89 protein-coding genes, 1 other RNA gene, 24 pseudogenes and 1 other annotated feature (2 of these 115 only partly in view) are annotated in these 115,343 nt (G+C 51.7%); of the genes and pseudogenes, 60 read left to right on the top strand and 54 right to left on the bottom strand.

Features of this window, described 5'->3' with window-relative positions:
- Nucleotides 1-637: the 3' portion of an enolase C-terminal domain-like protein gene (locus KQP84_RS17420; RefSeq protein WP_215847477.1), read on the top strand. It extends 563 nt beyond the left edge of the window; only the last 637 of its 1,200 coding nucleotides appear in the window; its start codon lies off the left edge, out of view; it ends in the stop codon at nucleotides 635-637.
- A gap of 2 nt (nucleotides 638-639) precedes the next feature.
- Here KQP84_RS17420 and KQP84_RS17415 read toward each other — a convergent pair.
- Together KQP84_RS17415 and eat are read right to left on the bottom strand one after the other, a co-directional pair.
- Nucleotides 640-1,376 (bottom strand): annotated as a pseudogene (locus KQP84_RS17415) (GntR family transcriptional regulator).
- A 131-nt stretch (nucleotides 1,377-1,507) separates the two neighbouring features.
- A complete protein-coding gene (gene eat / locus KQP84_RS17410; protein ID WP_215847476.1) occupies nucleotides 1,508-2,872 on the bottom strand; it encodes an ethanolamine permease in 1,365 nt (454 codons plus the stop codon).
- Nucleotides 2,873-3,130: 258 nt separating this feature from the next.
- Here eat and KQP84_RS17405 point away from each other — a divergent pair.
- Both KQP84_RS17405 and qhpR read left to right on the top strand, forming a co-directional pair.
- Nucleotides 3,131-4,134, top strand: a pseudogene (locus KQP84_RS17405) (phosphotransferase enzyme family protein).
- A gap of 155 nt (nucleotides 4,135-4,289) precedes the next feature.
- A complete protein-coding gene (qhpR, locus tag KQP84_RS17400) occupies nucleotides 4,290-5,357 on the top strand; it encodes an AraC-like transcriptional regulator QhpR (protein WP_215847475.1) in 1,068 nt (355 codons plus the stop codon).
- Here qhpR and KQP84_RS17395 read toward each other — a convergent pair.
- The 4 genes from KQP84_RS17395 to sbcD are packed head-to-tail and all read right to left on the bottom strand — an operon-like array spanning nucleotide 5,350 to nucleotide 10,565.
- On the bottom strand, nucleotides 5,350-5,691 hold the full coding sequence (locus KQP84_RS17395) for a cell envelope integrity TolA C-terminal domain-containing protein (protein ID WP_252515301.1): 342 nt from the start codon (nucleotides 5,689-5,691) through the stop codon (nucleotides 5,350-5,352). The two genes, qhpR and KQP84_RS17395, sit on opposite strands and share 8 nt — an antisense overlap.
- Nucleotides 5,692-5,701: 10 nt before the next feature.
- The gene (locus KQP84_RS17390) at nucleotides 5,702-9,376 is read right to left on the bottom strand and encodes an AAA family ATPase (RefSeq protein WP_215847473.1); all 3,675 of its coding nucleotides are present in this window, start codon (nucleotides 9,374-9,376) and stop codon (nucleotides 5,702-5,704) included.
- Nucleotides 9,373-9,708: an exonuclease SbcCD subunit D C-terminal domain-containing protein gene (locus KQP84_RS25850; protein ID WP_309140182.1), complete on the bottom strand. Its 336-nt coding sequence runs from the start codon at nucleotides 9,706-9,708 to the stop codon at nucleotides 9,373-9,375. Before KQP84_RS25850 ends, KQP84_RS17390 begins: the two co-directional genes overlap by 4 nt.
- Nucleotides 9,591-10,565: an exonuclease subunit SbcD gene (gene sbcD, locus KQP84_RS17385; RefSeq protein WP_309140158.1), complete on the bottom strand. Its 975-nt coding sequence runs from the start codon at nucleotides 10,563-10,565 to the stop codon at nucleotides 9,591-9,593. The genes KQP84_RS25850 and sbcD overlap by 118 nt, the downstream gene beginning before the upstream one ends.
- A 335-nt stretch (nucleotides 10,566-10,900) precedes the next feature.
- On the opposite strand from sbcD, the gene phoB reads away from it, so the two are divergent.
- From phoB to proY, 6 genes and pseudogenes are all read left to right on the top strand, one after another.
- Entirely contained in the window at nucleotides 10,901-11,590 is a 690-nt protein-coding gene (phoB, locus tag KQP84_RS17380) for a phosphate response regulator transcription factor PhoB (RefSeq protein WP_215847472.1), read from the top strand.
- 14 nt (nucleotides 11,591-11,604) lie between these two features.
- Nucleotides 11,605-12,918, top strand: coding sequence for a phosphate regulon sensor histidine kinase PhoR (gene phoR / locus KQP84_RS17375; protein ID WP_215847471.1), 1,314 nt, complete (start codon nucleotides 11,605-11,607; stop codon nucleotides 12,916-12,918).
- 18 nt (nucleotides 12,919-12,936) lie between these two features.
- A pseudogene (locus KQP84_RS17370) lies at nucleotides 12,937-13,862 on the top strand (PstS family phosphate ABC transporter substrate-binding protein).
- A 173-nt stretch (nucleotides 13,863-14,035) separates the two neighbouring features.
- On the top strand, nucleotides 14,036-15,139 hold the full coding sequence (locus tag KQP84_RS17365; RefSeq protein WP_215847470.1) for a cobalamin-independent methionine synthase II family protein: 1,104 nt from the start codon (nucleotides 14,036-14,038) through the stop codon (nucleotides 15,137-15,139).
- 391 nt (nucleotides 15,140-15,530) lie between these two features.
- Entirely contained in the window at nucleotides 15,531-16,850 is a 1,320-nt protein-coding gene (gene brnQ / locus KQP84_RS17360; protein WP_215847469.1) for a branched-chain amino acid transport system II carrier protein, read from the top strand.
- Between the two features lie 68 nt (nucleotides 16,851-16,918).
- Nucleotides 16,919-18,271 carry a proline-specific permease ProY gene (proY, locus tag KQP84_RS17355; protein WP_215847468.1) on the top strand — a complete coding sequence of 451 codons (1,353 nt, stop codon included), beginning with the start codon at nucleotides 16,919-16,921 and terminating at the stop codon, nucleotides 18,269-18,271.
- 752 nt (nucleotides 18,272-19,023) lie between these two features.
- Here proY and KQP84_RS17350 read toward each other — a convergent pair.
- From KQP84_RS17350 to KQP84_RS17335, 4 genes and pseudogenes are all read right to left on the bottom strand, one after another.
- A pseudogene (locus KQP84_RS17350) lies at nucleotides 19,024-19,371 on the bottom strand (histidine-type phosphatase); the annotation flags it as partial.
- Between the two features lie 32 nt (nucleotides 19,372-19,403).
- Nucleotides 19,404-20,216 (bottom strand): inositol monophosphatase family protein, encoded by an 813-nt coding sequence (locus KQP84_RS17345; protein ID WP_215847466.1) that lies wholly within the window; start codon nucleotides 20,214-20,216, stop codon nucleotides 19,404-19,406.
- 186 nt (nucleotides 20,217-20,402) lie between these two features.
- Nucleotides 20,403-21,653, bottom strand: coding sequence for a mechanosensitive ion channel family protein (locus KQP84_RS17340; RefSeq protein ID WP_215847465.1), 1,251 nt, complete (start codon nucleotides 21,651-21,653; stop codon nucleotides 20,403-20,405).
- Nucleotides 21,654-21,738: 85 nt separating this feature from the next.
- Nucleotides 21,739-22,320 (bottom strand): ACP phosphodiesterase, encoded by a 582-nt coding sequence (locus KQP84_RS17335; protein WP_215847464.1) that lies wholly within the window; start codon nucleotides 22,318-22,320, stop codon nucleotides 21,739-21,741.
- Between the two features lie 104 nt (nucleotides 22,321-22,424).
- On the opposite strand from KQP84_RS17335, the gene queA reads away from it, so the two are divergent.
- The 5 genes from queA to secF all read left to right on the top strand — a co-directional run bounded on the left by queA (nucleotide 22,425) and on the right by secF (nucleotide 27,996).
- Entirely contained in the window at nucleotides 22,425-23,495 is a 1,071-nt protein-coding gene (queA, locus tag KQP84_RS17330; RefSeq protein ID WP_215847463.1) for a tRNA preQ1(34) S-adenosylmethionine ribosyltransferase-isomerase QueA, read from the top strand.
- A 168-nt stretch (nucleotides 23,496-23,663) separates the two neighbouring features.
- Nucleotides 23,664-24,812 (top strand): tRNA guanosine(34) transglycosylase Tgt, encoded by a 1,149-nt coding sequence (gene tgt / locus KQP84_RS17325; RefSeq protein ID WP_215847462.1) that lies wholly within the window; start codon nucleotides 23,664-23,666, stop codon nucleotides 24,810-24,812.
- Nucleotides 24,812-25,144 carry a preprotein translocase subunit YajC gene (gene yajC / locus KQP84_RS17320; RefSeq protein ID WP_215847461.1) on the top strand — a complete coding sequence of 111 codons (333 nt, stop codon included), beginning with the start codon at nucleotides 24,812-24,814 and terminating at the stop codon, nucleotides 25,142-25,144. Before tgt ends, yajC begins: the two co-directional genes overlap by 1 nt.
- A 25-nt stretch (nucleotides 25,145-25,169) precedes the next feature.
- A complete protein-coding gene (secD, locus tag KQP84_RS17315; protein ID WP_215847460.1) occupies nucleotides 25,170-27,017 on the top strand; it encodes a protein translocase subunit SecD in 1,848 nt (615 codons plus the stop codon).
- 10 nt (nucleotides 27,018-27,027) lie between these two features.
- The gene (gene secF, locus KQP84_RS17310; protein WP_215847459.1) at nucleotides 27,028-27,996 is read left to right on the top strand and encodes a protein translocase subunit SecF; all 969 of its coding nucleotides are present in this window, start codon (nucleotides 27,028-27,030) and stop codon (nucleotides 27,994-27,996) included.
- A gap of 53 nt (nucleotides 27,997-28,049) precedes the next feature.
- On the opposite strand, the pseudogene KQP84_RS17305 reads toward secF, so the two are convergent.
- Nucleotides 28,050-28,618 (bottom strand): annotated as a pseudogene (locus tag KQP84_RS17305) (SadB/YajI family lipoprotein).
- 16 nt (nucleotides 28,619-28,634) lie between these two features.
- Nucleotides 28,635-29,078: a peptidoglycan-binding protein LysM gene (lysM, locus tag KQP84_RS17300; protein WP_215847458.1), complete on the bottom strand. Its 444-nt coding sequence runs from the start codon at nucleotides 29,076-29,078 to the stop codon at nucleotides 28,635-28,637.
- 186 nt (nucleotides 29,079-29,264) lie between these two features.
- On the opposite strand from lysM, the gene nrdR reads away from it, so the two are divergent.
- From nrdR to pgpA, 6 genes are all read left to right on the top strand, one after another.
- Nucleotides 29,265-29,714: a transcriptional regulator NrdR gene (nrdR, locus tag KQP84_RS17295; protein WP_215848327.1), complete on the top strand. Its 450-nt coding sequence runs from the start codon at nucleotides 29,265-29,267 to the stop codon at nucleotides 29,712-29,714.
- 3 nt (nucleotides 29,715-29,717) lie between these two features.
- Nucleotides 29,718-30,821 carry a bifunctional diaminohydroxyphosphoribosylaminopyrimidine deaminase/5-amino-6-(5-phosphoribosylamino)uracil reductase RibD gene (gene ribD / locus KQP84_RS17290; RefSeq protein WP_215847457.1) on the top strand — a complete coding sequence of 368 codons (1,104 nt, stop codon included), beginning with the start codon at nucleotides 29,718-29,720 and terminating at the stop codon, nucleotides 30,819-30,821.
- Nucleotides 30,822-30,910: 89 nt separating this feature from the next.
- Nucleotides 30,911-31,381, top strand: coding sequence for a 6,7-dimethyl-8-ribityllumazine synthase (ribH, locus tag KQP84_RS17285; protein ID WP_215847456.1), 471 nt, complete (start codon nucleotides 30,911-30,913; stop codon nucleotides 31,379-31,381).
- 19 nt (nucleotides 31,382-31,400) lie between these two features.
- Complete coding sequence (gene nusB / locus KQP84_RS17280; protein WP_215847455.1) at nucleotides 31,401-31,820, top strand: transcription antitermination factor NusB; 420 nt, start codon at nucleotides 31,401-31,403, stop codon at nucleotides 31,818-31,820.
- A 55-nt stretch (nucleotides 31,821-31,875) separates the two neighbouring features.
- On the top strand, nucleotides 31,876-32,853 hold the full coding sequence (gene thiL, locus KQP84_RS17275; RefSeq protein WP_215847454.1) for a thiamine-phosphate kinase: 978 nt from the start codon (nucleotides 31,876-31,878) through the stop codon (nucleotides 32,851-32,853).
- Nucleotides 32,840-33,340, top strand: a complete 501-nt coding sequence (gene pgpA / locus KQP84_RS17270) for a phosphatidylglycerophosphatase A (RefSeq protein WP_215847453.1) — start codon at nucleotides 32,840-32,842, stop codon at nucleotides 33,338-33,340. Before thiL ends, pgpA begins: the two co-directional genes overlap by 14 nt.
- Before the next feature lie 79 nt (nucleotides 33,341-33,419).
- On the opposite strand, the gene KQP84_RS17265 is transcribed toward pgpA, so the two are convergent.
- From KQP84_RS17265 to xseB, 4 genes and pseudogenes are all read right to left on the bottom strand, one after another.
- A complete protein-coding gene (locus KQP84_RS17265) occupies nucleotides 33,420-34,394 on the bottom strand; it encodes an aldo/keto reductase (RefSeq protein WP_215847452.1) in 975 nt (324 codons plus the stop codon).
- 92 nt (nucleotides 34,395-34,486) lie between these two features.
- Nucleotides 34,487-36,351 (bottom strand): annotated as a pseudogene (dxs, locus tag KQP84_RS17260) (1-deoxy-D-xylulose-5-phosphate synthase).
- A gap of 19 nt (nucleotides 36,352-36,370) precedes the next feature.
- On the bottom strand, nucleotides 36,371-37,270 hold the full coding sequence (gene ispA / locus KQP84_RS17255; RefSeq protein WP_215847451.1) for a (2E,6E)-farnesyl diphosphate synthase: 900 nt from the start codon (nucleotides 37,268-37,270) through the stop codon (nucleotides 36,371-36,373).
- Nucleotides 37,270-37,512: an exodeoxyribonuclease VII small subunit gene (gene xseB / locus KQP84_RS17250; protein WP_215847450.1), complete on the bottom strand. Its 243-nt coding sequence runs from the start codon at nucleotides 37,510-37,512 to the stop codon at nucleotides 37,270-37,272. The genes ispA and xseB overlap by 1 nt, the downstream gene beginning before the upstream one ends.
- Nucleotides 37,513-37,748: 236 nt before the next feature.
- Here xseB and thiI point away from each other — a divergent pair.
- Nucleotides 37,749-39,196, top strand: a pseudogene (thiI, locus tag KQP84_RS17245) (tRNA uracil 4-sulfurtransferase ThiI).
- Between the two features lie 33 nt (nucleotides 39,197-39,229).
- Here thiI and yajL read toward each other — a convergent pair.
- Together yajL and panE are read right to left on the bottom strand one after the other, a co-directional pair.
- A complete protein-coding gene (yajL, locus tag KQP84_RS17240; RefSeq protein ID WP_215847449.1) occupies nucleotides 39,230-39,832 on the bottom strand; it encodes a protein deglycase YajL in 603 nt (200 codons plus the stop codon).
- Nucleotides 39,786-40,705 (bottom strand): annotated as a pseudogene (gene panE / locus KQP84_RS17235) (2-dehydropantoate 2-reductase). The gene yajL and the pseudogene panE overlap by 47 nt, the downstream one beginning before the upstream one ends.
- Nucleotides 40,706-40,840: 135 nt before the next feature.
- Between panE and KQP84_RS17230 the strand changes: the two are divergent.
- The gene (locus tag KQP84_RS17230) at nucleotides 40,841-41,332 is read left to right on the top strand and encodes a YajQ family cyclic di-GMP-binding protein (protein WP_215847448.1); all 492 of its coding nucleotides are present in this window, start codon (nucleotides 40,841-40,843) and stop codon (nucleotides 41,330-41,332) included.
- Between the two features lie 165 nt (nucleotides 41,333-41,497).
- Here the strand turns inward: KQP84_RS17230 and KQP84_RS17225 are convergent, their stop codons facing one another.
- From KQP84_RS17225 to KQP84_RS17190, 8 genes and pseudogenes are all read right to left on the bottom strand, one after another.
- A complete protein-coding gene (locus tag KQP84_RS17225; protein WP_215847447.1) occupies nucleotides 41,498-42,862 on the bottom strand; it encodes an MFS transporter in 1,365 nt (454 codons plus the stop codon).
- A gap of 130 nt (nucleotides 42,863-42,992) precedes the next feature.
- Nucleotides 42,993-43,880 (bottom strand): heme o synthase, encoded by an 888-nt coding sequence (gene cyoE / locus KQP84_RS17220; RefSeq protein WP_215847446.1) that lies wholly within the window; start codon nucleotides 43,878-43,880, stop codon nucleotides 42,993-42,995.
- Nucleotides 43,881-43,893: 13 nt separating this feature from the next.
- A complete protein-coding gene (locus KQP84_RS17215; protein WP_215847445.1) occupies nucleotides 43,894-44,223 on the bottom strand; it encodes a cytochrome o ubiquinol oxidase subunit IV in 330 nt (109 codons plus the stop codon).
- Nucleotides 44,223-44,840: a cytochrome o ubiquinol oxidase subunit III gene (locus tag KQP84_RS17210; protein WP_215847444.1), complete on the bottom strand. Its 618-nt coding sequence runs from the start codon at nucleotides 44,838-44,840 to the stop codon at nucleotides 44,223-44,225. The genes KQP84_RS17215 and KQP84_RS17210 overlap by 1 nt, the downstream gene beginning before the upstream one ends.
- Complete coding sequence (cyoB, locus tag KQP84_RS17205; protein ID WP_215847443.1) at nucleotides 44,840-46,822, bottom strand: cytochrome o ubiquinol oxidase subunit I; 1,983 nt, start codon at nucleotides 46,820-46,822, stop codon at nucleotides 44,840-44,842. Before cyoB ends, KQP84_RS17210 begins: the two co-directional genes overlap by 1 nt.
- 4 nt (nucleotides 46,823-46,826) lie before the next feature.
- The gene (cyoA, locus tag KQP84_RS17200) at nucleotides 46,827-47,753 is read right to left on the bottom strand and encodes a cytochrome o ubiquinol oxidase subunit II (RefSeq protein ID WP_215847442.1); all 927 of its coding nucleotides are present in this window, start codon (nucleotides 47,751-47,753) and stop codon (nucleotides 46,827-46,829) included.
- A gap of 445 nt (nucleotides 47,754-48,198) precedes the next feature.
- Nucleotides 48,199-49,688 (bottom strand): annotated as a pseudogene (ampG, locus tag KQP84_RS17195) (muropeptide MFS transporter AmpG).
- A 55-nt stretch (nucleotides 49,689-49,743) separates the two neighbouring features.
- Nucleotides 49,744-50,322, bottom strand: coding sequence for a lipoprotein (locus KQP84_RS17190; protein WP_215847441.1), 579 nt, complete (start codon nucleotides 50,320-50,322; stop codon nucleotides 49,744-49,746).
- Nucleotides 50,323-50,602: 280 nt separating this feature from the next.
- Between KQP84_RS17190 and bolA the strand changes: the two genes are divergently transcribed.
- The 9 genes and pseudogenes from bolA to KQP84_RS17145 all read left to right on the top strand — a co-directional run bounded on the left by bolA (nucleotide 50,603) and on the right by KQP84_RS17145 (nucleotide 60,991).
- Entirely contained in the window at nucleotides 50,603-50,917 is a 315-nt protein-coding gene (bolA, locus tag KQP84_RS17185; protein WP_215847440.1) for a transcriptional regulator BolA, read from the top strand.
- A gap of 293 nt (nucleotides 50,918-51,210) precedes the next feature.
- Nucleotides 51,211-52,514, top strand: a pseudogene (tig, locus tag KQP84_RS17180) (trigger factor).
- Nucleotides 52,515-52,850: 336 nt separating this feature from the next.
- Nucleotides 52,851-53,474, top strand: coding sequence for an ATP-dependent Clp endopeptidase proteolytic subunit ClpP (gene clpP / locus KQP84_RS17175; RefSeq protein WP_215847439.1), 624 nt, complete (start codon nucleotides 52,851-52,853; stop codon nucleotides 53,472-53,474).
- Between the two features lie 134 nt (nucleotides 53,475-53,608).
- Nucleotides 53,609-54,880 carry an ATP-dependent protease ATP-binding subunit ClpX gene (clpX, locus tag KQP84_RS17170; RefSeq protein WP_215847438.1) on the top strand — a complete coding sequence of 424 codons (1,272 nt, stop codon included), beginning with the start codon at nucleotides 53,609-53,611 and terminating at the stop codon, nucleotides 54,878-54,880.
- A gap of 192 nt (nucleotides 54,881-55,072) precedes the next feature.
- Nucleotides 55,073-57,427: an endopeptidase La gene (gene lon, locus KQP84_RS17165; RefSeq protein WP_215847437.1), complete on the top strand. Its 2,355-nt coding sequence runs from the start codon at nucleotides 55,073-55,075 to the stop codon at nucleotides 57,425-57,427.
- A 214-nt stretch (nucleotides 57,428-57,641) separates the two neighbouring features.
- A complete protein-coding gene (hupB, locus tag KQP84_RS17160) occupies nucleotides 57,642-57,917 on the top strand; it encodes a nucleoid-associated protein HU-beta (RefSeq protein ID WP_215847436.1) in 276 nt (91 codons plus the stop codon).
- 246 nt (nucleotides 57,918-58,163) lie between these two features.
- Entirely contained in the window at nucleotides 58,164-60,032 is a 1,869-nt protein-coding gene (gene ppiD / locus KQP84_RS17155) for a peptidylprolyl isomerase (RefSeq protein WP_215847435.1), read from the top strand.
- 140 nt (nucleotides 60,033-60,172) lie between these two features.
- A pseudogene (locus tag KQP84_RS17150) lies at nucleotides 60,173-60,495 on the top strand (helix-hairpin-helix domain-containing protein).
- Between the two features lie 98 nt (nucleotides 60,496-60,593).
- Nucleotides 60,594-60,991: pseudogene (locus KQP84_RS17145) on the top strand (YbgC/FadM family acyl-CoA thioesterase).
- A 41-nt stretch (nucleotides 60,992-61,032) separates the two neighbouring features.
- On the opposite strand, the gene queC reads toward KQP84_RS17145, so the two are convergent.
- Nucleotides 61,033-61,728, bottom strand: a complete 696-nt coding sequence (gene queC / locus KQP84_RS17140) for a 7-cyano-7-deazaguanine synthase QueC (RefSeq protein ID WP_215847434.1) — start codon at nucleotides 61,726-61,728, stop codon at nucleotides 61,033-61,035.
- Between the two features lie 41 nt (nucleotides 61,729-61,769).
- Nucleotides 61,770-63,488: an SgrR family transcriptional regulator gene (locus KQP84_RS17135; RefSeq protein ID WP_215847433.1), complete on the bottom strand. Its 1,719-nt coding sequence runs from the start codon at nucleotides 63,486-63,488 to the stop codon at nucleotides 61,770-61,772.
- A 94-nt stretch (nucleotides 63,489-63,582) separates the two neighbouring features.
- On the opposite strand from KQP84_RS17135, the pseudogene cof reads away from it, so the two are divergent.
- A pseudogene (gene cof, locus KQP84_RS17130) lies at nucleotides 63,583-64,395 on the top strand (HMP-PP phosphatase); the annotation flags it as partial.
- Nucleotides 64,396-64,437: 42 nt separating this feature from the next.
- On the opposite strand, the pseudogene KQP84_RS17125 reads toward cof, so the two are convergent.
- Nucleotides 64,438-65,471 (bottom strand): annotated as a pseudogene (locus KQP84_RS17125) (PLP-dependent cysteine synthase family protein).
- A gap of 116 nt (nucleotides 65,472-65,587) precedes the next feature.
- Here KQP84_RS17125 and KQP84_RS17120 point away from each other — a divergent pair.
- The 5 genes and pseudogenes from KQP84_RS17120 (at nucleotide 65,588) to amtB (ending at nucleotide 71,525) form a co-directional block, all read left to right on the top strand.
- Complete coding sequence (locus tag KQP84_RS17120) at nucleotides 65,588-66,049, top strand: Lrp/AsnC family transcriptional regulator (protein WP_215847431.1); 462 nt, start codon at nucleotides 65,588-65,590, stop codon at nucleotides 66,047-66,049.
- A gap of 24 nt (nucleotides 66,050-66,073) precedes the next feature.
- A pseudogene (locus KQP84_RS17115) lies at nucleotides 66,074-67,842 on the top strand (SmdA family multidrug ABC transporter permease/ATP-binding protein).
- Nucleotides 67,835-69,610 carry a SmdB family multidrug efflux ABC transporter permease/ATP-binding protein gene (locus KQP84_RS17110; protein WP_215847430.1) on the top strand — a complete coding sequence of 592 codons (1,776 nt, stop codon included), beginning with the start codon at nucleotides 67,835-67,837 and terminating at the stop codon, nucleotides 69,608-69,610. The pseudogene KQP84_RS17115 and the gene KQP84_RS17110 overlap by 8 nt, the downstream one beginning before the upstream one ends.
- A gap of 257 nt (nucleotides 69,611-69,867) precedes the next feature.
- Nucleotides 69,868-70,206, top strand: a complete 339-nt coding sequence (gene glnK / locus KQP84_RS17105) for a P-II family nitrogen regulator (protein WP_003850469.1) — start codon at nucleotides 69,868-69,870, stop codon at nucleotides 70,204-70,206.
- Between the two features lie 32 nt (nucleotides 70,207-70,238).
- Nucleotides 70,239-71,525: an ammonium transporter AmtB gene (gene amtB, locus KQP84_RS17100; RefSeq protein WP_215847429.1), complete on the top strand. Its 1,287-nt coding sequence runs from the start codon at nucleotides 70,239-70,241 to the stop codon at nucleotides 71,523-71,525.
- A gap of 66 nt (nucleotides 71,526-71,591) precedes the next feature.
- Here amtB and tesB read toward each other — a convergent pair whose 3' ends face one another.
- Nucleotides 71,592-72,455: an acyl-CoA thioesterase II gene (tesB, locus tag KQP84_RS17095; protein ID WP_215847428.1), complete on the bottom strand. Its 864-nt coding sequence runs from the start codon at nucleotides 72,453-72,455 to the stop codon at nucleotides 71,592-71,594.
- A 191-nt stretch (nucleotides 72,456-72,646) separates the two neighbouring features.
- Here tesB and KQP84_RS17090 point away from each other — a divergent pair, with 191 nt between their 5' ends.
- Nucleotides 72,647-73,204, top strand: a complete 558-nt coding sequence (locus KQP84_RS17090) for a YbaY family lipoprotein (RefSeq protein ID WP_215847427.1) — start codon at nucleotides 72,647-72,649, stop codon at nucleotides 73,202-73,204.
- 40 nt (nucleotides 73,205-73,244) lie between these two features.
- Here KQP84_RS17090 and KQP84_RS17085 read toward each other — a convergent pair whose 3' ends face one another.
- Complete coding sequence (locus tag KQP84_RS17085) at nucleotides 73,245-73,556, bottom strand: MGMT family protein (protein ID WP_215847426.1); 312 nt, start codon at nucleotides 73,554-73,556, stop codon at nucleotides 73,245-73,247.
- A gap of 173 nt (nucleotides 73,557-73,729) precedes the next feature.
- On the opposite strand from KQP84_RS17085, the gene ffs reads away from it, so the two are divergent.
- Nucleotides 73,730-73,826, top strand: an RNA gene (ffs, locus tag KQP84_RS17080) — signal recognition particle sRNA small type.
- A 158-nt stretch (nucleotides 73,827-73,984) separates the two neighbouring features.
- On the opposite strand, the pseudogene hha reads toward ffs, so the two are convergent.
- From hha to KQP84_RS17065, 3 genes and pseudogenes are all read right to left on the bottom strand, one after another.
- A pseudogene (hha, locus tag KQP84_RS17075) lies at nucleotides 73,985-74,199 on the bottom strand (hemolysin expression-modulating protein Hha).
- Between the two features lie 24 nt (nucleotides 74,200-74,223).
- Nucleotides 74,224-74,601, bottom strand: a complete 378-nt coding sequence (gene tomB / locus KQP84_RS17070; protein ID WP_215847425.1) for an Hha toxicity modulator TomB — start codon at nucleotides 74,599-74,601, stop codon at nucleotides 74,224-74,226.
- 148 nt (nucleotides 74,602-74,749) lie between these two features.
- On the bottom strand, nucleotides 74,750-75,100 hold the full coding sequence (locus KQP84_RS17065) for a hypothetical protein (protein WP_215847424.1): 351 nt from the start codon (nucleotides 75,098-75,100) through the stop codon (nucleotides 74,750-74,752).
- Nucleotides 75,101-75,449: 349 nt separating this feature from the next.
- On the opposite strand from KQP84_RS17065, the gene KQP84_RS17060 reads away from it, so the two are divergent.
- Genes KQP84_RS17060 through KQP84_RS17050 form a run of 3 tightly spaced genes read left to right on the top strand, consistent with a single transcriptional unit; the run spans nucleotide 75,450 to nucleotide 77,847 of the window.
- Complete coding sequence (locus KQP84_RS17060) at nucleotides 75,450-76,118, top strand: metal ABC transporter ATP-binding protein (protein WP_215847423.1); 669 nt, start codon at nucleotides 75,450-75,452, stop codon at nucleotides 76,116-76,118.
- Complete coding sequence (locus KQP84_RS17055) at nucleotides 76,115-76,954, top strand: metal ABC transporter permease (protein WP_215847422.1); 840 nt, start codon at nucleotides 76,115-76,117, stop codon at nucleotides 76,952-76,954. The genes KQP84_RS17060 and KQP84_RS17055 overlap by 4 nt, the downstream gene beginning before the upstream one ends.
- Nucleotides 76,955-76,968: 14 nt before the next feature.
- Nucleotides 76,969-77,847, top strand: coding sequence for a metal ABC transporter substrate-binding protein (locus KQP84_RS17050; protein WP_215847421.1), 879 nt, complete (start codon nucleotides 76,969-76,971; stop codon nucleotides 77,845-77,847).
- Between the two features lie 45 nt (nucleotides 77,848-77,892).
- Here the strand turns inward: KQP84_RS17050 and ykgO are convergent, their stop codons facing one another.
- From ykgO to KQP84_RS17030, 4 genes are all read right to left on the bottom strand, one after another.
- Entirely contained in the window at nucleotides 77,893-78,033 is a 141-nt protein-coding gene (gene ykgO / locus KQP84_RS17045) for a type B 50S ribosomal protein L36 (RefSeq protein WP_215847420.1), read from the bottom strand.
- 13 nt (nucleotides 78,034-78,046) lie between these two features.
- On the bottom strand, nucleotides 78,047-78,301 hold the full coding sequence (locus tag KQP84_RS17040; protein WP_215847419.1) for a type B 50S ribosomal protein L31: 255 nt from the start codon (nucleotides 78,299-78,301) through the stop codon (nucleotides 78,047-78,049).
- A 164-nt stretch (nucleotides 78,302-78,465) separates the two neighbouring features.
- Nucleotides 78,466-81,621, bottom strand: coding sequence for an efflux RND transporter permease subunit (locus KQP84_RS17035; protein WP_215847418.1), 3,156 nt, complete (start codon nucleotides 81,619-81,621; stop codon nucleotides 78,466-78,468).
- Between the two features lie 16 nt (nucleotides 81,622-81,637).
- Complete coding sequence (locus tag KQP84_RS17030; protein ID WP_215847417.1) at nucleotides 81,638-82,840, bottom strand: efflux RND transporter periplasmic adaptor subunit; 1,203 nt, start codon at nucleotides 82,838-82,840, stop codon at nucleotides 81,638-81,640.
- 141 nt (nucleotides 82,841-82,981) lie between these two features.
- Here KQP84_RS17030 and acrR point away from each other — a divergent pair, with 141 nt between their 5' ends.
- Entirely contained in the window at nucleotides 82,982-83,620 is a 639-nt protein-coding gene (acrR, locus tag KQP84_RS17025) for a multidrug efflux transporter transcriptional repressor AcrR (protein WP_215847416.1), read from the top strand.
- On the opposite strand, the gene rsmS is transcribed toward acrR, so the two are convergent.
- Both rsmS and priC read right to left on the bottom strand, forming a co-directional pair.
- Entirely contained in the window at nucleotides 83,617-83,772 is a 156-nt protein-coding gene (rsmS, locus tag KQP84_RS17020; protein WP_215847415.1) for a pleiotropic regulatory protein RsmS, read from the bottom strand. The two genes, acrR and rsmS, sit on opposite strands and share 4 nt — an antisense overlap.
- Nucleotides 83,773-83,863: 91 nt before the next feature.
- Nucleotides 83,864-84,394, bottom strand: a complete 531-nt coding sequence (gene priC / locus KQP84_RS17015; RefSeq protein ID WP_215847414.1) for a primosomal replication protein PriC — start codon at nucleotides 84,392-84,394, stop codon at nucleotides 83,864-83,866.
- A gap of 57 nt (nucleotides 84,395-84,451) precedes the next feature.
- On the opposite strand from priC, the gene KQP84_RS17010 reads away from it, so the two are divergent.
- From KQP84_RS17010 to htpG, 7 genes and pseudogenes are all read left to right on the top strand, one after another.
- Nucleotides 84,452-84,841 (top strand): DUF454 family protein, encoded by a 390-nt coding sequence (locus tag KQP84_RS17010; protein WP_215847413.1) that lies wholly within the window; start codon nucleotides 84,452-84,454, stop codon nucleotides 84,839-84,841.
- 144 nt (nucleotides 84,842-84,985) lie between these two features.
- Nucleotides 84,986-85,537 (top strand): adenine phosphoribosyltransferase, encoded by a 552-nt coding sequence (gene apt, locus KQP84_RS17005; RefSeq protein WP_215847412.1) that lies wholly within the window; start codon nucleotides 84,986-84,988, stop codon nucleotides 85,535-85,537.
- Nucleotides 85,538-85,695: 158 nt separating this feature from the next.
- Nucleotides 85,696-87,731 (top strand): annotated as a pseudogene (gene dnaX / locus KQP84_RS17000) (DNA polymerase III subunit gamma/tau).
- Nucleotides 87,074-87,134, top strand: a sequence feature (DnaX frameshifting element). It overlaps the preceding pseudogene by 61 nt.
- Before the next feature lie 55 nt (nucleotides 87,732-87,786).
- Complete coding sequence (locus KQP84_RS16995; RefSeq protein ID WP_215848326.1) at nucleotides 87,787-88,116, top strand: YbaB/EbfC family nucleoid-associated protein; 330 nt, start codon at nucleotides 87,787-87,789, stop codon at nucleotides 88,114-88,116.
- The gene (gene recR, locus KQP84_RS16990) at nucleotides 88,116-88,721 is read left to right on the top strand and encodes a recombination mediator RecR (protein ID WP_215847411.1); all 606 of its coding nucleotides are present in this window, start codon (nucleotides 88,116-88,118) and stop codon (nucleotides 88,719-88,721) included. Before KQP84_RS16995 ends, recR begins: the two co-directional genes overlap by 1 nt.
- A 97-nt stretch (nucleotides 88,722-88,818) precedes the next feature.
- Nucleotides 88,819-89,226 (top strand): annotated as a pseudogene (locus tag KQP84_RS26250) (ATP-binding protein); the annotation flags it as partial.
- Nucleotides 89,227-89,276: 50 nt separating this feature from the next.
- Nucleotides 89,277-90,691 (top strand): annotated as a pseudogene (gene htpG / locus KQP84_RS16985) (molecular chaperone HtpG).
- A gap of 35 nt (nucleotides 90,692-90,726) precedes the next feature.
- Here htpG and KQP84_RS16980 read toward each other — a convergent pair.
- Complete coding sequence (locus KQP84_RS16980) at nucleotides 90,727-91,596, bottom strand: LysR substrate-binding domain-containing protein (RefSeq protein WP_215847410.1); 870 nt, start codon at nucleotides 91,594-91,596, stop codon at nucleotides 90,727-90,729.
- A 257-nt stretch (nucleotides 91,597-91,853) separates the two neighbouring features.
- Between KQP84_RS16980 and KQP84_RS16975 the strand changes: the two genes are divergently transcribed.
- The 4 genes from KQP84_RS16975 (at nucleotide 91,854) to KQP84_RS16960 (ending at nucleotide 95,858) form a co-directional block, all read left to right on the top strand.
- Nucleotides 91,854-92,570, top strand: a complete 717-nt coding sequence (locus tag KQP84_RS16975) for a DUF6024 family protein (RefSeq protein WP_309140157.1) — start codon at nucleotides 91,854-91,856, stop codon at nucleotides 92,568-92,570.
- 210 nt (nucleotides 92,571-92,780) lie between these two features.
- Complete coding sequence (adk, locus tag KQP84_RS16970; RefSeq protein WP_215847409.1) at nucleotides 92,781-93,425, top strand: adenylate kinase; 645 nt, start codon at nucleotides 92,781-92,783, stop codon at nucleotides 93,423-93,425.
- Between the two features lie 114 nt (nucleotides 93,426-93,539).
- Nucleotides 93,540-94,499, top strand: coding sequence for a ferrochelatase (gene hemH / locus KQP84_RS16965; protein WP_215847408.1), 960 nt, complete (start codon nucleotides 93,540-93,542; stop codon nucleotides 94,497-94,499).
- 57 nt (nucleotides 94,500-94,556) lie between these two features.
- Nucleotides 94,557-95,858 (top strand): inosine/guanosine kinase, encoded by a 1,302-nt coding sequence (locus KQP84_RS16960; protein WP_215847407.1) that lies wholly within the window; start codon nucleotides 94,557-94,559, stop codon nucleotides 95,856-95,858.
- A 58-nt stretch (nucleotides 95,859-95,916) separates the two neighbouring features.
- Here KQP84_RS16960 and ybaL read toward each other — a convergent pair whose 3' ends face one another.
- Complete coding sequence (ybaL, locus tag KQP84_RS16955; RefSeq protein ID WP_215847406.1) at nucleotides 95,917-97,626, bottom strand: YbaL family putative K(+) efflux transporter; 1,710 nt, start codon at nucleotides 97,624-97,626, stop codon at nucleotides 95,917-95,919.
- A 480-nt stretch (nucleotides 97,627-98,106) separates the two neighbouring features.
- On the opposite strand from ybaL, the gene ushA reads away from it, so the two are divergent.
- Complete coding sequence (ushA, locus tag KQP84_RS16950; RefSeq protein ID WP_215848325.1) at nucleotides 98,107-99,816, top strand: bifunctional UDP-sugar hydrolase/5'-nucleotidase UshA; 1,710 nt, start codon at nucleotides 98,107-98,109, stop codon at nucleotides 99,814-99,816.
- Between the two features lie 45 nt (nucleotides 99,817-99,861).
- Here ushA and KQP84_RS16945 read toward each other — a convergent pair whose 3' ends face one another.
- Nucleotides 99,862-100,293, bottom strand: a complete 432-nt coding sequence (locus KQP84_RS16945; protein WP_215848324.1) for a multidrug/biocide efflux PACE transporter — start codon at nucleotides 100,291-100,293, stop codon at nucleotides 99,862-99,864.
- A 100-nt stretch (nucleotides 100,294-100,393) separates the two neighbouring features.
- Here KQP84_RS16945 and KQP84_RS16940 point away from each other — a divergent pair.
- Nucleotides 100,394-101,251 (top strand): annotated as a pseudogene (locus KQP84_RS16940) (LysR family transcriptional regulator); the annotation flags it as partial.
- Here KQP84_RS16940 and ybaK read toward each other — a convergent pair.
- From ybaK to copA, 3 genes and pseudogenes are all read right to left on the bottom strand, one after another.
- Nucleotides 101,248-101,724, bottom strand: a pseudogene (gene ybaK, locus KQP84_RS16935) (Cys-tRNA(Pro)/Cys-tRNA(Cys) deacylase YbaK). The pseudogenes KQP84_RS16940 and ybaK overlap by 4 nt on opposite strands.
- A gap of 196 nt (nucleotides 101,725-101,920) precedes the next feature.
- Nucleotides 101,921-102,724: a TraB/GumN family protein gene (locus KQP84_RS16930; protein ID WP_215847405.1), complete on the bottom strand. Its 804-nt coding sequence runs from the start codon at nucleotides 102,722-102,724 to the stop codon at nucleotides 101,921-101,923.
- Nucleotides 102,725-102,793: 69 nt separating this feature from the next.
- A complete protein-coding gene (gene copA / locus KQP84_RS16925) occupies nucleotides 102,794-105,307 on the bottom strand; it encodes a copper-exporting P-type ATPase CopA (protein ID WP_215847404.1) in 2,514 nt (837 codons plus the stop codon).
- Between the two features lie 96 nt (nucleotides 105,308-105,403).
- Between copA and cueR the strand changes: the two genes are divergently transcribed.
- Complete coding sequence (cueR, locus tag KQP84_RS16920) at nucleotides 105,404-105,820, top strand: Cu(I)-responsive transcriptional regulator (RefSeq protein WP_215847403.1); 417 nt, start codon at nucleotides 105,404-105,406, stop codon at nucleotides 105,818-105,820.
- Here the strand turns inward: cueR and KQP84_RS16915 are convergent.
- From KQP84_RS16915 to tesA, 5 genes are all read right to left on the bottom strand, one after another.
- Complete coding sequence (locus tag KQP84_RS16915; RefSeq protein WP_215847402.1) at nucleotides 105,796-106,254, bottom strand: NfeD family protein; 459 nt, start codon at nucleotides 106,252-106,254, stop codon at nucleotides 105,796-105,798. The two genes, cueR and KQP84_RS16915, sit on opposite strands and share 25 nt — an antisense overlap.
- Entirely contained in the window at nucleotides 106,254-107,168 is a 915-nt protein-coding gene (locus KQP84_RS16910; protein WP_215847401.1) for an SPFH domain-containing protein, read from the bottom strand. Before KQP84_RS16910 ends, KQP84_RS16915 begins: the two co-directional genes overlap by 1 nt.
- A 57-nt stretch (nucleotides 107,169-107,225) precedes the next feature.
- Nucleotides 107,226-108,083, bottom strand: a complete 858-nt coding sequence (locus KQP84_RS16905; protein ID WP_215847400.1) for a co-chaperone YbbN — start codon at nucleotides 108,081-108,083, stop codon at nucleotides 107,226-107,228.
- Nucleotides 108,084-108,162: 79 nt separating this feature from the next.
- On the bottom strand, nucleotides 108,163-108,936 hold the full coding sequence (locus tag KQP84_RS16900; RefSeq protein WP_215847399.1) for an SDR family oxidoreductase: 774 nt from the start codon (nucleotides 108,934-108,936) through the stop codon (nucleotides 108,163-108,165).
- A gap of 29 nt (nucleotides 108,937-108,965) precedes the next feature.
- Nucleotides 108,966-109,592, bottom strand: a complete 627-nt coding sequence (tesA, locus tag KQP84_RS16895) for a multifunctional acyl-CoA thioesterase I/protease I/lysophospholipase L1 (RefSeq protein WP_215847398.1) — start codon at nucleotides 109,590-109,592, stop codon at nucleotides 108,966-108,968.
- Here tesA and ybbA point away from each other — a divergent pair.
- From ybbA to KQP84_RS26245, 3 genes and pseudogenes are all read left to right on the top strand, one after another.
- The gene (gene ybbA / locus KQP84_RS16890) at nucleotides 109,560-110,246 is read left to right on the top strand and encodes a putative ABC transporter ATP-binding protein YbbA (protein ID WP_215847397.1); all 687 of its coding nucleotides are present in this window, start codon (nucleotides 109,560-109,562) and stop codon (nucleotides 110,244-110,246) included. The two genes, tesA and ybbA, sit on opposite strands and share 33 nt — an antisense overlap.
- Nucleotides 110,243-112,659: pseudogene (ybbP, locus tag KQP84_RS16885) on the top strand (putative ABC transporter permease subunit YbbP). The gene ybbA and the pseudogene ybbP overlap by 4 nt, the downstream one beginning before the upstream one ends.
- Nucleotides 112,660-112,698: 39 nt before the next feature.
- Nucleotides 112,699-113,504: pseudogene (locus KQP84_RS26245) on the top strand (class I SAM-dependent methyltransferase).
- Nucleotides 113,505-113,564: 60 nt separating this feature from the next.
- Here the strand turns inward: KQP84_RS26245 and purK are convergent.
- The 3 genes and pseudogenes from purK to lpxH all read right to left on the bottom strand — a co-directional run.
- Entirely contained in the window at nucleotides 113,565-114,629 is a 1,065-nt protein-coding gene (purK, locus tag KQP84_RS16875; RefSeq protein WP_215847396.1) for a 5-(carboxyamino)imidazole ribonucleotide synthase, read from the bottom strand.
- Nucleotides 114,626-115,135, bottom strand: a complete 510-nt coding sequence (gene purE, locus KQP84_RS16870; protein ID WP_215847395.1) for a 5-(carboxyamino)imidazole ribonucleotide mutase — start codon at nucleotides 115,133-115,135, stop codon at nucleotides 114,626-114,628. Before purE ends, purK begins: the two co-directional genes overlap by 4 nt.
- A gap of 132 nt (nucleotides 115,136-115,267) precedes the next feature.
- Nucleotides 115,268-115,343 (bottom strand): annotated as a pseudogene (gene lpxH, locus KQP84_RS16865) (UDP-2,3-diacylglucosamine diphosphatase); it runs 640 nt beyond the window's last position.

The following is a 115,343-nucleotide window of genomic DNA, read 5'->3' as shown; positions in this document are numbered from 1 at the left end:
GTTCCGTGCGCTGCGCGAGAAATATGGTAACAAGCTGGAAATTTTGCATGATGTGCATGAGCGACTGTTTCCGCAGCAGGCGGTGCAGCTGGCTAAACAGCTGGAGCCTTTCCAGCCCTATTTTATTGAAGATATTTTGCCGCCGCAGCAGTGCGCCTGGCTGGAACAGGTACGTCAGCAAAGCAGCATTCCCTTGGCGTTAGGGGAGTTATTTAATAATCCGGCAGAATGGCATGATCTGATTATTAATCGCCGCATCGATTTTATTCGCTGTCATATTTCGCAAATTGGCGGCATCACACCGGCAATAAAACTGGCGATATTATGTCAGGCTTTTGGGGTTCGTCTGGCATGGCACGGACCGGGCGATATGACGCCGATCGGCGTGGCGGTGAATACCCATCTCAATATTCATTTTCATAACGCGGCAATTCAGGAGTTTATTCCACGCTCAGCGTTAACTGACGCCGTATTCCCCGGCGCGCCAAAGGTGAAGCAGGGTTATGTTTATCCGCCACAACAAGCGGGGATTGGCGTCACCTTCAATGCTGAACGGGCGGCACAGCATCCGCTGGTTTATCGTCCCCATGAATGGACGCAAAGCCGCTTGCCTGACGGCACAATTCACACACCTTAAACTCAGCGATTTTCCTGACGATATTCAAGATTATTGTGATTAAAAGGGGTGAGGTAAGTGCAGGTGTAATTGATATCGGTAATGTCGCTAATTTCATAAACGCGCCCGCCCTGCAACATGCCCCGGTTGATGATGTGCATCGCCGGGCTGCCTTTTTACAGCCTAACAACGCGGCCTGTTCACGACTGATACAGATTGCGCGATAGCTGGTGAGCATATGTGAAATGGTATAGCCCTTGCTCAGCACATATTTTTGCATTGAGCGTTCAGTGACCTCGCGGGTGAGATCGGGAAACAGTGACACCGGCAGACGAGAATGCTCAATCTGTACAGCGACATCATCAACATAGCGCAAGCGGCAGAAGGCCCAAATAAAAGTCTCGTCATCAATGTCGAATATCTTCTGTTCATCACTGTCGGGTCGGCGCTTGTGCAAACTGATGAGGCGGAAGTGAATTTGGTCAAAGCGTTTTTCGGTGATCGAGTTGTAGACCAGTGGATTGCTGCGCACTGACGCATTAATCCAGATGCCCGAACCCTGAACAATGCGTACGGCGCCAATGCTTACCAGTTTTTCCAGGGCCTGACGGATAGTGAAGCGTGACACGCTATACTCTTCGGCCAACTGGCGTTCGGGTGGGAGTTTACGCGGCCCGTCAGCGTCGGACTGATAAATCTTGCTAAGCAGATCCTGAGTCACGAACTCTTTTTCTTCATCTACATTCCTGCTGCGCGTCACGTGTTGGCTTGGCAGGAATCATATCACTCGCAAGCAAAGCGTTAATAGCAAAGGCCGATTTAGCCAAATCGTCTGGTCACGACTGAATAAACCGGCCTCGAGTACCTCTTTAACCCAGGTGACGCGTTAACTTATTCTCCCACTAGCATGCTGTCTTGTGGTGCGCTGTCGCGTTGTGATTTAGTCGCCAGGAAATAAAGATATCCCACTGCCATAAATGCCACGAACAGCGCGCCGATCACTGGGTTAAACCACAACATCGCCAACAGGCATACCACTGAAAGCACCAACGCAATGCCAGGGACAATCGGATAACCCGGCGCACGGAAACTGCGTTCCATTTCCGGTGCCGTTCGGCGCAGCTTGAACAGGCTAAGCATGCTCATGATGTACATTACGATGGCACCAAACACCGCCATCGTGATCATCGCGGCGGTCAGCGTCATGCCTTGCAGATTAATAAAGCCATCACTGTAAATTGCAGCGATACCAATTAAACCGCCCGCGATAATGGCGCGATGTGGCGTCTGAAAGCGTGAGAGTTTCGCCAGACCTGGCGGTAAATAACCGGCGCGGGCCAAAGCAAAGAACTGGCGAGAATAGCCAAGAATAATACCGTGGAAGCTGGCAATCAGACCAAACAGGCCAATCCACACTAGCATGTGCATCCAGTTAGAGTTTTCACCCACAATCATTTTCATGGCTTGCGGCAGCGGATCATTGATACCTGATAACGTGCGCCAGTCGCCTGCGCCGCCGGCTAACACCATCACACCAATCGCCAGCACCACCAAGGTCAGGATGCCAGTAATGTAGGCTTTCGGGATGGTGCGCTTAGGATCTTTGGCTTCTTCTGCCGCCATCGCCGCGCCTTCAATGGCGAGGAAAAACCAGATGGCAAAAGGAATTGCCGCGAAAATACCGGAAAGCGCAGGCATGCCAAAGCTGTCGCTGCCCGCCCAGCCGTGAGACGTAAAATTGGTCAGGCTAAAGCCCGGCGAGACCACGCCCATAAACACCAGCAGTTCCATCACCGCCAGTATCGTGACCACCAATTCGAACATCGCGGCCAACTTCACGCCGAGAATATTCAGCGTCATGAAAACAATATAGGCACCGACCGCCGCTGTTTTAGGATTAAGATCGGGATATTGCACGTTGAGATAAGCGCCAATTGCCATCGCAATCGCCGGGGGTGCAAACACAAATTCAATCAAGGTCGCCAGGCCAGCAATCATTCCGCCCGTTTCACCAAAGGCGCGGCGGCTATAAGCAAACGGGCCACCGGCGTGGGGAATGGCGGTGGTCAGTTCGGTAAAGCTGAAAATAAAGCAGGTGTAGAGGGTGGCAATCAGCGCGGTAGTGATTAAAAAGCCCAAAGTGCCCGCCACGCCCCAACCGTAACTCCAGCCAAAATATTCGCCTGAAATGACCAGGCCAACTGCGATTCCCCAAAGATGCAGGGCACCTAATGTGGGTTTGAGCTTGCTCGTCATAATGTTTTCCCCGTCGTTGTTGGTGCTAAGCGGCATGGACACCGCGATTTAATCGTTTGCGCTACAGTGAAGGGATAATGCCGCTGCCTGGCTGATAAAGACTTGACGCGAGCGCGGTGAGTTTTGTCCTCCACGGTCAACTTAGAGGCAAAAACGGTGCCAGATGCACGCTGCGGTCAACTTTAGGTGGCCTGCGGTCAAGCAGTTGCGGAGCTGGCGTCCCATGCTGATAACACGCAAGCTACTGGAGCCGAACTGATGAGTGCTAAACAATATGACAGTCTGACTGATTCCCAACTGACCGCGCTGGCGCAGCAGGCGCTAAGCCGCTATCCCGCTGCGCTTCAGGGCGAGCTGAGCTTGCTGTGTCGCTCCGAAAACGCCACTTTTCTGTTGAAAGCGGCGGGCAAGCGCTACGCGCTGCGCCTGCATCGTGGCAATTATCATCAGAAAGCTGACATCGTCAGTGAATTGCTGTGGCTGGATGCGCTGCGGGAAACCGGCATCGTGGTGCCGGAAGCGGTAGCGGATAATGAAGGGGAAAAGTGTTGACGCTGTTGCTGCCCGAAGGCGGCGCGCGTCACGTGGTGTTGTTTCACTGGATCGAAGGCGAGATGCCCACCACCGATGTCGATCCCAAAGCCTTTCAGCAGTTGGGCAATATCACCGCACGACTGCATCAGCACAGTAAAAGCTGGCAGAAACCCGCCGGATTCCAACGCATCATTTGGGATCACCACACCATGACCAGTGCGCAAAGTCATTGGGGACGCTGGCAAGACGCGCCAGCGCTCGATCCTGCGGATCATGGCGTGGTTGAAGAGGCGATAGATCGTGTGGGCCAGCAGTTAGACGCTTTCGGTAAAGGCGCGGATCGTTACGGTTTGATCCATGCGGATCTTCGCCTGACTAACCTGCTGCTGCACAAAGGCGAAACGCGGGTGATCGATTTTGATGATTGCGGCCTCGGCTGGTATCTGCATGATCTGGCCGCCGCGATCAGCTTTGTTGAGCACCATCCTCGCGCCGGAGAGTGGGTTGAGAATTGGATCCGCGGCTATGAGCAGGTGGCGCACATCAGCGATAAAGAGATGGCGATGGTACCAACCTTGCTGATCCAGCGCCGTATCCAGCTTACCGCATGGGTAGGATCGCATGCTGAAACTGAAATGGCGCAGAGTTTGGGGCCACAATGGGCTGCGCATTCTGTCCGTCTTTGCCGCCGCTATCTGGAAACTGAACAGCTGCCGGTCGGCGCGTAATGCACCAGCGGTGAGCGCATATGCGCTGCCGCGGTGCCTCGCTTCGTTTCTTTTACGCGTGTTTTACGTTAAAGGTGTGATATCGCGCCATCCTGAGCTGGTATGAAAATTGCTGCACAGAAAGAGAGATCACTAATCTACTTTCTGAGGCGACCATGAACCCGACGATGATGAGACAGCCCGACGCGTTTGCCGCACTCTCGGCGGCGGGAGCGAGCAATCACGGCGTGCTGGCGGCGGCGGCTACCGGCCTCAGCGACTTTATTCATACTCGCGGCGGCGATGTAGATCGTATATTTGGCATTAGCGGCATCGATCCTGAACGGCTCGCCAGCCCGACGCTGAGCCTGGGGCTGGTCAACTATTGTCGCGTGATGGAAGAGGCGGCGCGTCACTCTGCGTTTGATAACTTCGGTTTGCACTACGGCAAGCAGTTTAAACCGCAGTCATTAGGCTTGATTGGTTACATCGGGTTGTGCTCGGCCACGCTGGAGCAGGCGCTACACAATGTAGTGAATGCTTTTCCCTGGCATCAACACGATACCTTGACCCGGCTGGTGGACAAAGGCGACAGCTGGCGGCTCGATTATCAGGTGCGCCACGGCGCAATCCTGACGCGACGTCAGGACGCCGAATTAACCTTGGGCATGTTCATGAACCTGATTCGTCACGTTGCCGGTAAAAACTGGGCGCCGCGCGAAGTGCATTTCGAACATCCACGTCCAGAGCAGTGGCATGAGCACTGCAAAGTGTTTGATGCGCCGGTGTGGTTCGATCAACCGTTTAATTCGCTGGTGATCGCCAAGCGCGATTTGATGCGCAGCATGCCAGAAAGCGATCCGATGTTATTGATGGTGATGCAGGATGCGATTCGACGTTTAAACAGCGCGGCCTCACAGCAGAGTATTGTTGAGCAAACGCGTTCGCAGGTTAATCTTTCGCTGATGCAGGGCGAACCGGTGCTGGAAGAGATAGCGGATAAACTGGGATTATCCGGCGCATCGTTACAGCGGCGCTTGCGCGAAGAGGGAATAAGTTTTACTGCGCTGGTGGATAAAGTGCGTTGCGAAATGGCGACACACTATTTACAGCAGAAGCAGCTGCCCATCTCAGAGATGGCGCTGCTGCTGGGATATTCAGAAGTCAGCGCTTTTTCACGCGCTTTCCGCCGCTGGTTTGGCATCAGCCCACGCCAGTGGCGGCAGGATCTGCAGGTTAGTTAGCGTCGGTTTGAGGAAAGATAATCTCCAAACCTTCAGGCGCGTTTTTAGGCGGTAAAGGTAAATTGCGCATGCTGCTGACGGTTTGCCAGGATTTCAGGCACAGCGCTTCATCGCCTTCCGTGCGTAGCACATTGTATCGGCCATCTGGACGACGTTGTGCCGTCACTTTGCAGGTTTTTCCCGCATATTTCGCGCTATCGCCGAAGTTCTGAATCAATGCGCTATTCACCTGTTGCAGATACGCATTAACCTCTGGATCCGTTCCCGTGGCCGCTTTTTGACTGCATCCCGCCAGCAGCGCAACACAGGCGCTGCAAATGATCCATTTCGTCATTCTCATCTCCTCACGGGCTGGGCAAATCGAGTTTGCTGTAGCCCAGACCATTCATTTTCTGCACTTTGATCTGCACCGGAATACGCTCTTTCATCGCCTCGACGTGACTGATCACACCAATGGTTTTGCCGCTGGCGTTGAGCGCATCCAGCGCATCCAGCGCGGTATCCAGCGTTTCGGCGTCCAGCGTACCGAAGCCTTCATCAAGAAACAAAGATTCGATACGCGTTTTATGACTCACCAAATCGGACAGCGCCAGCGCCAGCGCCAGGCTTACCAGGAAGCTTTCGCCGCCAGAAAGCGTGCGCGTGTCACGGGCGGTGTCGGCTTGCCAGGTATCGACAACGTCCAGTTCCAGGAGATCCAGCGCGCGGCGTTGCAGCAGATAACGCCCGTGTAAGCGATCCAACTGACGATTGGCCAGCGCCACCAGATGATCAAGTGTCAGCCCTTGGGCGAACCGGCGGAATTTGTCGCCGCTGGCCGAGCCAATCAAGTCGTTGAGCAAGCTCCACTGCGCCAGCGCGACGTCGTCTTGTTCAATCTGCTGCATTAATTCTTGCTGCTGAGCGCGCAACGTTGCATCGCTAAGTAACTGCTGCTGCGCCTGTCCTTGCTGACTGGCGTTATCGCGGAGTGCCAGCCGCAGATTTTCTAGCTGCTCACTTAATGCCTCAGCAGATGTCGGCATATTCTCTGGCTTCGCCTGTTGATGCGCGGTAAAACGCTGCTGCACTTCCGCCAGTCGCGCCCGTTGCTGCTGCTGTTGCTGATCCAACTGTTGCAGGTGATGACGCAACTGCTGCGCAACCTGTTCTTCCAGCAAGGCCGCGCGCAGGCTGGCTTCATCGCTAAAGGCGGCGGCGCTCAAGGCGCTGTTGAACGCCTGCTCGGCATCGGCCAGGCGCGTTGCCAGCGAGGTTAACTGGGTATCCATCACCGTCAGCTGTCCGCCCAGGCTGCTGACTTGGGTTTGCGCTTGCTGCCAGCGGCTTAAGCTTTGCGCCAGCTGTGACTCTTTTTGTTGCAGCGTCGCCTGCATCTGCTGGCGCGCAGACGACACATCGCGATCGCCAAACAGTGAAGTGCGCCGTTGGCGCTGTGCGTCAAGCTGCGAGGTAATCAGCGTGAGCTGTTGTTGCTGAGTGTTAAGGCGTTGCTGCTCGCTTTCAAGCTGCTGCTGAAGAGCGTTGACCTGGCTTTCAGCGCGTGTCAACTGCGGTTGCAGAGTGGCGAGCCGCTGCTCGCTCTTTTGCCACTGCTGCCAACGCTGCTGCTGAGCCGCTAACCAATTTTCACGTTCTTCCGGCGACGGCGACGTTAGCGCGGCATCGGTCAGTTGCTGTTGTAGCGCATCGTTAAGCTGCTGCCAGTTAGCGTGTTCCTGCCGTTGACGCTGCTGCACGCCTTCCAGCGTTTGCTGCTGATTTTTTAAGGTTTGCTCAGCCAGTTGCTGCGCCTGCTGGTGTTGCTGTAAAGCCTGCTGTTGCTGAACGTAGCGCTCTTTCGCGGTCTGGCGCGTGCGCTCCGCGGCGTCCTGCGCCTGAAGCAGCTGATATAGCCGGGTTTCCTGCTCGCTTTGCTGCTGCTGCCAGCGCGTTAAATCAGCCTGATCGTTAAGCGTGAAGGTAAGTGCCAGCTCACTGCTCAGCGCTTGCCACTGCTGAGTAAGGGTTTCATTCTGACGGGTAAAATCAGTGATTTCTTCGCGCAGCGTTTGCTGCTGAAGGGTGAACTGATTTAGCTGCTCTTTTTTACTGGTTCCCGCTTCTCGTAACGCCTCGACCTGAACTTTAAGCGCCGCCAGCCGCTGCTGGTTTTCGCTGATTTCCAGTTGGGTGTAAGCCTCAACTGCCGGATGGGTGCAAGAACCGCACAGCGGGCAGGGCTGATCGGCCTCAAGGCGTGCGCGGTAATCAGCGAGATCGGCAATATGCTGTTCCAGTGCGCAAATCTTCTCGACATCTGTTAGCTGCTGATTTTCACGCTTCCAATCATCACGCAGCTTTTGCAGTTCAGCTTCGCCCTGCTGGTGCGCTTTTTCCAGCGCAACAAGGCGCTGCTGACGCACATTAAGCTGCTGTTGCAGCGGTTGCCACTGCGAGGCGATAAGCGTCAAGTTCTGTCGCTTATCACGGCTGTTTTGCAGTTGCGTAAGGGAATGACGCACCGTTTCAGGCGGATCGTTTTGCTGTAGCGAAGTTAGTACTTGCTCCGCCTGTACCACTACTTGTAACGCCTGCTGTTCGGCTTGTTGCAGCGGTGCTGCCTGTTGCGCTTGTTGGCTAAACTGCTGCTGCTGCTGGGCTAACTGCTGCTGCAACTGTTGATGCTGCTGGGTTAATTCAGCCAGCACGATTTCACGCTGGGTTAACTGGGCAAACCGTTCCTGCCACAGCGACAGCGATGCGCCCCATTGCGCCACATCCGCCAACTGCGCGCAAATCACCTGCTGAGCGGCTTGCTCTTTTTGCAACGTCTCAAATTGCGCATTTTCACGCGACAGCGCTTGCTGTGCCTGCTCGCAGACGCGTTGTTGCCGATCCTTTTCACCTTGCTGCTGCTGTGCTTGTTGATGCAGCGTGGCGATCTGCTGATCGAGTGGAATCACCTGTTCCGTTAACAGTGTTTCCTGCTGTTGCTGCACGTGCAACGTCTGTTCGCGCACCTGCTGCGCGTCGGTGTAGGCAAGTTGTTCACGTTGTTGAGTCGCAAGAGACGCCTGATGCTGCTGCGAAAGCTGCTGTTGAGCCTGCAACACCTCACGCTGTTCGCGCTGTAATTCGTCACGCTGTTGCAGCTTGCCGCGCAGCTTCTCTGCCGGTTCGCTGCGAGCCAGCCGCTGACGATCGACCTCGGCGGCTTGCCACGCCTGTTCTGCCTGTTGCAAGGCGTCAGCGATCTGCTGCACATCAGCACTGAACTGCTGCGCCTGCTGCTGCCATTGCTGCTGTTGATGGGCATTATCATATTGCGCGGTTAGCGTCTGCTCCGCTTCGGTAAGTGAAGCGATTTGCTGCTGTAACGCCGCTCGCGTTTCGGTATCAAGCAGCGCCATACCGCCCGCTCGGCTGCGCAGCAGCGCTAAGGCATTTTTTGACTCTTTATGACGTTCAAAGATTGCCATGGAAATCAGGCCATAAATCTCTGTGCCGGTGAGTTCTTCCAGCAGTTCAGCCCGTTCGCCTGATTTGGCGTTAAGAAAAGCAGCAAACTGGCCTTGTGATAGCATCATTGAACGCGTGAAGCGTTCGAAATCGAGGCCGGAAAGCGTTTCGATCAGCTTTAGCTTGTCGCTGACTTTGTCTGCGACAATCTGATCGTCGGCACAGCGTGCCAGTTCCACGCGTGGTGCCTGCAACTTGCCATCCGCCGTGCCGCGTGCGCGGTTCTGGCTCCAGAAGGCGCGCCAGGCTTCGCCTTTGATTTCAAATTCAACTTCCGCCAGACATTCAGCGCAGTCGCGCGTCATCAACGCATTTTGTGTTTGTGAGATGGCACCAAGACGCGGCGTTTGGTGATACAGCGCCAGGCAAATGGCGTCCAGCAAGGTGGTTTTACCCGCGCCGGTTGCGCCGGTAATGGCAAATAATCCATTGCTGGCAAAAGGTTCTGCACGGAAGTCGATAAACCACTCACCGCGTAACGCGTTGAGGTTTTTAAAACGTAGCGTGAGGATCTTCATGTGTTCTCCTCAATGTCAGCCAGCGTGCTGCGGAACAGCGTATTGAGCTGCTGGAGTTGTGCTTCATCCATGTCGCTGTCCAGGGCTAAGCGGCGAGCAAATACCTCTTCTACTTTCAGTTCGCTCAGCGTTTCGTTCTCAAGCCGCGCAAGGCTGTGCTGACGCAGTTCACGGCTGCGGCGCAACAGCAGCACCTCAACCGGCAATTCAGCGGTCAGCGCTTCAACCCGACGCTGCAAATCACTGAGATATTCCTGCGTCGTGACTTCAATATCCAGCCACACCGGTTTCTCATCCTGATAGGTTTGATATTCGGCAAGCTGCTGCTCAATTTGCGCCAGCGAGCCTTTGAGCATCTGCATCGGCTGAAATTGTGGCACCGTAAGCGGCGTGACGCTTTGCAGACCATGGGGGCAAATTCAAGCAGGAAAACGCTTTTTTCCGTGCCTAATTCATCAAAACTCAGCGGAATGGGGGAGCCGCTGTAGCGAATATGTTCACTGTTGGCCACGCGCTGCGCACGATGAATGTGGCCCAGTGCGATGTAATCGGCGGCAGGGAAAGCGGAAGCCGGGAATGCATCTAACGTCCCGATATAGATATCGCGCACTGACTCGCTTTTGCTCACGCCAATCGTGGTGAGATGGCCTGTGGCGATAATCGGCAAGGACAATGCATGCGCCTGGGCGGCGACAAAACTGCGCTGATAGTGGGCGGAAATAGCGTCCAGCAGGTTAACCTGTTTTTCGCGGCCTGATTGACCTGCACGGCTGCGCATGATGTCACGCGGACGCAGATAAGGAATGGCGCACAGCAGCGCGCCCGGTTCGCCCTTACGGTTGTTCAGCACCAGCACTTCGTCGATCGGTGTCGCAATAACGCGGGTATTCAGGCAGGCAAGCAGCTCGCGTGACTCATTCAGTGTGGCCACCGAATCGTGATTACCTGCCAATATCACTAACTGGCAGCCGCTGGGCTGTAGCGCCACCACAAAGCGGTTAAACATTTCACGTGCATAGCTTGGCGGTGTACCGGTATCAAACAAGTCACCGGCGACGATCAAGGCATCGACCTGATGTTGCTCAATCTGTGCCAGTAGCCATTCAAGGAAAGCCTGATGCTCAGCTGCCCGGCTTTTATTGTAAAAGAACTGCCCCAAATGCCAGTCCGCGGTATGAATGATGCGCATAGAACTCCCTGCTAAAACCAAATGCCCGGCGATTATACCTCATACTTCAAGCTGCAGATGCGTTGGCTGCGCGTGCGTGCTCCGGGCTCTTATCCGCTTGCCGCCTCCCTGCAGCTCGAATTATTTCGGCTATCAATTTATAAATGCGGCCTGCTTAAATAAATTTTCACGTCTGGCCTCAGCGCTTAACGCAAATCATAAAATGTTATGTCGCTGTCAACATTCGGTATTAAAGCCTGATTTAACAGGGTATGTTTTTCATAAAAGTGTCACAAAACTGACGCATAATGGCGCCGCGAACATCAGTGACAGCCGTCATATCAGCAGGAGTAATAATGGCTAAGCGCATTTTGGTTGTGGAAGACGAAGCCCCAATCCGTGAAATGTTGTGTTTTGTTCTGGAGCAGAACGATTATCAGCCAATCGAGGCGGAAGATTATGACAGCGCGGTCGGTAAACTGATTGAACCCTGGCCCGATTTGATTCTGTTGGACTGGATGTTACCCGGCGGCAGCGGTATTCAGTTTATCAAGCACCTTAAACGCGAAGCGATGACGCGTGATATTCCGGTGATGATGCTGACCGCTCGAGGCGAAGAAGAAGACCGCGTGCGCGGTCTGGAAGTGGGCGCGGACGACTACATCACCAAGCCGTTTTCACCGAAAGAGTTAATGGCACGTATTAAAGCGGTGATGCGCCGTATTTCACCGATGGCGGTGGAAGAGGTGATTGAGATTCAGGGCTTGAGTCTGGATCCTTCCTCACATCGCGTAATGTCGGAAAGCACGCCGTTGGAAATGGGCCCGACCGAATATAAATTATTGCACTTCTTTATGACGCACCCGGAACGCGTTTACAGCCGTGAACAGCTGTTGAACCACGTTTGGGGCACCAATGTGTATGTCGAAGATCGTACCGTTGATGTGCATATTCGCCGTTTGCGCAAAGCGCTGGAACTCTCTGGCCACGATCGCATGGTTCAAACCGTTCGCGGAACAGGTTATCGTTTCTCTGCCCGCTACTAAACGGAGCCTTACCCGTGCTGGAACGCCTCTCCTGGAAGAGATTATTGTCGGAACTGGTGCTGGCGTCTCTGCCCGCGCTGATTCTTGGCCTGCTGTTCGGCTACTTGCCGTGGCTACTGCTGCTCAGCGTGTTGGGCGTATTGCTGTGGCATTTCCATAACCTGATGCGTTTATCGCATTGGTTATGGCTGGATCGCACCATGACGCCACCGACCGGGCGCGCCAGCTGGGAACCGTTGTTCTACGGTTTGTATCAAATGCAGCTGCGTAACCGGCGGCGGCGGCGAGAGCTAGGCAATCTGATCAAGCGTTTCCGCAGCGGGGCAGAGTCGCTACCGGACGCCGTTATTCTCACCACCGAAGAGGGCACCATTTTCTGGTGTAACGGCCTGGCGCAGCAGCATCTTGGCTTACGCTGGCCAGAAGATAATGGTCAGAACATCCTGAACCTGCTGCGTTATCCTGAATTCTCCCGCTATATTCGCCAGCGCGATTTTGATAAACCGCTGACGCAAGTGCTGAATAATCAGCATCACATGGAATTCCGCGTCATGCCCTACAGCGAAGGACAATGGCTGCTAGTGGCGCGTGACGTCACGCAAATGCACCAGCTGGAAGGGGCAAGGCGCAACTTCTTTGCCAATGTCAGCCATGAACTGCGCACGCCGTTAACGGTGCTGCAAGGGTATCTGGAGATGATGAACGATGCAGTGATGAACGAAAAGTCGCGGAGCAAAGCGCTGCATACCATGTCGGAGCAAACGCGCCGCATGGACAGTTTAGTGAAACAGCTTCTGACTTTGTCACGCATTGAAGCCGCACCCGCCATTGATCTAAAAGAGAAAGTCGATGTGCCAATGATGTTAAAGCTGCTGCAACATGAGGCTGAAACGCTGAGCGGCGGGCGGCATGAAATTCATTTCCATACCGATCCCCACTTGAAAGTCTTTGGCAACGATGAACAACTGCGCAGTGCCATTTCCAATCTGGTTTACAACGCCGTTAATCATACGCCGGAAGGCACACGCATTGATATCAGCTGGCTGCGCAGCCGGCAGGGCGCAATCTTTAAAGTCTGCGATAACGGGCCAGGTATCGCGCCAGAACATTTGCCGCGTCTGACTGAGCGTTTTTATCGGGTCGATAAAGCCCGCTCGCGAGCAACAGGCGGCAGCGGCTTGGGCTTAGCTATCGTTAAGCATGCGCTGAGCCACCAAAACGCGCGGCTGGAGATCACCAGTATTCCTCATCAGGAAACCTGCTTTACCTTTACGCTGGCACCGAGGTTGATTGTCAGCATCGGGATGCAGGAGAATGCAGTTCATTAACGGTTAATGGACGTCCTCATGCGTGCGCTTCTTTACTCTCTTCTTTTGTTGCTGCCTGCCATAACGCAGGCACAATCGATTACGCTTTCCGGCAATTTAAGCAGCGTAGGATCGGACACGCTGGGCTACCTGATGACATTGTGGGGCGAGGACTTTAGCCGTCAGGCACCGGGAGTCAATGTGCAGGTGCAGGCGTCCGGTTCTTCCACTGCACCCACCGCATTAGCCGCGGGTGCTGCTCAACTGGGCGCAATGAGCCGCCCAATGCAGGTAGATGAACGTCAGGCATTTGAAGCGCACTACGGTTATCCGCCACTGGCGGTACCGGTAGCCATGGATGCTTTGGTGGTGGTGGTGAATCAGCGCAATCCGTTGCAGCAGATTGAGCCGCGTCAGCTCGATGCGATTTTCTCTATCACCCGACTGTGCGGCGCAACCGCCACTCCCGCTCGCTGGGGCGATCTCGGACTGCAACAAGCGGATTGGATAAAGCGAAATTTGCAGCGTTACGGCAGAAATTCCGCTTCCGGTACATGGGGTTCTTTAAACAGCAGGCGCTGTGCAATGGCGATTTCCGTAGCGACGTGGCAGAGTTTCCCGGTTCAGCTGCGGTGGTGCAAGCCGTTGCAGGCAACCCGCGAAGCATTGGCTATGCCAGCTTCGGCTTTCATCTCAGCGGTGTAAAAATGTTGTCGGTCGTCAACGCAGAGGGTGACGCGGTAGCGCCGGATGCGAACACCATTCGCAGCGGTCAATATCCGTGGGCGCGCCCGCTTTATCTTTATGTGAACAAAGCGCCGGGTAAACTTTTGCCTCCACTTGTCGCGGCTTTTTTACAACAGGTGCTGTCGCCACAAGGCCAGCGTCGTGTAAGCGAGGCTGGTTATCTTCCCCTTTCAGATAAGCAAATGGCGCAGGCGCGCGCTGCGCTTGAAAATAATTAACCTGATTACCGCTCAACATGAATTTCTTTCACGTTACCTGAAATTTCTTCTATTGCAGATGAAGGGTTCGCATGTCACTCTTTGGTTAGACATATAGCCATCCAGATGGCCAAAAATAACCAAGCGAAATTATTCCCTGCCGCAATTATGTGTCAGGTGAGTCAGAGGTGATCATGCAACAACATACAGCCCCGTTCCGTGCCGATACCGTAGGTAGTTTCCTGCGTCCTGCAGCCATTAAACAGGCGCGTGAGCAGTTTGCTGCAGGCGAAATTGATGCAGTTGAACTGCGCCGTGTAGAAGATGAAGCGATTCGCGATGTTGTGGCTAAGCAGCGCGAAAATGGCCTGAAAGTGGTCACTGACGGCGAGTTTCGTCGTGCATGGTGGCACTTCGACTTTTTCTACGGTTTGGAAGGTGTCGAGCGCTATGAAGCGGATCAAGGCATCCAGTTCAACGGCGTGCAGACCAAAGCGCATGGTGTAAAAGTGGTCGGCAAACTGGGTTTTGCTCATCATCCGATGCTGGAACATTTCCGCTTTCTGCAAAGCGTAGCCGGTGACGCAGTGCCGAAAATGACCATCCCAAGCCCGAGCGTGCTGCACTTCCGCGGTGGCCGTAAAATGATTGATGCCAACGTCTATCCCGACTTAGCGGAATACTTTGACGATCTGGCACAGACTTATAAAGACGCCATCAAAGCCTTTTACGACGCGGGCTGTCGTTTTCTGCAGTTGGATGATACCGTTTGGGCATATCTCTGTTCAGAAGATCAGAAAAGCCAAATCCGTGAGCGCGGTGATGATCCTGAAGAGTTGGCGCGTATTTATGCACGCGTCCTAAACAAAGCGTTGGAAGGTAAACCTGACGATTTAACGATCGGACTGCATGTCTGTCGCGGCAACTTCCGTTCAACCTGGATCTCAGAAGGCGGCTATGAGCCAGTGGCTGAAATCTTATTTGGCTCCGTGAATGTTGATGAATTTTTCCTGGAATATGATAACGAGCGTTCTGGTGGTTTTGAGCCGCTGCGTTTTATCAAGCCTGGCCATCAACAAGTGGTGCTTGGCTTAGTCACCACTAAAAACGGCGAGCTGGAAGATCCAGAACAGGTGAAAGCGCGTCTGTCGGAGGCGGCAAAGTTTGTCAGCCTTGATCAGATCTGCCTCAGCCCGCAATGTGGTTTTGCCTCGACTGAAGAAGGCAACAGCCTGAGCGAAGAGCAGCAGTGGCAGAAGATTCGCCTGGTGGTCGAAATCGCTAATCAGGTGTGGTAAGGCTGTAAAGTTGTGCAGACAGGCGCGTAAAACGCGCCTTTTGTGCATCTAAGAATCGGTTAATGCTGAAACTTCCCACGGCTTGAGGAAAAAATAAGCACATCATCTTATGTGCTTAGGCTAAATATCGAAGCTATTCTCTAGCTTTGCCTTAAATTGCATGATTAACGTCTGGTTTCCCGATCCCGTATTGCCTTTCTCCGCTATAAACGTTTTACTTAGCGCCGTTGTCGATCCATCCCTCCGTGAACAGAATAAAAGCCGCTTAAATCACCTGCGCTTTACCTCACGACGAGCATAATGCGCTGACATTGGCTAGCAAGTCGTTGTTTTGACGCAGCGAGGGGACAACGCAAACTCAACTTCCACCGCAACATCAGTGACAGGCCGTATGACACATCGTTTAACTCCGAAAGACATTCTCGCGCTGGGCTTCATGACGTTTGCCCTGTTTGTTGGCGCGGGCAATATTATATTTCCGCCGATGGTTGGTATTCAGTCTGGTGAACATGTCTGGATTGCCGCGCTTGGTTTCCTTATTACCGCTGTAGGTTTGCCGGTGATCACCGTTGTTGCGCTCGCGCGCGTCGGCGGCGGCATTGATGCGCTCAGCTCGCCGATCGGCAAAGTGGCGGGTCTGGTGCTGGCGACCGTGTGCTATCTGGCCGTTGGCCCGCTGTTTGCCACTCCGCGCACCGCAACCGTCTCCTTTGAAATCGGCATTGCGCCGCTGACAGGTGACGGCCCGCTGCCGCTGTTTATCTATAGCCTGATCTATTTTGCCTTAGTGATCGGCGTTTCGCTCTATCCGGGTAAATTGCTGGATACCGTTGGCCATTTCCTCGCACCGCTGAAAATTATAGCGCTGACCTTGCTGGGCCTGGCTGCGCTGCTGTGGCCAGCAGGCGATATCATTCCCGCAACGGTAGATTATCAACGTGCGGCTTTCTCAAGCGGCTTCGTTAATGGTTACTTGACGATGGATACGCTGGGTGCGCTGGTGTTCGGTATTGTTATCGTCAATGCGGCGCGTTCACGTGGCGTAGAAAGCGCTGCCTTACTGACGCGTTACACCATCCTGGCTGGCCTGATTGCCGGTGTTGGCCTGACGCTGGTTTACCTCAGCCTGTTCAAACTGGGTTCAGGAAGCGGTGCGCTGGTTGATCAAAACGCCAACGGTGCGGCTATTCTGCATGCTTATGTCCAGCAGACTTTCGGCGGTATGGGTAGCCTCTTCCTGGCTGTACTGATTTTCGTTGCCTGTATGGTGACAGCCGTTGGCCTGACTTGTGCGTGTGCAGAATTTTTTGCACAACACTTGCCGCTGTCGTATAAAACGCTGGTGTTTGTGCTGGGCCTGTTCTCAATGGTGGTGTCGAATCTTGGTCTTAGCCATTTGATTCAGATTTCGATTCCGGTGCTGACAGCTATTTATCCGCCATGCATCGTGCTGGTCGTGCTGAGCTTCACCCTGAACTGGTGGAACAAAAACAGCCGTATCATCGCGCCGACCATGTTGGTTAGCCTGCTGTTCGGTATTGTTGATGCTATCAAAACCACCGAGTTCAAAGCGCTGCTGCCTGCCTTCAGCCAACACTTGCCGCTGGCAGATCAGGGACTTTCCTGGTTGCCACCGTCGTTAGTGATGCTGCTGATTGCTGCGGTGGTCGATCGGGTGAAAGGGCGCGAACAGGTTAGCGTTCACTCGTAACGGTAAACAGTTTTTCTCTAACCACGGGCTTGCCCGTGGTTTTTTCATTTTCACAGGTACAGGTTGTTATGCAAGAAACCAATAAGCTCAAACGCGGACTGAGCACGCGCCATATCCGTTTTATGGCGCTGGGATCGGCGATTGGAACCGGGCTGTTTTACGGTTCTGCTGATGCTATCAAAATGGCGGGACCGAGCGTTTTGCTCGCTTACATTATCGGTGGCGCAGTGGCTTACATCATCATGCGAGCGCTGGGTGAGATGTCGGTGAACAATCCACAGGCCAGCTCTTTTTCTCGCTATGCCCAAGATTATCTTGGCCCTTTAGCCGGGTATATCACCGGCTGGACCTACTGTTTTGAGATCCTGATCGTCGCTATTGCCGATGTCACCGCTTTCGGTATCTACATGGGCGTCTGGTTTCCCGATGTCCCACACTGGATTTGGGTATTGAGTGTGGTACTGATTATCGGTGCCGTGAATCTGATGAGCGTTAAGGTGTTTGGCGAAGTCGAGTTTTGGTTCTCTTTTTTCAAAGTCGCCACCATTATCGTGATGATTTTGGCCGGTTTTGGCATGATTATCTGGGGGCTTGGCAACGGTGGACAGCCCACCGGCATCCACAATCTGTGGACCAATGGCGGCTTCTTCGCTCACGGTATTGTTGGCATGTTGCTGTCGCTACAAATGGTGATGTTTGCCTATGGCGGCATTGAAATTATTGGGATTACAGCGGGTGAAGCCAAAGATCCGGCCATTTCAATTCCCCGTGCTATTAACTCTGTTCCCATGCGTATTCTGGTCTTCTACGTCGGTACGCTGTTTGTCATCATGTCGATTTACCCCTGGAATCAGGTCGGCACTTCCGGGAGCCCATTTGTATTAACCTTCCAGCATCTTGGTATTGCTGCAGCGGCTTCAATCTTGAATTTCGTGGTGTTGACCGCGTCGCTGTCAGCGATTAATAGTGATGTCTTTGGCGTGGGACGCATGCTGCATGGCATGGCACAGCAGGGCCATGCACCGAAGATCTTTATGAAAGTCTCTGCACGCGGTATTCCATGGGTCACGGTGGTGGTCATGATGTTTGCCATGCTGATTGCGGTGTACCTTAATTACCTGATGCCCGAAAAAGTCTTCCTGGTGATTGCTTCACTGGCAACGTTTGCCACGGTTTGGGTATGGATCATGATCCTGCTGTCGCAGATCGCTTTCCGTCGCAAAATCGGTAAAGAAGCGGCCAGCAAACTGAATTTTGCGCTACCCGGTGGTAGCTGGACAGCCGGTGTGGGCGTGGTGTTTTTAGTGTTTATTATCGGCCTGATTGGTTATTTCCCGGATACACGTATCTCGCTGTATGTCGGTATGGTGTGGATCGTTGTACTGCTGCTCGGTTATAAACTGGTGCGTAAGCAGGCTTGATCGCGAGAGAGCCTCTCTTCATGAGGGGCTCTCTTTCTATCTGTTAAATAGCTTAACAGGTGGGTGTCAGTAATTAGGCTGGCAATGAATAAATCCGGTGAAGTGTAAGTTTAGCGGGCGTTAAATCGCTTTTAAAAAATCGAATAATACCCGGCCAACTCATCCGCGAAAACAGATGGATTATTATTAAAACGGATTCAGCAAAGCGTTAAAAAATTTATTGATGTATTTTTTTATATTTAAATATTATTTATCTTTTAATTTCAATGGGTTGACTAATTTAATCATATTGCTGTGTGAATAAATAAAAGCGGCGAAACTATTCGCCGAAACAAAATCAAAAAATAAAGAGAGTAATTCAAAGGGATGATTGACAGCGCTATCCTAATACAAAAATATAGTGCCGAACAGTCTCTGTAATGAAATGAGAATTGTGCCATTTGCTGATTTTTTAATTAATCATGGTACGTGAACTATTTATTTATTTTACCCTGTTATTTATTAGCATTCAGAACCGAAGTATCGTAATTAATGGGGTATATTTATTTATAATACAGCGCCTTAGAGAATGCCTCTGCGCTGAATTGATAAGGTTAAAGCGTACTGGCCGGCGTTATTCTACAGTTTGTCTGATGCCGTGTCGTTGCGCCGTGTATAACACCTCATTACTGAGGTCGTCTTTGGCTGTGAGAAGCCGCAATAACGGAGTGATTTGCGCCGTGGCCGGGAAAAGCACCCTCAACCAATGCTTATGCGATGGCGCGGGTGCGTTGAAGTGGGCTGGCGGGTGCATATGTCTCATCAGGCGTTGGACAGCCCGTGCTGAGCAGCCCTAATTGACGATAATGTTCGCCTTGCCAGCGTCCTTTATTCACCACCGCGCTATAGTCATGCCCGGATAATTCACCGTCGGCGATACTCCACGTCGTCCGGGCCGTGTCTGCTTCTGTGTCCTGGCGATTACCCCGTATAGGAGAGCGAACGCCATGACGACTCAGCTTTACCTCTTTTTCTAACTGATACTGTTCCTCTGCGTGTAGCGGGGAGTCACCCGCCGCCGCGAGCAAAATACCCCTGCTCGCCAGCGGAAAAAGGGGCAGCCAACTTAGGCGCCTGTACCGGCTTGACGTATTTAGTCGAGCAGGGCGCTATTATCGACCAATGCTTTGATTTGCTGATAAATAGCCGCATTGGCTAACAATACTGGATTACCCTTTTTCAGCCCGTCGTTGCGCAAATAATCATTGGTCACACCGCCTGCTTCACGCATTAAAACGATACCTGGCAAGCTATCCCATGGATTCATGTGCGCTTCGTAATAGCCGATTAGCCGTCCTGCAGCCGCCCAGGCACTGGTTAAAGCGCCAGAGCCGATGCGAATAAACATTCCACCCTGAGCGGTTAACCCCGTAATTAGCGAGGTGACGCTTTCTGAGGGAACGCGGCTGGAATTACTTAAACCGAGTAAACCTTCATTTAAATGCTGGGCGTTATGAGCATGAATCCGGGTTTCATTCATCCATGCACCTTGTCCCTGACGGGCATGAAACAGCTCCTGATGATTGGGATCGCACACCACACCGATCACCGCTTCGCCTTCGCATAACACGGCCAGCGAAACGCACCAGTTATGCAGCCCATTAATGAAACAGGCGGTACCATCAATGGGATCAACCACCCAAACATAGGTGGCACCTTGCGTATTACCGCCACTTTCTTCGCCGATCACCGCGTCGTCCGGGTAACGTTCAGCGATCAGCGTTTTGATCAGGTCTTCCACGTTGCGGTCGGCTTCGCTGACGACGTCCTGGAGATCCCTCTTGTGTTCCACCACTAATTTTTGGCGCTGTTGATACCAGGAATAAGCACGGCTGGCAGCCGCACGGGCAATTTCGCAGGCATAACGGTAGCGCGCGTCTGTTTCAGAAGTCGAAGCGGATGACATCTTTCCCTCTTATGATTTTGAGACATATCGAACGGAAGAAACGCCTGAGCAGGCGGTCTGGCTGTGTGATCGACTTAACAAAAGTTAAGAAAGGCTTCATTAAGCCGCAGATAGCCACCGATGGCAAGAAGGGGAGAAGTGCGTCCGCACGCTTTTTACCGCATACGGACTTTTTCGAGAAGGCAATTAAGCGGTAGCTTTACCGATCATACGCATATCATTGCCGGTTGGCGCCTGATGAACGCGCAGACCGAAGGTCGGCAGCACAGCGAAAACATGGTCAAAAATATCTGACTGAATATTTTCATACTCTTGCCAAATCGTGGTGTTGGTAAAAACATAAATTTCCACCGGCAAACCGTCCTGGCCTGGTGCCAGCTGGCGCACCATTAGCGTCATGCCTTTATGAATTTGCGGATGCGTTTTCAACCAGCTTTCAAGCCAGACTCGGAAGGTGCCAACATTCGTCAGACGACGACCATTCAGTGGCGAGGTGAGATCGCAACCTAGCTGTGCGTTATAGGAAATCAATTCCTGCGTTTTACTCTCCAGATAAGGTGACAACAGAAGCGCGCTTTTCAGCGATTGCACATCATCCTGCTCGAGAAAGCGGATGCTGGTGGTATCAATGTGAATGCTGCGCTTGATGCGGCGTCCGCCTGATTCTGACATACCGCGCCAGTTTTTGAACGAATCAGAAATCAACGCGTAGGTTGGAATGGTAACAATGGTGTTATCCCAGTTACGCACTTTCACCGTGGTCAGGCTAATGTCGATAACGGCACCGTCAGCACCATATTTCGGCATCTCCAGCCAGTCATTCAGCTTCAGCATGTTATTCGCAGAGAGCTGGATGCCCGCCACTAATCCCAGAATCGGATCTTTAAACACCAGCATCAGCACCGCGGTCATGGCACCTAAACCCGTGATTAGCACGCCCGGCGATTTGCCTAACAGCAGCGAAATCACCATGATAATCATCAAAATAGCGGCGATAAGCTTCAGAGTTTGAATAATGCCGCGTACGGGAATCTGCTGCGCTAGCGCGCTGTTGCTGCTTAACTGCTGCAAAATATCCAGCAGCGAGAAGAACATCAGCAGCGCAAAAATCATCATCCAGACTTGTGCCACCACAATAATGGCGGTGTAAACCTGCTCGCTGTTATGCAAGAAGAGTTCAGTTTGCAGTTTGAATAACACGCCTTGCATCAGCCAGACAAAACGGCTGAACAGGCGATTATGAATCATGGCTTTTGGCCACTGGCGGCTGCTTTTTTCAGCATGGTTACGTAGCAACGGCATCAGCGTGCGATGAAGGATGACGTGGGTAATAACAGAGATCAGAATAATTGTCGCCAGCACAATTAACAGTGCGACGGTATCGGTGTAATGCTGGAGGCCAGCTTCTTTGAGCCAGCTGATAATATGTTGCTGCATGATTTTCCCTGGTGAAGCGCAAATAAAGTCGCCGCAGAGATTACGGTGCTCAGCCCAGGAACGTTATACGGATTGGTCTCGAATTCTAAAGTTGCCGCTGGTGTGCCAGCGCCATCAGGCGCGGGTAAAACTGAAAGAAAAGTTTCTCTAGCGCCGGATAGTGATCGACAAAATCCTGATAGGAGTCGCGCAGGGCAGCTAAGCGTGGACGCCGGCTCGCCATGCCATGCAGCACACGTTCAAGCCTTGCGGGCTGCGCATAATGCTCAAACCAGCGTTCACGCCACATTACGGCGTTTAGCGATTTAAACTCATCAGGCGTGGACGCCAGCTGCGGCATAATCTCTTTTTCTGCGATGGCAGAAAATTGCGCCAGCGACAGCGTGGTATGAAACGTGGTCCAGTGACGCGCCAGAAAATGATCCCAAATCACGTCAAGAGTAATTGGCGCAACGCGATAGGTTTCGGGGCGAAACAGCTGACGCGCTTCACGGACTTCTGGCAGCGAATCGGTCATGACGTCTAGACGACGGTGCATAAGAATGCCGTCAGCGACCGGCGTTGGCCAGTGCTGATGCGGGTTTCCGCGAACGAAATCAGCCATCAGATTGCCGAGTAACGAGCTGTCGGCGAGCTGGGCGAGGTGAAGATGAGCAAGAAAGTTCATGGGCGCATTATAGGCTGAACTGCCTTTGCGCAGCCAGTTGTTCAGAATTGGTCGATTTTCCGCTAAACTGTGCCGCCTGTTTTTGCCTGAGAAAGAAGTCTTGCATGCGTGTCGCCGATTTTGCTTTTGAATTGCCCGAATCTCTTATCGCCCATTACCCGCAGGCGCAGCGCAGCGGTTGCCGTTTGCTGTCGCTGGATGGCCAAAGTGGCGCACTAACGCACGGCGTATTTACGGATGTGCTGGATAAGCTCAACCCCGGTGATCTGCTGGTATTCAACAATACCCGCGTGATTCCTGCACGTGTCTTTGGTCGCAAAGCCAGCGGGGGCAAAATCGAAATGCTGGTAGAGCGCATGCTCGACGACAAGCGCGTGCTGGCACATGTACGCGCCTCAAAAGCGCCTAAACCGGGCGCAGAGTTACTGCTGGGCGATGACGAAAGCGTAAAAGCCACTATGGTGGCACGCCATGATGCGCTGTTTGAGATCGTCTTTGAAGATGACCGCGCCGTGCTGGACATTCTTAACAGCGTCGGGCATATGCCGCTGCCGCCTTATATCGATCGTCCCGATGAAGAGGCAGATCGTGAACTTTATCAAACGGTTTACAGCGAACGTCCGGGTGCGGTAGCAGCGCCAACCGCCGGTTTGCATTTTGACGAACCGCTGCTTCAGGCGCTGAAAGAGAAGGGCGTTGAAATGGCTTTCGTTACGTTACATGTCGGCGCGGGAACCTTCCAGCCGGTGCGCGTTGAAACCATTGAAGAGCATCATATGCACGCCGAATACGCCGAAGTACCGCAAGAAGTGGTAGATGCGGTGCTGGCGTGTAAAGCGCGCGGCAATAGAGTTGTGGCGGTAGGCACGACTTCAGTGCGCTCGTTGGAGAGTGCGGCGAAAGCCAGCCAGGAGGCATTGATTGCCCCTTTCTTTGACGACACCCAAATTTTTATCTATCCGGGCTACCACTATCAGGTGATCGACGCGTTGATCACCAATTTCCATCTGCCCGAATCGACCCTGATTATGCTGGTTTCGGCCTTTGCCGGCTATCAGCACACCATGGCAGCGTATCAAGCTGCTGTGGCTGAGCAATATCGTTTCTTCAGTTATGGCGATGCGATGTTTATCAGCAAAAACCCGCAGGCACCGCAAGAGATCGTCGGCGCCTGATTATATTAGCGATAACCTAAATAATTCGAATTGCCTGAAAGCGGCAAACGCGTTCATCCCAATGAGCTTACTCTGGTCAGTGATTCGGGTGGACAAGAGCAGCTAACGCGCAGGCAGTTTGAAGTATGACGGTTATAAGCATCGGACTGTTTCTCCGATGGAGGCTTTGTGAAATTTGAACTTGATACCACAGACGGGCGCGCGCGCCGTGGCCGTCTGATTTTTGATCGCGGTGTGGTAGAAACCCCGGCGTTTATGCCAGTCGGGACTTACGGCACAGTAAAAGGAATGACGCCGGAAGAAGTGCAAGAAACCGGCGCTCAGATCATTCTGGGCAATACCTTCCATCTCTGGCTGCGTCCGGGTCAGGAGATCATGAAACTGCATGGCGATCTGCACGATTTTATGCAGTGGAAAGGCCCAATCCTGACCGATTCCGGCGGGTTCCAGGTCTTTAGCCTTGGCGACATCCGTAAAATCACGGAAGCGGGTGTTCATTTCCGCAACCCGATCAATGGCGATGCAATTTTCCTCGATCCTGAAAAATCGATGGAGATTCAACATGACCTTGGTTCTGATGTCGTGATGATCTTTGATGAATGTACGCCATATCCTGCTGATTGGGACTACGCCAAGCGTTCAATGGAAATGTCTTTGCGCTGGGCAAAACGCAGCCGCGACCGCTTCGACAGCCTGGGTAATAAAAATGCGCTGTTTGGCATTATTCAGGGATCTGTTTACGAAGATTTACGAGATGTCTCGGTGAAAGGTCTGGTAGAGATTGGCTTTGATGGGTACGCTGTGGGCGGCCTGGCGGTGGGTGAGCCTAAAGAGGACATGCACCGTATTCTTGAGCACGTTTGTCCGCAAATTCCGCACGATAAGCCGCGTTATTTGATGGGCGTCGGCAAGCCTGAAGATTTGGTGGAAGGCGTTCGTCGCGGTGTCGATATGTTCGATTGCGTCATGCCAACGCGTAATGCGCGTAATGGTCATCTGTTTGTGACCGACGGCGTGGTAAAAATTCGTAATGCCAAGCACAAAGATGATGTTTCGCCACTGGATGCAGAGTGTGATTGTTACACTTGTCGCAATTACAGCCGTGCGTACTTGCATCATCTCGATCGTTGTAACGAAATACTGGGCGCGCGACTGAATACTATTCACAATCTGCGCTATTACCAGCGCCTGATGGCGGGTTTACGCCAAGCCATCGAAGAGGGTAAATTAGAGCGCTTTGTTAACGAGTTCTACCAACGGACGGGCAAAGAAGTTCCGCCTTTAACGTCTGACAATTCATCAATGAGGGAAATTTAATGAGCTTTTTCATTTCTGACGCCGTGGCTGCAGCAGGCGCACCGTCTCAGGGAAGTCCGTATTCTCTGGTGATCATGCTGGTGGTATTTGGCCTGATTTTCTATTTCATGATCCTGCGTCCTCAGCAGAAACGTGCAAAAGAGCACAAGAAGCTGATGGATTCTATCTCTAAGGGTGATGAAGTACTGACCAGCGGTGGTTTAGTGGGCCGCGTGACGAAAGTATCAGAAACCGGTTACGTTTCTATCGCGTTGAATGAAACGAATGAAGTGGTTGTTAAACGTGATTTCGTGGCTGCCGTCCTGCCGAAAGGTACTATGAAGGCGCTGTAATTTTTATTTCCCTAAGGGAACTGCCGTGTTAAATCGTTATCCTTTGTGGAAGTACATCATGCTGGTCGTCGTCATTGCTGTCGGCCTGCTATACGCACTTCCCAACCTGTATGGTGAGGATCCGGCCGTTCAAATCACTGGTGCGCGCGGAAGCGCCGCCAGTGAGCAAACGTTGGATCAGATTCAGTCCGCATTAAAACAAGATAATATTCAGAGCAAATCCGTTGCGCTGGAAAATGGCGCTATCACGGCACGCTTTGCTAACACTGACGTGCAGTTACGCGCCCGTGAAACCATCCTGAAAGCGCTTGGCGAGAACTATGTTGTTGCGTTAAACCTTGCCCCTGCTACGCCACGTTGGCTCTCTCTGCTTTCAGCAGAGCCCATGAAACTTGGCCTTGATCTGCGCGGTGGCGTGCACTTCCTGATGGAAGTGGATATGGATACCGCATTAGGCAAACTGCAAGAGCAGAACGCCGACACGCTGCGTAGCGACCTGCGCACAAAAAACATTCCTTATACCACTGTCAATAAAATCGCTAATTACGGTGTGGAAATTCGTTTCCGCGACGCGGCAAGCCGCGATGCTGCCGTCTCTTGGTTAAGCTCACGTCATCAGGATCTGGTGATCAACAGCAGCGGGGCGGATTCATTGCGCGCCACCATGAGCGATGCACGTCTCAGCGAAGCCCGTGAATATGCTGTTCAGCAGAACATTACTATCCTGCGTAATCGTGTGAACCAACTGGGTGTTGCCGAGCCGCTGGTACAGCGTCAAGGTTCTGATCGCATCGTGGTTGAGCTGCCAGGTATTCAGGACACTGCGCGTGCCAAAGAAATTTTGGGTGCAACCGCAACGCTGGAATTCCGCGTAGTGAACACTAGCGTGGATCCAAGTGCGGCGGCTAGCGGACGTGTACCGGGTGATTCAGAAGTTAAAGACATGCGTGATGGCCAGCCAGTCGTGCTGTACAAGCGCGTGATTCTTACGGGTGACCACATCACTGATTCGACGTCGAGCATGGATGAATACAACCAGCCTCAGGTGAATATTTCACTGGATGGCGCGGGCGGTAACATCATGTCCAACTTCACCAAGGACAACATCGGTAAACCGATGGCGACCTTGTTCGTGGAGTACAAAGACAGCGGCAGAAAAGATGCAAACGGGCGTTCCATTCTGGTGAAGCAGGAAGAGGTGATTAACGTCGCTAATATCCAGTCTCGCTTGGGTAATAGCTTCCGTATCACGGGTATCAACAACCCGAACGAAGCACGTCAGCTCTCGCTGCTGCTGCGCGCCGGTGCGTTGATCGCGCCGATTCAGATTGTTGAAGAGCGCACTATCGGTCCAACCATGGGTCAGCAAAATATTACCCAGGGTCTGGAAGCCTGCTTGTGGGGCCTGCTTGCCTCCATTCTGTTTATGGTGGTGTTCTACAAGAAATTCGGCTTGATTGCGACCAGCGCACTGTTGGTTAACCTGGTGTTGATTGTCGGCATTATGTCGCTGTTGCCGGGTGCAACGTTAACTATGCCAGGCATTGCCGGTATCGTGTTGACGCTGGCGGTGGCCGTTGATGCCAACGTTCTGATAAACGAACGTATTAAAGAAGAGCTGCGTAATGGGCGTTCCGTTCAGCAGGCAATTCATGAAGGTTATAAAGGCGCCTTCTCAAGTATTGTCGATGCCAACGTAACGACGCTGATCAAAGTTATCATTCTTTACGCGGTCGGTACCGGTTCGATCAAAGGTTTTGCAATTACCACAGCAATTGGTATTGCCACCTCCATGTTCACCGCGATTGTTGGAACCCGTGCCATTGTTAACCTGGTTTACGGTGGCAAACGCATCAACAAGCTGTCTATTTGAGGAGTGCGTTGTGGCACAGGATTATTCTATTGAGCAGTTGAACCACGGCCGTAAAGTCGTTGACTTTATGCGCTGGGATACGCTGGCCTTCATCATTTCGGGGCTACTGATTGTTGCCGCGATTGCCATTGTCGGCGTGCGTGGTTTCAACTGGGGTCTCGATTTTACCGGCGGTACGGTTATTGAGATCAGCCTTGAGAAACCCGCCGATCTCGAGGTGCTGCGTGGCGATTTGGTGAAAGCGGGCTTTGATGAGCCGCTGGTGCAGAACTTCGGTAGCAGCCGTGACGTGATGGTGCGCATGGCGCCCGTTTCAGGCCCGGCGGGCACTGAGTTAGGTAACAAAGTGGTCTCGGTAATTAACCAAACCACGCAGCAAAGTGCCACCGTGAAGCGTATCGAATTCGTTGGCCCAAGTGTGGGCAGCGATTTAGCGCAAGCGGGTGCGATGGCGCTGCTTTCGGCCCTGATCGCGATTCTGATCTATATCGGTATTCGCTTTGAGTGGCGTTTGGCGCTGGGCACCGTGCTAGCGCTGGCGCATGACGTGATCATTACCTGCGGCCTGCTGGCGCTGTTCCACATCGAAATCGACCTGACTATTGTCGCGTCGCTGATGTCGGTGATTGGTTACTCACTCAACGATAAAATCGTGGTTTCTGACCGTATCCGTGAGAACTTCCGCAAGATTCGTCGCGGCTCTTCTTACGACATCACTAACGTGTCGCTGACCCAAACGCTGAGCCGTACCTTGATCACCTCGCTGACGACGCTGGCGATGATCCTGATCCTGTTCATCTTTGGTGGTGCGTTGCTGAAAGGCTTCTCGCTGACCATGTTGATCGGTGTGACGATTGGTACCGTTTCGTCGATTTATGTCTCTTCAGCGCTGGCGCTGAAGCTGGGCATGAAACGCGAACATATGCTGGTACAGAAAGTAGAGAAAGAGGGCGCCGATCAGCCTTCAATTCTGCCGTAATTCTGGCAAATAAAATGAAATGGGCTGCCAACTGGCAGCCCATTTTTTGGCGCTTACTGCGCAGCAGGGACGGTTGGGGCGGCGCTTTCTCCCACCACATCGTGCACGCGGATATAACCCAGTTGATCAGGCGTTATCCCACTCAAACGCAATGGCACGCTAACCGACGTTTGCGGCAACAGCGCGGCTGGCACGTCAATGGTTTGATTAAGGCTGTCAGCGTTGAGCGGTTTTCCGCTAGCCGGATCCAACTCACCCCAGACAACCGTGGCGCGCAGAGCGGGATCGGCTGATCGCCGGTGGCACGGATGTTCAGATTCGCGCGTGAACCATTCGCTTCACCTTCAACCCGAGACAGCGACAAGCGGAGCGTACCGAGCTGCGTCTGGAGTTCTACCGGCGTATTCGCTTGCGGAACTAACCATGCGCCTTGCTGTGAGTGGCTATTGAGTTGCCCCTGAATTTCCAGCGCGCTGGCCTGTGAGGTCAAATGCTGCATCTGCTGATTGAGCTGGCTCACTTCCTGATGCAGCTTATTCACTTTAGGCGTAGAAGGCGTGCTGCTACAGCCGCTGAGAAATACCAGTGACATCGCCATCGGCGCCCAAACCGTCCTGATCATAATTTATCCTTGTCAGTTATTTCGGAATTCGTAAAACCTGGCCTGGATAGATCTTATCAGGATGCGACAGCATTGGCTTGTTCGCTTCGAAAATCTTGTTGTATTCATTAGGATTTCCGTAAACCTGTTTGGAAATCGCGCTCAAGGTGTCACCTTTCTTCACGGTATAAAGCTCCGCTTCAGGTGCGCTATCGCTTACGGTAACCTTATCTTCAACTTTGGTGATACCCGCTACGTTTCCGGCTGCTACCAGGATTTTTTCTTTCAGCTCCTGAGTAATGCCATCACCGGTTACGGTAACGGTATCGCCATTGACCTGCACATTGACTTTATCGCTGTCCGGTAATCCTAATTTGTTGATATGGTCCTGAAGTTTTTTGTTTTGGTCGTCATCGTGACCGCCGCTCACCGCATCCCACAACTTTTCACCAGCCTCTTTCACAAAATTAAACAAACCCATAAAACCTCCGATTGTTAGTAGTCTTGTGCTGCAAGGCAGCTTTATAAGCGTAGTGGTTTTTCAATAACTAAGGTGCACGCGTTGTCTGGCTGTGAGCCAGGCGATGGAAAGGCACGGGAATAGATTTTGTTGAAATGCAGTTCGCGCTACACTGTATGGCCCATTTATCTCGCGTCAGGTAACGTCATGCATTGCCCATTCTGCTCCGCTGTGGACACCAAAGTGATTGATTCTCGTCTGGTTAGTGAAGGATCGTCGGTGCGTCGCCGTCGTCAGTGTTTGGTGTGCCATGAGCGTTTCACCACATTTGAAGTGGCCGAATTGGTCATGCCGCGTGTAGTGAAAAGCAACGACGTGCGTGAACCCTTTAATGAAGACAAGCTCAGCAGCGGCATGATGAAGGCGCTGGAAAAACGGCCCGTTAGCGCTGACGCCGTCGAGAGTGCAGTCAACCATATCAAAACCCAACTGCGTGCCACTGGCGAACGGGAAATCCCCAGCAAAATGATTGGCGCATTAGTGATGGATGAGCTGAGAAAGCTCGATAAAGTGGCCTACATTCGTTTTGCTTCGGTGTATCGCAGTTTTGAGGATATTCGTGATTTTGGCGAAGAGATCGCCCGCTTACAGGATTAAACCATGACCGATGAACGCTATATGGCGCGTGCGCTGGAACTGGCGCGGCGCGGTCGTTTTACTACGACACCGAATCCCAATGTAGGGTGCGTTATTGTCCGTGATGGTGAAGTCGTGGGTGAAGGCTGGCATCAACGAGCCGGTGAACCCCATGCTGAAGTCCATGCGTTGCGCATGGCCGGTGATCGCGCTCGCGGCGCGACAGCTTACGTCACGCTAGAACCTTGCAGCCATCATGGCCGTACGCCACCTTGTTGCGATGCGCTGATTGCCGCAGGCGTCAGCCGCGTGGTGGCAGCGATGCAAGATCCGAATCCGCAGGTGGCAGGGCGCGGTTTACATCGCTTGAGCCAGGCGGGAATTGACGTCAGCCACGGTCTGATGATGAGCGAAGCCGAAGCGCTCAATCGCGGTTTCCTGAAACGCATGCGCACCGGTTTTCCGTGGGTGCAACTCAAATTAGGCGCTTCGCTGGATGGCCGCACCGCAATGGCGAGCGGTGAAAGCCAATGGATTACGTCTACCGCAGCAAGGCGCGATGTGCAAAGACTGCGAGCGCAAAGCTCCGCTATTCTCAGCAGCAGCGCCACCGTGTTAGCGGATGATCCGTCACTGACGGTGCGTTGGTCAGAACTGAATGCAGATACCCAGTCATTACTGGATGAAAGTACACTACGTCAGCCGATACGCGTGATCGTGGATAGTCAAAATCGCGTTACACCGCACCACAAGTTGATTACGCAGCCGGGCGAAACGTGGCTGATGCGCCAAACGGCCGATCAGCAAACCTGGCCCGAAGGCGTCACGCAAATTGGCGTGCCGCTGCGTGAACAGCGGTTGGATCTGGTCGCCATGATGATGCTACTTGGCAAGCGACAGATTAATAGCGTTTGGGTTGAAGCCGGCGCGTCCCTGGCCGGTGCGCTGCTGCAAATTGGCTTGGTTGATGAGTTGATTGTGTATGTCGCGCCTAAGCTTTTAGGTGATGAGGGACGCGGCTTGTGTCAGCTGCCCGGTTTACAGCAACTTGCTGATGCACCAAGCTTTTCATTCAGCGATGTGCGTCAGGTCGGCACGGATTTGCGTCTGACCTTGACACCGCAATAATGCAGGCGGAAAAGCGAGAGCAAGCCGCCGAAGAGTATGATAGAATCCGCCCCCTGCGCGGGGCCAAACAAACCCCTGAAAGGATAAGTATGAAAGTTATCGAAGCTGCTGTTGCTACGCCTGAGGCCAATGTTGCCATCGTTATCGCGCGTTTTAACAACTTCATTAATGACAGCCTGCTGGATGGCGCGATCGACGCTCTGAAGCGTATCGGTCAGGTCAAAGATGAGAACATCACCGTTGTTTGGGTTCCCGGCGCTTATGAACTGCCACTGGCAGCACGTGCGTTGACGAAAACAGGCAAATATGATGCCGTGATCGCCTTGGGCACTGTCATTCGTGGTGGCACTGCACATTTCGAATATGTTGCAGGTGAAGCCAGCTCCGGTATCGCCAGCGTTGCAATGAACAGCGAGATTCCTGTCGCGTTCGGCGTGCTGACCACCGAAAATATCGAGCAGGCCATTGAGCGTGCTGGTACCAAAGCCGGTAATAAGGGTGCAGAAGCAGCCTTGACCGCGCTCGAAATGATTAACGTATTGAAAGCCATCAAAGCCTGATTTTTGTAAGGGGAATTTTGTGAAACCTGCTGCTCGTCGTCGCGCCCGTGAGTGCGCTGTCCAGGCGCTTTACTCCTGGCAGTTGTCTAACAACGACATTGCCGATGTGGAATACCAGTTTCTGGCGGAACAAGACGTCAAAGACGTCGATATTTCTTATTTCCGCGAACTGCTGTCCGGTGTGGCGACCAACAGCGCGTATCTGGATGGTCTGATGAAACCTTACCTGTCGCGTCAGCTGGAAGAGCTGGGCCAGGTAGAAAGAGCTGTGCTGCGTATCTCGCTGTATGAATTGAGCAAGCGTGCTGATGTGCCTTATAAAGTAGCCATCAATGAAGGTATTGAGCTGGCGAAAGTGTTTGGCGCAGAAGACAGCCACAAGTTTGTCAACGGCGTGCTGGATAAAGCGGGTCCACAGATTCGACCCAATCGTAAGTAAATAAAAAGGCCGGCTTGCCGGCCTTTTTTCATTATTGGTTAAGCGGAACGCAACTATGTCTTGTGGTGAATTTGAACTCATCGCACGCTACTTCAATCGCAGAACGCGCAGCCGCCGTGATGTCGAAACCGGCATTGGTGATGATTGTGCGCTTCTGAGCGTGCCAGAAAAACAGACGCTGGCGATCAGCACCGATACGTTGGTGGCTGGCATACACTTCCTTCGTGATATCCATCCCGCCGATTTAGGCTACAAAGCGCTGGCCGTTAACCTCAGCGATCTCGCCGCAATGGGTGCGGATCCCGCCTGGCTGACGCTGGCAATGACCTTGCCTGAAGTCGACGAAACCTGGCTGGCGGCATTCAGTGAAAGCCTGTTTGAGCTGTTGGAATATTACGATATGCAGCTTGTGGGCGGCGACACCACGCGCGGACCACTTAGCCTGACGCTGGGTATTCATGGTCTGGTGCCGCAAGGCCGCGCCTTGAAACGTTCCGGCGCTAAACCTGGCGACTGGATTTTCGTTACCGGCACCTTGGGCGACAGTGCGGCGGGACTGGCGTTGTTACAGCATCGTAAACGTATCAACGATCCGGCGGTTCATGAAGCGCTCATTAAGCGTCACTTGCGCCCAATGCCGCGCATCCTGCAAGGACAGGCGCTGCGTTCTTTGGCATCATCGGCTATCGATCTCTCTGATGGTTTGATCTCCGATCTCGGCCACGTTTTAAAAGCCAGCGGCTGCGGTGCACGCATCAATCTGGACGCATTGCCTTTGTCGCCTGCGCTGCGCGATCATTTTGAGCCGGAAGAAGTTTTACGCTGGGCATTAAGCGGTGGTGAAGATTATGAACTTTGCTTTACCGTGCCGGAAGTGCATCGCGGGGCGCTGGATGTGGCGCTCGGCCATCTTGGCGTACCTTTTACCTGCATCGGTCAGATTGCGCCAGAATCAGAAGGTTTAACGCTGCTGGATAACGGCAAGCCAGCGAAATTCAGTCATAAAGGATTTGACCATTTTGACGCTCGATAAAGACGTAGCAAAAAGCCGTTTGCGGATGAGCAATCCGTGGCACCTGTTAGCCACGGGTTTTGGCAGTGGATTAAGCCCTTATATGCCAGGAACGGTGGGATCGGTCGCTGCGATTCCTTTCTGGTTTCTGATGACCTATCTGCCACAGGATATCTATTCACTGGTGGTGTTATTAGGAATCAGTGTCGGTGTTTATCTCTGTCACCGCACAGCCAAAGATATGGGCGTTCACGACCATGGCAGCATTGTCTGGGATGAGTTTATCGGCATGTGGATTACGTTGATGGCCATTCCGGTAAACAGCTGGGAATGGGTTTTAGCGGGTTTTATCGTGTTCCGCATTTTCGATATTTGGAAACCCTGGCCGATTCGCTGGTTTGATCGCAATGTACACGGCGGCATGGGCATTATGGTCGATGACATTATCGCTGGGGTCATTTCAGCCGCGATATTGTTTGGCGTCGGCCATTACTGGCTGGCTGTTTAATGACGCATTCCCTCTCCGAAAGGAGAGGGAATTCTCCGATGTGCTGGACACCGCTTAATCATTGAGATTGAGGCCGCTGTTACTCAAATCCCACCGCCGGATGCGGCTGATAAACACTTTCAAGCTCAGCAATGTCGGTTGAATCGAGCTCAACATCCACTGCTTTGACCAAATCTTCCAACTGCTGCGCACGTGATGCACCAATAATCGGTGCCGTTACGGCGGGTTTATGCAACAGCCACGCCAGCGCAACTTGCGCACGACTCACGCCTTTATCCGCTGCAATGGTTTCAACCCGCTTCGCGATTTCAGCATCGTTCTCTTCCGTTGCGCTGTACAGCGTTTTACTCACTTCATCAGAAACCGATCGCGCTGTGGTTTCACCCCACGGACGCGTCAGCTTGCCGCGAGCCAGCGGACTCCACGGCAACACCGCAATGTTTTTATCCAGACATAATGGATGCATTTCATTTTCTTCTTCACGCTGAATCAAATTATATTGATCCTGCATGCTAACGAAACGCGCCCAGCTATGGCGTTCCTGCGTCTCAAGCGCTAGTGCAAACTGATTGGCATGCATTGAAGATGCGCCGATGTAACGCGCTTTACCGGCTTTCACCACATCATTTAACGCCTCAAGCGTCTCTTCCAGCGGCGTTTCATAATCCCAGCGGTGAATTTGCAGTAGGTCCACATAGTCCATGCCGAGACGATTCAAGCTGTCATCAATGGATTGCAGAATATTTTTGCGCGACAAGCCTTGGGATAAATTACTCATTGGAAAATAGACTTTCGTCGCGACCACAATCTCTTCGCGGCGGGCAAACGCTTTTAAAGCGCGGCCGACGATCTCTTCACTGCTGCCGTCAGAATAGCTGTTGGCAGTATCGAAAAAATTAATTCCTGCCTCTAACGCTTGCTGAATTAACGGGCGGCTACTCTCTTCTGGCAACGTCCAGGCGTGTTTGCCGCGATCCGGCTCACCAAAGGTCATGCAACCCAGACAAAGACGCGAAACCTGCAGATCGGTGGTACCCAGTTGGATGGTTTTCATGATGGCTCCTGCGCAAAGTCGCTGATGATTCGAGGGAATCATAAAGCATAGCAGGCGTTTCGCCCCCGGTTGGGGAGCGAAAGGTGAGGGGATTACTGTGCGAGCCAAGCCTCAATTTGCTGCTGGATACCTTCTGCATCCAGTTGGTAATCGTGACGGACTTCGTCCTGCGTACCCTGCGGGATAAATTCATCAGGCAGGCCAAGATTCAACACCGGTACACGCAGACGTTTAGCCATGACGTACTCATTGACGCCGCTGCCCGCGCCGCCTTTGATTGCGCCTTCTTCCAGCGTAATCAATGCCTCGTATTTACCTGCCAGCTCTGTAATTAAGGCTTCATCCAGCGGCTTCACGAAGCGCATATCCACCAACGTTGCGTTGAGCGCCTCAGCGGTAGCAGCAGCTTCAGGCAGCAAGGTACCAAAGTTTAGGATGGCGAGTTGTTCGCCTTCACGCTTGATAACACCTTTGCCGAGCGGCAAACTTTTCAGCGGTGTTAATTCGGTGCCTACACCCGTCCCGCGTGGGTAGCGCACCGCGCTCGGGCCATCCTGATAGTGATAACCGGTATAGAGCATCTGGCGGCACTCATTCTCATCGCTTGGCGTCATGATCACCATATCAGGGACGCAGCGCAGATAGGCGAGGTCAAAGGCGCCCTGATGCGTTTGTCCGTCGGCACCGACAATGCCGCCGCGATCGATAGCAAACAGCACCGGTAATTTCTGGATAGCCACATCGTGAATCACCTGATCATAGGCGCGCTGCAAAAAGTGGAGTAAATGGCGACGATCGGCTTATAGCCGCCGATGGCCATACCTGCTGCGAACGTCACGGCATGCTGCTCAGCAATTGCTACGTCAAAGTATTGATTTGGGTATTCACGTGAGAAGCCCACCATGCCCGAACCTTCACGCATAGCGGGCGTGATCGCCATCAGTTTTGGATCGTCAGCTGCCATTTCACACAGCCAGTTACCAAAGATTTTTGAGTAGCTCGGTAAGCCCTCAGCACTCTTCGGCAGTGCGCCGTTTGCCAGATCAAATTTAGGTACCGCATGCCAGGTAATCGGATCTTCTTCGGCAGGCGCATAGCCTTTGCCTTTCTTGGTCATGATGTGCAGAAACTGCGGCCCTTTCAGGCTGCGCATGTTGGATAGCGTATTCACCAGGGTTAGCACATCGTGGCCATCAACCGGGCCAATATAGTTGAAGCCCAACTCTTCAAACAGCGTGCCCGGTACCACCATGCCTTTCAGATGCTCTTCGGTACGTCTTACCAACTCTTTGATGGGCGGCAGGCCGGTTAAAACGCGCTTTCCACCTTCGCGCAGGCGCGCATAGGTTTTACCCGAAAGAATTTGCGCCAGGCGATTATTTAATGCACCAACGTTTTCAGAGATCGACATTTCGTTGTCGTTAAGGATCACCAGCATGTCCGGCTTGATATCACCTGCATGGTTCATGGCTTCGAAAGCCATGCCTGCGGTGATCGCGCCATCACCGATAATGCAGGCGGTGCGGCGACCTTTGCCTTCTCGCTCGGCTGCAGCAGCCATGCCAAGACCGGCGCTGATTGAGGTAGACGAGTGGCCTACGCTCAGCACGTCATATTCGCTCTCGCCGCGCCATGGAAAAGGGTGCACGCCATTTTTCTGACGAATAGTGCCAATACGATCGCGGCGACCGGTCAGAATTTTGTGTGGGTAGGCTTGATGTCCTACATCCCACACCAGATGATCAAACGGCGTGTTATAGACGTAATGCAGCGCCACCGTCAGCTCGACGACGCCCAAACCTGAAGCGAAGTGGCCACTGGAGCGGCTGACGCTGTCTAACAGATACTGACGCAGTTCATCACACAGCGCAGGCAATTTCTCTTTCGGCAGAGCGCGCAGCTCTTGAACCGTGTCCGCTAGCGCCAGTGTCGGGTATTTAGCAATATCAAAACTCATCAGAGACTCATTATGGAAGTTATTTGTCGCGTTCAATTATGAAGCTCGCCAACGCTTGCAAAGCTGTGGTGTCATAGGATTGGGCGGCGAGAATTTCCAGCGCACTAAGCGCTTCCTGATACAAATCCCAGGCTTTTATGCGGGCATTATCCAGCCCCATCAATGAAGGATAGGTGCTTTTACCTAAATCTTGATCGGCGCCCTGACGTTTACCAATCACGGCGGTATCCCCAATCACATCGAGAATATCGTCTTGTACCTGAAATGCGAGGCCAATCGCATCCGCGTAGCGATCGAGTACCGGCAGCGCCAGACGACCTTTTTCCCCGGCAGCCAGCGCGCCCAGACGAACAGCGGCACGGATCAGCGCGCCCGTTTTATGGCGATGAATCTGCTCTAGCTGGGGTAAATCAACGGATTTTCCTTCCGCCGCCAGGTCCAGCGCCTGACCACCACACATTCCGGCTACACCGCTGGCTTTAGCCAGTTCAGATATCATGGCGAGGCGATATTCTGCGCTCACGCCAGGCATCGGCTGGTCCGCCAGGATAGAGAACGCCAGTGTTTGTAATGCATCACCTGCAAGGATGGCGGTGTCTTCACCATATTTTATGTGGCAGGTGGGTTGTCCACGGCGTAACGCATCGTCGTCCATCGCAGGAAGATCGTCATGAATCAGGGAGTACGCGTGAATACATTCAACTGCCGCAGCGGGAATATCCAGGCTTACTGGATCGGCATTAAGCATTTCGCCGGTGGCGTAGACCAAAAAAGGGCGCAGACGTTTACCGCCTAATAATGCCCCATATTGCATGGCATTCACCAGAGGAGAACTCTGAAAAGGGAGTGGATCTAATAAGCGCGTCAGCGCAGCATTCACCTGCTGGTGATAAGCGCTGAGCAAGTTGGCAAAATCCATTAGTCGTTTTCCGGCGTGAAAGAGGTGAGATCGGCGTCTTTATCATCGCTCAGTAAGATGCGCACACGCTGTTCTGCTTGCTGCAGCGTTTGCTGCCCGGTACGTGCCAACTGCACGCCACGCTCAAACTCATTCAGCGCCTCTTCCAACGGCAGCTCACCACTTTCCAGGCGGCTGACAATCTGTTCCAGCTGCTGCAATGACGTTTCGAAGCTGGCTGGCTTTTCGGCTTTTTTCGGCATAATTAGGTGTCGACTCGCGGTTAAGAATCATCTCGCAATCCGACATGGTAGCTGAGACGAAATGATTAGCAAAATAATCAATGTGGCGGCGGTTGCAGAAGCAGTCATCGGACAAAGGTGATATACTCTCGCGCCTCGGATGCGGATGCGCCTCGTAGCCCGCAATTTTTGTGATTTTACCAGCTAAGTGCTGCCTGTTTTAGCACTTATTTGCCCAACGAAGCTGTGTCGCCATCATGAAGTTTATCATCAAGTTATTTCCTGAAATCACCATCAAAAGTCAGTCGGTGCGCTTGCGCTTTATTAAGATTTTAGCCAGTAATATTCGCAACGTTCTGAAAACCGTCAGTGAAGAGATCGCGGTGGTACGTCACTGGGATCACATTGAAGTGCGCTCAAAAGATGAGTCGCTGCGGACATCGATTGCCGATGAGTTAACGCGCATCCCAGGTATTCATCACGTGTTGGCCGTCGAAGACCGTGAATATACCGACATCCACAATATTTTCGAACAGACGCTGGTGCAGTATCGCGATAGCCTGGAAAACAAAACTTTCTGCGTGCGCGTGAAGCGTCGCGGCAAGCACAGTTTCAGTTCGCAAGACGTCGAGCGTTACGTTGGTGGCGGTCTGAACCAGCACATTGAGACTGCAAAAGTGCAGCTCAACAAGCCTGAAGTGACGGTAAATCTTGAAGTTGAAGAGAATCGCCTGACATTGGTCACTGCGCGTTACGAAGGTTTGGGGGTTTCCCGGTCGGCACGCAAGAAGATGTGCTGTCACTGATCTCTGGCGGCTTCGACTCTGGCGTCTCCAGCTACATGCTGATGCGTCGCGGCAGTCGCGTACATTATTGCTTCTTTAACCTTGGCGGCGCAGCGCATGAAATTGGCGTTCGTCAGGTGGCTTATTACTTGTGGAGCCGCTTCGGTCGCTCGCACCGCGTGCGTTTCGTCGCAATCAACTTTGAACCCGTTGTCGGCGAAATTCTGGAAAAAGTGGATGACGGCCAAATGGGCGTGGTGCTGAAGCGCATGATGGTTCGCGCCGCCTCGCAGATTGCTGAACGCTACGGCGTTCAGGCGTTGGTGACCGGAGAAGCGCTGGGACAAGTTTCCAGCCAGACGCTGACTAACCTGCGTTTGATTGACAACGCTTCAGATACTTTGATTTTGCGTCCGCTGATTTCGCACGACAAAGAGCACATCATCAAAATTGCGCGTGAAATCGGTACGGAAGATTTCGCCAGCACCATGCCAGAATATTGCGGCGTGATTTCCAAAAGTCCAACGGTTAAAGCAGTGAAATCGAAAATTGAAGCAGAAGAGCGCAATTTCAATTTCGACATTCTGAACCAGGTGATTGAAGAAGCCACTAACGTTGATATCCGCGAGATTGCGGAGCAAACGGAAGAAGAGGTGGTGGAAGTTGAAACTGTGGCGTCATTAGGCACTAACGATATCGTGTTGGATATCCGCGCCATTGATGAACAGGAAGACAAACCGCTACAGCTTTCGGCAACGGAAGTGAAGTCGATGCCGTTCTACAAGCTCAGCACGCAGTTTGGCAATCTTGATCAGAATAAAACCTGGCTGTTGTATTGCGATCGCGGTGTGATGAGTCGATTGCAGGCGCTTTATCTGCATGAGCAAGGTTTTAAAAACGTAAAGGTTTATCGACCTTAAGCGAACAAGGCGGCAGCGATGCCGCCTTTTTAATCACTCAAATTCCTGATAGTTGTAGATTCCAGCCGCTAATACCAGCTGCGAAGCGACTTCACGCGCTTTCTCTTTTCCTACCAACAAATCAATCAGCTTCAACGCAAAATCCATTGCCGTGCCTGGCCCTTGGCTCGTCAGTAGGTTAACGCGTGGATCCCATACTACGCGGCGCTCCATCCACTTTTCTTCTGGGATGGTGGATTTAAGGCCAGGAAAACCGGTCATATTGCCCACTGGAAAGAGATCATGTGGAACTAAAACTGTGCCAGCAGCTGCACAAATCGCTGCAACAATACGCTCGGAAAGATGAAACTGGCGCACGGTTTCCACTAACAACGGGCTGTCGCGGAAGGTTTCAGCACCTTTGAGACCGCCGGGCAACACAATTGCCGCATAGTCGTTGTCTGCCACTTCCACTAAAGGCGCATCCGCTAACAGACGCACGCCACGCGAACAAACAATCTCAAGCGCGCCATCGCTTTCTACGCTGGCAGTGATGACTTTCAAGCCGCCGCGCACCAGTAAATCGATGGTGGTGACCGCTTCGGTCTCTTCACTGCCATGTGCCAGGCAAACCAGCACCGATGCGTTCGCGGTCATAATGTAACTCCTTGCGTTTAATCAGTTCAAACAAACGGGTATTTTCCGGCAGCGCCAGACCATGCGCGCGAGCACGGCGCAGCAGGAATCCGGTGATGTAATCGATCTCTGTCAGCCGCTGGGCACGCACATCCTGTAACATGGAAGACGTGTTGGCTGCGGTGCTTTCAATCACATCGAAAACAATCTCTTTTAAATTATCACTGGGGATGCTTTGACCTTCGCGCTCCATCACCCAACTGATCTCTTCACTTAAGATTTCGACCTGTGCAGCGTGCGCACGCAGCGCACCGTTTTGGCAATCATATTCCACGGTAAGCGGATTAATGATGCAGTTAACCGCCAGCTTGCGCCAACAGGCTGCGCGGATGTTGTCATGCCAGGCCACATCCGGTAATGCGTGGTGCAGGGTATCGGCAATGTTGCTGTAAAGCGCACTTTTGCGATTACCTGGGCCGATATGCGTTATGCCGTTGGCGACGTGTTTAATCACCGTGCCATCACGCATCGCAGCGTGAGTAGTGATGCCGCGCAACAGCGGTTGCGTCATTCCTTTTAGTTCTTCCAGCGTGCCCATCCCGTTATGTAACAATAGAATAGGGCAATCGTCTGGCAGCACGCTTTCGAGATTTTTACGGCCGGTGAGACCTGCGTTGCCTTGAGCGTGACCAGCAATAACTGGCTCTCAGCCAGAAACAGCGGATCGTTGGCGATAAAGGTTTTGTTGGAAACGTTGCCTTGAGGATCGACGACATTTGCCGAGCAATAAGGCTGCGGCACACGAAGCCAACCTTGAACGTCGTGTCCCTGGCGTGCAAGCGCGGAGAGCCAAATCTGACCTATTGCGCCGCACCCTAACACGGTAATTTTCATACTGCCTCCCGCTGGCGGGCTTATCGTTTTATTATTTACTGACACACATAAGTATAGCTTTGTGTGTCGCGTGATTTTATTTAGCGCCCTTAGACGGGTATTATGCATGCCACTTTAGTGTCAGGAGAAGAAGAGATGCCATCTTTCGATATCGTTTCAGAAGTCGACATGCAGGAAGTTCGCAATGCGGTAGATAATGCCAACCGTGAATTGTCTACCCGCTTCGATTTCCGCAACGTGAGCGCCAGCTATGAGCTCAACGAAAAGAATGAAACCATCAAAGTGCTCAGTGAATCTGATTTTCAGGTCAAGCAGTTGGTAGACATTTTGCGCGAGAAAATGCTTAAGCGCGGCATTGAGGGAGCAGCGTTAGAAGTTCCTGAAGAGATTGAGCACAGCGGAAAAAGCTGGAGTCTGGATGCCAAAATGAAAAAAGGCATTGAATCTGACGTAGCGAAAAAATTGGTGAAGCTGATCAAAGACAGCAAGCTGAAGGTGCAAACGCAGATTCAAGGTGAAGCGCTGCGTGTCACCGGTAAGTCACGTGATGATTTACAGGGGGCAATGGCAGTAGTCCGTGGTGGTAATCTGGGGCAGCCGTTCCAGTTTAAAAACTTCCGCGATTAATCATCTGATTGCGTGCGCAGCGTGACTTTTTTAACATGCTGCAAACGGTAAGGTAATTATCGTAATGGAGCCGCGAGTCAATATCCGTATCTCTTTGATTGTATACGCAACTTAAGCGTGTATTGTCGCGGTCAAAGACAAACCCGGCGAAAGCCGGGTTTTGCATTAATTGCTGGCGATGAGCGCTTCAAGCTCAACTCGACTGGTGACTTTGCTGTCAATCTTGATGTAGGCGCTTTTCTCTTCAGGCACGATAAATACGGAGGAAACGCCAGGCTGTGCTTTGAGGCGCTTTTCCAGATTCGGTGCGGCTAACACGGCATCGCTCAAGACGATTCGTAGGCTGCTGACATAAGGCGGCTCCTGCATCGTCATGCTAACAAACAGCCAAACGGTAGCCAGCATGGCGGTCACTAAAAACACCGTCTGCGCATCAAAATGCCCAAACACCCAACCGCCCATGCTGCCGCCAATGGCGACACCGAGGAACTGGCTGGTGGAGTAAAGTCCCATGGCGGTGCCTTTGTAACCTGCGGGCGATTCTTTGCTTACCAAAGAAGGCAAAATCGCTTCCATCAGGTTAAAGGCAAAGAAGAAAAGCTGCACACCAATGACCAGGGTCCAGAAGTGGCCTTCTGCGCCCCATAGCACGATTTCAGCCACCACAATCATACCGACGCAACCCACAAAAACGCGTTTCATGCGGCGTTTAACTTCCGCATAAATGATGAACGGAATAACGCCTGCAAAGGCAATAAGCATGGTGACCAGATAGACTTTCCAATGCTCTGCCGCCGGGAAACCTGCTTGCTCAAATTGCCCGGGTAACGCGACAAAACTCGACATCAACAAAACATGCAGGCAAAAAATGCCAAAATTCAATTTCAGCAGGCGCGAGTTAGCCATGACTTTGCTGAAGCTGCCTTTCACCATGCCCGATTCGCGATTCAACACATGATGGGTAGTAGAAGGCACCACGAGTAACGTAATAGCAATGCCAAGTGACGCGAGGATAGCAATCATCCAGAACAGGGCGTGCAGCCCCAAAGCGTGAGTAATGATGGGACCTAGCACCATCGCAATGGCAAAGGTAACGCCGAAGCTAATGCCGATAAACGCCATAGCTTTCGTGCGATTCTGCTCCCGCGTTAGGTCGGACAACAGCGCCATTACCGCAGCAGCAATTGCACCGGAACCCTGTAAAGCGCGACCTAAAATGATGCCCCAAATGGAATCACTGCAAGCTGCGATAACGCTGCCTAAAACAAACAGCAACAGACCGCCAACGATTAACGGCTTACGTCCAATACGATCAGAAAGCAAACCGAAGGGAATTTGAAAAATAGCCTGAGCCAGACCATAGATACCAATCGCCAAGCCAATTAGCGTTTCACTCGCGCCCTGTAATGCCATGCCATACGTTGTTAGTACCGGCAGGACCATAAACATTCCCAGCATACGCAGGGAAAAGACAGTGCCAAGGCCCCATGTGGCGCGCAGCTCCACTGGAGTCATTTTATTATCGTTCATTCCAACCTCTGTTAATGTGCTGCAATCATTCTAAGGAGCGGGGCAGGGCGGGTAAAACAATAGTTTTTAAGTAAGGGTAACAAAAGAAAGGGCGCGAAATCGCGCCCTTGTCATACTGTTGCGGTGCTGATTACCACACGTAAGTCAGCAGGTCTTTTGACGCCGGTCCCATTGAATCAACCGACATCATCACGCTCAGCGCGGTGATGGCAACGATAGAGAAGACGAACAGTTTACGTGCCCAAACGCGATCGTTTGAGGTTTTGTAACCTGATAACGCCATGCCCAACCACCACACGCTTACTGCCGCAGCAACCACCAGATATTTGTAGCCAGCATAACCGCCCAGCGTCAGCATCAAGGTAGCAATCATGAACGCCAGAATGTAGAGCGTAATATGATTTTTTGCCACGGAGATGCCTTTTACTACCGGTAAAACCGGAATGTTCGCTGCCTGGTAATCTTTGAAGCGGAAGATCGCAATCGCGTACGAGTGCGGCATCTGCCACAGGCTAAAGATTGCCAGAAGGATCAGCGCGCCAGCATCAAACTCATTGGTCACTGCACAGTAGCCAATCACCGGCGGCGCTGCGCCAGAAAGACTACCAATCAGCGTGCCATAGACCGAATTGCGCTTCATATAGAGGCTGTAAATGCCGACGTATACGACGAAGCCCATTACCGCCAGCCACATGGCCAGCGGGTTAGCACCGAAATAGAGCAACGCAAAGCCAGCAATACCCAGCGTAGTGGCATAACACAGGCTTACTTTCGCGGAAATGAGGCCTTTAACCAGCACTCGATTCCTGGTTCTCTCCATCTTGATGTCAATGTCGCGGTCAATCACGTTGTTAAAAACACAACCTGAAGCCACTACCAATGACACGCCAACCAGCGAGGTGAGAAACAGGGCGTAATCAATGCTGCCTTTAGATGCCAGCAGAAATCCGCCAATGACAGAAATTAAATTCCCGAAAATAATTCCTGGTTTTGTTACTTGCAGGTATTGCTTAATCATTACGAGCGACTCTTTAGTGGGCCATCATGTTGTAGTTGAGGTTCCACATAATCCACAGCGAGCCTACAACGACAATCAGGATAATGATCGCCGAGAAGACAATGGCCACCATGTTCCAGCCACCCTCAGATTTGCTGTCTAAGTGCAGGAAGTAAACCAGGTGAACCAGCACCTGAATTATCGCACACACCAGAACTACACCGAGAATGGTACCGTGAGATGCACTGCCATCCATTACCATCCAGAACGGAATACCGGTCAGGATGATAGAAAGGATGAAACCGATCATGTATGACTTCACGCTACCGTGTGATGCACCATGTTCGTTAACAGAATGACTCATTACATGGCTCCCATCAGATAAACAACGGTAAAGACGCAAATCCAAACCACGTCCAGGAAGTGCCAGAACAGGCTCAGACACATGATACGCGTGCGGTTAGTGGCGCTCAGACCGCGCTTGGAGATCTGGAACATCAACAACAACATCCAGATCAAACCTGAAGTCACGTGCAGACCGTGCGTCCCCACCAGCGTAAAGAAGCCAGACAGGAAACCACTGCGATCCGGGCCGTAACCTTCAACAATCAGATGATGGAATTCATAGATTTCCATACCGATGAAGCCAAGACCGAACAGGAAGGTCAACGCCAGCCAACCGATAACGGCGCCTTTGTTTTCCTTGTTCATAGAGATAACAGCCATGCCGTAGGTGATGGAGCTCAACAACAGCAGTGCGGTTTCTACCAGAACAAATGGCAGTTCAAAGATATCTTTACCTGCCGGGCCACCGGCAGTGTTATTGACCATAACTGCATAGGTCGCAAACAAGGTTGCGAAGATAATGCAGTCACTCATCAGGTAGATCCAGAAACCAAAGACTTTATTGGCTCCTGCATCGTGATGCCCATGCTCCGCATGGGCGTCGTGGTGGTGTTTAGTCAGAGTTTCAGTTGACATTATTTCAGACCTGCTTTGCTGATTTCGTCAAAGTGCTGCTTCTCAATCTTCTCGACTTCGGCAACTGGAACGTAGTAATCCACGTCTTCGTCGAAGCTCTTCACGATCCAGGAAACGATCATGCCGAGGAAAGAGAGCCCCACCAGCCACCAGATATGCCAGATCAGCGCGAAACCAAAGATGGTACCGAAGGCGGCGATAACAATCGCAGCACCGCTGTTTTTCGGCATATGAATTTCTTCATATTTCTCCGGCTGCTTGTACGCTTCGCCTTTCTCTTTCATTTCCCAGAAAGCGTCACGTTCATGCACATGCGGGATAACAGCAAAGTTGTAGAACGGCGGTGGAGAAGAGGTTGACCACTCCAGCGTACGGCCGCCCCATGGGTCACCCGTCAGATCGCGGTTCTGCTCACGGTCACGTACAGAGACGTAGAACATGGTCAGTTGGCAAATAATACCCATTGCAATCAGGCCAGCACCACACGCTGCAACAACCAGCAGTGAATGGAACTGTGGATCGATATCCTGGCTGATACGACGAGTCATACCCATGAAGCCCAGTGCGTACAGCGGCATAAAGGCAACAAAGAAGCCGATGATCCAGAACCAGAAAGCGCGTTTGCCCCAGGTTTCGTTCAGGGTAAAGCCGAAAGCTTTCGGGAACCAGTAGGTCACGCCAGCCATACAACCGAACACCACACCACCGATGATAACGTTATGGAAGTGTGCAATCAGGAACAGGCTGTTATGCAGAATAAAGTCAGCACCCGGAACGGCCAGCAGAACGCCGGTCATACCACCTACAGAGAAGGTGACCAGGAAGCCAACAGTCCACAGCATGGCAGAGTGCATCTCGATGCGACCCTGATACATGGTGAACAGCCAGTTAAAGATTTTAACCCCGGTCGGGATTGCGATAATCATCGTCATGATACCGAAGAAGGCGTTTACGTTAGCGCCCGCACCCATGGTGAAGAAGTGGTGCAGCCAAACGATGAACGACAATACGGTAATGGCGATGGTCGCCCAAACCAGAGAGGTGTAACCAAACAGACGCTTCTTCGAGAAGGTCGCCGTGATTTCAGCGAACACACCGAAGACGGGCAGAACCAGGATGTACACTTCCGGATGACCCCAAACCCAGATCAGGTTGACGTACATCATCATATTCCCGCCCATTTCATTGGTGAAGAAATGGAAACCGAGGTAACGATCAAGTGTCAACAGCGCCAGCGTAACGGTCAGAACCGGGAACGCAGCGATGATCAGGACGTTGGTGCAAAGTGCGGTCCAGGTAAATACCGGCATTTTGAACAGGCTCATGCCTGGAGCGCGCATCTTCAGAATGGTTACGAAGAAGTTAATACCGGTTAAGGTCGTACCGATACCAGAGAGTTGGAGACTCCATATCCAGTAATCGACCCCGACGCCGGGACTGTACTCCGCGCCGGATAGTGGCGGATAAGCCAACCAACCGGTCTGCGCGAACTCGCCCACACCCAGCGACAGGTTAACCAGGATCACACCGATCGCAGTAAACCAGAAGCTCAGGTTGTTCAGGAACGGGAACGCAACGTCACGTGCACCAATCTGCAACGGAACGGCGATGTTCATCAGGCCAACTACGAAAGGCATCGCCACGAAGAAGATCATAATCACGCCGTGCGCGGTAAAGATCTGGTCGTAGTGATGCGGCGGTAGAATGCCTGCTTCACCGGCCGAAGCCATCACCTGTTGGGTACGCATCATGATTGCATCAGCAAAACCACGCAGCAGCATGACAAATGCCATGATGATGTACATGATACCCAGTCGTTTGTGGTCGATAGACGTCAGCCATTCAGACCACAGATATTGCCATTTACCAAAATAGGTTAGGGCTGCAACGACTGCGAGACCACCTAAAATGATACCGGCGACCGTAACCATGATAATCGGTTCATGGTACGGCACTGCATCCAGTGTTAATTTTCCGAACATCGTATTATTCCTCGGCTCCCGCGGAAGCGGCATGACTCATGTCCATACCTTCGTGCTTAGGCATGTCCATTTTTCCGTGGCTCATCTTGAACTTGTCGATAACCTGCAAGAACAGTTCAGGATTTGCTGTAGAGAAATATTCCACCGGGTGATTTTCGCTTGGCACAGCTACTTTCTCGAAATCATCCATAGTAGTCAGCGTGTTAGGGGCCGCTTTAACTTTGGCCACCCACTGCTGGAATTCCGCATCGTCTTTGGTTGCAATGGCTTTGAACTTCATGCCAGAGAAACCACGACCACTAAAGTTCGCAGAGATACCGTCGAAAATTCCCGGTTCGTTGGCAATCAGATGCAATTTAGTCTGCATGCCAGCCATCGCGTAAATCTGGCTTCCGAGTGTCGGAATAAAGAAAGAATTCATGACGGAATTAGAAGTGATTTTAAAGTTCACTGGCGTGTTTGCCGGGAAGGCAATCTGGTTTACCGTCGCAATACCCTGTTCCGGGTAAATGAACAACCATTTCCAGTCCAGCGCAACCACATCGATCTCAACCGGTTTCACATCCGATTCCAGCGGTTTGCTGGGTTCGAGTGCGTGGGTTGATTTCCAGGTCAACACGCTCAGGAAAACAATGATCAGGATCGGAATGGTCCAAACCACGGCTTCCACTTTATTAGAGTGTGACCAGTTAGGGCTGTACTTCGCGTTAGTGTTGGAAGCCCGATATTTCCAGGCAAACACCACTGCCATCAAGACTGCGGGGATAACGACGATCAACATCAGGCCAAAGGCAGTCAGTATCAGCGAACGTTGCTCCAGTGCAACCTGTCCTTTGGGATTTAACAATGCACTATCACAGCCACTCATTAATAAAGTGCCTGCAATTAATGACAAAATCCCCAAACTTTTATTGTATTTACTGAGTCTCATTTAACGACCTCAATGACAAAGGGCTCTATTGTCGTTTAAGTGTGCGCGCATTTTACGGGAAGGTTTATGCAGTGTAAACCAGCTTAAGGATGTGTCAGATGCGTGTTGACACCTTTTGCTAAGGGTGTCACAGATGTTGCCTGGAGTGACAAATTATTAACGCAGACAAGCAGTTGGCTCCAATATAACAAAAAGCGATGGAAGTAACCGTAAAAAAAACAGGGAAAGGAATAACCCTCACTTTAATTACTCAACTGTTTAACAATTCTGTATCATTTTAGAGATAACTTTAATACAAGATAATTGCGTCCCGGTTTTTAATATCCCTTAGCTATATTATTTTCATCCAGAATTCCTCCTTCAAAAAATAACACGCGTTGATAAAATAGCACGCCTGCAGGTTTTGATGAGGAATAAGCCAATATCGGCAGAAATTAGGCGTACTTTACTTAAAAGTGGTTTCGGGATTTGGCGTTTTTTTCATTGACCAGTAATCCAAAATAACGCCACCCATTACGCCCAGTAGTGCCAGTACGATCCCGAGTTCAAACAGGTGAGGTAAAAGGTCTGGGAAGCGTTCAAAACCTGCTCCTTTTAATGCCAGCGTACACAACCAGAGTGCGATAACCAGGCATCCAGCTGTAAACAAACGGCGCGTCCAGCGATAACCTTTGCGATATAAGGTGCGCGGTAAAAACTCACCGCTATTTTGCATTGCATCCAGAGTTTGGCGGCAAAGGGTCAACAGCAGCAATCCTGGCAGAGCGGCTAGCACGGTAAAAGCGTAAAAGGTTGGCCAGCCCCAAAGTTCGACCAGCCAGCCAGCCGCTGGACCGACATAAACCCGGCCGACAGCAGACAATGCAGAGAGCAGCGCAAATTGGGTAGCGGAAAAAGAGCGATTGCACAGTGTCATTAGCAGCGCGACAAACGCTGCCGTTCCCATGCCGCCGCACAGATTCTCAACAAATACTGCGCTGGCCATGCTCCACAAACGCTGATCGGTAATGGCTAATAGCCAATAGCCAAAGTTGGATACTGCCTGCAGCAATCCGAAGAGCATTAGCGCCCGGAACAGGCTCAGGCGCTGCATGAGCACGCCGCCATACAATGCTCCAATAATGGTCGCAATCAGGCCGAGCGTTTTGTTCACTAAGCCAACATCTCCAGCATTAAAGCCGACACCGCGGATTAGGAACGTTGTGGTCAGTGAGGCAGCAAAGGCATCACCGAGCTTATACAGGATGATCAGCGTGATCAGCAGCCAGGCATTATTTCGCTGAAAGAAATCTCTGAGCGGGTCGATTACGGCCTGACGCAAGGAGTGGGGTGTTGAGATAAGCGTATCGGGTTCTTTAGCCAGAAACGTTGCGATGATGCCCGGCACCATCATCAACGCCATCAGCCAATAGGTCATCTGCCAGCCTAAATAACGGTCTGCGAGCCACAACGCCAGCCCACCCGAAATCAGCATTGCCAGGCGATAACCCAGAACAGTGATGGCTGCACCACTGCCTCGCTCTTCGGCAGGCAAAATATCCGTTTTCCAGGCATCAAAAACAATATCTTGTGATGCTGAGCAAAAGGCAACCAGCACCGCGAGCGCAGCCATCAACGTTAAATCTCGACTGGGCTGCATGAACCCCATCGCGATAATGCCTGCAATTAACGCGACTTGCGTTACCAGCAGCCAGCCACGACGGCGGCCAAGAAATGGCGGCGTATAGCGATCCATCATGGGTGACCAGAGAAATTTAAAGACGTAAGCCTGGCCTACCAAAGAAAAGAAACCGATCGTTTTCAGGTCAACATTTTCTACCGTCATCCATGCCTGTAACGTACCTGCAGTTAATGCTAACGGCAGACCGGACGCAAAGCCGAGCAGCAGTAAGACGGCGGCATTTTTTGGGTAAAGATGCGGAGATAGTGATTCATGCTGACCTTGAGGAGATGCCCGACGCGGTGCCGGGCAGGGGAAAAACCGGTTTAATTAACGCGCGTTTTGCTTGATGAAGTTATTCACGCTGGTATCTTGCGCCATATCAGCAATGACATCGCTCATGGTTGAGTTTACAGCGTTGGTGATCTTCTGATTGTTCGCACTGAAGGCACCTTCCACACTGTAAGTCTGGCGATAGTTTTTAACTTGCTTGTTGCCGTTTTTCGCGGTGGCGATGATAGAAATATCGGCTTTAGTTGTAATGCTGTAGCGCACGTTACCTTGCGTTACATCGGCATAGAGATTGTTGACAACGATTTGCAGATCAACGGCGCCGTTAGGGCCCACCATATAACCGCGCGCAGTCATTTGCTTCTCAAGCACTTCCTGAAGCAGGAAACGTAGGTCGCGCGAAGGCGTCAACGTGACGAGTTGTCCATCACGATTCACTTTCGCCAATGCCTGATCGCTACGCTGATCGGCACCGTTAATGCTCACAGTGACACCCATCAGGCTTGGATCTTGCTGCGGCAGCTCGATTTTAGGTTGGATAGTTAATGTATTATTGCTGGATGCACAGCCGGCCAATATAAACGCAGCCAACAGCGGGAATAACAGTTTTTTCAACATACTTGTTCTCGTTAGCATAGTGGGTTGGTTTGCAAAAACTGTCGTCATCATAGCATTGCGCGGCAGTGAAAAAAGCCCCGCATCAGGGGAAATTGATTGTAAAGGCTTTTTTCAGCGTTTTGGATGTTGCAGCCATTTGAGCATCAATCGAGACGGGTTAAGATGCCAGTGTTCGGAAAGTGCTATCAGAATATTTCCGCGCTTCGCTACATATTGCGTCAAAAAACCTACTAATATTTAAACAGATGGGGCACAGCGCTCGCCATTGAGGAGTAAAACAATGATCCGCGAACAAATAGAAGAAAAGCTGCGCCTGGCCTTTGAGCCGGCTCATCTGGAAGTGCACGACGAAAGTTATCGACACAATGTTCCTGCCGGTTCTGAAAGCCATTTTAAAGTGGTGATAGTAAGTGATTGTTTTACTGGGCAACGTTTTCTGGCTCGTCACCGTGCTATTTACGGAGAACTGACTGTAGAACTGGCAGGCAGCGTGCATGCCTTGGCGTTACACACTTACACAGTAAAAGAATGGGAAGGCTTACAGGATACTGTACTCGCTTCACCGAACTGCCGCGGTGCCGGAACCCTCGCTTAAACCTTTATAAATAAAACGGCCTGCGGGCCGTTTTTCTTTTCGATTTATACATAAACGCGATCCCCAGCGCAAAAAATCAACAAAACTGTTAAAAAGTGGTGAGTTAGCATCCTCGACTCATTCCAGCGATGCCGCTATAATGCTGCGTCTATTTTTCCGGAATGTCTTCGGGACGCTTCTGGTAACAGGGATCAGGTTCTCTTCACGGAAGCCGTCCCGGTTGTTGGATACGGCGCATTAACAATGTGTGGTGTCTGAAGTTGACCGAGCACGTGATTTTTTGAGGTAACAAGATGCAAGTTTCAGTAGAAACCACTCAAGGCCTGGGCCGTCGCATTACGATCACTGTCGCAGCTGACAGCATCGAAAGCGCCGTAAAAAAAGAACTGGTTGATGTGGCGAAAAAGTCCGTATCGATGGTTTCCGCAAAGGCAAAGTGCCAATGAACATCGTGGCACAGCGTTACGGTGCTTCTGTACGTCAAGACGTGCTGGGCGATCTGATGACGCGCAACTTCGTTGACGCCATCATCAAAGAAAAAATCAATCCGGCTGGCGCACCTAACTACGTGCCAGGCGAATATAAAGAAGGCCAGGATTTCACCTATTCGGTCGATTTCGAAGTTTATCCAGAAGTTGAGCTGAAAGGCCTGGAAAACATCGAAGTTGAAAAACCAGTGGTTGAAGTGACTGATGCTGACGTTGACGCCATGCTGGATACCCTGCGTAAGCAGCAAGCCAACTGGATCGAAACTGAAGCAGCTGCCGAAGCGGAAGATCGCGCAACTATCGATTTCTCCGGTTCTGTTGATGGCGAAGAGTTTGACGGCGGCAAAGCGTCTGACTTCGTGCTGGCAATGGGCCAGGGTCGCATGATTCCAGGCTTTGAAGAAGGCGTTGTGGGTCATAAAGCGGGCGAGACTTTCACTATCGACGTGAAATTCCCAGACGATTACCACGCTGAAAACCTGAAAGGCAAAGATGCGAAGTTCGAGATCGTGCTGAAGAAAGTTGAAACGCGCGAACTGCCAGAATTTACTGAAGAGTTCATCAAGCGTTTCGGCGTTGAAGATGGTTCAATTGCCGGTTTGCGTACTGAAGTCCGTAAAAACATGGATCGCGAGCTGAAAGGCGCAATCCGTAACCGCATCAAGACCCAAGCAATCGACGGTTTAGTTGAAGCCAACGAAATCGACGTACCTGCTGCGTTGATTGACAGCGAAATCGACGTTCTGCGTCGTCAGGCTGCACAGCGTTTTGGTGGCAACGAGCAGCAAGCGCTGGAATTACCACGTGAGCTGTTTGAAGAGCAGGCTAAGCGCCGTGTTGTTGTAGGTCTGCTGCTGGGTGAAGTGATTCGCACCCACGAGCTGAAAGCTGACGAAGCGCGCGTAAGCACGTTGATCGAAGAAATGGCGTCTGCCTACGAAGATCCAAAAGAAGTCATCGAGTTCTACAGCAAAAATAATGAGCTGATGAACAACATGCGTAACGTTGCATTGGAAGAGCAAGCGGTTGAAGCGGTTCTGGCTAAAGCCAAAGTGACCGAAAAAGCCACTAACTTCCAGGATCTGATGAACCAGACTCAGTCTGCCTGATTCCAGATTTAACCTGACGTGCTAAGCCCGCAACTGAAAAGTCGCGGGCTTTTTTGTTTTTAGCGTTCAGGCGCACAGGCTTTAGCGCTATTCGGTTAATTAATCGGCAAATTATTCACGCATCGCTTTTTCCGGGTTAGCGATTAAGGAAAAGATTGTTATGCTTGAAACAACTGGGCAGCATCCCCAGATAGAGGGAGTATGCAAATAAAACAGTTAAGCTGGCTGATTAACCGTCCTGAAGGTGTCGGAAAGAGACTGAGCATAGTTTTCCCCGCTCGTCTTACGTAGAATCGGTACAGAATGTTGCCAATGAAATTTAATCAGGAGACGGTAATGTCATACAGTGGCGATCGTGAATTTACTGCACCGCATAATGCGCTGGTGCCAATGGTGGTCGAGCAAACCTCGCGTGGCGAGCGTTCCTACGACATCTATTCCCGTCTGCTCAAAGAGCGTGTGATCTTTTTGACCGGGCAGGTTGAAGACCATATGGCGAACCTGATTGTCGCGCAGATGCTCTTTTTGGAAGCAGAGAATCCAGAAAAAGACATCTACCTGTATATCAACTCTCCAGGCGGCGTTATCACCGCTGGCATGTCTATTTATGACACCATGAAGTTTATCAAACCGGATGTCAGCACCATTTGTATGGGCCAGGCTTGTTCAATGGGTGCTTTCCTGCTGACCGCAGGCACCAAAGGTAAACGTTTCTGCCTGCCTAACTCACGCGTCATGATTCACCAACCATTAGGCGGTTATCAGGGACAGGCAAGTGATATCGAAATTCACGCGCGTGAAATTCTTAAAGTAAAACAGCGCATGAACGAGCTGATGGCAGAGCACACAGGCAAAACGCTGGAAGAAATTGAACGCGATACTGAGCGTGATCGTTTCCTCTCTGCGAGTGAAGCGGTAGAGTATGGATTAGTCGATTCTATCCTGACACATCGCGAATAAGACCCAACTTGCCCTTATCCTTACGCTATAGTTATCAGGATATCGGTTATATTATGGGTTGAATGAATTTCGGCCGTGACGACACGGCCAGCGCCGTACGCCGGTATGGCCTGAGAACTAGAAGAGGTTAACTGATGACAGATAAGCGCAAAGACGGTTCAGGAAAGTTGCTGTACTGCTCTTTTTGCGGCAAAAGCCAGCATGAAGTGCGTAAGCTGATTGCCGGGCCGTCAGTGTATATCTGCGATGAGTGTGTTGATCTGTGTAACGACATCATTCGCGAAGAGATTAAAGAAGTTGCCCCGCATCGCGAACGTAGTGCTTTGCCTACGCCGCATGAAATTCGCCATCACCTCGACGATTATGTTATCGGTCAGGAAAAGGCGAAAAAAGTGCTGGCTGTGGCGGTATATAACCACTACAAACGCTTGCGCAACGGCGACACCAGCAACGGCATTGAACTGGGTAAAAGTAACATTCTGCTGATCGGTCCAACCGGTAGCGGTAAAACGCTGTTGGCGGAAACGCTGGCGCGCCTGTTGGATGTACCGTTTACCATGGCAGATGCAACGACATTAACTGAAGCGGGTTATGTGGGTGAGGATGTTGAAAATATCATCCAGAAACTGCTGCAGAAATGTGATTATGATGTGCAAAAAGCACAGCGTGGCATCGTCTACATTGATGAGATCGATAAGATTTCACGTAAGTCAGACAATCCATCAATCACGCGTGACGTGTCCGGTGAAGGTGTACAGCAAGCCTTGCTGAAACTGATTGAAGGCACCGTAGCAGCCGTTCCACCGCAAGGGGGACGTAAGCATCCACAACAAGAGTTTTTGCAGGTTGATACTTCGAAAATCTTGTTTATTTGTGGTGGCGCGTTTGCTGGCCTGGATAAAGTCATTTCGCAGCGTGTTGAAACCGGTTCTGGTATCGGATTTGGCGCGACAGTGAAAGGCAAATCAGAGAAAGCGTCTGAAGGTGACCTGCTTGCTCAGTGTGAGCCGGAAGATTTGATCAAATTTGGTCTGATTCCTGAGTTTATTGGTCGTCTCCCTGTTGTGGCGACGTTGAGTGAACTGAGCGAAGAAGCCCTGATTCAGATCTTGCGTGAACCAAAAAATGCGCTGACTAAACAGTATCAGGCGTTGTTCAACCTGGAAGGCGTTGAACTGGAATTCCGTGATGAGGCATTGACTGCCATCGCGAAAAAAGCGATGTCACGTAAAACGGGTGCGCGTGGTTTGCGTTCCATCGTTGAAGGTGCTTTGTTGGAAACCATGTACGACTTACCTTCAATGGATGACGTTGAAAAAGTGGTGATTGATGAATCAGTTATTGAGGGGCAGTCAGACCCAATGTTGATTTACGGAAAGCACGAAGCGCAGGCTTCTGGCGAATAAATAATCAATTTAGCCATGTTATTATCTTAAAAAAGGGGAAAATTCTTTCCCCTTTTGTTTTTCTCGCCTCTGTGACGTTGAATGTCGGACGATCATCCCCATATACTCAGATACCTGTGGGTAATTGCATACTTCATTCATGCATGATGCGGTTCCCATCACCTGGCGGACATTAAACTAAGAGAGAGCTCTATGAATCCTGAGCGTTCTGAACGCATTGAAATCCCCGTGTTGCCGCTGCGCGACGTGGTGGTTTATCCGCACATGGTAATTCCGTTGTTTGTCGGTCGGGAAAAATCGATTCGGTGCCTTGAAGCCGCAATGGATCATGATAAGAAGATCATGCTGGTCGCACAGAAAGAGGCTTCAACGGATGAACCTGGCATTAACGATCTCTTCTCGGTAGGGACCGTCGCTTCTGTTTTGCAAATGCTGAAACTGCCGGATGGCACGGTTAAAGTATTGGTCGAAGGTTTACAGCGTGCGCACATCACGACGCTGGCAGACAACGGTGACCATTTTGTTGCTCAGGCTGAATATCTGGAATCTCCAGAGATTGAAGAGCGTGAGCAAGAAGTGCTGGTGCGTACGGCGATCAATCAGTTTGAAGGCTATATCAAACTGAATAAGAAGATCCCACCAGAAGTACTGACTTCACTGAATAATATTGACGATGCGGCACGTCTTGCCGACACTGTCGCTGCGCATATGCCACTGAAATTAGCGGATAAACAATCAGTGCTGGAGATGTCAGACGTGAACGAGCGTCTGGAATATCTGATGGCGATGATGGAATCCGAAATCGATCTGCTGCAGGTTGAGAAGCGCATTCGCAACCGCGTCAAAAAGCAGATGGAAAAAAGTCAGCGTGAGTACTATCTGAATGAGCAAATGAAGGCCATTCAGAAAGAGTTAGGTGAGATGGATGATACGCCTGATGAATACGAAGCGCTGAAACGCAAAATTGATTTGGCAAAAATGCCAGATGAAGCACGCGAAAAAGCGGAAGCAGAACTGCAGAAGCTGAAAATGATGTCACCGATGTCTGCTGAAGCAACCGTTGTACGTGGTTACATCGACTGGATGGTTCAGGTGCCATGGAACGCGCGCAGCAAAGTGAAAAAAGATCTGCGTAAAGCTCAGGAAACGCTGGATATCGACCATTACGGTCTTGAGCGTGTGAAAGATCGCATCCTTGAGTACCTTGCGGTGCAAAGTCGCGTTAGCAAAATCAAAGGGCCTATTCTGTGTCTGGTTGGACCGCCGGGTGTTGGTAAAACTTCACTGGGCCAATCAATTGCTAAAGCGACAGGCCGTAAATATGTGCGTATGGCGCTGGGCGGCGTGCGTGACGAAGCAGAAATTCGCGGTCACCGTCGTACTTACATCGGCTCAATGCCGGGTAAACTGATCCAGAAAATGGCGAAAGTCGGCGTGAAAAACCCGCTGTTCCTGTTAGATGAAATCGATAAGATGTCATCTGATATGCGGGGTGATCCGGCGTCTGCTCTGCTGGAAGTACTTGATCCAGAACAGAACATTGCGTTTAACGATCACTACCTTGAAGTCGATTACGATCTTTCCGACGTGATGTTTGTCGCGACATCGAACTCGATGAATATTCCGGCACCGCTGTTAGACCGTATGGAAGTGATTCGCCTTTCGGGTTATACCGAAGACGAAAAACTGAATATTGCGCTGCAGCATTTATTGCCGAAGCAAATCGAGCGTAACGCATTAAAAGCTCACGAAATCACAGTCGAAGACAGTGCTATTGTCGGCATCATTCGTTATTACACCCGCGAAGCGGGCGTACGTAGCCTTGAGCGTGAGTTGTCGAAGCTTTGCCGTAAAGCAGTGAAATCGCTGTTGATGGATAAGACCAAGAAACACATCACCATTAACGGTGAGAACCTCAAGGACTTCCTTGGTGTTCAGCGTTTCGATTATGGTCGTGCCGACAGCGAAAACCGTGTAGGTCAAGTGACCGGTTTGGCATGGACGGAAGTCGGCGGCGATTTGCTGACTATCGAAACCGCCTGTGTACCGGGCAAAGGTAAATTGACTTATACCGGTTCACTGGGTGAGGTAATGCAGGAATCGATTCAGGCTGCGTTAACTGTGGTACGCGCTCGCGCAGAGAAACTGGGCATCAATGGCGACTTCTACGAAAAACGTGATATTCACGTTCACGTACCTGAAGGCGCCACACCTAAAGATGGTCCAAGTGCCGGTATTGCTATGTGCACCGCATTGGTTTCTTGTCTGACGGGTAACCCAGTGCGCGCAGATGTTGCGATGACAGGTGAAATCACCTTGCGTGGACAAGTCTTGCCGATTGGTGGTTTGAAAGAAAAACTGCTGGCAGCGCACCGTGGTGGTATTAAAACTGTGCTGATCCCAGATGACAACAAGCGTGATTTGGAAGAAATTCCACAGAACGTTATTGCCGATCTGGACATTCATCCGGTTAAACGTATTGAAGAAGTGCTGAACCTGGCACTGGAAAATGCACCATACGGAATGCAGGTCGCGACAGCAAAATAGTGATTAACGGCAAAAACCGTTAAAAAGCAGAGCTGGCAAGGCAATTGGCGCTTGCCAGCTTTTTTTGTGCCGCTAGTTTAGGTGGCTGTGGAAGCAGCGTTCTAAGAGAATTACCGTTGTTTCGGCATAACAGGCTTGATATAACTTGCTGCGCGTTCGTGTTCGGCGGGAAGCGCGGATACGAAGTGAAATAATAAAAGAGGGGATGAAAAGAGTGAATAAGTCACAATTGATCGACAAAATTGCTGCAGATGCTGACATTTCTAAAGCAGCAGCGGGACGTGTTTTAGATGCATTCATGGGCTCTGTTTCTGACGCGCTGAAAGGCGGCGATGAAGTGGCGCTGGTGGGTTTCGGCACTTTCTCCGTGCGCGACCGTGCTGCACGTACTGGCCGCAATCCACAAACCGGTAAAGAAATCACTATTCCGGCAGGCAAAGTACCCGGCTTCCGTGCGGGTAAAGCATTGAAAGACGCAGTCAATCAATAACAACGAATGCATTCATTGGAGCATTTTCTTCAGTGGATTAGGGGACGGTTAACGCGTTCTCATGTAACATACGGGCACATCGATTTGATGTGCCTTTTTTTATCCTGAAGCGGCGAAAAGAGGTCGTGAGACGTGTCTCAGCAGGATTAATGCTGCCAGCTAAACTTGCAGCTGCGTAATGGGCCAGCAACACGGCGTATTACGCCCGAGCTTTACATTCACACTACAGCGGAGTGTTGTCATACCATGATGGACAATTTACGCGCGGCGTCGAACCATGTCGTGCTCAAGATTATTTTGGGGTTGATCATTCTCTCCTTTGTGCTGACGGGCGTTGGCAACTATCTGATTGGCGGCAACAGCGATTATGCAGCCAAGGTTAATGGTCAGGAGATCAGCCGGGCACAGCTGGAGCAGGCGTTCAATAATGAGCGTAATCGTCAGCAGCAAATGTTGGGCGAACAATTCTCTCAGCTGGCAAGTAATGACGGTTATATGCAGCAAATTCGCCAGCAGGCGCTTTCGCAACTGGTTGATCAGGCGCTACTCGACGCTTATATCAAAGATCTGCACATCGATATCAGCGATGAACAAGTCAAACAAGCCATCTTCAATCAGAAGGCTTTCCAGACCAACGGCAAATTTGATAACGCTAAATACAACGGTTTGATCTCCAGTATGGGCTATTCCGCCGATCAATATGCGGAAGCACTGCGTAAACAGTTATCAAATCAGCAATTGATCAATGCGGTAGCCAATACCGATTTCATGCTGAAAGGTGAAACCAGCAAGCTGGTAGACCTCGTTTCACAGAAGCGTGATATTCGCCAGGCGACGATTGATGTCAATGCGCTTGTTGCCAAGCAATCCGTCACTGATGATGAAATAAATCAATATTATCAGCAACATAAAAGCAACTTTATGGCGCCAGAGCAATTCCGTGTTAGCTACATCAAACTTGATGCGGCAAGCATGCAGCAGAATCCCAGCGAAGCTGAGGTTCAGAGTTGGTACGACCAACACAAAGCTGACTATTCTCAGCCACAGCGTAATCGTTATAGCGTGATTCAGACCAAAACCGAAGCGGATGCAGAGGCGTTATTAACGCAGCTGAAAGCAGGTGGGGACTTTGCTGAGCTGGCAAAAACCAAATCCATCGACCCGATTTCGGCACGCAAAGGGGGCGACATGGGTTGGTTAGAACCCGCGACAACACCTGATGAACTGAAAAACGCCGGCCTGACGGAAAAAGGCCAGATGTCAGCAGTGATCAAATCTTCTGTTGGTTTCTTGATTGTCCGTCTCGACGATATCCAGCCAGAGCAAGTTAAGCCATTTGCCGAAGTGCAGAGCGCAGTGGCAGATAAAGTGAAGCAGGAAAAAGGCGTTGATGCTTTCTACAAACTTCAGCAGAAAGTGAGTGAAGCAGCCAGCAACGACAATGAATCGCTGGCGGGTGCTGAACAAGCGTCGGGATTAAAAGCCACTGAAACAAACTGGTTTAGTCATGACAGCCTGCCCAAAGAACTCGATTTTGATGCGGTTAAACAAGCTATTTTCAACGGTGGTTTAGTCGGTCAGAACGGTGCGCCAGGTAATAATTCAGACATCATCAGCGTCGATGGCGATCGTGCTTTTGTTCTGCGTATCAGTGAACACAAAGCGGAAGCCGTGCAACCGCTGGAACAGGTTAAGGCGCAGATTAGCGATACATTGAAGCACGAGAAAGCGCAGCAGCAAGCTAAAGCGCAAGCGGATAAGCTGCTGGCAGATTTGAAAGCCGGCAAGCAAGATGCTTTAACTGCAGCGGGCTTGACGCTGAGCGCGGCCACGACAGTTGACCGTAACGCGCAAGATCCGGTTGCTCAGGCAGCCTTCAATTTGCCACAGCCAGCAGACAACAAACCTTCATGGGGTGTAAGTGAAGATATGCAGGGCAATGTGGTTCTGGTAGCGGTGGATAAAGTTAGCACCGGTAGCATGCCGCAGGCGCAGATTGATGAAATGGTTAAAGGTGTGACGCAGAACAATGCTCAACTGGCATTTGAAGCGCTGCTACAAAACCTGCGTAAAGAAGCAAAAATTAAGTACGGCGCTGCTGCACAAATGCAGTAAGCCTCGCAAATAATTAGGTAATCACTGAAACAAACAAAGGCCGCTTTCGCGGCCTTTTCCATTTTTGTTTTTTGTCTTTTGAGTCAATCCGGCCTGCGTGAAATGCTGTGCCTGCTGTTAACCACAAGGAGAAACACAGCATGGCAAAATCCACTTTATATGCACTTTGTCTTTCACTGGCGCTTGGCGGCGCACTTTATCAAACCGCACTGCATGCCGAAGAAGCGTCAGCTGAAGCGCAGGCAGCGCAGATTTTCTTGCCACAACAGGATCAAATCAGCATCAATGAGGCTTCTGCTGAACAGCTGTCGAAGGTTATGAATGGTGTCGGTTTGAAAAAGCCCAATCAATTGTGAGTTACCGCGAGCAATATGGCGCCTTTACGGCGATTGAACAGTTAAAAGAGGTGCCGGGGATTGGTAATGCGTTAGTCGAAAGAAATGCCTCACGTTTGAAATTGTGAAGTGACACACATCTCTGACAGATAGCCTGCCGCAAAGGTTGGGTTTTGCTAAGTTTAACAGGTCCAACCAGTTATTCATTTGCGGCAGGAGTTTTTAAATGCGAACCACTATTAAAGTGCGTGGCTATCATCTGGATGTTTATCAACATGTTAATAATGCACGATATCTTGAATTTCTGGAGGAGGCGCGCTGGCAATGGCTAGAAGAAGCCGACGCTTTTAACTGGCTGGTAGAACAAAGGCTGGCTTTTGTGGTGGTCAATATCAACATCAACTATCGTCGCCCAGCGGTGCTGGGTGATGTACTCGAAATAGACAGTGAGATTACGCAATTAAACGGCAAAAGCGGCATTATTGCGCAGCGCGTGTTATTAGCGGGAGAAGAAACTGTAGTGGCAGACGCAGCGCTGACCTTTGTCTGTATCGATTTGCACAGCCAAAAAGCGGTGCCAATTGAAGGGAGTTGCGTCAACGCTTGCAAGGATTAATGATGTAATCGCAGGGCAGGGCGGCGAATGAAACATTCGCCGCCTGTGATCAGTTTAAACCCGTTTTATTTTTCATCGCTGCCATGATGCCAGAACGATCGTTGAGATAAAGCTGCAAGCCATTGGCGCGCAAATGACAGGCTGCACACTCTCCGCAGCCATCGCCTTTAATGCCGTTATAGCAAGTTAATGTCTGCTCACGCACTAACGTCAGGTGTTGCCAGTAATCTGCCAACGCCCAGGTTTCAGCTTTATTCAGCCACATTAAAGGCGTTTCAAAACGAATATTGCGTGCCATGCCCAGGCTCACGGCATGATTCAGCGCCTTAACAAATTCGTCACGGCAATCGGGATAACCAGAAAAATCGGTTTCGCATACACCGGTAATCACTGCTTCTGCCTCGACTTGATACGCATAAACGGATGCCAATGTCAGAAACAGAATATTGCGACCAGGAACAAACGTGCTGGGTAAGCCGCTGGCGTCAGGATCGTAGGCAGGCACGGGAATATTATCGCGTGTCAGACTGCTTACTGCGAGTTCGTTTAGCATCGTGACATCCAGCACTTTATGCGCACGCGCCCCTAGCTGGAGCGAAAGTTCACGTGCGACATCAATCTCTTCGCGATGACGCTGACCATAATCAAAGGTGACGCAATGCACTTCATCATACTGCTGGAGTGCCTGAATTAAGCAGGTGGTGGAATCTTGTCCACCACTGAAAACGACAACGGCGCGTTTCATGGTGTTTATCCTGATCAAAAATTAGTGTCTATGGTAATGCCTCAGTCTGTCGCTGAACAGCTGTGTGAGGTGCTAATCGGCGGCGGTATCCAGGCGCGATTAAAATCGAACCATCCTAAAGTGTTAAGCTGAAGCCCTTCCACCCCCGGCGGTGCGGAAATTTGGTAACGGTAGTTAAAGAGCGGAAGCAATACACCACCGATCATGAGCTGTTGATAGAGTTGATGCAAAGCCCTGGAGCGATCGTCTGGACTATCAATTTGCTGCAACTCACAAAGCTGCTGATACATTGCCGCGCCTTGCTCAGAATGCCACAGTGGCTGCCACAGCGGGTCTATCTGCAGCCAGGTCGCCAGGGTAAAAACCGGTGCATCACCAATCAAACGATCGCCCATGACTAAATCAGCATCGGCGAGCGAATGAATATCTCGCCAGCTTTTCACTTGGTGAAAAATGATTTCAAGCTTGCAGCCATTTGCTAACAGGAGCTGCTGTAATGCCCGCGCCATCTCATGCAGTTCTACCGGCAAGTGATAGTGCAGTGTCAGGTTAGCAGGTAACGGGTGTTGTTCCTCTTTGAGCTGAGGTACCGGCCAGCCGGGCAATAACTCTCTGCTTGGTGTGATGAGACCCTCATCCAAAGGTAACTGAGTAATGATGTCGCTCTGTTGCACCAGATTAAATAAGCGACGTGCCTGACCAGGTGTAAATCCACTGCGTGGGCGACAAACCAGATAACAAAAACCCAGGCTAATGCTCCGGCTGACGGGACGTAAGCTGTCCAATTCATCAGTATCACCAATAGCGATTTGCACCGGATGGCGGCAACTGGTGCCCAACGTACGATCAAATAGCTGTGGCGTAATCCAATACTCTATCGCTTGCAGGAGTGGAAGCTGTAAATGCCAGCGCGCGTGGCTTTCGATTCGTACCAGCTCAGGTGTGAAATGCTTTAGCTTCCAGGGACCGCTGCCAATGTGAGTATCAACAGGATGCGGCAGCAAACAGAGTTGGTGAGCCAATCTGTGCGGCAACCAGTAATCGCTTTGCTTTAGCTGAAAACGCAGCGCGAGTGGATGGGGCGCATCGATATGCACCACATCGGCAAGCAACTGACGTACGCGCGCGTTCTGTATGATCTTTTCAAATTGCGCCACGAGGTGACTGGCCTGAATCGGCTCGTCGCTATGCCAGAAAAGCTGCGGACGAAGCCAGAATAACCAAACTCGTCCCTGTTCCTGATGTTGCCAGTGGTGCGCAAGATCACCAATAGGATCATCATTCTGAAATCGCGTCAAACCGGAGAAAAGTTGATGTACCAAATGTTGTTCGGCCCGGCCACTGATCTGTAACGGCTGCACACTTTCTAATGGCCGATAATAAGGAATACGCAGTACCGGCGCATTGTTCTGCCACTGTGCGCCCATCAAAGGCTGTAGCAGGCTCATTAACTTCTCCGGTGCAACTTCCATAACCTGTAAGGCTTCTGTCGCATCGCCTGATGCTAAACGGCTATGCAACAATTGCTGGCGCAGCTGCTCTGGTGCAAGAATAAATTCCAAACGCCCCTGCTTACCACGACCCGGTTCGCCTTGCCAGCGTAGCCAACCTGCTTGCTGCCATTGCGACAGCAGCGTGCGCAGATGGCGCTCACTGCAAATGCAGTAGCGTGCCATTTCTGCCACGCACGTTTGTTGTGGAGCGCCCTGACTTTGCTGCCACAAGCGCTGAAACTGATTAAGACGATTAAGTTGGCGCATAGTAAACCCGGAACAATTTTCTAAAAGTATTCACTATTACTTCCGCAATTAACAGGCGATAGTAGCTCAACAGTTTTTCAGCGGGAGATAAGTGATGGCACGTTTAGCAGCATTTGATATGGATGGCACATTATTACTGCCGAACCATCAGTTGGGCGGCGAGACGTTAGCGAGTTTACAGGCATTACATCTTCGCGATGTGCAGCTTGCGTTTGCTACCGGTCGGCACCTGCTTGAAATGCAAATCCTGCAGCAGAAAATCACGCTTCCCGCCTGGCTGATCACAGGTAACGGAACGCGCGTGCACGACAGACAAGGCAATTTGCTGTTCGCAAGCGACTTACCGCCTTCCGTTGCGGAAGAGGTCATTCACACGCACTGGGATACAACGGCATCCATGCATGTGTTTAATGATCAAGGCTGGTTCACTGACAAAGCGGTTCCTGCGCTACTTGCGGCCCATCAGATGAGTGGTTTTCATTATCAATTGCGCGATCTGAAATCTATCCCTGCACACGATGTGACAAAGATCTGTTTTATTGATGAACATACGCGCTTGTGCAAACTTAAAACTCAGCTTGAAGCGGCATTAGGTGCGCAGACAAACATCTGTTTTTCGGCGTGGGATTGTTTGGAGGTCTTACCGCTTAACTGTAACAAAGGCAGCGCATTAACTCTGCTCTGTCAGCATCTTTCATTAACTTTGGCGGATTGCATGGCATTTGGCGATGCAATGAACGATCGAGAGATGTTGGCGCAAGTGGGCAAAGGTTTCGTGATGGGCAATGCCATGAGCCAGTTAAAAGCTGCGCTGCCGCATCTGCCCATTATTGGTCATTGCGAGACACAGGCGGTGTCTCACTATTTAAATCACTGGCTTTCCACACCTGACCTCGCGTATTCCCCGAATGCTGAGGATTGCAGTGAACCGGACAGGAAGTCCGGTTTTTTATTCCAGCTCGCGCAGCCAGGGTTGAATATCGCCGATATTTTTTGCTACCCATTCCGGCTGATAATAGCTGTCGAGGTAACGCTCGCCGCTATCACACAACAGAGTGACTAACGCGCCTTTTTCGTTGTTTTCACGCATCCGTTTTGCCACTTGAATCATGCCCCAAAAATTGGTGCCGGTAGATGCGCCAGGTTTGCGTCCCAGTAATTTTTCCAGCTTCAGCATCGCTGCAATGGTCGCGCCATCCGGTACTTTCATAATCTCGTCAATGACATCTGGCATAAAGAGGGCTCTACACGTGGCCGGCCAATGCCTTCAATCATGCTGCCACGTGTACTGTGCAAACGCGTATCGCGGCTGTGCCAGTAATCAAAAAATACAGAGTGTTGCGGATCGACCACTAATAAATGCGTATCGAAGCCTTGATAGCGAATGTAACGCCCTAGTGTGGCAGAAGTGCCGCCCGTTCCTGCGCTCATAATCAAGGTATGCGGGGTAGGATAAGGTTCAAGCGTCATCTGACGAAAAATGCTCTCGGCAATATTATTATTACCGCGCCAGTCAGTTGCACGCTCCGCATAGGTGAACTGATCCATAAAATGCCCGTTCATTTCACGCGCCAGCCGCTCCGACTCCGTATAAAGCTGGCAAGGATCCTCAACAAAATGGCATTGCCCGCCATAAAAAGTAATTTGCTCTATTTTACGTTTAGCGGTGCTGGCGGGCATCACGGCGATGAACGGCAAACCCAGCAGCCGCGCAAAATAGGCTTCAGATACTGCGGTACTGCCGGAAGAGGCTTCAATGATCGGGGTATTTTGCTTTATCCAGCCGTTGGCCAGGCCATATAAAAACAGCGAACGCGCCAGGCGATGTTTTAAGCTGCCGCTCGGATGGGTACTTTCATCTTTCAGGTAAAACCAGATGCCAGGGAAATCGGCCAGATCAAAGCGGATCAAATGGGTTTCTGCGGATCGTTGAAAATCTGCGTTGATTTCTTTAATGGCGTGGCGAGTCCAGCAAGTGTGCATGTTAAGCATCCGGCAGCGTGAATGGCGGCTATTTTAAGGCACTGACGGGAAAAAGAGATTGCTATATTGCCGCTAAAATCACGTTAATAGAGAAAATATTTCTACGGAAAAGCCAAATGCCAGATAAAACAGACTTAAAAATGCTGGCGCTGCTGCAGCAGGATTGTACGTTATCGCTGCAGGCGCTGGCGGATGCGGTTAATCTCACCACAACGCCATGCTGGAAACGCCTGAAAAAGCTGGAAGAAGATGGCATTATTCGCGCACGTGTTGCCTTGTTGGACGGTGAAAAACTCGGTTTATCGCTGACGGCGTTTATGTTTGTTAAGACGCAGCAACACAGCAGCGACTGGTATCAGGCGTTTGTGTCGGTGGTACGAAGTATGCCCGAGGTGATGGCCTTTTACCGTATGGCGGGCGAATATGATTACCTGCTGCGCGTGCAGGTTGCCGATATGAAGAGTTACGATGGCTTTTATAAGCGCTTAGTTAACGGCGTTCCGGGTTTGATTGATGTGACCTCCAGCTTCGCCATGGAAGAAATTAAATACACCACGGCTTTACCTGTCGCCCCTTGAGGGCAAAAGATTGAGAGCAGCGTTGTGCGATTATTCAGCCAGTTAAGTTGGTATTTTATACGTGAGTGGCGACGCTATGTAGGCGCCGTCATCTTATTGATCATTATTGCTATTCTGCAGTTGTTACCGCCGCATGTGGTGGGCGTTATTGTGGATGGCGTTACGCACCATAGTATGAGCACTGGCCAAATCATGATGTGGATTGGCATCATGCTAGCAACCGCGATAGTGGTTTACCTGTTGCGCTATGTCTGGCGCGTGCTGCTGTTTGGCGCCTCTTATCAACTCGCGGTAGAGCTTCGTGAAGATTTTTATCGTCAGCTAAGTCGCCAGCATCCCGCCTTTTATTTACGCCATCGTACTGGCGACTTAATTGCGCGCGCAACAAATGATGTGGATCGCGTGGTTTTCGCCGCCGGTGAAGGCGTGTTAACACTGGTCGATTCACTGGTGATGGGTTGCGTCGTGTTAGTGGTGATGAGCACACAAATCAGCTGGCAATTGACCTTGCTGTCACTGATACCCATGCCGATTATGGCGCTGGTGATCCATCGTTACGGCAACCAATTGCATCAACGCTTTAAACTGGCGCAGGCAGCTTTTTCCAGCCTCAACGATCAGACCCAAGAAAGCCTGACCAGCATCCGCATGATCAAATCTTTTGGTCTTGAGCAGCATCAGTCGCAGCAATTTTCTGACATTGCCCGCGACACAGGTGAAAAAATCTGCGCGTGGCCCGCGTTGATGCACGGTTTGATCCCACCATTTACATCGCGATTGGCTTTTCCAATCTACTGGCGATTGGCGGCGGCAGCTGGCTGGTGTGGCACGATCAAATGACGCTAGGTCAGCTCACCAGTTTTGTAATGTATCTCGGTCTGATGATTTGGCCCATGTTGGCGCTGGCGTGGATGTTTAATATTGTCGAGCGCGGTAGTGCAGCCTGGAGCCGAATTCGCGTCCTGTTGTCGGAAGCGCCGGCGGTAGAAGATGGTGAAAAAACACTGCCTGCAGAGCCAGGTCTTTTGCAGGCGGCGATCCGTGAGTTTCGCTATCCTGCCAGCTCCGGGCCGGTATTAAGTCATCTCCATTTCCAACTGAAACCCGGCGAAATGTTGGGCTTATGTGGTCCAACCGGCAGCGGTAAAAGTACGCTGCTTAGCTTGATTCAGCGCCACTTCGATATTCAACAAGGCGATATCCGCTATCACAATCTGCCGCTCCCGCAATTACGCATTGATAGCTGGCGTAGCCGCTTAGCCGTGGTGAGCCAAACGCCATTCCTGTTTTCAGATAGCGTGGCGAGTAACATTGCGCTGGGTAAACCCAATGCTTCGCAGGAAGAGATTGAGCAAGCAGCCAAAATGGCCTGCGTTCATGATGACATCTTACGTTTACCGCAAGGGTATGAAACAGAGGTGGGTGAGCGCGGCGTGATGTTATCGGGTGGGCAGAAACAGCGGCTTTCGATTGCTCGTGCATTATTGCTGAATGCAGAAATCCTGATCCTTGATGACGCCTTGTCAGCGGTGGACGGCCGTACAGAACATGAAATACTGCATAACCTGCGCATCTGGGGCAAGAATCGCACCTTGATCATCAGTGCACATCGTCTGTCAGCGTTAACTGAAGCCAGCGAGATTCTGGTGCTACAGCAAGGTACGGTCGCGCAACGTGGCAATCACGATACGCTGGTGGCAGAGCCAGGTTGGTATCGCGATATGTATCGTTATCAGCAATTGGAAGCCGCGCTAGACGACGACGAGAATGAAAAAGGAGTGCCGCATGGCTAAGTCACAACGCTTGTGGCCAACACTGAAACGCCTGCTGAGCTACGGTAAACCCTGGCGTAAGTCCTTGTCGATAGCCGTCGCAATGTTGTGGATTGCCGCTGCCGCTGAAGTCACCGGCCCGGTTCTGGTCAGCTACTTTATCGATAAATTAGTGGCGAAACACCATATGCCTTGGGCAGTGGTGGCTGGGCTGGTGGTGAGTTTCATTTTGCTGCAATTGTTGGCTGCTGCGCTGCATTACTGGCAGGCACTGCTGTTTAATCGCGCGGCGATAGGCGTGGTGCAGCGATTACGCAGCGATGTGATGAATGCGGCTCTGCGCCAGCCGCTGAGCGCGTTTGATACGCAGCCGGTTGGGCAAATCATCTCACGCGTTACTAACGATACCGAAGTGATCAAAGATCTCTACGTTACGGTGGTAGCAACAGTGTTGCGCAGCGCAGCGTTAGTCGGCGCGATGATGGTCGCGATGTTTAGCCTTGACTGGCGCATGGCGCTGGTGGCGATGTTGATTTTCCCGATGGTGCTGGTGGTGATGTTGATTTATCAGCGCTACAGCACGCCTATTGCACGCCGGGTGCGCAGTTATCTGGCTGAAATCAACAACGGTTTTAATGAAGTGATCAGCGGCATGAGCGTGATCCAGCAGTTTCGTCAGCAGGCGCGCTTTGGTGAGCGCATGGGCGAGGCCAGCCGTTCACACTATTTGGCGCGCATGGAAACGCTGCGGCTGGACGGATTCCTGCTGCGGCCTCTATTAAGCCTGTTCTCGGCCTTGGTGCTGTGTGGCTTGTTGATGCTATTTAGCTTTTCCATGCCGGGCGTATTTGAAGTGGGCGTACTTTACGCTTTTATTACCTATTTGGGACGCCTGAACGAACCCTTGATCGAACTAACCACCCAACAATCGATGTTGCAGCAGGCGGTAGTATCGGGTGAGCGCATTTTTGAGCTGATGGATGCCGCCCAACAGCAATATGGTAGTGATGATCGTCCCCTCGCTTCAGGTCGTATCACCTTTAACAACCTGAGCTTTGCCTATCGCGAAAATCGCGATGTGCTGAGTAATATCAATCTTGAGGTTCCTTCACGCGGGTTTGTTGCATTGGTGGGACATACCGGCAGTGGGAAAAGTACGCTGGCCAACTTATTAATGGGATATTACCCGGTGACGCGCGGCGAGATTCGCCTCGACGATCGCCCGATAAGTGAACTGACACATTCGGTGCTGCGACGTGGTATTGCGATGGTGCAGCAAGATCCGGTCGTGTTAGCGGACACCTTGTTGTCCAACGTACGCTTAGGCCGCGATATCAGTGAAGAGGCGGTCTGGCAGGTGCTTGAGCAAGTCCAACTGGCACCCTTAGCCCGCAGCATGCCCGAAGGCATTCACACCCGGCTGGGTGAGCAGGGCAATAATCTCTCTGTTGGGCAAAAACAGTTGTTGGCGCTGGCGCGGGTGCTGGTCGAATTACCGCAAATCCTGATTCTTGATGAGGCCACGGCCAATATCGACTCTGGCACTGAGCAGGCTATTCAGCAAACGCTGCGCACCTTAAGGCAGCACAGCACATTGGTGGTGATTGCTCACCGCCTTTCAACCATCACCGAAGCCGATACAATTTTAGTTCTGCATCATGGACAAGTTGTGGAGCGTGGCAATCATCAGCAACTGCTCGCGCAGCAAGGCCGCTATTGGCAAATGTATCAGTTACAGCAAGCAGGGGATGAACTTGCTTCGGGCATGCCCTTAACAACAGAAGGGTGATCTGCACCTTTTTTGCGCGCTTTTATCAGATTAATCTGTATAAATGCACTTCTTTGAGGCTGAAGGCACCAAAGAAGTGCAGTCGTTTCTCTTAACTCCCCCGCTTAAACTATTCTCTGTGTTATCCATCACAAAACAAAGCTAGCTCCAGCGCGCCTGACTCACTGATTAATCGCTTTCGATATTTGTGGCACACGCTTTGCTTATATCTCTGCGTGTCCATGAGACTCACCTATTTAATACCCGGAGGGGATCCTATGAAGCTGGTTACCGTAGTGATTAAACCATTCAAGCTGGAGGATGTGCGTGAAGCTTTATCCTCTATTGGCATTCAGGGGCTGACCGTCTCCGAAGTTAAAGGTTTTGGTCGTCAGAAAGGGCATGCCGAACTTTATCGTGGCGCTGAATACAGCGTTAACTTTCTGCCGAAAGTGAAAATTGATATCGCCATTGCTGACGATCAGCTTGACGAAGTTGTGGACGTTATCAGCAAGGCGGCTTACACCGGTAAAATTGGCGACGGTAAAATTTTCGTGGCTGAACTGCAGCGCGTAATCCGTATTCGTACCGGCGAGACCGACGAAGCAGCTCTGTAATTTAAGCTCAGTAATGTGATGGGATGGATAAAATGAATAAAGTTTTGACTAAGTTGGGCCTGACCAGCCTGGCACTGTTACCATCGCTCGCGATGGCTGCACCTGCCGTTGCGGACAAGGCTGATAACGCATTTATGATGATTTGCACCGCACTGGTGCTGTTTATGTCAATTCCAGGTATTGCCTTGTTTTACGGCGGATTAATCCGTGCAAAAAACGTGCTGTCGATGCTGACTCAGGTTGCCGTAACGTTCTCTCTGGTTTGCGTGTTGTGGATGGTTTATGGCTATTCGCTGGCCTTCAGCGAAGGCAATGCGTTCTTCGGTGGTTTCGAGTGGGCAATGCTGAAAAATATCCAGCTGACCGCCGTGATGGGCAGCTTCTACCAGTATATTCACGTTGCATTCCAGGCCTCTTTCGCCTGTATCACCGTCGGTCTCATTGTCGGTGCGATTGCTGAACGTATTCGCTTCTCTGCAGTTCTGATTTTTGTGCTGGTTTGGTTGACGCTGGCGTATCTGCCTATCGCTCACATGGTGTGGGGCGGCGGTTATCTGGCTCAGGACGGCGCGCTGGACTTTGCTGGCGGTACCGTGGTGCACATCAACGCCGCTGTTGCGGGTCTGGTGGGTGCTTACCTGGTCGGCAAACGTGCTGGTTTTGGCAAAGAAGCGTTTAAACCGCATAACCTGCCAATGGTCTTCATGGGTACCGCGATTCTCTATGTCGGCTGGTTTGGCTTTAACGCCGGTTCAGCTTCAGCAGCTAACGAAATCGCTGCGCTGGCCTTCCTGAACACTGTTATAGCAACGGCAGGCGCAGTCTTGTCCTGGACCTTCGGCGAGTGGGCAGTTAGGGGTAAACCTTCTCTGCTGGGTGCGTGTTCCGGCTTTATTGGTGGTCTGGTTGCGATTACCCCCGCGTGTGGCTATGTCGGTGTCGGTGGTGCGTTGATCATCGGTCTGGTGGGTGGATTGGCTGGCCTTTGGGGTGTCACAACCTTGAAGAAATGGCTGCGTGTTGATGACCCGTGTGATGTGTTTGGTGTGCACGGCGTGTGTGGCATCGTAGGGTGTATTCTGACTGGTGTTTTCGCTTCCTCTTCACTGGGTGGCGTGGGTTACGCAGAGGGCGTTACCATGGGCCATCAGGTTTGGGTACAGATCTTCAGCGTTGGCGTTACCATTGTTTGGTCGGGCGTGGCCGCATTCATCGGCTTCAAACTGGCTGACATGATTGTGGGTCTGCGTGTACCAGAAGAGCAGGAACGCGAAGGTCTGGACGTCAACAGTCACGGCGAAAACGCTTACAACCAGTAAGAAATCGCTTCAAAAAGAGCTGTGCGCTAAAATAAAAAATATCAGGGGCGATCAATCGCCCCTTTTTTATTCATTTCGCTGACGCATTACCCCTTCCTGCACTGTTGATGCCACCAGTACACCTTGCTGATTATAAAACTCACCCCGCACAAAACCACGTGCGCCAGACGCAGAGGTGCTTACCACGCTGTAAAGCAGCCACTCGCTGAAATCGAAGGGGCGATGAAACCACATAGAATGATCAATGGTAGCGACTTGCATATCGGCTTCAAGAAAGCCTTTACCGTGCGGCTGAAGCGCAACGGGCAAGAAATTTAAATCGGAAGCGTATCCCAAAACATATTGATGCAGGCGCAAATCATCGGGCAGAACGCCATTAGCGCGGATCCAGACCTGGCGAACGGGCTCATCGACATGGCCTTTGATCGGGTTATGAATCTGAACCGGGCGAATCTCCAATGGACGTTCAGCGATAAATTTTTCTCGGACTTTTTCCGGCAGCAAATGTGCCATCTTTTGCGCCATCATCTGCTCAGAGGGCAAATTATCTGGGCCGGGTACCGAAGGCATTTGATTCTGATGCTCGAAACCACTTTCTGGGGCCTGAAACGAGGCGGTCATATAGAAGATAGGATGACCATTTTGCACCGCACTGACGCGGCGAGCACTGAAGCTTTTGCCATCCCGTAAGGTTTCGACATCGTAAATAATGGCTTTTGCACTGTCGCCGGGACGTAAAAAATAGCTATGAAACGAATGAATGATGCGATCTTCAGGGACCGTTTGTTTGGCGGCATACAGCGCTTGCCCGACAACCTGACCACCAAAAACCTGGCGCAAACCGAGATCCTCGCTTTGACCACGGAATAAACCCTCTTCGAGTTTTTCCAAATTTAATAAATTCAGCAGATTTTGCAGTGCCTGGCTCATCGCGCTTTCCTCAGAAAAGTAACCTGCTCAGTTTGAAAGATCCGACCAGTTGTCGTCAATCAGACTTTCGCCTGAGTGCCAGCCAGGCAAATTTCCGAATTCTGTGCCAACATTAAGGACATACGGCGAGTGAAGCGCTGTACTGCAGATTCGCTGCTGATAATCATTTTGATCAAATGGAGACGACATCAATGAAATTCTGGCAAGTGTTCAGTGGATTAGCATTGGCGGTGGCTGTCGCAGGGTGTGCCGATAAAGGTAAGCCGGTTGCAACGCCGACTTTAGGTTCCGCAGTGGCAGGACAGCAAGCGGCAATTACCCAGCCAAACGTTAGCGGTTCGGTTTATATTCGTCAACGCATTGCGTTGCCACCGGATGCAGTATTAACCGTTACGCTTTCAGATGCTTCAATGGCAGATGCACCCTCTAAGGTGTTGTCACAGCGCGTAGTACGTACTGAAGGCAAACAGGCACCTTTCCAGTTTATCCTGCCTTTCAACCCAGCAGATATTCAGCCTAACGCGCGTATCTTGCTGAGTGCAGCAATTACTGTTGACGGCAAAATGGCCTTTATCACGGATGCGGTAAAACCGGTAATCAATCAGGGCGGTACCAAAGCGGAACTGTTGTTGGTTCCGGTTCCACAGATGGCAATGCCAACCCAACCGGGCGCAGCGACAACGGTGCCATCAACCTCCCCGACGCAGGTGACGCCATCCTCTTCTGTACCCGCACCAACCAGTCTGTAACGCTGTTTTGGGGCGACGCCGTTCGCCCCAAATTTATTAATTAATAGCACCAACGATATTTTTCCAACGCAATCTTTCCCTCATCGCTGACCTCAATACCTTCGGCTTCCAGCGCATCGCGTTGCCGAAACAGGTCATCACCTTGCAATGAAATTGTGCCGTGACGGTTAACCACCCTATGCCAGGGCAAAGTGCTGCCTGCAGGCAGGCGCTTTAACACGCCGCCAACTTGTCTTGCCGCTCGGGGCGAACCTGCAAGTTGGGCAATTTCACCGTAAGTGATGACCTTACCGGCTGGAATGGCGGCGACAATTTGCCAGATACGTTGCTGAAAGCTGTCGGGTTGGTCCATCTGCTTGTCCTGTCGCAAAAAATGGCTTCAACTTTAGCATGACAGACGAGAGGGAATGCGTGGAAGTGCTTGTTGTTCAAGAAAGCAACGGTCATCCCGTCTGCGCTTGCAATTGCCAAGGGCTTCCCCGATAATGCCTGCGCTCTCGTAATGAGGGCTATCAATGGGGGCCCTGTTGGTTCTCCCGCAATGCTAGCTTGTGAACTCGGTCAGGTCCGGAAGGAAGCAGCCGCAGCAGGTGACGCGTGTGCCGGGATGTAGCTGGCAGGGCCCCCACCCAATTTTATCCTCCCCTCTTTCTACTCAAAAAACGATGCTCAAAAAAAGCAGACAGGCGAAACTCGCCTGAGGCCGATCCATTGCCGGCAGGCGAGATTATTAAGTCTGGATAGATGCGTTGTAGGGAAAAGACGTAAAGCAGTGAAGGACTAACGTACGAATTTCCACACCGAAACGGGAACTTTGTCGTAAAGCTTATTCATTGTCAGTTCAGCTAAACGATGATCGGCTGCAGAGTAAAATACGGCTAGTTCGTTGTCAGGTAATTCGTACTTATTTTTTCAATGACCCTTTCAAGGGTATCGATTGAGCGACAACGACGCAGTCGCATCAAATAATCCGTTTTAGTTAGGGCTTTGTTCATAAATAAACCGTTCTCACGTAAGTACTATAACGAATGGCTTGGTTGCTGGAGAAAAGCGCACTCTTCAGTGAACAGATTAAATAAGCGTTTAGCTGAACGTTGCCATCGTTGGAGATCTTGCGTATTGATACCGTAATTACTGAACAACATAAAGGTATCGTCAAGATATTCATCGATTTGCGAAATCAGCGCTTCATCTTCAACATGCTTAATTTTGTAATTCATCGTGAAAGAGGCGATATGCTCAATCAGATCATTGAGTTGTAAATTGCTTTCAGAAGTGGGGTCATTAACCCAGCCATGATGGCTATCAGTCAACGTTGCCATACTTTCGTCAAACAGGCTCTCACACAGATATTTGAGCTGGGCAATATCATGCCGTTTCGGTGAGTATTCGTCCATCTTTTTCCCCTCCGTAGCAAGCACAGTTACCGCGATGCGGGGTGATAAAGCAAAGCGGCCAGGAAGCGATTATATAGAGCTGTTAATAAACGGAGTGCTTTAAATATAGTGTAAAACCATTAGTTTTGCTCACCTCCATTACTAAATATTACAATTCGTCGGCGGGAGAAGGACGCGTATTGTCAATTAGCTCAAACGCCAGCGCACCGGGCACGATTTGAAACATTACCTGCTCTTTTTGCGTCATGGTTTCATTTAGATCCAAACACGGACTAAATAAATTCCAATCAAAATGGTAAAGCATTTTAAATCTATTCGGCCCGACAACTTCTATTGAATTTATTTTAAAACTCTCTGGAACTAACAGGGCATTGTGTGAATACCACTGTAAATCTCCGGCTAGCGGTTCCGCTATTTTGAGAATATTCCGCTGAATGATCGTTTCTATTTTAGCGATATCTGTTTCGCCAGGTGCAATATCACATTCAATATGCAGCATATCAGGGTCTGTAATTACAATTGATAAACCTATGATTAATGTTCTGCAAGAAGTTTGCAAGCGAGATACTGAGCGGACGAACGATAGCTGAGATAGGTTATTATTTAACTTATTGATTATAATCTAATTTAATGATTTCCTGCCCTCAATAAATTGCCCGCTACGTTATCTTTTGAAACATTTTGAACACTTCCCTGACAAAAGAATCGCGTATCATAATTGTTATGTTATAACATTTAGGTGCGATTATGAATCACAGTGGATTACTGCTGTCGTTGAACAGACGATTGCTTATCGCGTTGGCACTGATTGCACTGCTTAGCTGTGCGATGGAGTGGGGAATGTATCAATGATTGTTTTTAAATCGCTTCGTGCAGGCTATCAGGGTCAGGCCGTTACCCCCGTGATCACGGGTCAGCTGTTAGCAGGCAGCATGACAGCATTAATGGGTGCCAATGGCAGCGGAAAATCGACCTTATTAAAAACTATTGCCGGTTTACTGCCGCCCATATCAGGACAATGCGAGCTATTGCTACCGCGAAAAGAGAGGGGTTGGCTGCCACAACGTACCGAGCTGGAAACGCGTTTCCCGCTAACCGTATTTGAGTTGGTTTCGATTGGCTGCTGGCCGCGCTGTGGTTGGTTCGGCGGCATTACTCGTGCTTCGCGTAAAGAGATTTGGCTGGCGCTTGAAGCGGTACAAATGATGGATTATGCCGATGCGCAGCCAGCGACCTTGTCAGGTGGACAATTACAACGCGTTCTGTTTGCTCGCCTGATGTTACAACGCAGTCGTCTATGGCTGCTGGATGAGCCCTTTAATGGTATCGACAGCCAAACGGTTACTTTGCTCATGTCAATCCTGCAGCAGCAGCAGCAAGCGGGTACCACCTTGCTGGTGGTTCTTCACGATCGCCCCTTAGTCGCACGTTATTTCACAGATGTTTTGTCGATGGATGACGCTTCCCATAGCCAAATGCCGACACATTCACTGCCGTTACGGAGAGTGGCACCGTGACGCTGCTTCAACCCTTTCTTGAATTTGGTTTCATGCGCCGTGCGCTGGTTGCCTGCATCGCTTTAGCCGTTAGCGCGACGCCACTCGGCGTGTTCCTTTCGTTACGAAGGATGAGTTTGATTGGTGACGCGTTATCACATGCGGTGTTGCCGGGCGCAGCCATCGGTTATTTGATCTCAGGACTTTCATTAGTCGCGATGGGCATTGGTGGCTTGATCGCGGGCTTAGCCGTGGCGTTGCTATCAGGCGCAGTCAGCCGTTACACGCCGCTAAAAGAAGATGCCAGTTTTGCCGGTTTCTATCTTGGTTCGCTGGCGTTAGGGGTGACATTGGTGTCACTGCGAGGCTCGAGCGTCGATCTGTTACATGTGCTGTTTGGTTCGCTGCTGGCGGTAGACAACCCGGCATTGCTGCTGGTCGGTGGCATTGCTGCTTTTACCTTGCTGATGTTGGCGCTGATCTACCGGCCTTTAGTGATTGACGCGTTCGACCCCGATTTTTTACGTGCACAGGGTAAATGGAGCGCGCCGCTGGTGCATGGCCTTTTTCTGATGTTGGTGGTGCTGAACCTGGTTGCTGGCTTTCAGGTGTTGGGCACCTTGATGTCGGTAGGATTGATGATGTTACCCGCGGCAAGTGCTCGTTTCTGGAGTCGTCATCTGGTTGCCATGCTCGCCACTGCCATGCTGTTAGCCGTGATCGCTTCATTTATTGGATTGATTCTTTCCTGGCATTTTTCACTGCCCGCTGGACCGGCGGTGGTGCTGAGTGCCGCCATGCTGTTTTTCATTTCTATTTTGACAGGGCCGTGCGGTGGCATTTTGCACCGCCATTAATTTAAGAGGTTTTTATGAAAAAGTTACCGGTTAGCCTGGCGATCGGCGTGATGGCGATCAGCCCATTTTCCATGGCTAAAACTGTAAATGCCGTAGCCAGTTTCACTGTGCTGGCTGACATCGTTAAGCAGGTTGGCGGCGATCAGGTAAAAGTAAAAAGTCTGGTAGGGCCAGATGGCGATCCTCATACTTTTGAGCCGACACCACAAGACAGCCTGGCGCTGTCAAAAGCTGATGTGGTTTTCGTCAGTGGTTTAGGGCTGGAAGGATGGATGGATCGCCTGGTGACAGCATCAGGCTATAAAGGTCAGCCCGTCGTGGCTTCTCGCGGTGTAACGACGCGTAGCATGGAGGAAGAGGGCAAAAGTATTACCGATCCGCATGCATGGAACAGCATGCAAAATGGGGTGATTTACGCAACGAATGTGATGAATGCATTAATCAAAGCCGATCCTGATGATGCCGCTGCGATTCGTCAGCGTGGCGAAAATTATATTCAGCAGCTTAAAAAACTCGATAGCTGGGCAAAAAAGGCTTTTCAGGCCATTCCGTTAGAGAAACGGAAGGTATTAACCAGCCACGATGCCTTCGGCTATTTCGGACAGCGTTATGACGTTAATTTTCTGGCCCCGGTTGGATTTTCAACGGAAGCAGAAGCCAGCGCGAGCGATGTCGGCAGTTTGATTGATCAATTAAAACAGCAGCACATCAACAGCTACTTTATCGAGAATCAGACCGATCCCCGTCTGGTGAAACAAATTGCCAGCGCGACCGGCGCACAGCCTGGCGGTGAACTTTATCCCGAAGCGCTTTCTGCCGCATCTGGTCCGGCTGCAACTTATGAGACCGCCTTTAAACATAACGTTAATGCCATGTTGGGCAGCATGCGTTAAGCATAAAAAAGGCCGGGAATTCCCGGCCAATCATCACGACACATCCTAGTGTTTTTTCTTTCTTCCCTGCACCGCTTTAAAGCGCGGATTGGTTTTACAAATCACATAAATACGACCTTTGCGTCGCACCACTTTGCAATCTTTATGACGATGTTTAGCGGAACGCAGCGAACTCAATACCTGCATGATTTATCTCCTGTTATTGGCGTCCCAGAAAGCGACCGAAACGCTGGTTGAAGCGTGCTGTGCTGCCTTCTTTGGTGAAATCTTTCTGTTTACCGGTGTAATGAACATGTGAGGCAGATGAGACATCCAGCGTCACGTAGGGCAGCGTCTCGCCCCTAAACTCCACGGTGCGATCGGTTTTAATCGTCGAACCGATTTTGAACCAGGCATCAGCTGAAGTGTCATGGAATACCACCTGACGATATTGCGGATGAATATTGGCTTTCATAAACTCACCTTTATGTAATGTTATAATATAACAATATTATGCGCCGTCAGATGCCTCAATGCAACCGAAGAAAAAATACGATTAACGAAGCGTGTGAGAACGGAAAGTGGCGGGTTTCGCAGGCAATAAAAAAGGCCGCTTGCGCGGCCTTTTAGCATCACACCTTAGTGTGATTGGGTATGTTCGACCGGATGGCCTTTTTCAATTTCGGCTTTGTTCTTGCCGAAGCGGCGACGCACCACGACAAAGAATACCGGAACAAAGAAGATAGCCAGCGCGGTAGCCGTTACCATGCCGCCCATTACGCCTGTACCTACTGCGTTCTGTGCGCCGGAACCCGCGCCTGTACTGATCGCCAGAGGCATTACGCCAAGGATAAAGGCAAGCGAGGTCATCAGGATTGGACGCAGACGCATACGTGATGCTTCCAGCGTCGATTCAATCAAGCCTTTGCCCTCTTTATCCATCAAATCCTTCGCGAATTCGACGATCAAGATGGCGTTCTTAGCCGAGAGGCCAACGGTTGTCAGTAACCCCACTACAAAGTAGACGTCATTACTCAAGCCACGTAGCGTAGTGAAGAGCAGCGCACCCACCACCCCGAGCGGTACCACCAGCATGACTGAGAACGGAATCGACCAGCTCTCATACAAAGCGGCGAGACAGAGGAAAACCACAATCAGCGAGATAGCATACAGCGCCGGTGCCTGGTTTCCTGACAAACGTTCCTGGTAGGACATGCCGGTCCAGTCATAGCCGATGCCGGTTGGCAGCTTCGACGCTAACTCTTCCATCAGGTTCATCGCTTCACCAGAACTTTTACCTGGCGCAGGCTGACCAAGGATTTCCATCGCAGGCAGACCGTTATAGCGTTCCAGACGCGGAGAACCGTATTGCCACTTCGCCGATGAGAAGGCCGAGAAGGGCACCATGGTTCCGCTGCTGTTGCGCACGTACCACTTGCTGATGTCATCCGGCAGCATACGTGAATCAGCTTTACCCATCACATACACTTTCTTCACGCGGCCACGGTCAATAAAGTCATTGACGTAGGAACCGCCCCAGGATGCAGCCAGTGTGGTGTTGATGTCGCTCAACGACACGCCCAACGCCTGTGCTTTTTCCTGATCGATGGTCAGTTTGTACTGCGGTGTATCTTCTAACCCGTTCGGACGCACACCAACCAGCGTGTCAGAGTGCTGTGCAATCATACCAAACAGCTGGTTACGCGCTTCGGTTAACTTATCGTGACCCAGGTTGCCCTGATCGATCAGTTCAAAGTCGAAGCCGGTAGCGTTACCCAATTCGATAATTGCGGGCAGGTTAAACGGAATTACCATGGCATCTTTGATCGCACCCAACGCTTTCATCGCACGTCCGGCGATGGCAGGGACTTTCAAATCACTGTTTCCACGTTCATCCCAAGGCTTGAGGCTGACAAACGCAATACCGGTATTCTGGCCACGGCCGGCGAAACCAAAGCCATTGACGGTAAATACGGAGTTAACGCTGTCTTTCTCTTTGGTCAGGAAGTAATCCGTCACCTGATCCAGCACTTTCTGGGTACGTTCTTGCGTGGCACCTGCAGGCAACGATGCCTGAGCTAACAGCAAGCCCTGATCTTCTTCCGGCAGGAAGGAGGAGGGTAGACGTAAGAACAGGAAAGCCATGCCAACCACAATCACCAGGTAAATCACTAAATAGCGACCGGTGCTGCGAACGATGTGACCCACACTGTCAACGTAGTGGTTGGTGCTCTTGTCGAACAGACGGTTAAACCAACCGAAGAAACCAGTGGTTTTGCCGTGGTCCCCTTTTTTGATGGGTTTCAGCATGGTGGCACAAAGCGCAGGCGTCAGAATCAACGCCACCAGCACCGAAAGGGCCATAGCCGATACGATGGTAATGGAGAACTGACGATAAATTACGCCGGTTGAACCGCCAAAGAACGCCATCGGTACGAACACCGCTGACAGTACCAGCGCGATACCCACCAGCGCGCCTTGAATCTGCTCCATCGATCGTTTGGTCGCTTCTTTTGGCGGTAATCCCTCTTCCGCCATCACGCGCTCAACGTTCTCAACCACCACGATGGCATCATCCACCAGCAAGCCGATGGCGAGCACCATCCCGAACATCGTCAGGGTGTTTATCGAATAACCAAACGCACTGATAATGGCAAATGTACCCAGCAACACCACCGGCACCGCAATCGTTGGGATCAACGTGGCGCGGAAGTTTTGCAGGAACAGATACATGACCAGGAACACCAGTACGATCGCTTCCATCAGGGTTTTCACCACTTCAAAGATGGAAATTTTAACGAATGGTGTGGTGTCGTACGGGTAAACCACTTTCATGCCAGCAGGGAAGAACGGTTGCAGCTTCGCCAGTTCTTGTTTTACCGCATCTGCGGTATCCAGTGCGTTAGCACCGGTTGCCAGTTTAATACCGATACCGGATGCGGGTTTGCCGTTGTAACGTGCGATGATCTCGTAGTTTTCACCGCCGAGTTCAATTTTCGCCACATCACGTAAACGCACCTGCGAGCCATCGGGATTCACTTTCAGCAGGATTTTGCCGAACTCATCGGTAGACGTTAAGCGAGTCTGCGCGATGATTGATGCGTTAAGTTGCTGGCCTGGCGCAGGTGGCGTTCCACCTAACTGACCTGCTGCAACCTGAGCATTCTGTGTATCCAACGCGCTGATCACATCAACCGGCGTCAGCTGATAGTTATTCAGCTTATGCGGGTCCATCCAGATACGCATAGCGTACTGCGCACCAAACACCTGCGTATCACCAACACCTGCGGTACGGCTGATCGGATCTTTAATGTTGGAGGCAACATAATCAGAAATATCATTCTGCGTCATGCTGTCGTCATCACTAATGAAACCGGCCACCATCAGGAAGCTGCTGGAGGATTTCTTAACCTGAATCCCCTGTTGCTGCACTTCCTGCGGAAGCAGAGGCATTGCCAGTTGCAGTTTGTTCTGCACCTGAACCTGGGCAATATCTGCGTCAGTTCCAGACTGGAAAGAGATTGTCAGCGTCAGCGTACCGGATGAATCACTGCTTGAGGACATGTACATCAGTCCGTCAATGCCGTTCATATTTTGCTCGATAACCTGCGTTACCGAATCCTGCAGCGTTTTCGCATCCGCACCCGGGTAGGTGGCCTGAATCTCAATTGCCGGCGGCGCAACATTGGGATATTGCTCTATCGGCAGTTTGAGAATCGATAGCACACCCGCCAACATGATGATGATGGCGAGGACCCACGCAAAGATGGGTCGATCGATAAAGAACTTAGCCATGTATCAACGGCTCCTGTTATGACGATGATTTTTCAGACTGAGACTGCGATTGCGAGTCAGGTGCAGCTTTAGCATCGTCTGAGACTTCTTGTGGCGTAACCTGTGCGCCCGGTTTTGCACGTTGCAGACCTGTCGTAATCACACGTTCGCCCGATTTAACACCGTCCGTCACCAACCATTTGTCGCCAATGGCCTGAGCGGCATTCACGGTACGTGATTCGACTTTATTGTCAGAGCCCACCACCATTACTGTCGCCTGACCGGTTGGCGTACGCGTTACCGCTTGTTGCGGTACCAGCAAGGCTTCTGGGTTGGTTCCTTCATCCAAACGTGCACGTACAAACATGCCCGGCAACAATGAATGTTGTGGATTTGGGAAAATCGCACGCAAGGTGATAGAGCCAGTGGTTTCGTCGACGGTTACGTCAGAGAATTCCAGTGTGCCAGGTTGAGAAAAGCTGCTGCCATCTTGCATCAACAGGGTGACGTTTGCTTTACCGTCAATCTGTTTCAGCTTGCCTGACTCCAGTTCTCCACGTAGGCGCAGGAAATCGTCGCTGGATTGCGTGACATCAACATACATCGGGTCAAGCTGCTGCACGGTAGCCAGCGCGGTAGTTTGCGCGCTTTGCACCAATGCACCTTCCGTAACGGAAGATTTACCGATACGGCCGCTGATAGGCGAAGTCACTTTGGTGTAAGCGAGATTGATACGCGCTGTTTCGACGTTGGCTTTTGCCACTTGAACTGCAGCATCATTCTGCGCAGCAGTAGCAACCGCGGTGTCATAGTCTTGCTGACTGATGTACTTAGTACCCAGCAGAGGTTTGTAACGTTTCACCGTGAGCTGAGCAATGCGCGCATTAGCTTCAGCCTGAGACAAATCGCCTTTGGCGCTGTTATAAGCGGCCTGATAAGTTGCAGGATCGATTTGATAAAGCGATTGACCCGCTTTTACATCACTGCCTTCAACAAAATTACGCTTCAGAATAATACCGGAAACTTGAGGCCGAACTTCAGCTACGCGATACGCGGAAGTCCTGCCCGGTAATTCGGTAGAAATTTTTAAAGGTTCGTTTTTTAACGTGACAACACCTACTTCAGGAGGTTGTTGCTGGGCGGCTTGTTGGGATTTACCATCATCACATCCTGTTAACAAAAAGCTGCCTGATAACATCAGGACGGCCGCCAGAGGCGATAATCCTCTGATTTTATTCATAAATAAACCTCTAGAGTTCGATATCAAATGATCAATGGATCACAAACCGAAAAACCCATTGCTGCGTCAGATCGCGGGTCGTGCTATGGTACATACATTCACAAATGTATGTAAACTTGCCTGTTTGTAAAAAAGTTACCTATGGCACGAAAAACCAAAGCGCAAGCACTTGAAACTCGACATCAAATTCTTGATGCCGCCATTATTCTGTTTTCACAACAGGGTGTTTCTGCCACCTCATTAGCAGATATCGCCGCAGCCGCTAATGTCACACGCGGTGCCATTTACTGGCATTTCAAAAATAAAGCTGATGTCTTGCATGAAATCTGGTTGCGATGCGACGCCGGGCTTGATGATGTGGAACTTGAGTATCAGACAAAATACCCGGGCGATCCACTTTCTGTTTTAAGGGCGATGCTAGTCTATATCTTTGAAGCAACAGCAAAGGATCCACAACGCCGCGCCTTGATGGAGATCATATTCCATAAGTGCGAATTCGTCGGTGAAATGGCGGCACTGAAAAACATTCAGCAGAGTTTACTGCTTGAGTGTTACGAAAAAATAGAAGACGTTCTGCGTCAGTGTATTGAAGCAGAACAGCTGTCGCCGCATCTTAACACGCGTCAGGCTGCGCTTATTATGCGCGGTTACGTTAATGGAATGATGGAAAGCTGGTTATTTACGCCGGAAAGCTTCGATTTAGCCGGTGATGCCACACAACTGGTTGAAGCGTTTATTGATATGTTACGGCTAAGCCCAACCTTAACCGTTAACGTTTAATCAGAATGGCTGTTGTCGCGTTTTCTTTCAAAATCGCGTTGTACCATGGCCAATGCTGAGAGCACCGTTTCTACTGGAAGCTGATGCTCTTCCAAAAGTTGAATCAAATCCACCGCCAGCTTGACGTCGTCAGGGGCACTTTCCAAAGACATAATCTCTCCTTAACAGGGGACCTCGTTACTGTCCCATCTCTTATGCCAGCGTATCGCTCTTAATAATAGAAGCAGACATTGCCGTGACGTTTTATTCGCTTTCACTGCCACTACGCAGCGATAACGCCCATTCAACAGAACGGATAGCCTGTCGACAACGCGCCATTCTGCCTTCAAGAATTTCCAAATCTTTTTTCAACTGCTGCTGTACCGCCAGGGTTTCAGCCAACGCCATGCGCTGCTCGCGCTGATCGATCATGGCCTGCAATCGTCGCTCATACTCACGATATTCCTGATATTTGGATTCTCGCAGATTCCGCTGCGGTCGCTCGCGCCAGGTGCGAATTTGCTGGGTACTCGCTTCTCGTTGCAGGGCTGCGATTTGATCTACCAAACGTTCAGCTAACCAGGCACTTCGAGTCAGATCCTCTGCCTCTGTACACAATCGCTGAAAATTTTGCTCAATTTCTTGCAGATAGTCGGCCAGTCTTGTGCCTTTAGCACGGAAGAGTTGACTGTCGAAGCGTGGTTGACGACAGCGTCCATCGGGATGGCGGGCAATCTCTTCACGCAAGCTAAGAATGCAATGATGCAGTCGCTGATGAACGGAACTGAGGCTCATAATCCGCCAGCCAATTGTGCTAACGTGTGCGAACTCAGGAATTTTTGGGCGGCATTCATGCAACGCATTGTGTTATTAACCCTCGGCTGGCTGGCAATTGTGCTGGGCACATTGGGTATTGTATTACCTTTATTACCTACCACGCCATTTATGCTCTTGGCGGCTTGGTGCTTTGCCCGTTCTTCACCCCGCTTTCATCACTGGCTGCTGTGGCGCTCACCCTTTGGCCGTTATCTTCGCCACTGGGATCAACATCGTGCCATGCCGCCAGGCACGAAAGGTCGCGCTATCTTACTGATTGTTCTTACCTTTAGCGTTTCCATTTTTTTGGTGAAAATCGTGTGGGTACGTATCATGCTATTGGTGATGTTAGCATTACTGGTGGCATTTATGTGGCGCATTCCGGTGGTGGCAGAAACGGCGGATCCGCCGCAGACACCGCGATAAAGTTGCATTTATCCGGCCATTTGCTTAGATTTGGGCGTCTTCGTGCGTGGCTTTCCCTTGTGAATACTCTCCCGCTGAGCCTTTTAATAGGTATTGGCGCTATAGAAGCTGCGCGAAACAGAATTTTTTACCAGGCGTAACATTATGACCGACACTGCGCAGCAGCTTGAATACATTAAAAACAGCATCAAAAGCATTTCTGATTACCCGAAACCGGGCATCCTGTTTCGTGACGTCACCAGTTTGCTGGAAGATCCAAAAGCCTATGCGGCGTCAATCGCGCTGCTGGTCGAGCGTTATCGCAACAAAGGCATCACTAAAGTTGTAGGAACCGAAGCGCGTGGTTTTCTGTTTGGTGCGCCAGTGGCGTTAGGTTTGGGCGTGGGATTTGTCCCCGTGCGTAAACCGGGCAAACTGCCGCGCGAAACTTACAGCGAAACCTATGAGCTGGAATACGGCACCGACCAACTGGAGCTGCACAAAGATGCTATCCAACCGGGCGATGTGGTGTTAGTAGTTGATGATCTACTGGCAACCGGCGGCACCATTGAAGCGACAGTGAAATTGATTCGTCGTGCCGGTGGTGAAGTTACGGATGCCGCTTTCATCATTAATCTGTTTGATTTAACGGGCGAAACCCGCCTAAAAGCGCTTGGCGTAGAGTGCTACAGTCTGGTCAACTTCCCCGGCCACTAAACGATTCTGCAGGCCTTGCCGCAAGGCGAGGTCTTCACATGCTTCACTGAGATAACCAGTGATAGGCAGATGCATTTCTCGCTGTTAGACTACTGCAACGATATACAGGAGTTGCAGATCTCTGCGCTCACCTTTCCATCCAAATTCGTCGAATCCACATGAGCTATCAGGTACTTGCGCGAAAATGGCGTCCCCAGGCTTTTGCTGATGTTGTTGGTCAGGAACATGTTCTGACGGCGCTGGCGAATGGATTGTCTCTGGGACGTATCCATCATGCTTATCTCTTCTCCGGCACGCGCGGGGTAGGGAAAACCACCATTGCGCGTCTGTTGGCCAAAGGTCTTAACTGCGAAACGGGTATTACCGCGACGCCGTGCGGCCAGTGCAATAATTGTCGCGAGATTGAACAGGGCCGATTCGTTGATCTGATTGAGATCGATGCGGCTTCGCGCACCAAAGTGGAAGACACCCGCGATCTGCTCGATAACGTTCAGTACGCACCGGCGCGTGGCCGCTTCAAAGTCTATTTGATCGATGAAGTCCACATGCTTTCGCGTCACAGCTTTAACGCGCTGTTAAAAACGCTGGAAGAGCCGCCGTCACACGTTAAATTTCTGCTGGCAACTACCGATCCGCAAAAACTGCCGGTGACCATTCTTTCTCGCTGTCTGCAATTTCATCTCAAGGCGCTGGATGTCGATCAAATCCGCCAGCAGCTTGACCATGTTCTGCAGCAAGAACAGATCGAAAGTGAACCGCGCGCGCTGCAGCTTTTAGCCCGCGCTGCGGATGGCAGTATGCGCGATGCGCTGAGCCTAACTGATCAGGCGATTGCGATGGGGCAAGGCGCGGTAACCAGCGCAACCGTCAGCACCATGCTGGGCACGCTTGATGGCGAACAGCCGTTGGGATTGATCGAGGCCGTGGTTGATGGCAACGGTGAAGAGGTGATGTCGCTGTTGAACCAGGCGGCGTCGCGCGGTGTGGAGTGGGAAGCTCTGCTGGTTGAAATGCTGCGTTTACTGCATCGCATTGCCATGGTGCAATTGCTGCCGACATCATTAAATGATGATGAAGAGAGCAATGCGCTGCGTTTACGTGAACTGGCGCGCGTCGTGCCGCCAGCGGATGTGCAGCTTTATTACCAAACCTTGTTAATGGGACGCAAAGACTTACCGATTGCGCCCGATCGCCGCATGGGCGTTGAAATGACGCTGCTGCGTGCGCTGGCTTTTCACCCTAAAGCGCAGGTTGCTGATCCCGTAGCACGTCCAGCCTTGGTGGCGCAACCGGCAGAAGTACAGCCACAAAACCCGCCGGTACAGCCTCAAGCCGCCAATTTACAGCCGCAACGTGCGCCCGCGCAGCCGCAAACTGCAAAGTCGCAGCCACAACCGACGGCGGCACAGCCACAAATGGCACCGCCTGATGCTGCACCTGCGACGCAGCACCATGAAACGTCGCCAGCGGCGGCACCGGATCCCTCTTTATCCAGTTCCACCAGTCAGCTCCTGCAGGCGCGCACGCAACTGTTGCGCCAGGGAGCGAACAAACCAAAAAGAGTGAGCCGGCGGCGCCTGGAGCGCGGCCGGCCAACTCCGCGCTGGAGCGGCTGGCTTCAGTCACCGAGCGAAGCCAGCAGCGCATGCGAGATAGCGCTCCTGCCGCTCCGGTAAAAAAAGAGGCCTATCGCTGGAAATCGCAGAACCAGACGGTGGAAATTGCCGAACCCGTCGCTACGCCAAAAGCCTTGCGTTCTGCGCTTGAGCATGAGAAAACCCCTGAGCTGGCGGCACGGCTGGCGGAAGAGGCGTTGCAGCGTGACAGTTGGGCTGCCGAAATCGCCACCCTGCAGTTGCCTAAGCTAGTACAGCAGTTAGCCTTGAATGCATGGAAGGAAACCACTGAGAACGGTGTTTGTTTGCACCTCCGTTCCAGCCAGCGCCATTTGAATTCTACCGCTGCGCAGCAGGCATTAAGCGCAGCGTTAAGTCAGGCAGCCGGACAGACAGTTGAACTGTCGGTCATTGAAGACGATAATTCTACGGTGTTGACGCCACTGGAGTGGCGTCAGGCCATTTACGAAGAGAAGCTGGCGCAAGCGCGTCAGTCGATCACCAGCGATACTCACATTCAGACGCTGCGTCGCTTTTTCGATGCCGATCTGGATGAAGAAAGTATCCGACCCGTTTGATCACGCTGCCGCTGTCCAATGGATAGCGTTGTGGCCACAGCTGAGAGAGAAAACTATGTTTGGTAAAGGCGGATTGGGTAACCTGATGAAACAGGCCCAGCAGATGCAAGACAAAATGGCCAAAGTTCAGGAAGAGATCGCTGCACTGGAAGTCACCGGTGAATCAGGCGCGGGTCTGGTAAAAGTCACCATCAACGGTGCGCATAACTGTCGCCGCGTTGAAGTCGATCCAAGCCTGTTGGAAGATGACAAAGACATGCTGGAAGATCTGATCGCTGCGGCATTCAACGATGCAGCACGCCGCATCGATGAAACCCAGAAAGAGAAGATGGCGGATGTCTCTTCAGGCATGCAATTGCCGCCTGGCTTCAAGATGCCGTTCTAATGCAAACCAGTCCACTGCTTGAGTCTTTGATGGAATCGCTGCGCTGTCTGCCTGGCGTTGGGCCGAAATCGGCACAGCGCATGGCATTCCAGCTGTTGCAGCGCGATCGCAGCGGTGGCATGCGGCTGGCGCAGGCGCTTACACGGGCCATGTCGGAAATCGGTCATTGCGCCGATTGCCGCACGTTCACCGAGCAGGAAATTTGCACCATTTGCGCCAATCCCCGGCGTCAACAAAATGGGCAAATCTGTGTGGTGGAAAGCCCGGCAGATATCCACGCCATTGAGCAAACCGGGCAATTTGCCGGTCGCTACTTTGTGCTGATGGGCCATCTTTCGCCGCTTGACGGCATTGGCCCGGCGGATATTGGCCTGGATCGCCTTGAACAGCGCTTAGAGAGTGAAACCCTCAATGAAGTGATTCTCGCGACCAACCCAACGGTTGAAGGCGAAGCCACTGCTAACTATATTGCCGAGCTGTGCGGGCAATATGGTGTCGATGCAAGCCGTATCGCCCATGGCGTTCCGGTGGGCGGCGAACTTGAAATGGTTGATGGCACCACGCTGTCGCACTCGCTGGCCGGTCGCCACAAGATTAAATTTTAAACGCTTGCCGGTGTTATGTAAGACACCGGCTTGAAATCCTCGTACTTATCCCCACATCTTCCTCAACGTTTGTTCAACCTGTTTTGTTGAGGTAGCAATGACCATGAAAGGACAAGAGACCCGTGGCTTTCAGTCGGAAGTAAAACAACTTCTGCACCTGATGATCCATTCTCTCTATTCAAACAAAGAGATTTTCCTGCGCGAACTGATTTCCAACGCCTCAGATGCGGCGGACAAGCTGCGTTTTCGTGCGCTGTCTGATGCCAGCCTCTACGAAGGTGATGGCGACTTGCGCGTGCGTCTCTCTGTTGATAAGGACAACCGCACCATTACGCTGAGCGATAACGGCATTGGTATGCGTCGGAACGAGGTGATTGATAACCTCGGTACGATTGCGAAATCAGGTACCAAAGCGTTTCTTGAATCCATGGGTTCTGACCAGGTCAAAGACAGCCAGCTCATCGGCCAGTTTGGTGTCGGTTTCTATTCCGCCTTTATCGTGGCAGACAAAGTGTCCGTGCGCACCCGCGCAGCGGTGCAGCTGCTGACGAAGGCGTGTTCTGGGAATCAGCAGGGGAAGGCGAATATACCCTCGCGGATATCACCAAAGACGATCGCGGCACCGAGATCACGCTGCATTTACGTGAAGGTGAGGATGAGTTCCTTGATGCCTGGCGTGTGCGCAACATCATTGGTAAATACTCTGATCACATCGCGCTGCCGGTTGAAATCGAGACCAAAGACGAAGAAAACGACACAACCAGCTGGGAAAAGATCAACAAAGCTCAGGCGCTGTGGACACGTAACAAGTCTGACATCAGCGATGAAGAGTACACCGAGTTCTATAAGCACATCGCACATGACTTCAGCGATCCAGCGATTTGGAGCCATAATCGGGTTGAAGGCAAGCAGGAATACACCAGCCTGCTCTATATCCCGGCACGTGCGCCATTCGACATGTGGAACCGCGATACCAAGCATGGCCTGAAACTCTACGTACAGCGCGTGTTCATCATGGACGACGCTGAGCAGTTCATGCCGAACTATCTGCGCTTTGTTCGTGGCCTGATTGATTCCAACGATCTGCCGCTGAACGTCTCCCGTGAAATTCTGCAAGACAGCCGCGTAACCCAAAGCCTGCGCGGTGCGCTGACTAAGCGTGCGCTGCAAATGCTGGAAAAACTGGCAAAAGATGACAGCGACAAATATCAGACCTTCTGGAAAGAGTTTGGTCTGGTGCTGAAAGAAGGCCCTGCTGAAGACAACACCAACCAGCAAACCATCGCTAAATTGCTGCGCTTTGCAACCACGCAGAGCGAAGGTGCAGAGCAAACCATTTCGCTGGAAGACTATGTTAGCCGCATGGTAGAAGGGCAGGAGAAGATTTACTACATCACTGCCGACAGCTATGCCGCAGCGAAGAGCAGCCCGCATCTGGAACTGTTCCGCAAAAAAGGCATTGAGGTTCTGCTGCTCTCCGATCGCATCGACGAATGGATGATGAGCTACCTGACCGAGTTCGACGGCAAAACCTTCCAATCTGTCAGCAAAGCGGATGATTCGCTAAGCAAGCTGGCCGATGAAGAAACCGAAGAGCAAAAGAAGCCGAGAAGGCGCTGGAACCGTTCGTTGAGCGCATTAAAACGTTGCTGGGCGAGCGCGTTAAAGAGGTGCGCTTAACGCATCGCTTAACCGACACGCCAGCGATTGTCACCACTGACGCTAATGAAATGACCACGCAAATGGCGAAGCTGTTCGCGGCTGCGGGTCAGGAAGTGCCAGAGGTGAAATACATCTTCGAAATCAACCCGGATCACCAATTGGTCAAACGCGTTGCGGATACGCAAGACGAAGCGCACTTTGGCGAGTGGATTGAACTGCTGCTGGATCAGGCGCTATTGGCTGAGCGCGGTACGCTGGATGATCCGAACCAGTTTATCCGTCGTATGAATCAGCTGCTGACGGCCTAAACTAACAAGCCGGTGACGCACATCACCGGCTTTTTTTATGGCTGCGCAGCGTCGCGGAGCCAATGTCGAAACAGGCTTATCTCAGCATCGTTTCGCCGCGCTTGCTTGGTCATCATCCAGGTTGCGCGTTCAACCCGCACAAAGCCTACGGGCGCAATCAATGTGCCATCTTCAAGCTCCTTTCGAACCAGCAAACGCGGCGCCATGATCACGCCGAGACCATTGCGTGCCGCCTGAATACCCAACGTCAGATTTTCAAAATGCTTACCGGGACGAAAGTTCCCGCGCACGCCTGCGGCTTTTGCCCACTCTGACCAGGCATGTAAGCGCGTATCGGCATGGAGCAGCGGCAATTCTGCCAGATCCTGTTCGCTGCGAAAGCGTTGGGCAAACAGGGGTGAGCAGAGCGGGCCAATATAGTCTTCGCTAACCAAGGTGGCATCAATATCGCCATCCGGTGGCTGCTCGTAGCTGAGGATCAACACGTCAGTATGTTCGCTGCGCAACTGATCAACGTCAGCCAGCGCCTGAAACTGAACGTCGATTTCGGGATGTCGCTGATAAAACGTCGCAATACGTGGAATCAACCATTGCGAGAGAAAACTGGGTGAACAGGAAACTTTAAGATGATGACGCATGCCAGTACGAATACTTTCACTGGTGCTGTGTAATTCGCTGAAGGCTTTCTGGCAACTGATGAGTAAGCGCTCACCATGTGAGGTTAATTTGACGCGTCCATTAGAACGGACAAATAACGGCTTGCCCATCCAGTTTTCAAGCTGGCGTATCTGATGACTGATAGCGCTATGTGTGACGTGCAGGTGTTCGGCCGCCAGACTAAAGCTGCTGTTCAAAGCGGCCTGATGAAAATAGTGCAGCGCCCTCAGCGGTGGTAGCCCGGTCATACTCATCCCCTGTGTAAAAACCTAACAGGGATTGTCAGTTTATATCATTTTAAAGTCCAGCCGCATTGACCTACCCTTTAGGGCAAATTCTGGCGGGTTGACTGATGCGTTTGTCTGTGCCTTTATCGGCTATTTCCGCCTTGCTCAAGACGAGCCGCTCGCCATCACACTGCAAAAACACGAGAAAAAGTACGATGGCTTCCTCATCTTCTTCATCTGAGCGTTCTTCAAAGGCGCGAGATAGGTTGCGCCTCACATTGTCACGACTCTATAAACTAGAGCAGTTCGATCTGTTCTTTACTCCGTCGTTACATGTTGCGCGCATACTGCTCTCCCAACTCTTTTTTCGCCAGGAACAGGCACGTAATCAAACCCGCTACGCTTCCCATTATCCTGTTACCGAACTCAATGTACTGCCCGCTATTCCACTGATGTCAGGCAATATCACGCTCATTCCGCATATTGAAACGCCGCGCGGCGTAATACGAACGTTGAGCGATTGCCAAAAGCAGGGTGTGACCGATGCCAGTGAAAGCTTTGCCAGCATGCTGCATGAGTCACTGATCAATGAGGCTCAGCTGTTTGTTACCCGTTTTGATCGTCACGCTGAGTTAGGGAATGATTTAGTGCTGGTGGCGCTGCGTACACAGGATTTCAGTACGTTAGTACGCAGCGAATTGCGCCTGTTTGAACAAGGTTTAACGCTGGAAAATGCGATTCAACATACCCTCAAGCGAATGGACGATGATGACTGGCGGCCTTATAACGCTGCGGTTGTGGATAATATCTCGATCTCCTCGCCGGTAATATTGAATTCCAGCCATCAGCCTGGCTTGCCGTTTGCCAGTTTTTATTTGCCCGCTTCGCTGCTGGCGACGTTAAAGAGTTCGGACGAGATGATGTTGTGGCCAAAACTGGAGCGCTTGCAGTTCAATGCCAATGTGCGCGGCGGTGGCAAAAAAGCGTCAATATGACGCATCAGGTGTGCAAGCGGCTGCAAAACTTGTTTGCCGCTAGCAACAAATCTGAAAAAGGCGCAACGTTGAATCGCTACTAGGTATCCGAGAGGAAAGCCAATAAAGTAGACCTGACAGGATCCGCGCCTTTCTTGTGATGCGCGGATCATAATGGTATGTTCTTCGCCTTCTCAGATAGATCAATGCGATTCGCAAGGGATTTACGCAATGCGTATTATTCTGCTCGGTGCTCCGGGCGCAGGTAAGGGGACTCAGGCCCAATTCATCATGGAGAAATATGGCATCCCGCAAATCTCCACCGGCGACATGTTGCGTGCAGCAGTTAAAGCAGGCTCTGACCTTGGCAACCAGGCGAAAGCCATTATGGATGCCGGCAAGCTAGTTACCGATGAATTAGTGATTGCGCTGGTAAAAGAGCGTATTACACAGGAAGACTGCAAAAACGGTTTCCTGCTGGACGGTTTCCCACGCACCATTCCTCAGGCAGACGCGATGAAAGATGCCGGCATCAACGTTGATTACGTGCTGGAGTTTGCTGTACCGGATGAACTGATTGTTGAACGCATCGTGGGACGTCGCGTCCATGCGCCATCTGGCCGCGTTTATCACGTCAACTTTAATCCACCAAAAGTGGAAGGCAAAGATGATGTGACGGGCGAAGAGCTGACCACCCGTAAAGATGATCAGGAAGAAACCGTGCGTAAGCGCCTGGTGGAATACCATCAGATGACCGCGCCGCTGATTGCTTACTACAGCAAAGAAGCTGAGGCGGGCAACACCGCTTATCACAAAATTGATGGCACCCGTAAAGTGCCTGAAGTAAGCGCAGAGCTGGCGAACATCCTCGGCTAAGTGCGTTGGGGCTGGTTATGCTGGCCCCTTTTGCAGTAATCGCTGTTACCTCCCACTAATTCCGCTACAATTTCCCTCGTTTTCACGCACCCCCGTATTCGTCAAGGAATAGCAATGAGGCAAGATAAGCCCGGCGTGTTACTGGTAAATTTAGGTACACCAGACGCCCCAACCACACCTGCAGTTAAACGTTATCTAAAACAATTTTTGAGCGATCCGCGCGTTGTCGATACGCCGCGCTGGCTTTGGTGGCCGATCCTCAATGGCGTTGTTTTGCCATTCCGATCGCCAAAAGTCTCAAAACTGTATGCATCGGTCTGGATGGAAGGCGGTTCGCCGTTGATGGTTTTCAGCCAGCGCCAACGTGATGCGCTTGCGGCAAAGCTCGATATGCCGGTTGCATTGGGCATGAGTTACGGCAATCCCAGCCTGAAAAGTGCCGTCGACAGTTTAATGGCGCAGGGCGTAACGCGATTGATCGTGCTGCCGCTTTACCCGCAATTTTCCTGCTCTACCGTAGCTGCAGTGTGGGACGGCTTAACCGCGGTATTTAAAGATTACCGCTCATTGCCTGATGTCGAGTTCATTCGCGATTATGCTGAACATCCCGCTTACATTGCTGCGTTAAAAGCCTCGGTTGAACGCTCTTTTGCCAAGCATGGTCAGCCCGATCTGCTGGTGATGTCTTATCACGGCATTCCACAACGTTTTGCAGATGAAGGCGATGACTATCCGCAGCGCTGCGCGGATACGACCGCAGCCCTGACTAAAGCGCTGGGCCTGCGCGACGACCAGTTTAAACTGACTTTCCAGTCGCGTTTTGGTCGTGAGCCTTGGTTGACGCCTTATACCGATGAGACGATGCAAGGCCTGCCGGCCAAAGGTATCAAGCACGTTCAAGTGATGAGTCCTGGCTTCTCGGCAGATTGCCTGGAAACGCTGGAAGAGATCAGCGAGCAAAACTGCGAGTTCTTCATGCACGCAGGCGGTGAGAAGTTTGAGTACATCCCAGCTTTAAACGATGATGAAGCTCACATCGACATGATGGTGCAGCTGGTCAACGCACGCCGTTAATTCACAGGCAGAGAGTGTGATATCATTCTCTGCCTGTTTTCCCCTACGGCAGCCTTCATGAAATTTCCCGGCAAACGAAAATCCAAACACTATTTCCCTGTTAGCGCTCGCGATCCTTTATTGCAACCCACTCAACACGACGTTGAAGAAGGCAGCTGGGTGGTGGGTATCGATCAGACATTGGTTGATATCGAAGCCAAAGTGGATGATGACTTTTTAGCTCGCTACGGTTTAAGCGCAGGCCATTCTTTAGTGATTGACGATGCCGTTGCTGAAGCGCTCTACACCGAGTTAATGCGTGAAGAGCTGATCAGCCATCAGTTTGCGGGCGGTACCATTGGCAACACCCTGCACAATTTTTCCGTGTTGGCTGATGATCGCTCGGTACTGCTGGGCGTGATGTGTAATAACATTCAAATTGGCGGTTACGCTTATCGCTATCTTTGCAATACTTCCAGCCGCATGGATCTCAACTATCTGCAGGGTGTTGATGGCGCGATTGGACGCTGCTTCACTTTAGTTGGCGAGCAGGGCGAACGCACCTTTGCTATCAGTCCCGGCCAGATGAACCAGTTGCAGCCAGCCAACATCCCGGAAGCGGTGATTGCGGGTGCCTCGGCGCTGGTGTTGACATCCTATCTGGTGCGTTGCAAAGAGGGCGAGCCGATGCCGCATGCCACGCTACAAGCAATTGAGTACGCAAAAAAGCATAACGTGCCGGTGGTGCTAACGTTAGGGACTAAACACGTCATTGGCGATAATCCGCAATTCTGGCGCGATTTCCTGCGCGATCACGTCTCTATCGTGGCAATGAATGAAGAAGAAGCCTATGCGTTAACCGGCGAAGCGGATCCGCTGCTGGCATCTGATATGGCGTTGGAATGGGTAGACCTGGTGCTGTGTACTGCAGGCCCGACGGGTTTATACATGGCGGGTTATACCGAAGACGAATTCAAGCGCAAAACCAATCATCCGTTGCTGCCCGGTGCGATTGCAGAGTTTAACCAGTACGAATTCAGCCGCGTAATGCGTTTGCAGGATTGCCAGCAACCGCTGCGTATTTTCTCTCATATCGCACCTTATATGGGCGGTCCAGAGAAAATCATGAATACCAACGGTGCGGGTGATGGTGCTTTGGCGGCTCTGCTACATGACATTACGGCGAACAACTATCACCGTCTTAAAGTGGCGAATTCCAGCAAACACGCCCGACCTTATCTGACTTACTCTTCGCTGGCGCAAGTGTGTAAATATGCTAACCGCGTCAGTTATCAGGTGTTGAACCAGCATTCACCGCGCCTGACGCGCGGCTTACCAGAGCGTGAAGATAGCCTGGAAGAGTCCTACTGGGATCGATGATTTAAGCGGGTCGGTGCGAGAAGGTCCTGTTAATGACCTTCTCGCCATAAAGAGGGGATTAGCTGTTGGTCGTGGCCCGTACAGTTTCGCAGGCTAAATCCTGATGATCTTGCGCCATCTCCTGTTCGAGCATCAGCAACATGCTATTGGCAATCTCACGCTCGCCCATCACCACGCGCGTTGCGCCCCGTTCCATGATGTACTCCACTTCGTCGTCATAATGTGCCCGCGCGATAATCTCAATGCTTTGATGTCTTTCACGGGCAGCTGCCACCACTTCGCCCGCTTCATAGCCATTGGGAATCGTCAGCAGCAGCCAACGGGCGCAATCTAAACGTGCCAGCTCCATAGTTTCGGCGCGCGCGGCGTTGCCCAGCACCGCTCTGATGCCGCGTTCACGCAGCGCTTCAACGCGAGGACGTGAATTTTCTACCACCACCAGCGGCACATTCGCCTCCAGCAACTTCTCACCAATCAGGCTTCCCACGCGGCCATATCCCACAATCACCGCATGATTACAGATATCGACCGGAATTTGCTTCTCTTCTTCAATCGCCTCTTCCAGCGTTTGCTCTTCCATGGTTTCAGTTTTTGCCAGATAACGTTCTAGCAAGGTAAAGAGAATAGGATTCAGCATAATGGACAGAATGGCGGCGGCGAGCACCAAATTACGCCCTTCTTCGGTCAGGATATTCAGGGAAATACCGAGCCCTGCGAGAATAAAGGCAAACTCACCAATCTGCGCCAGGCTCACGGAAATGGTTAACGCTGTTCGACGTGAATGCCCCAGCAGCGTGACCAGCAACCAGGCCGCGACCGATTTACCCACCACGACAATCACCAGCGCACCCAGCACCGCTAACGGCTGTGTCACTAAAATCATCGGGTCAAACAACATCCCTACCGAAACAAAGAACAGCACCGCGAACGCGTCGCGCAGCGGCAGCGTGTCATGTGCGGCACGGTGGCTCAATTCAGACTCGTTCAGCACCATGCCCGCGAAAAACGCGCCCAGGGCAAAGGAGACATCAAAAAATTCTACAGCACCAAACGCAATGCCCAGCGCCAGCGCCAGCACCGCGAGTGTGAAAAGCTCGCGCGAACCGGTTGCGGCACTTTTGGCAAGGATCCACGGCACCGCGCGACGTCCTACCACCATCATCAACACCATAAAGGCAGCGACTTTACCTATGGTCAACAGCAGATCCCAGGCAAGTAAGCTCGCGCTGGCGTTGCCTTCTTCAAACATTCCGGCAATCGCAGGCAGCAGAACCAGCGCCAGCACCATCACTAAATCTTCGACGATTAACCAGCCAATGGCGATTTGCCCGCGTTGACTATCAATCAGCTGGCGTTCTTCTAAGGCGCGCAGTAACACCACGGTACTGGCGGTTGAAAGACAGAGCCCAAACACTAAGCCCGTCATTAATGACCAGCCCATCGACCACGACAAACCCATTCCCAGCAAGGTTGCTACGGCAATTTGCGCAATAGCACCGGGAATAGCGATGTGTTTTACCGACATCAAATCTTTTAAAGAGAAATGCAGGCCCACCCCAAACATCAGCAAAATGACGCCTAATTCCGCCAGTTCAGGAGCGAGGTTGGTATCTGCGACAAAACCGGGCGTAAAAGGGCCTGCCAGCACGCCAGCCATTAAATAACCGACTAACGGAGATATTCGTAAGCGATTAGCCAGCATACCAAGGAGAAAAGCCAGAACCAGTGCCCCGACAATGGTGGTGATCAACGGTGTGGTGTGATGCATGCCTGTCTCCTTGTGTGCAATTGTATCCGCTTGTAACAAATGAGTTTAATGCAAATAGCAGTGGTACGCTGAATAATTTGTGGGATTAAGGGAAAAAACTCATTAAATACGAAGAAAACGCAATCGAACCTCTATTTTTAATCATTATCTTTAATATTGGCCGCAATAGCGGTTAATCAAGGGACGTAAGGAAAAATAATTATCCCTCTAAAAGTCGTATGACACGACGGATACGCCAGAGAAAAGGTGTTATCGCCAGCGCTGACATTCCAGGAAGGTAAATCAGCGTCTTAAGAACCTCCGCTTAATTAACCCTAAGTGTGTTTGGCCTTGAGTTAAGGAGAGGAATGTGCGACACAGGAGGTCGATTTAGCGAGCGAGCCCGTAGATAAACGGGCCAGATGCGAGATAAGGAGATTGGCTTTGTTAATACCACGATGGTCAGGAAAAGGAATAGCGCTGTTACTGGCGCTGACACCCATGCTTTCTCAGGCCGCTGTGCCTGATCGTACCTACCGTTTTAGCCTCCTTCATACCAACGATGAGCACGGACATTTCTGGTTCAACGAGCAGGGCGAATATGGCCTGGCGGCGCAAAAGACCTTGATGGATACACTGCGCTATGACGTGCAGGCCAAAGGCGGCGGTGCGCTGATCCTGTCTGCGGGTGACGTCAACACCGGCGTGCCTGAATCGGATGAGCTAGATGCCGAACCCGATATTCGTGGCATGAATCTGATTGGCTATGATGCCATGGCGTTAGGCAATCACGAGTTCGATAAACCGCTGGATATCCTACGTAAGCAGGAAAAATGGGCAAAATTCCCGTTTTTAGCCGCAAATGTCTATCAAAAAAGCAGCGGACAGCGCCTGTTCAAGCCTTGGGCTGTATTTAACCGTATGGGGCTGAAAATTGCTGTGCTCGGTTTGATTACCCCGCAAACCGCGCAGTTGGCGAATCCGGCTGCGTTGAAGGATATCGAGTTCCGCGATCCCATCAGCGAAACAGAGAAAGCCGTGGCTGAATTACGCGCCACTGAAAAGCCTGACGTGATTGTCGCGTTGACGCACCTGGGTTATGACGAAGACGGTAAACACGGCAGCAATGCACCGGGCGATGTAACGTTAGCGCGTAGCCTGCCAAAAGGAACCCTCGATCTGATTGTCGGCGGCCATTCTCATGATGCGGTTTGCATGGAAAAAGAGAATGTCAGCGTCAAAAATTATCAGCCAGGTCAGCCTTGTCAGCCCGATCAACAAAACGGTGTCTGGATCATGCAGGCTGATAAGTGGGGAAAATATGTGGGTCGCGGTGACTTCACTTACCGCAATGGTGAAATCACGCTGGCGTCGTACCAGCTGGTGCCGGTAAATCTCAAGCATAAAATCAATAATATGGATGGCAGCGAATCCTGGCTGACCTGGCAAGAAGAGATCCCAAAAAATACCGCGATGATGAAGTTGTTAACGCCCTATCAGAAGCGTGCAGATGCGAAGCTGATAGTAAATGTTGGCAGTACTGAGGGCGTATTTGAGGGTGAAAACGACAAAGTGCGCGCTGAGCAGACCAACCTTGGGCAGCTCATATTGCGTGCGCAGATGGCACATGCCAAAGCTGACTTTGGCGTGATGAGTGGCGGAGGCATACGCACTTCACTGAAGCCCGGCAAGATTAGCTGGCGTGATTTATTGCAGGTGCAACCGTTCGGTAATCAGGTGGTTTCAGTCACGCTGACCGGTGCGGAAATCAAAAAGTATCTGGCGGTAGTGGCCAATATTAAACCCAACTCTGGTGGTTACGCTCAGTTCAGCAATGTGAGCCTGGTAGCAGACGGAAAGTCGGTGAGCGAGGTTCGCATCAAAGGGCAACCGATTGACGACAAGCAAAGCTATCGCATGGCGACCAACAGCTTTAACGCAGCGGGCGGAGATGGTTATCCACGACTCGATAATCACGCGGGTTATGTGAATAGCGGCGATGTTGATGCAGAGGTTCTACGTGATTGGTTTAAGACGCATTCGCCGCTTAAAGCCAGCGATTACGCCACCAAGGGTGAGATTATTCATCTGACGGAAGCGGAAATAAAGGCGCGTGATGAAGCGGCAGAAAAATCCCGTAAGCGCAACTATCCACAAATGTTTTTGGCGTGGATTTGGCCTTGGGGTCGGGAAACCGCTAACGTCCAGTAAAGCGTGAAAGGTAAAAATGAGGAGGCGCTAGCGCCTCCTTTTTTATCAGATTTCGCAAGACTTACGTGCAATCCAGCGTTGACGTAGTTTGTCCCACACCCAGTTGTAGCCGATGGTGTAGGGCAAGAAAAACAGGAAGAAAGCAATTTCTACCAACAACGCCTGCCACAGCGTGATGTTCAGCATCCATGCGGCAATCGGTAAACCGATCACTATAAATCCCCCTTCAAAGCCCAGCGCGTGTAAAGCACGCACGCCAAAGCTACGTTTCTGGCCAGGCGGATAGAAACGGTCAAATCCGCTGTTATAGATCATGTTCCACAACATGGCGACAGTCGACAGCATGATGGCCAGCGAGCCCATTTGAAACAGCGGTTTATCCATGGCCCAGGCGGCAAGCGGCGAAACCGTGAGGATCGCTAACGTTTCAAAACCTGCGGCATGTAAAAAACGTTCTTTCATTGAGCGAGTACGCATCATAAAACTCCTTTGGGTGATGCGGCGCAGTTTCTCACGGAAAAATGCTAAGATAAAATGAATAGCTATCGATAAAAGCGATGGATGAAATGCGGTATTCCCCGAATCCCTTGAAGCTTTTGTACAAACTGTCACCAGCGGTTCATTTTCTGCCGCTGCACGAGCGTTGGGTAAAAGCCAATCCACCATTAGCACCGCAGTGGCGAATCTGGAAGATGACCTGGGCTTTATCCTGTTCGATCGTAGCGGCAGGCAGCCGCAGCTGACCCAACAAGGCCGGCGGGCATTGCCACAGGTGCAGCAAATTTTGGCGGCCAATGAGCGGCTAAGTACGCTGGCGGTTCAGCTCTCAGAAGGGGTAGAACCGCGCCTGAGTTTTGCCGTTTCTGATTTTTGGCAAACCGATCACCACGAACATCTTCTTAAGCAGTTTGATGCGCGCTACCCCGACATTGAACTGGAATGCATGATGGCGGAAGACGAAGATGTGCTCGATCTGCTGCAAACAGGCCGTGTGCATTTGGGTGTGGTTCGCGCTCAGCCACGACTGCCTGATGATATTGCGATGGCGCGTTTGCAGGTAGAAGCGCAGATGGCGATTTACTTGCATCGCGATTATCCCTTGGCGCAGCAAGCGATCATCCGCGAAAACCAGCTTGAGGAAGTGCGTCATTTACGTCTGAATACATGGGTTGATCAGCGGGAAACATCCCCGCTGGGGCGCGTTTGGTCTGCACCTAACTATCTTTTACTATTAGAAATGGCTGAGCAGGGTTTTGGCTGGAGCATTCTACCGCGCTGGTTAGTGAGCCAGTTTGGTCACGGCGTTTTGCAAGAGCTACCGTTAGCGGGCTGGCCGCAGCATATTGCTATCGAAGTCATTTGGTCGCGCCGTAATCCGCCGGGTCCCGCCGGACGATGGATGATCGATCAACTCTGCGCCCAGCCGCGCGTTTAGTCGCGGCGCGCAATATCGGCGAACGGTGCATCCAGCAGGCGTGCAAGATCCTGAGGCGCTAATTCGATATCTAAACCCCGCTTGCCGCCAGAGATAAACAGGGTGGTAAATGTCGCAGCGGAGTGATCGATCACCGTCGGTAAACGCTTTTTTGCCCTAACGGACTGATACCGCCCAGCAGGTAGCCGGTAACGCGTTGTGCGATGTGTGGATCGGCCATATCCGCTTTTTTGCCTTCAAAGCTTTAGCGACTTTTTTAAATCGAGCTGGCTGGAAACCGGTGTGACCGCCACGGCCAGCTGTTTTGCGTCACCATTTAAGGCAACAAGCAACGTTTTGTAGACCTGACGTGCATCCAAATTCAGTTTACGCACCGCCTCATCACCAAAATTGGTTTCCTGACTATCGTGTTCATAAGGGTGCAGCGTAAAGCTGACTTTTTGTTTTTCCAGAAGATTTACTGCGGGCGTCATAGTAGTACCTGTTTTAATCAGCTGATCAGAAAAATCTTATTATAAAAAGAGGTGAATAAAGGTGGCGAAAATTTGTTCTTTAGGTGAGAATTGGCCCGCGCCAGCAACTTGATTGCTGAGTGATAACCAAAATCATAAACAAATTCCTCTTTGACGGGCCGATAAAACTATCGGCTCTCTTTTTTATGGTGCTTTTTTAAGGCGCTCTAAGCAGACCGGGCAAATTATCCTCGCCGTAAAGATGCAGCGCACCTACCGCAACCACATATTTCCCCGCAGGCAATGCCTGTAATGCATCACGCCAGTGCACATTACGTTGACTGATCAGCGTATCGTTCAGCGCCTGACTAAACGTGCTCGGTAACGCAATCTCTGGCTGACGCGGCGGTGTATCCAGCCACCAGCTCACCATCATCTGAAGCAAGCGCGCATTGGTGTGCCAGTGGATCAGCGTATCTTGCAGCAGCGCCATACCGTCATCGGGCAACGCTTTCAACAGCGCAATTTGCGTATCCGCGCCTTCCAGTTCAATGATCGGCTTTTGCCAGTTTTTCGCCGCCTGTAACAGCTGATAATCGATGCCGTAATCGGGGCGCAGACCGAGTCGTTGTGCTTGTTGCGCCTGAAGCATTAGCGCGATTTGCCACGCAGGCAGTGTAGTAAACATGCTGATGGCAAGGTTGAGTTCATTACACAGCGCCACCAGTTTTGCCATCGCTTCAGCGTCAATACGTTCGGCTAAAGGTGCACGTTCACCGCTGTTATCAAAAGGCGAACCGCCTTGTGTAATGTCCGCTTCAACGATCAACGCATCGGCTTGCTGCAACTGGCGCAGTAAACGGCTGGGCAACGGCTGCATATCACGTGTGCCCATATGAATGCTGCCGACCAGATGCAATTTGCGATCGCCAAGCCGAACGTCCATTGCCGGCCAGCGATAGTGTGTAGGAAACAGTCGACTGATTAATCCGCGCAAAGTGTGCCAAACGCTACCTGTCATTCCCTGTCCTTAATTCGCTGAAAACACCATGCTAGCGATTTCAGCGGTCGAAAAACAGCGCCGTAACGGCTATTGCTGACGTGGCGGACGATAACGTAGCAGGCGATTAGCATTACTGACTACGGTTATTGATGAGAGCGCCATCGCTGCGCCTGCCACAATCGGACTCAACAGCATGCCGGTTAGCGGATAAAGCACGCCAGCGGCGACAGGAATGCCGATACTGTTATAAATAAAGGCACCAAATAAGTTCTGTCGAATATTACGCAATGTTGCTGAAGAGAGCGCTAAAGCATCCGCAACGCTGTTGAGATCGGCGCGCATTAAGGTAATCGCCGCCGTTTCTACCGCCACATCACTGCCGCCACCCATTGCAATGCCGACATCCGCCTGCGCCAGCGCAGGTGCATCATTGATGCCATCGCCAATCATGGCAACCACGCGGCCTTGCTGCTGCAGATGCGCTATCGCATCCGCTTTGCCTTCCGGCAGCACGCCAGCGATCACTTCATCAATACCGGCTTCCGCGGCGATAGCGCGTGCCGTTTTTTCATGATCGCCGGTTAACATAATCAGACGATATCCCGACTGATGCAGCCGTTGGAGAGCATCACGGCTACTGTCACGTAAGGTGTCGCGCAAGGCAATCAAACCCGCTAATTTACCGTCCTGCGCCAGCAACACTGGCGTCGCGCCTTGCTGAGTAAGCCGATCAATATCAGCTTGGGCTGAATGACACTCGATATGGTGATCGCGCATCAGCGCCACATTACCCAACAGTAACGTCTTGCCGTTGAGTATGCCGCTGATGCCTTTGCCACGTATTGTACGAAATTGCTCAACGTCAGGTCGTTTAGCTTCACCCGCTTCAGCCACGATGGCTTTTGCCAGCGGATGACTGGCTGATTGCTCAAGTGCGGCGGCAGCCTGCAAAATGGTATGACGATCGGCATCACCCCAGGCGATAACGTCAGTCACCTGCGGTCGGCCTGCTGTGAGCGTGCCGGTTTTGTCGAACACCAGGGTGTCTACTTTGCTGGCACGTTGTAGTGCATCGGCATCGCGCACCAGCACGCCTAGCTCAGCAGCGCGACCGACACCCGCGATGATCGACATCGGCGTGGCTAAACCCAGCGCACAAGGGCAGGCGATGATTAACACGGTGGTGGCGATAACCAGCGTGTAAGCGATTTGCGGCTGTGGTCCGAAAAAATACCAAATCAAACCGCTGATCACCGCTATCGCCACCACCACAGGAACAAACACGGCTGAAATGCGGTCGGCTAAGCGGCCAACGTCAGGTTTACTGCTTTGCGCCTGACGCACTAAATGAATAATGCGCGACAGCGTCGTGTGATTACCGGTGGCGCTGGCGATGAAGCGCACCGCACCATCCTGAACCAGCGTGCCCGCGTAAATCTTATCCCCTGTGGATTTACCCTGCGGCACGGCTTCACCCGTTAGCATCGCTTCATCTAACCAGGCTTCGCCGTCCTGAATCTCGCCATCCACGGGTACGCGATCGCCGGTTACTAATCGCAACGTCATACCCGATTGCACTGCGCTAACCGGCAGCAGCGATTCACCTTCTTCAGTCATTACGCGAGCTTGTGCGGGAGTGAGATCGAGGAGGCGCTCCAGCGCTTTGGATGAACGCTGACGCGCACGCTGTTCCAGTGCATGCCCGAGATTGATCAGGCCGATAATCATTACGCTGGCTTCGAAATAGAGGTGGCGCGCCTGCAGAGGAAAGAAGTCTGGCCACAACACCACGCTGAAGGAGTAGATCCATGCCGCAGCCGTACCAAGTGCCACCAAGGTATCCATGGTGGCAGCACCATTAAGCAAGCTGCGCCAGGCGCTGCGATAAAAGTGATTACCGCTGATGACCATGACTAACAGCGTAATAATACCCAACACCCGCCAGGTTGAGTGATTGCTGGCACTCAGCATCATGTCGCCAGCCATGCCCCAGATCATCAGCGGCACGCCAAACAGCAGCGCTAAAGCTGCTTGCCAGCTAAAACGTCGCATGGCTTTGCGGGCACTGTTTTGCTGTTTCTCGCGGCGTTCCTGCTCATCTTCAATGACTTGCGCGCCGTAGCCTGCGGCATCAACGGCCGCCACTAACTGCTGTGGCTCAACGTTGCCCAACACCAGTGCGCTACGCTCGCCTAAATTGACGCGCGCCTGACTCACGCCCTTGACCTGTTGCAGCGCTTTTTCAACCCGACTAACGCAGCTGGCACAGCTCATGCCGTCAATCAGTAAAAAATGCGCGGGTAGCGCTTTTTCTGCCGGTTGAGAAAAGGACTCCGTTGTCAGCGCCTTCGGCGTCGGCTCTGTTGCTGTCAACGGTTCAGCCTTTGGGTAGCTGTCGTCTGCTTTTAATGTGGCTTGATATCCTGCTGCTTCAACTGTCGCAATCAGTTCGGCCGCATCAGCATCGCTGACAATTTGCGCCTCCTGCTGCGTGACGTCAGCTTGTTTAACATCGCTGCGCTGTTCCAGCGCCTCTTTTACGCGTTTAACGCAATGGCCGCAGGTCAATCCATCCAGCGCCAAAGAAATAGTCTGTGACATGCTTAACTCCTCGTTTCATGACATTTGACCGGGCGGTCACTTTCGATTAGTTATAAAGCGTAAACCTTCCATCAAGGGGAAGGTCAAGGAGAGAAAATGAACATCAGCGATGTTGCAAACAAAACCGGGCTGACCAGCAAAGCGATTCGGTTTTATGAAGAGAAGGGCGTCGTCACGCCGCCGCTGCGCAGTGAAAATGGTTACCGCAGCTATAATCCGCATCATATTGAAGAACTTAACTTATTGCGCCAGGCGCGACAGGTTGGCTTCACCCTTGATGAGTGCCGCGAACTGGTGATGCTGTTTAACGATCCCGCTCGCCACAGCGCAGATGTGAAAGCGAGAACGCTACAAAAAGCAGATGAAATTGCGGCGCACATCGAAGAATTACACGCCATGCGCGCCCGATTATTAGCGCTGGCTGAAGCCTGTCCGGGCGATGACAGCGCTGAATGCCCCATCATCAATAACCTAACAGGCTGCTGTACTCAAACGGTAGGAAAGCGTGGCTGAATGCGCAACGTGATGCCTTCAACGGCAATCACTTCAACCTGGGTTCCCGCCACTAAATCTTGTTCGGCCTGTACGCGCCAACTGCTGTCGCCGATGCGTACGTGACCCAAGCCGTTTATCAGTGACGTATCAAGCGTCAGGTGCATGCCAATCATCTGGCTACCGCGCTGATTAAGGGAGTTTGGCTGCTGCTGGCCTTCACGGTAACGGATCCAACGATACCAAAAGAAGACGCAAACCAGCGTTAACACAGCAAACATTGAGCCTTGGGTCGTCCAGCTAAAGGGAATAAACCACTCAATAATTCCCACCATTACTGCTGCCAGGCCGCTCCACAGTAAATAGCCGCTGGTGCCGAGCATCTCAGCCGCTAAAAGCAGGCCACCTAAGGTCAGCCAGAACCAGTGGGGATGCGCAATAATATCGACCAGCATCAGCGTTTCGACTCGGGACGTGAATCTTTAAGCAACTCGCTGATACCCGCGACGGATCCCAGCAAGCTGCTGGCGTCCAACGGCATCATCACCACTTTGCTGTTATTGGCCTCGCCAATTTTTTGCAATGCATCGGTATATTTCTGAGCAACGAAGTAATTAATGGCCTGGATATCACCCGCCGCAATCGCTTCGGAGACCATTTTGGTGGCACGCGCTTCGGCTTCCGCCTGACGTTCACGCGCTTCGGCCTGCAAAAATGCGGAGGTTCTTTCGCCTTCGGCCTTGAGTATTTGCGACTGCTTTTCGCCCTCGGCGCGCAGAATAGCCGCCTGACGTACACCTTCAGCGGTCAGGATGTCGGCGCGTTTGGTTCGCTCTGCTTTCATCTGAGCATTCATGGCACCAATCAACTCTTGCGGCGGACGCACATCGCGAATTTCGATGCGGGTAATTTTCACGCCCCACGGATTAGTTGCTTCATCAACGATGTGCAGTAAACGCGTATTGATGCTGTCGCGCTGCGATAACATTTCGTCCAGTTCCATGCTGCCAAGCACAGTACGCATGTTTGTCATGGTGAGATTAATGATCGCCAACTCAAGGTTACTGACTTCATAGGCGGCGCGAGCCGGATCAACGGCCTGAATGAAACAGACGGCGTCGATGGTGACATTAGCGTTGTCTTTAGAAATGATCTCTTGCGATGGGATATCCAGCACCCGTTCCATCATGTTGATCTTGCGACCCACACGATCCATAAACGGCACCACCAGACTTAAACCTGGTTGCAATGTTCGGGTGTAACGACCAAAGCGTTCCACCGTCCATTGAAAACCTTGCGGTACAATTTTGACACAGGCCCACACAGCCACCAGTGCCAGTACAATGAGTACCGGAATAACAGTCAACATATAACCTCCAGATTGTCAGATTGACGGGCCGAGTCGCTTCGGCCCGTTGTTACTCACCTAGTAGAGCAGTGAGTAAAGCTGGCGGCGATAGCGCGCGGCGAGTGCATCGCCGGTCCCTAGCGCAGCCAAAATCTCTTGCAGCATTTTCCGCGCCTGACCGTCAGCCGCGTTCAAATCGGTTTTAAGGAAGCTAAACAGCAGTTCCAGCGCTTCTTCGTTGCGGCCAACCTGATGCAGCTGTAACGAAAGTTTAGCAGCCAGTTCAGCGTTAGAAGGATCGCTTTCTAACTGGGATTGTAACTGCTGAATCTCTGGCGTATCGGCGGCTTGCTTCAGCAACTCGATCTGGGCGATCAGGCTTTGATAGCGGGTATCCTGATCCTGAAGCGGCACCACTTTTAGCACGGCTTCTGCTTCATCGCTGCGGTTCAGCGTAATCAATACTTCTGCCAGCAGAAAGCCGATTTCGCTCATTTGGTTGCTCAATTGCCAGGCATCTTTCAGCAGCGGCAACGCTTCAAGCGGTTTACCTTCGTCGATCAGCGCCATGGCTTGCTGCGCTTTCAGCTCTTCTTCACGTGGTAAAACTTTTTCCAGCAGGGCACGAACTGCCTCTTCCGGTTGCGGTCCCTGGAAACCATCAACGGGCTGGCCGTTCTGGAACAGATAAACCGTTGGGATAGAGCGCAATCCAAACTGCGACGCCACCATTTGCTCTTTATCGCAATCGAGTTTGGCAAGGATAAACTGACCCGCGTATTCCTGAGCTAAGCGCTCCAGTAATGGGGTAAGCTCCTGACAATGCTGGCTACGCTCAGACCAAAAGTAAAACAGCACGGGCAGCTGTGCCGACTGCTCAAGAATCTGATGCAGGTTGGATTCGTTGATGTCGATAATCGAAGCTTGTGGTGACATGAATAAGTCTCTTTGCAGAAAGTGTTCTAAGAATATGGGGCCAACGGGCCGCGCTTCAAGTTGAATTCAGGTTGAGCGGTTAATGGCTACGCAAAATGCGATCCATCATCCAGCCCGGAAGCAAACGTTTCAGCAAGCCCATAATGTGTGCGACCAGCGTCACTGGATAACGCAAACGCGGATGTTTGCTCTCCAAAGCATGGCGCAATTTAGGCAGAATGGCTTCTGGCGGCAAAGTAAAACGTGCGGCGATACCGGGATTGCGCACCGGTTTATTTTGCTCACCTTGCGTTACGTTGTCGGTGAATTGCGTTTTGATCGGACCGGGTTCAATCAGGCTGACACGCACGCCGCTGCGGTAAACTTCCAGGCGAAGCGCATCGCTCCACGCTTCCAGCGCATATTTGCTGGCGGCATAGGCACCACGGCCAGGTGTAGAAATGAGACCTAACACCGAGCTGGTATTAATAATGCGCCCATTCCCGCTGGCTTGCAGTGCGGGCAGCAAGCGCATCGTGAGTTGGTGCGTACCGAAAAAGTTCGTCGAGAATTGCTGCTCCAGCTGTTGGCGAGAAAGAGTATGCAGCGGACCATATACGCCAAAGCCGCCATTGTTAAACAGAGCAAACAGGCGGTTTTCCGTCAGGGCGATCACGTCGTCAGCGGCACGATCTACGCTCGCGGGATCGTCGAGATCCAACTGCAGCCCAATAAAACCGAGCGTATTCATCCGCGCAACGTCTTCTGTTTTACGACAGGCAGCAATGACTTTGTAGCCGCGTGTCAGCAAATCGTTGGCGGCAGCCAGCCCAATTCCGCTGGAACAGCCGGTTATTACCACGGTTCTTTGCATTTATTTACCCATTTTCGCGCTCATTGTCGCTACTGCTGCTTAACTAAAGGAGCGAGTTCTTTTGCCATTAAATTGGCAATAAAAGGTTGTGCATCAGGGTTTGGATGAATGCCGTCCTGCTGCATCCACTCAGGTTTCAGGTAAACCTGCTCCATGAAAAAGGGCACCAGAGGAATGTTGTACTGCTGTGCCAGATCGGGATAGATCCCGCTGAACGCTTCCGTATAACGACGTCCATAATTGGCCGGTAAACGAATCTGCATTAGCAGGGGTTTCGCGTTGGCTGCTTTTACGTCGTCGATCACTTTGCGCAGATTCAGGGCGATGGCGTCAGGCGGAAATCCACGCAGACCGTCATTACCGCCCAATTCGATTAACACCCATTGCGGTTGATGCTGTTTTAATAGCGACGGTAAACGCGCCAGTCCTTGTGCAGCGGTATCGCCGCTAATACTGGCGTTAATCACTCTGGGTTGCTGTTGCCACTGTTTATTGAGCAGGCTGGGCCAGGCGGCGGAAGCCGACATACGGTAACCGGCGCTGAGGCTGTCGCCCAATACCATCAGGGTATCAGCCGCAGCAAGACGAGACACCAGCAGAAGACACAATAACAGGAAGGGATAATGCCAGCGGAAAACGTTGTTGAAGTTCATCATCTTACTAAGTCCGTCGGTCAGGGAGAGCATCAGCTGACCATCCTTACCGGAGTTGAGTTAGTTGTCAAACCGGCTGAAACCATCGCGTTGATTGGCGAATCAGGTTCAGGAAAATCCACGTTACTCGGTATTTTAGCTGGTCTCGATGATGGCAGCAGCGGCGAGGTGAATCTGATGGGCAAGCCATTGCATCAGATGAACGAGGAGCAACGCGCCGCGCTGCGTGCTAAGCAAGTCGGCTTTGTTTTTCAATCATTTATGTTAGTCCCAACGCTAAATGCGCAGGAAAATGTGCAGTTGCCCGCGCTGTTACGTGGCGACAGCGATCGCCAAAGTCGCGAGCAGGCACGAGAACTGCTTAATCAGTTGGGATTAGGTGAGCGTCTGCATCATCTGCCCGCGCAACTTTCCGGCGGTGAGCAGCAGCGTGTGGCGCTGGCACGTGCTTTTAACGGTCGGCCCGGCTTGCTGTTTGCTGATGAACCCACCGGTAATCTGGATCGTAAAACCGGCGATCGTATTGCCGATTTACTGTTCTCACTCAACCGCGATTTTGCGACCACGCTGATTTTGGTCACGCATGATGAGCAACTGGCCGCGCGCTGCGATCGGCGTTTACGGTTGCGCGATGGCAAGCTGTGGGAGGAGCAATGATTTGGCGCTGGTTTTGGCGTGAGTGGCGCTCGCCCTCGCTGCTGATCGTTTGGCTCGCATTGACGCTGGCGGTCGCTTGCGTGCTGGCATTGGGTTCCATCAGTGACCGAATGGAAAAGGGGCTAAGTCAGCAAAGTCGGGATTTCATGGCGGGTGATCGCACCTTGCGCAGCAGCGATGTGGTGCCTGATGCCTGGCTAGCGAAAGCGCGTGAAGAGGGATTGTCAGTCAGCAGTCAGCTGAGCTTTATGACCATGACTTTTGCTGAACAAACGCCGCAGCTGGCCTCGGTAAAAGCGGTTGATAATCACTATCCAATGTTTGGTGATTTGCAAACCGATCCGCCGGGTCTGAAACCGGTTGAAGGCACAGCGCTGGCGGCCCCACGTTTAATGGCGCTGCTGAATTTAAAAGTCGGCGATCGATTGGATGTTGGGGACACCACGCTGCGCATTGTCGGGGAGGTGATTCAGGAACCGGATGGCGGCTTTAATCCGTTTCAGATAGCGCCGCGCTTGTTGATCAATCTGGCAGACGCAGCAAAAACCGGTGCCATTCAACCAGGCAGCCGACTGACCTGGCGCTATAAATTTTCTGGTGAATCTGAGCAGTTAGCGAATTATGACCGCTGGATTCAGCCGCAGCTGAAAGCCGATCAGCGCTGGACCAGTATCGAAAATTCCGAAGATGCATTAGGTCGCTCGATGCAGCGTGCTCAGCAATTTTTGCTGCTTTCAGCTCTGCTAACATTGATGTTGGCGATTGCGGCGGTAGCGGTGGCAATGAGCCATTACTGTCGCAGCCGTTACGATTTAGTCGCAGTGTTGAAAACGCTGGGTGCCACGCACGGCGCCTTGCAAAAGCTGCTGATTGGTCAATGGCTGGCGGTGTTGCTGCTGGCGGCTGTGTGCGGCAGCATGGTCGGGCAGGGCGTTGAAGCGCTGTTAATGGCGATGCTGAAACCGGTGCTGCCGGCCAGCTTGCCCGCTGCCAGCTTGTGGCCGTGGGTGTGGGCGGTAGGTTCACTGTTCGTGATTTCGCTGCTGGTGGGATTGCGGCCCTATCGCTTGTTGCTGGCGACGCAGCCATTACGCGTCTTGCGACGGGATGCGGTGGCGAATATCTGGCCATTAAAATTCTACCTTCCTGCCATGGGTGCGCTGGTCGTTGTCTTGCTGGCGCTGCTGGTCGGCGGCAGCAAAATGCTGTGGGCGCTGCTGGCGGGTGTGGTGTTGCTGGCTGCGTTGCTGTCACTGCTCGGCTGGGCAACGCTACTGCTGCTGCGCCGTTTAGTGGTGCGTAATCTGGCGCTAAGGCTGGCAATCAATCGTCTGCTGCGTCAGCCCGGCATCACGCTTAGCCAGCTTTCTGCATTTTCGCTGTCCTTTATGTTGTTGGCACTGTTGTTAGTCATGCGCGGCGATTTACTGGATCGCTGGCAGCAACAGCTCCCTGCAGACAGTCCAAACTTCTTTCTGCTGAACATGACAGAAGATCAGGTACCGCAGGTGCGGGATTTCTTGCAGGCGCATCAGATCAAACCGGAAACCTTTTACCCTATCGCTCGGGTCAGATTAAGTGAGTTAAACGGTAAAGAGGCGGATCCCAAAATGGATAACGCTTTAAACCGTGAACTCAATTTAACCTCGCTCAATGAGCGCCCTGAACACAATCCGCTGGTAGCGGGCAACTGGCCTCCAAAAACGGGTGAAGTGTCGATGGAGGTTGAACTGGCTGACCGGCTGGGCCTGAAACTCGGGGATACCTTGACCTTCGAGGGTGATACGCAAAAGTTCAGCGCCAAAATCACCAGCCTGCGCAAAGTGGATTGGGAGAGTTTGCGACCTAACTTCTTCTTTATCTTTCCACCTGGCGCCCTGGACACACAGCCGCAAACCTGGCTAACCAGTTTCCGCATGGATAACAATCCCGCCTTGCTGGCACAGCTTAATCGCCAATTTCCCACGCTGAGCCTGCTCGATATCGGCAGTATCATGCGGCAGATCGGACAGGTACTGGCGCAGGTAAGCCAGGCACTGGAAATCATGGTGGTGTTGGTTACGGCTTGTGGCGTATTGCTGTTGATGGCACAAATTCAAGTCGGTATGCGACAACGCCGTCAGGAGTTGGTGGTGTATCGAACGTTGGGGGCCAGCAAACGTTTATTGCGATCCACACTGTGGTGTGAATTCGCGCTGCTCGGTGTGGTATCGGGTGCGGCGGCGGCATTAGGAGCGGAAGCGGCGTTGTGGGGATTGCAGCGTAAAATTTTCGACTTCCCTGGCAGCCTGACTGGACGCTGTGGCTGGCCTTGCCGATCGGCGGTGCGCTGCTACTGTCGGTGTGTGGTGGCTGGCTGGGCGTGCGGTTATTGAAAGGAGAAGCGCTGTTCAAAAATTTTAGCGCCGGATAGCCCTAAACGTCCAGGCCAGACTTAAGTCCTGGTCTGGACGTGTCGTTTGAAACAATCAGGTCAATTATCTCGCAAAGAGCGCTTACATTGTCACATTCACCTTTATCGCACCCCCTTGTCATCAAGCCCGTCACTGACACTGCCTGCTGCAAAATTTGCCAGGGCCACGCCACACTCTATGGCGTTACCGATTTTAATACCGCTTGTTATGCCAACAATGTGAACCGCTATGTTTATCCCCTTACCGGGGTTGCGATTTATTATCATCAGTGCCAGCAGTGTGGTTTGATTTATACCCATGCGTTGGATGACTGGAGTCCGGCAGATTACCAGCAGCACATTTATAACGAGGATTATGCGCAATTCGATCCTAACTATGAGATCAACCGCCCGCTTAAAAACCGTGATTTTATTCTGCAATTATTCAAACGCTATCATGGCAGCAAGATGCTGGATTACGGTGGCGGCAGCGGCACGCTGGCGAAATTAATGCGAGAAGAGGGGATCGATATGATCGCCTGGGATCCGTTCATTACAGGTGATTATCCCGAAACGGCTGCCTATGATTTTATAACTTGCTTTGAGGTGCTTGAGCACACGCCAGATCCGCATCAAACCGTCGCAGAAATTACGCGTTTTTGAAAAAGGGTGGGGTGTTTTATTTTAGTACCGGAACCCATGACTCAGTCAGTCATCAAGGAATGAACAATTGGTATATTGCGCCGCGTAATGGCCACATCACCCTCTATTCTGAAACCTCTTTGAACACGCTATTTACCGCGCACGGCTACCAAATAACGCATTTGAATGAGTGGTATCACGTTGCGATGAAGATGAGAGATTAACGCGCAAAGATGGAATGGATCGTTCCCTCTGTCAGAGAAGAGGGAACAACAGGTAAAGCGTTATAATTTAGCCACTGCCCAGGCAATACCGCTCATATACTCTTCTGGAAGCTGCGACACCAACGCATTCAGTGACGCTTTCAAACGTGCCTGATCGTTGTCGGTCAAATTCAGATGGCCAACTTTACGACCCGCACGCACTTCTTTGTCGTACCAATGCAGGTGTACCAGCGGCTGCTGCAGCCAGTTGAGATTCACGGCGGTACCAATCAAGTTCACCATCACCGACGGGGCAATCACCACCGGTTTTGGCAGCGCCAGACCCAATATCGCCCGCAGATGCAGTTCGAACTGGCTGATTGAAGCGCCATTTTGCGTCCAGTGACCACTGTTGTGCACGCGTGGAGCCAGTTCGTTGATCAGTAAACCTGCTGGTGTGACAAAACACTCCATCGCCATCACGCCAACATAGTTCAGTTCATGCATGATGGCGCTGAGCATCGCTTCAGCCTGCTGCTGCTGAGCGCTGTCTGCCTGCGGAAAAGCCACGCTGGTGCGGAGAATGCCATCCTGATGGAGATTATGAGTCAGCGGATAGAATACAGTGTTGCCATCCTGACCGCGTGCGCCGACCAGTGACACCTCACCTAAAAAGTTGATGCCTTGCTCAACAATACATTCGCCGTAGCATTCGTCTGGCAACGAGTCCGTTTCATTGGCGCGCAAACGCCATTGACCACGGCCATCGTAACCGCCCGTGCGGCGCTTCACGATGGCCAGTTCACCCAATGCTGTAAACACCGCTGGCCATTCTTGTTTATTGGCCAGCAACTGCCAGGGTGCGGTAGCAAGATTGAGCTGGTCAAGCAGCTGCTTCTGCGTAAGGCGATCGGCCAGGCGAGGAAAGATATCGCGGTTCACGAAAGCCGGATGACTCGCCAGTTCGCGCGTCAATGCCGTTTCAGGCCAGCGTTCAATCTCGGCGGTAATCACGCTTTCAGCAATCGGCAGCGCATCGGGATCAGCATCCAAACCCACAGGATAAACGGCAATGCCCAGCGGTTCACCCGCCTGGCGCAGCATACGGCCCAGTTGACCATTTCCTAAAACACAAACCGGCTTCATGCTTCCACCCGCGGGTCCGGGTTATTCAGCACGTCGTCAGTTTGCGTTTGACGCCAGATGGCGAGGCGGGAAGCCAGCGCCGCGTCATGAATCGCCAGAATCTGTGCCGCCAGCAGCGCCGCATTGGCAGCACCCGCTTTGCCGATGGCTAAGGTGCCAACGGGAATACCGCGTGGCATCTGCACAATGGAGTAGAGGCTGTCGACACCGCTGAGTGCTGCACTCTGCACTGGAACACCCAACACGGGCAGCAAGGTTTTAGCCGCCAGCATGCCAGGCAGATGTGCCGCGCCACCTGCGCCCGCGATAATCACCTGATAGCCATTTTCAGCAGCCGTTTCGGCAAAGGTAAACAATTTATCCGGCGTGCGGTGCGCTGAAACCACTTCAACATGGAAGGGCACGTCCAGGCTGGTCAGAATTTCCTCAGCGAACTGCATGGTGGCCCAGTCACTTTTGGAACCCATAACAATAGCAATGCGAGCCGGGGCGGCGTTGGATGACATGCGGTCAACTCCTGTGAATAAACAAACAGACCTGGCCGGGCGGACAGGTTTTGAAGGGCACAGAGAATAGCATGAGAAGAGAGCAAGGAAAACGGTTGCGTCGGGCTAAAACGGGCCAATTCAGCCCGATTTTTAAAAGTTGAATTCGATCAGTTGAATACCGCTGGCGTCCAATTGGATCATTGAACCTTCGCTATGCCATGCGCCT

Source organism: Candidatus Pantoea bituminis, assembly GCF_018842675.1.
GTDB classification, from domain to species: Bacteria; Pseudomonadota; Gammaproteobacteria; order Enterobacterales; family Enterobacteriaceae; genus Pantoea; species Pantoea phytostimulans.
This window is presented reverse-complemented; position numbering and strand designations above follow the sequence as displayed.

Bases quoted from the DNA above. Each gene is read 5' to 3' on its own strand.
- eat (WP_215847476.1), bottom strand. From the start codon at position 2,872: ATGACGAGCAAGCTCAAACCCACATTAGGTGCCCTGCATCTTTGGGGA.
- KQP84_RS16995 (WP_215848326.1), top strand. From the start codon at position 87,787: ATGTTTGGTAAAGGCGGATTGGGTAACCTGATGAAACAGGCCCAGCAG.
- ushA (WP_215848325.1), top strand. From the start codon at position 98,107: ATGCTTTCTCAGGCCGCTGTGCCTGATCGTACCTACCGTTTTAGCCTC.
- KQP84_RS17265 (WP_215847452.1), bottom strand. From the start codon at position 34,394: ATGAAAACCATCCAACTGGGTACCACCGATCTGCAGGTTTCGCGTCTT.
- KQP84_RS16960 (WP_215847407.1), top strand. From the start codon at position 94,557: ATGAAATTTCCCGGCAAACGAAAATCCAAACACTATTTCCCTGTTAGC.
- ybaL (WP_215847406.1), bottom strand. From the start codon at position 97,626: ATGCATCACACCACACCGTTGATCACCACCATTGTCGGGGCACTGGTT.
- yajC (WP_215847461.1), top strand. From the start codon at position 24,812: ATGAGCTTTTTCATTTCTGACGCCGTGGCTGCAGCAGGCGCACCGTCT.
- KQP84_RS16910 (WP_215847401.1), bottom strand. From the start codon at position 107,168: ATGTTGACTGTTATTCCGGTACTCATTGTACTGGCACTGGTGGCTGTG.
- KQP84_RS17345 (WP_215847466.1), bottom strand. From the start codon at position 20,216: ATGTCATCCGCTTCGACTTCTGAAACAGACGCGCGCTACCGTTATGCC.
- KQP84_RS17135 (WP_215847433.1), bottom strand. From the start codon at position 63,488: ATGCGCCAACTTAATCGTCTTAATCAGTTTCAGCGCTTGTGGCAGCAA.
- queA (WP_215847463.1), top strand. From the start codon at position 22,425: ATGCGTGTCGCCGATTTTGCTTTTGAATTGCCCGAATCTCTTATCGCC.
- ispA (WP_215847451.1), bottom strand. From the start codon at position 37,270: ATGGATTTTGCCAACTTGCTCAGCGCTTATCACCAGCAGGTGAATGCT.
- ppiD (WP_215847435.1), top strand. From the start codon at position 58,164: ATGATGGACAATTTACGCGCGGCGTCGAACCATGTCGTGCTCAAGATT.
- KQP84_RS17090 (WP_215847427.1), top strand. From the start codon at position 72,647: ATGAAATTCTGGCAAGTGTTCAGTGGATTAGCATTGGCGGTGGCTGTC.
- phoB (WP_215847472.1), top strand. From the start codon at position 10,901: ATGGCTAAGCGCATTTTGGTTGTGGAAGACGAAGCCCCAATCCGTGAA.
- recR (WP_215847411.1), top strand. From the start codon at position 88,116: ATGCAAACCAGTCCACTGCTTGAGTCTTTGATGGAATCGCTGCGCTGT.
- clpP (WP_215847439.1), top strand. From the start codon at position 52,851: ATGTCATACAGTGGCGATCGTGAATTTACTGCACCGCATAATGCGCTG.
- KQP84_RS17120 (WP_215847431.1), top strand. From the start codon at position 65,588: ATGCCAGATAAAACAGACTTAAAAATGCTGGCGCTGCTGCAGCAGGAT.
- purE (WP_215847395.1), bottom strand. From the start codon at position 115,135: ATGTCATCCAACGCCGCCCCGGCTCGCATTGCTATTGTTATGGGTTCC.
- KQP84_RS17395 (WP_252515301.1), bottom strand. From the start codon at position 5,691: ATGACGAAATGGATCATTTGCAGCGCCTGTGTTGCGCTGCTGGCGGGA.
- KQP84_RS16905 (WP_215847400.1), bottom strand. From the start codon at position 108,083: ATGTCACCACAAGCTTCGATTATCGACATCAACGAATCCAACCTGCAT.
- acrR (WP_215847416.1), top strand. From the start codon at position 82,982: ATGGCACGAAAAACCAAAGCGCAAGCACTTGAAACTCGACATCAAATT.
- sbcD (WP_309140158.1), bottom strand. From the start codon at position 10,565: ATGCGCATCATTCATACCGCGGACTGGCATTTGGGGCAGTTCTTTTAC.
- thiL (WP_215847454.1), top strand. From the start codon at position 31,876: ATGTCTTGTGGTGAATTTGAACTCATCGCACGCTACTTCAATCGCAGA.
- KQP84_RS17050 (WP_215847421.1), top strand. From the start codon at position 76,969: ATGAAAAAGTTACCGGTTAGCCTGGCGATCGGCGTGATGGCGATCAGC.
- KQP84_RS17215 (WP_215847445.1), bottom strand. From the start codon at position 44,223: ATGAGTCATTCTGTTAACGAACATGGTGCATCACACGGTAGCGTGAAG.
- proY (WP_215847468.1), top strand. From the start codon at position 16,919: ATGCAAGAAACCAATAAGCTCAAACGCGGACTGAGCACGCGCCATATC.
- KQP84_RS17040 (WP_215847419.1), bottom strand. From the start codon at position 78,301: ATGAAAGCCAATATTCATCCGCAATATCGTCAGGTGGTATTCCATGAC.
- KQP84_RS17035 (WP_215847418.1), bottom strand. From the start codon at position 81,621: ATGGCTAAGTTCTTTATCGATCGACCCATCTTTGCGTGGGTCCTCGCC.
- bolA (WP_215847440.1), top strand. From the start codon at position 50,603: ATGATCCGCGAACAAATAGAAGAAAAGCTGCGCCTGGCCTTTGAGCCG.
- KQP84_RS16915 (WP_215847402.1), bottom strand. From the start codon at position 106,254: ATGCTGGTCGATATTATTGCGCATCCCCACTGGTTCTGGCTGACCTTA.
- apt (WP_215847412.1), top strand. From the start codon at position 84,986: ATGACCGACACTGCGCAGCAGCTTGAATACATTAAAAACAGCATCAAA.
- hemH (WP_215847408.1), top strand. From the start codon at position 93,540: ATGAGGCAAGATAAGCCCGGCGTGTTACTGGTAAATTTAGGTACACCA.
- KQP84_RS16900 (WP_215847399.1), bottom strand. From the start codon at position 108,936: ATGCAAAGAACCGTGGTAATAACCGGCTGTTCCAGCGGAATTGGGCTG.
- KQP84_RS16980 (WP_215847410.1), bottom strand. From the start codon at position 91,596: ATGACCGGGCTACCACCGCTGAGGGCGCTGCACTATTTTCATCAGGCC.
- cueR (WP_215847403.1), top strand. From the start codon at position 105,404: ATGAACATCAGCGATGTTGCAAACAAAACCGGGCTGACCAGCAAAGCG.
- cyoB (WP_215847443.1), bottom strand. From the start codon at position 46,822: ATGTTCGGAAAATTAACACTGGATGCAGTGCCGTACCATGAACCGATT.
- lysM (WP_215847458.1), bottom strand. From the start codon at position 29,078: ATGGGTTTGTTTAATTTTGTGAAAGAGGCTGGTGAAAAGTTGTGGGAT.
- lon (WP_215847437.1), top strand. From the start codon at position 55,073: ATGAATCCTGAGCGTTCTGAACGCATTGAAATCCCCGTGTTGCCGCTG.
- glnK (WP_003850469.1), top strand. From the start codon at position 69,868: ATGAAGCTGGTTACCGTAGTGATTAAACCATTCAAGCTGGAGGATGTG.
- KQP84_RS17190 (WP_215847441.1), bottom strand. From the start codon at position 50,322: ATGTTGAAAAAACTGTTATTCCCGCTGTTGGCTGCGTTTATATTGGCC.
- qhpR (WP_215847475.1), top strand. From the start codon at position 4,290: ATGAACCCGACGATGATGAGACAGCCCGACGCGTTTGCCGCACTCTCG.
- rsmS (WP_215847415.1), bottom strand. From the start codon at position 83,772: ATGTCTTTGGAAAGTGCCCCTGACGACGTCAAGCTGGCGGTGGATTTG.
- yajL (WP_215847449.1), bottom strand. From the start codon at position 39,832: ATGACCGCGAACGCATCGGTGCTGGTTTGCCTGGCACATGGCAGTGAA.
- KQP84_RS17365 (WP_215847470.1), top strand. From the start codon at position 14,036: ATGCAACAACATACAGCCCCGTTCCGTGCCGATACCGTAGGTAGTTTC.
- tomB (WP_215847425.1), bottom strand. From the start codon at position 74,601: ATGGACGAATACTCACCGAAACGGCATGATATTGCCCAGCTCAAATAT.
- xseB (WP_215847450.1), bottom strand. From the start codon at position 37,512: ATGCCGAAAAAAGCCGAAAAGCCAGCCAGCTTCGAAACGTCATTGCAG.
- KQP84_RS17225 (WP_215847447.1), bottom strand. From the start codon at position 42,862: ATGAACGATAATAAAATGACTCCAGTGGAGCTGCGCGCCACATGGGGC.
- KQP84_RS17110 (WP_215847430.1), top strand. From the start codon at position 67,835: ATGGCTAAGTCACAACGCTTGTGGCCAACACTGAAACGCCTGCTGAGC.
- KQP84_RS16930 (WP_215847405.1), bottom strand. From the start codon at position 102,724: ATGACAGGTAGCGTTTGGCACACTTTGCGCGGATTAATCAGTCGACTG.
- KQP84_RS17060 (WP_215847423.1), top strand. From the start codon at position 75,450: ATGATTGTTTTTAAATCGCTTCGTGCAGGCTATCAGGGTCAGGCCGTT.
- ribH (WP_215847456.1), top strand. From the start codon at position 30,911: ATGAAAGTTATCGAAGCTGCTGTTGCTACGCCTGAGGCCAATGTTGCC.
- KQP84_RS17390 (WP_215847473.1), bottom strand. From the start codon at position 9,376: ATGAAGATCCTCACGCTACGTTTTAAAAACCTCAACGCGTTACGCGGT.
- ykgO (WP_215847420.1), bottom strand. From the start codon at position 78,033: ATGCAGGTATTGAGTTCGCTGCGTTCCGCTAAACATCGTCATAAAGAT.
- cyoA (WP_215847442.1), bottom strand. From the start codon at position 47,753: ATGAGACTCAGTAAATACAATAAAAGTTTGGGGATTTTGTCATTAATT.
- KQP84_RS17030 (WP_215847417.1), bottom strand. From the start codon at position 82,840: ATGAATAAAATCAGAGGATTATCGCCTCTGGCGGCCGTCCTGATGTTA.
- KQP84_RS17085 (WP_215847426.1), bottom strand. From the start codon at position 73,556: ATGGACCAACCCGACAGCTTTCAGCAACGTATCTGGCAAATTGTCGCC.
- KQP84_RS17065 (WP_215847424.1), bottom strand. From the start codon at position 75,100: ATGCTGCATATTGAATGTGATATTGCACCTGGCGAAACAGATATCGCT.
- KQP84_RS17010 (WP_215847413.1), top strand. From the start codon at position 84,452: ATGCAACGCATTGTGTTATTAACCCTCGGCTGGCTGGCAATTGTGCTG.
- KQP84_RS17340 (WP_215847465.1), bottom strand. From the start codon at position 21,653: ATGCAGCAACATATTATCAGCTGGCTCAAAGAAGCTGGCCTCCAGCAT.
- tesB (WP_215847428.1), bottom strand. From the start codon at position 72,455: ATGAGCCAGGCACTGCAAAATCTGCTGAATTTATTAAATTTGGAAAAA.
- copA (WP_215847404.1), bottom strand. From the start codon at position 105,307: ATGTCACAGACTATTTCTTTGGCGCTGGATGGATTGACCTGCGGCCAT.
- KQP84_RS16945 (WP_215848324.1), bottom strand. From the start codon at position 100,293: ATGCGTACTCGCTCAATGAAAGAACGTTTTTTACATGCCGCAGGTTTT.
- adk (WP_215847409.1), top strand. From the start codon at position 92,781: ATGCGTATTATTCTGCTCGGTGCTCCGGGCGCAGGTAAGGGGACTCAG.
- purK (WP_215847396.1), bottom strand. From the start codon at position 114,629: ATGAAGCCGGTTTGTGTTTTAGGAAATGGTCAACTGGGCCGTATGCTG.
- clpX (WP_215847438.1), top strand. From the start codon at position 53,609: ATGACAGATAAGCGCAAAGACGGTTCAGGAAAGTTGCTGTACTGCTCT.
- KQP84_RS17230 (WP_215847448.1), top strand. From the start codon at position 40,841: ATGCCATCTTTCGATATCGTTTCAGAAGTCGACATGCAGGAAGTTCGC.
- brnQ (WP_215847469.1), top strand. From the start codon at position 15,531: ATGACACATCGTTTAACTCCGAAAGACATTCTCGCGCTGGGCTTCATG.
- queC (WP_215847434.1), bottom strand. From the start codon at position 61,728: ATGAAACGCGCCGTTGTCGTTTTCAGTGGTGGACAAGATTCCACCACC.
- ybbA (WP_215847397.1), top strand. From the start codon at position 109,560: ATGCCAGCGGAAAACGTTGTTGAAGTTCATCATCTTACTAAGTCCGTC.
- ribD (WP_215847457.1), top strand. From the start codon at position 29,718: ATGACCGATGAACGCTATATGGCGCGTGCGCTGGAACTGGCGCGGCGC.
- KQP84_RS17335 (WP_215847464.1), bottom strand. From the start codon at position 22,320: ATGAACTTTCTTGCTCATCTTCACCTCGCCCAGCTCGCCGACAGCTCG.
- nrdR (WP_215848327.1), top strand. From the start codon at position 29,265: ATGCATTGCCCATTCTGCTCCGCTGTGGACACCAAAGTGATTGATTCT.
- tesA (WP_215847398.1), bottom strand. From the start codon at position 109,592: ATGATGAACTTCAACAACGTTTTCCGCTGGCATTATCCCTTCCTGTTA.
- cyoE (WP_215847446.1), bottom strand. From the start codon at position 43,880: ATGATTAAGCAATACCTGCAAGTAACAAAACCAGGAATTATTTTCGGG.
- KQP84_RS17210 (WP_215847444.1), bottom strand. From the start codon at position 44,840: ATGTCAACTGAAACTCTGACTAAACACCACCACGACGCCCATGCGGAG.
- amtB (WP_215847429.1), top strand. From the start codon at position 70,239: ATGAATAAAGTTTTGACTAAGTTGGGCCTGACCAGCCTGGCACTGTTA.
- priC (WP_215847414.1), bottom strand. From the start codon at position 84,394: ATGAGCCTCAGTTCCGTTCATCAGCGACTGCATCATTGCATTCTTAGC.